Raw genomic sequence first — 115,343 nt, 5'->3', positions numbered from 1 at the left:
GAACAACAGTGCATGGATTTCTGGAACATGAACCGGGCAAGGCCACATCCAACTTTGATGTGGTGCACAGCGTGCCCCGGTTTGCGCGGGAAGACCCGTGCGAGGCATTCAAAGCCATGAAAAAATAGACCGGTTCAATAGGGAGACATGCGGGTGAGCAAGCTCAATCAATCTGTGTGCGCGCTGATGGTGTGCGCGGTTGCGTGGTGTCCATTATCTGCTCAAGCCAACGGGTTTGAGGATTTTGAAGATGCAGAATTGATCGACCAGATCGCCGGCAGCGTGGCACGAGGCTATGGTCGAATGCACGGCTACCAGGTGGAATTCAAGCTGATTGGTAAAGAAGTGGTCCACCAGTCGCCCTTGCTGGTGCAGTACAACGCGCCTTTGAAGCGATGTACCTTTTACATCAGCACCCAGGACCGAAATTGGCACAGTTTCGAACAGTACCTTCTGTTTTTTGAGGGTCTGCCCAAGCAGGTTGTGTATGAAGCGTTTTTCGCGCATGAATCGGGCCACTGCGTGCAAGTCAAGGAGCAAATAGATTTTGGGCCCAAGCAACGCCGCCACCGGGAAGAACTGTACGCCGATGTGTTTGCCCTTTCTCACGTACAGCGTTACTTTCCCAAGTACCGCAAGGCGTTTCAGGAAGGGCAACTGAAAATGCGGCGTGTGGCTTTGGGCGTGCAGCGTGACTATGATTTTTACAAAGAACTGGTCAAACTTCATTACAGTCCGAGCCTGCAAACGGCACTGGTGGTCAAAAATCCGCAGGACAGGGCCTTTTCGATTGCCAAAGCCGTTGATTTGCTTTGAAAAATCCAAGCGTGACTCGGAATGCCTGACCGTTTACACTAGTATTGTTGCTAGTGTATGCCGAGTTTTACAGCATGCATTTGAATTCGGGTTTTTCCAAAACAAAACAAACAACTAAAAAAACAATGCCATGAAATTTGAAAATCCTCTCGCCCTCGAGAATCAGCTTTGCTTTTCACTTTACGCCACGTCACTGGCCATTACCCAAGTGTACAAGCCCATGTTGGCCGCGCTGGGATTGACTTTCCCGCAATATCTGGTGATGTTGATCTTGTGGAAGGAAGACGGCGTCAGTCTGATCAGTATCGCCCGCCAACTGGGTCAGCAACCGGGTGCGCTCACTCCGGTCATCAAGCGAATGGCTGAGCAAGGTTTGCTGACACGCAACCGCAGCTCAGCTGATGAGCGCCAACTTCAAATCTACCTGACCGAAACTGGCAAGGCCATTCGGGAACAGGTTGTGCACGTTCAATCCTGTGTGTTTGAAAAGTGTGGCATGAGCCCTGAGGAACTTCTTCGTCTGAAAGGCGAGCTGGACGAACTTCGCGATCGTCTGCTGGAAGACACTCCTTGAGCTTAATCAGTTAGTGCGATAACATTTGCGGGTAGAACCCTTATTCGCAGTGGCAGTCCATCCAGATAGTTACTGCGATAATCAATGAAGCACTCAATTCAGGAGAACAATATGGACATCGTTTATTCCACCAAAGCCACATCAACAGGCGGTCGTGAAGGCGGATCCGCCACGGAAGACGGGCGTTTGAAAGTGCAACTCAGCACGCCGAAAGAACTCGGTGGAGCAGGCGGCGAGGGCACCAACCCCGAGCAACTGTTTGCCGCAGGTTATTCAGCCTGTTTTATCGGCGCTATCAAGTTTGTTGCCGGTCAAGACAAAATCAAGTTGCCTTCCGAGCCGGAAATCACTGCCACAGTGGGCATTGGTGGCAACCCCAAGGGTGTTGGCTTCGCCATCACCGTGGACATGTCCATCAAACTGGATGGCATGGACAAGGCAGAAGCCAATGCGCTGGTAGAAAAGGCCCACCAGGTTTGCCCTTACTCCAACGCAACCCGTAACAATGTCGATGTAAAGTTGACTGTGGTGTAAGTACCCACAGTGATCGGGCCGTCTGAAAGCGGTGGGCTTCCCGGCAAGCCTGCCGCTTTTTTTCTGGAACTGATGATGCACAACAAATATGCCAAACCTGCTTGTTTGAAAAATGCCAAAGGGCAGGTACGCCGTGTCGGGTTTGAACTTGAGTTTGCAGGGCTTGACCTGAAAACAGCAGCCACTGTGCTTGCGCAAGCGGTGCGGGGATCTGTCGAAGAGGACACGCAGGCCGAATGCAAGGTGAAACACCCGGACTGGGGCGATTTCAAGATTGAACTGGACTGGCAATTTGCCAAAACCCTGGCGCGTCGCCGACTTGAAGAAGAGCATGGTGCTGAAAGCGCCACTGAAGATGCCATCATCGGCCTGCTCACTGATGTGGCCCGTCAAATTGTGCCGCTTGAAGTGGTGTGTCCACCGGTGCCTGCGAATCAGCTTGCCACACTCGACCCCATGGTCAATGCCTTGCGCGATGCGGGTGCCCTGGGTACGTCCGATTCACTGATCTACGCATTTGGCCTTCACATCAACACTGAATTGCCAGATTTCGATTCCAAAACCCTGGTGCCTTACCTGAAGGCCTATTGTGTGGCCCAGAATTGGTTGGTCAAAGCCCACCGGGTAGATACATTGCGCCGCCTGACCCCTTACATTGATCCATACCCCAAGCGGTATATGCATACAGTGATGGGCTACACCCCCGACACCCCCGTGCAACAAATCATGGACGATTACCTGGCGCACAACCCCACCCGAAACCGGGGCCTTGACCTGTTGCCGCTGTTCAAGCACATGGACCCCGAGCGTGTGCTGGCTGCAGTTCGTGATGAACGCGTGAATGCGCGCCCCACCTTCCACTACCGCTTGCCCAACTGCGAAATTGAACAGCCAGACTGGGGGCTTGCCGAAAGCTGGAACATCTGGTGCGTGGTCGAGTACCTGGCGGCAGCCCCGGCTGTGCTTGAATCCATGTGCGCGCAATGGGCGAGCTATGAACAGAATCTGATCAATTTGCAGGAGGAACCTTGGCACACCGAACTGGCGCAAATTCACGCCGAATTGTTGTCGGTGTAACCGGCAACGCCAAGTGGTGGTCCCCCTCGTGGTTCTGTATTCGCCTGGCCGTGTGGCTGGCCGGTGGGCAGGCACGCCGCATCAGTGTCAAACACCTGTGGCCCATGGCACAAATTGACGCGTTGATTGTGAGCGGTGGCGATGACATTCACCCCTCGCTGTATGGCGAAGAAGAAGTGCCGAAAGCCCACTATGACCCTGCGCGCGATGCACTGGAGCAAGCCCACATAGCCTGGGCCTTGAAACACAACTTGCCCATGTTGGGTATTTGCAGGGGTACCCAGTTAATCAATGTCAGCCTGGGTGGCAGCTTGCACCAGGACATTCGCGCCCAGCGCAAGCTGACTTCCAACCGGGGCACTGTGCTGCCCCGAAAAATGGCTGCACTGCGTGCCAACAGCAGTTTGGCCTGTGTCTTGAAGGCCAGTCGACTGCGGATCAACAGCCTGCACCACCAGGCCGTGGATCAGTTGGGCACCGGTGTACGCATTGTGGCTCGTGACCTGGACGGGTTTGTGCAAGGCATCGAACCCGAGGAAGGTTCTCTCAAGTGGCTTGGTGTGCAGTGGCATCCGGAATATCTCTTGTATCGCCCGCAGCACCGACGCCTCTTCAAATGGCTTGTGCAACAATGCAGGCACCAATCCCCAACCGGATGATTCATGTCGTATACCCTGCTGTTCGCTTCTGCCTTTCTGGCAGCCACCATTTTGCCGCTCTACTCGGAAGTGGTGATGTTCGCCATGATCCGCGCTGGCGAGCCCGCCGGGCTTTTGCTGGCTGTGGCTGCAGTGGGCAATACCCTGGGCTCGGTTGTCAATTGGGTGCTTGGCCGCTACCTGCTGCATTTCCAGCATAAAAAATGGTTTTACTTCAAACCTGAACAAATTGAAAAAATGCAGGGCTGGTTTCAGCGCTACGGGGTGTGGAGCCTGCTGCTGGCCTGGATGCCGGTAATAGGAGATCCGCTTACCCTGGTGGCAGGTATCATGCGGGTTAATCTGTGGTTGTTTCTTCTGCTGGTGGGTATCGGCAAAACAATCCGTTATGTCATCGTGATTTATTTTTCTGAAATGTCGGTGGCCTGGTTTTAAATCTGCAAGGAATTGAGTGTCATGAATGCGAGCGATCTGCCCAACCTGGACCTGAACTGTTTCAAGCAACCTGACCGGGTTTTGCTGGGCGACACCTTGCCCCATGCACCCCGGATCCTGATTCTGTATGGCTCATTGCGGGCGCGTTCATTCAGCCGGTTGGCTGCCGAAGAAGCGGGCCGCCTGCTGACTTTCATGGGTGCCGAGGTGAAGTTTTTCAACCCGGAAGGTTTGCCCCTGGTGGATGAAGCCAACGAGCAACACCCCAAAGTGCTGGAACTGAGAGAACTGGCCGATTGGTCAGAAGGGCAGGTCTGGAGCTCACCTGAGCGGCACGGCGCCATGACTGGTGTCATGAAAACCCAGATCGACTGGCTGCCCTTGAGTGGCGGGGCCAAGCGGCCCACGCAAGGCAAAACACTGGCTGTGATGCAGGTGTGTGGAGGTTCGCAATCCTTCAACGTGGTGAACCAGTTGCGGGTGCTGGGCCGCTGGATGCGCATGATCACAATTCCCAATCAGTCATCCATTGCCAAAGCCTTCATGGAGTTTGATGACAACAACCGAATGAAGCCATCGGCGTATTACAACCGACTGGTGGATGTGATGGAGGAACTGATGCGCTTCACCTTCCTGACCCGAGGGCACGCACAGCACTTGGTGGACCGATATTCCGAACGGGTGGAGTCTGCCGAAGAATTGTCCAAACGCGTGAATCAACGCAGCATTTAACAGCCATGGATTGGTCCGCCTTTTTCCTGTCAATTCAACTGGCGCTTGGTACGCTTGCAGTGCTTTTGCCCTTGGGCCTGATCGTTGGCAGATGGTTGGCGCGTACGTCGTTCCGTGGGCGGGCCTGGCTGGAGGCCGTCATTCTCTTGCCGCTGGTGTTGCCCCCCACCGTCATGGGTTATTACCTGCTGGTGGCCTTGGGCGGAGGGTCACCGGTGGGGCAGTATTTGCAAAACACGTTTGGCGTGTCACTGACCTTCAATTTTGCAGGCCTGTTGCTGGCCTCGGTGCTGTTCAACGTGCCATTCATGTTTCAGCCCATACAGCGCGCTTTCGAATCCATTCCCCACAACCTGAATGAAGCCGCGCAGGTCAGTGGCTTGAGCACATGGGCAATTTTTCTGAAGGTGGAACTGCCCCTGGCCTGGCCCGGTATTCTGTCTGCAATGGTGCTGACTTTTGTGCACACCTTGGGCGAGTTTGGCGTGGTTTTGATGATCGGTGGCAGCATTCCCGGCGAAACCCGCACCCTGGCGATTTCAATTTACGACAGTGTTCAAAGTTTTGATTTGCAGGCGGCCAACACCATGTCGCTGGCCCTGTTGATTTTTTCACTGGTGGCGGTGGCTTTGTCGCTGCTTTTGTCCGGCAGAAATAACCGTGCTCGGCGATTCACATGGCGTTGATTTTCGAATTCGAACAACACAAGCCGATGGCCCTGCAAGGCAGGTTCGGTTGCGAAGCCGGGCAGTTGCTGGCCCTGGTGGGACCTTCCGGTGCAGGCAAGTCGTCCATCCTGCGGCTGTTGGCAGGTTTGATGAAACCTGCCTGGGGTCGAATTGAGGTGGGCGGGCAACTGTGGCTGGACACGGATCAGGGCATTTTTCAAACGCCGCAGCAACGGCGGGTGGGCCTTGTGTTTCAGAATTACGCCTTGATGCCGCACCTCAGTGCCGCAGCCAACGTGGCGCTGGCTTTGCAACATGTGCCCAAGGGGAGGCAACTTGCTGAAGCGGTACAGTGGCTGAAGCGCGTGCGACTGACCGCAGGCGAGGCCATGCGGCGGCCGGCTGAATTGTCGGGCGGGCAACAGCAGCGTGTTGCTTTGGCGCGTGCGTTGGCGCGTGAACCCCAGTTGTTGTTGCTCGATGAGCCTTTTTCAGCCATTGACCAGATGAACCGGGAAAGCCTGTATCGCCTGTTGGCGGAATTGCGCGCAGACCTGAATATTCCGATTGTGCTGGTGACCCATGACCTGAACGAAGCACGCATGCTGTGCGACAAACTTGTTGTGCTTGATCAAGGCTGCGTGTTGCAGGAAGGCCCTGCTTTTGAAGTGCACCGCAGGCCGCGCAATTCCCGTGTGGCCGACCTGGTGGGCATACAAAACCGGTTTCACGGGGTGTGGAAAGGCCCTTCAGGCACGGCAGGTTGCGGCGTGTTGCAATGGACCCGTTCGCTGGATGTACAGCATGCAAATTCAGGCAATAGCATGGCACTGCTGGTGAATGACAAAGGCAAAATTCCCGAAGATTACCCAGTCAACTGGGTGGTACATGCCGACGGCCTTGCCTTGAAGTCTGCTGATTATTCAGCGCCACGCCATGGTTTCATGGCGCTGCCTGTGACAGTGGAGAGTCATCGTGACCTCGGCGAGCTCAGCCTGATCGACCTGAGCATGACCATGCCTCCGTTTGAAATCCTGAAAATGGCAGTGTCTGGTCCGCAGCGCTTGGGCTTGAAGAAGGGTGAATCGTGCATGGTCGAAATGGATTTGGGCCTGATTCACATCATGCCCAAAAAACACTGATTCACCGTGTAATTGCCCTCGCGACTATCGCGCTTTCTGTGTCACGAATCAACAGTACAATGTAATTTAATTACTTCTGTTTTTGACTCGCTGACCACATGAATCTACTTGATCGAATCCGAATGGAACTGGCGCAGTTTTCTGGTGCAGAGCAGGCTGTTGCCCAACTGGTCCTGCAAGACCCCAGTGCCTTTCAAAAAATGCCGGTAACAGAACTGGCTGCGCGCGCAGGTGTCAGCAGCCCGTCTGTGGTTCGGTTTTGCAGAACTCTGGGCTACGAGGGTTTGAGCGATTTCAAGCTGAAACTGGCTGCCAGTTTGAGTGAGGGGGTACCGTTTGTACACCAGTCTGTTCACGCTGGCGACACCGGAGAGGTGTTGATTCAAAAGGTACTCGACAACGCCATTCACACCCTTCGAACCTTTCGCAACACGGCACCAGCCAAACCCATCGACAAAGCCGCACGGTTGATTTGCAACGCCATTGCGAAAAACGGACGCCTGATTTTTTATGGCGTCGGTAACTCTGGCTTTGTGGCGCAGGATGCAGAACACAAGTTTTTCCGCATGGGTTGTTCAGCGCACGCCTATTCGGATGGACATTTGCAGATCATGGCAGCGTCAATGATGGGTAAAGCCGATTGCCTGCTCATCATTTCCAACTCAGGTCGTAGCCAGGACTTGCTGGATGCCACCCGCATTGCGCGTGAAGCGGGTGCAGCCACCATTGCCATTACCGCATCGGGATCGCCACTGGCGGAACAGGTTCAGGTGCACATACCCGCTGACCACGGAGAGTTCTATGAACAGTACAGCCCCATGGTCTCGCGCCTTTTGCACTTGTGTATTGTGGATGTGCTGGCCACGCAGGTGGCTCTTGAACTGGGTGGTGCGGTGCAGAAAAAAATGGCGCGCTTGAAGAAGAACCTGATTGATACCCGTTACAGCAAGTAGTCTTGGTAGAAGCTGGTTTGATGTTTTTCAGCCCAGGTGTCTGGCATTCGCAAACGCCTCTGCATGGCCTTTGAATCGGGTTTCACAGGCGATGAGGCTCGCGTTTTCGAAACCAGGCTTGTTGGGTAGTTTGTCATCGGTTTGTGCTGAAGTGACCAGCAAGATATTGCCCTGTTCACCACCAAAGCAGGGCATGGTCGGTTTGGCCAGTGGCACCGAAATGCTCTCGATGAACTCGCCTCGCTCGGAGAACCTTTCAAGCCTGTAGCCTTCCAGAATAGCGACCCAGTAGCTTCCATCGTCCGCGAAGCAGGCACCATCTGGCCGCGCTGTGCCTTCGGTGTAATGCTTGATTGTGCGTGCGTTGCTCAGGTTGCCTGTGCTGCAATCGAAGTCGAATCGCCAAATGCATTTGTGCCGTGTGTCGCACAGGAATGCCGAGGTACCTTGGGGTGAAAAGGCCAGGCCATTGCCCACAATCAGGTCAGGAATCTTGAGTTGGGCAAGACCCGATTCAATGCAGTAGAGGGCCGCAGTGGCAGGGGTTCTTGCATCGACCAAGGTGGAAATCCATATTCTCCCGGCCGGGTCGGCGCGGCCATCGTTGAATCGGTGTTTTGTGGCATCAAAAGGACTGGACAGTTTGTGAGTAAACACGCCCTGCTCAAGCAACCATGCGCCTTGTCGACCCAATGCGATCAGCGTGTCGCGATTGGCCGTGGGCAATACACAGCCAATTTCATCGGGCATGTGCAACACTTGAAGGTTCTCAGATTTTGCCTTGAATGGGTCTGCCTGATTCAGCCTGTACAGCTTACGCTGGTTGATGTCCACCCAAATCCAGCCGCCATGGGCGTACCGTGGGCTTTCTCCCAATGAACAAGCTGGCAGGGCAAGCGCCTGCCATTTCATGTCAAATTGGTGGGTGGTCATCCTGGGCTCATTCGCGTGTACCTGCCTGATAGAGAAAATGCTCTATCAAATGGGCAGTCACCGGATTTTCCGCCGGGGCATGCCCTGGCGGTACACTTTGCTCCAGTTGCTCGGCAATACCCTTGCCCAGTTCCACACCCCATTGATCGAAGGGGTTGATGTTTTGCAAGGCGGCCAGTGCAGCTGTGCGATGTTCCCACATGCACAGCAGCGCGCCGAGTGAGTAGGGCGTGAGTGAGTCCAGAAAAACCATTTGCACAGGCCGTTTGCCGGGGCAAGACCTGAAGTTGATCTCAGGGTTGTTCAGTTCTGTTTCTGCGTTGAGCCGACCGACGGAGAAAGCCTCGGATTGCGCAAGTGCATGCGACAACAGCACCTGGTGAGACTGTACTTCGTCGTGATTCGGGTGCACCACGACAATCAGTTCCACCGAACTGGCAATCCGACTTTGATGCAGCATCTGGAAAAATGCATGTTGCCCGTTGGTGCCAACGTCGCCCCATAAAATAGGACAGGCCGGCTTGTTCAAAACCTTGCCATTTTTATCAACCCCTTTGCCCAGCGATTCCATCCAAAGTTGTTGCAGGTAAGGTGACAGCAGGGACAAACGGGAATCGTAGGGGCTTAGCATCAGCGATGCTACCCCGTGTTCCAGGTTGTAAAGGTCTGACATGGCCAGCAGGGTTGGTATGCATTGCGAGGCCTCGCTCTCACGTACATGCTGGTCTATCAGTGCGGCGCCTTTGAGCAGTTCATTGAATGCGGCATTGCCGTGCACCATGCGAATACCGATGGACACCGGGCCCCACAGTGAATATCGTCCTCCCACACTTTCACTGAATTCAAAAACCCGTTGCGGGTCTACGCCAAATTCGACAGCCTTGGATGGTTTGCAGGTGGCTGCCACCAGTGCCTTTGCCCTGTATTGCGGCCCGGCTGCATCCAGCCATTTGAAAATGTGTTGGGCGTTGTGCAGTGTTTCGCGTGTAGAAAACGATTTGCTGGCAATCACCACCAAGGTGGTTTTCGGGTTCAAGGCGGCCAGCGCCGCTTTCATTTCATGAAAGTCCACGTTGGCAGCGAACTGTATATTCAGCGCAGGCGCTTCAGCGAGTTCAAGCTTCGCAAATACATCGTTGAGAAGGCGCGGCCCGAGGTCGGAACCGCCAATACCCAGGTGAAGCAGGTTTTCGTAGGGCACACCATCGGGCGTTGTGTATCGCCCGGAGCGTACTTCCTCTACAAAGGCTTCCATGTGGTTCTGTACTTGCCTGACCAATACCAATTCGTCTCGCCCGTTGATCATCAACTGGGCGGATTGGCCGGTTTGTTCAGTGTGTGCAGTTGACCGCAAGGCCCAATGGCTTGCCGGGCGGTTTTCGGTCGGGTTGACCACACCACCTTCAAACAGCTTTTGATTGAAAGCCGACAAACTCTGGTTGGCTTCGCTAAGCTGAAAGCTTTGAACATGGCCTTCGCCGTAGAGCTGCCTGTCAAGGTTGATGTGCAGTGGCCCGACACTGCGTGACAAAAATCCGGGTTTCAAGGCTGTTTCATTCATGAATGGCCGTTAAAAATGAATAGATATTGAATTAAAAGGATATTGAATTAACAGAATTTATAGATTATTCAGGCGGCTTTTTTAATTCTCGCACACCAACACGACGATTTTTTTACCGTGCCACCAAGTTAATCGTCTCGCTTGCCATCACTTTGGCAGATTGAACCAGCAGACTGAACATCCACCGATTGAGTGTTTGACCAACAGCACGCTAGCACTGGTAAGAGAAAGTTAAAAAAAGGTGTCAGGTGGAGTCACTTAAAGTAGTGATACAAAGGGACAAGATAGTCGTCATTTGCAATCACCAGTGCTTTTTTGCACAACAGTTGATTTCCTCGGCCCCAACAAAAAAGCCACCACGTTTTCAACGGATGGCTTGTGTTACCTCAGCTTCTGATCATTTCAAGGCGCGTTGGCCGGTTCAGTCACAAAGCCCAGTTTTTCAACGCCAGCGCGTTGCGCAGCGGCCATCACCTGAACGACCTTTTCATATTCAACCGCTTTGTCGCCTTGAATGCGCAGTTCGGGTTGCTTGTCTTGCTGCGCAACAGTTTGCAGTCGCAGTTCAAGATTATCGAAACTCAATTCTTCCTCATTCCACATCAATGCACCATCGCGTTGCACAGTCAGTGTGACGACATCAGGCTTCACTTCGGTGGGCTGCTGACTGGCCTGTGGCAGGTCCACTTTCACAGAGTGTGTGATTACGGGCACAGTAATGATGAAGATGATCAGCAACACCAACATGACATCCACCAGCGGTGTCATGTTGATTTCGCTGATTTCCTGCTGGTCATCGTAAGAGTTGAACGACATGGCTTACGCCTCCCGTTTCAAGGACATGGTGCGCACAGCAGAATCCTTCTGCATCGGGGAGCCGGTCAGGAAATAGGCATGCAGTTGCCGTGCGAAGCGGTTCAATTTGCTCAACAAACCCTTGTTGGCGCGGGTCAGCGCGTTGTAGCCCAGCACCGCGGGAATGGCCACGGCCAAACCAAATGCGGTCATGATCAGCGCTTCACCCACGGGGCCCGCCACCTTGTCGATGCTGGCCTGGCCTGAAACCCCAATGCCGACCAGGGCGTGATAAATGCCCCACACTGTGCCGAAGAGGCCAACAAACGGCGCAGTGGAACCCACTGATGCCAGAATGGAGAGGCCTGATTGCAGTTTCTCTGCAGCCTCTTCCATCGCGCTGCGCAAGGCCTCGCTAAGCCAGTCGGCCAGGCTGATTTGCCCGTGCAGGTCATCTTTGTTGGTGCTGTGGTGGTTCACCGCCGCCTGGCCTTCAATGGCCATGTGGTGAAAGGGGTTGCCGGTGTCTTTGCCCAATACTTGCAGGCCTTCAGCAAAGCTGTGGGTGTGCCAGAACTGATCAACTGTGCTGACGTTTTTGCGCAGGCGGTACAGGCGGATGCTGCGGGTAATGATGACGTACCACGATGCGATCGACATGATCAAAAGCAGCAGCGCAACGCTTTTGATGACCCAGTCGCCTTGGGCCCACATGGCGGCCATGCCGTAAGGATTGTTTTCCATTTCTCAGTAAACCTCGCTCAAATCAATAATGGTCAGTTGTTCAGTACGAATGAAACCGGTTGGACATACCAGTACGGAATGGGTTTGTCGCCCCGCTTGGCAGGCACGTATTTCCAGCTTTTGACTGCCTGCAGGGCTGCGTTGTCCAGCCGTGGGAAGCCGCTGGTGCGGTTCAGCTTGATTTCGCCCACGCTGCCGTCGGGCAATATGTAGACATCCAGCATCACGCGCCCCTGTTCACCCAAACGGCGTGACAGCGGTGGGTATTGCGGTGCCGGGTTGTTCAGGTGGGCTGCATCGGTGCGCGGAGGGGTTACAGGCGCTGGCGCTTCCGGAGCGGTGGCAGCCGGTTGTACGGGTGCGGCGGAGGGTGTCTGTGGTGAAGGTGTGCTAGGTGCTGCTTGTTGCACAGGCTCGGCCACTGTTTCGCGCACCGTGTCAGGTTTTGCAATGGGCGTTGGTTTGGGCTTTGGCGTCGGCGCGGGGGGCTGCTTGCTCACCGGTTTTGGTTCAGGCTTTTGTGGCGGTGGCAAGGGTTTGGACACCACGGGCGCAGGCTCCGGTGCTACCAGGACCCCCACAACGCTGGGCGGCGTGACAACAGGTTCAGTCAGGCTGAGGTGTTGTGCAGCCCACACAAGCCCCAGCACGTGCAGCAACACCACGCCCGTAAAGGTGAGTGCATTGGCCAGTGCATTTGAGTGGTTGGGTGAGGACAGGGTATTCATTACATTAGTTGCTGTTTTGTTGCTTGCCGACATGTAGGCAGAGAAGCAAGTTTCGTGCGCCCTGCATTTTGTGAATGAGAATCGATATCAAAAAGAGTGTAGCAGAACTTTCTCGCTCAGGGGGGAGTTTGCACTTTCTCCGTGCTCTGTGGGTTGCGACAAAAGGTCGCACCCTGGTGCGGCATGCGTTGTACACTTTGCCATTGATATTACATTGCACATGAAGGAGATTTCAGGATGAAGGGTTCAGGCAAAGTGATTGCAGCGTTGAATGCGCAGTTGAAAAACGAGTTAACGGCCATTAATCAGTATTTTTTGCATTCCCGTATTTTTGGGAACTGGGGCCTCGAAGTACTCAAGAAAAAAGAGTACGAGGAATCCATTGGCGAGATGAAGCATGCCGACAAGTTGATCGAGCGTGTGTTGATGCTTGATGGTTTGCCCAATTTGCAGGATTTGGGAAAACTCATGATTGGCGAAAATACCCGCGAGATTCTCGAAAGTGACCTGAAAATGGAAAGTGCCGCCCAAGTGACGATCAAAGATGGTATCGCCGTGGCGGAGGCTGAACGTGACTATGTATCCCGCGATCTTCTCAAGGAAATTCTGGAAGACACCGAAGAACACATTGACTGGCTTGAAACCCAGATCAGTTTGATCGACCGGGTTGGTTTGCAGAATTTCGAGCAGTCCATGATGGGTGTAAGTAACTAAGGGCAACCAAAGGTAACTAAGCCAGGCGTTCTATAAACCACAAGTTTCAAGGTGCGTTGAAAAAGTTCTTGATTATAGTAATGCGAATCATTATTATTTATTCAAGTTCAACGCATTTTGAGATTTCGTCATGATCATCTGCATTTGTGCCAATGTCAGCGACCGCACCATTTCTGAAGCAGTACGCACCGGTTGCGCCTCTGTTGAAGACATCACCATGAAAACAGGTGCCTGTTCAGGTTGTGGCCAGTGTCGCATGCATTGTCAAAGTGAAATCGAAGCACACAACACGCTGCTTCAGGTCAGTGAGATGAGCCAACAAACTGCTTGAAGGGCAGAACGCAGACCCACCTTTGGCTGTTCTGCATTTGAATTCATTTAATTCTGTAGTCCCCGCAACTTGTCAACTTCCACCGAGGCCACACCACTGGCCTTGTTTCCCCAGCTTCTTCGAATGTAGGTGACCACTGCTGCTACATCGGTGTTGTTCAATTCTGCCCGGTAGGGTGGCATGCCGTGTGGATAAGGTGTTTGTTGGGTACTGGGCGAAAACCCGCCGTTAAGGACCATCCGTATGGCATTGGTCGGGTTGGGGGCCACTACATTGGAATTGCCCGCCAGCCTTGGAAATTGGCTGGCTTTGCCATCGCCCTGTTTGCCGTGGCATTCAGCGCAAGTGTTGACGTAAATCTGTTCTCCCCGAACCATCAAAGGTTGCAGGGTTCGTTCTCCGAGACCCGTGGATTCTTTTTCAGACGGGGCTTGGGCGGGCAGGCTTTTCAGGTACACCGCCATGGCCTGAGCATCCTTTGTGCTTGCAAACTGCAGGCTGTGCGCAATCACTTCACTCATTGGGCCATACGTGGCGCTGTGCCGGTTAACGCCGCTTTGCAGGTAATTTGCGATGTCTTCTTCCGTCCATTGTCCCAAGCCTTGCGTAGGGTGATTGTTCAGCGCAGGTGCAAACCAGTTCAAAACTGGAATGGTTGCGCCACTGAGATTCAACCCGTCTTTCAGGCCGCCCAAGCTGTTGCGCGGGGTGTGGCAGGCGGCGCAGTGGCCAGGCCCGTTGACCAGGTAAGCGCCCCGGTTCCATTGCGCACTTTGTTTTGAGTCGGCCTGGAATTCGCCCGCTGTAAAGTAGAGCGAGCGCCAAATGGCAAGCAATGGTCTTTGATTGAAGGGAAATTGCAAATCCGGTTTTGACGTGGCCTGATCAATGGCGGGCAGGCGTTTCAAATAGGCAAACAGGTCGTCGACTTCACCCCGGCTCATCTTCGTGTAGTCGGTGTAGGGAAATGCGGGGTACAGAAAATCCCCGTTTTTGGAAACGCCATGGTGCATGGCTTTGTAGAAATCATCTGCGGTCCATTGACCCAGGCCGGTTTTTTTATCCGGTGTCAGGTTGGTGCTGAATATTTTTCCGAAAGGGGTTTCAATCGCACGCCCACCGGCATAGGGTTTGTTGGGTGCAACCGTGTGGCAGCCCGCACAATTGCCAAGGCGTGCGAGGTAAGCACCGCGCTTTTCCTGGGCCGAAAGCAGGTTGAGTGCAATCGGTTCTGGCGACACGTTGCGGTTGCCGGGAATGGCAGTGGCTGTGTGCGTGCCGCATTCCATCGGGAAATTCATCTGACCTGCCGGCAATGCCTTGGGATTGGCGGGTACAGCTTGTGCCGCCAGCCAGGCTGTTGCCGTGTTCAATTCCTCCGGAGTCAAAGCCTTGACCAAAGCATGCATGCAATCGGGGTCGGCTGCTTTGCGCTGCCCGTTTCGCCATTTGCCAAGTTGGGCATTCAGGTAATCGCGTGGCAAGCCTAGCAGGCCGGGGGTGTAAGGCTCCACACCAGTCAATGCTTGTCCATGGCAGGCAGCACAAGCAGGAATCTTTTTGGCGGGCAGGCCCTGAAGCACCAGTTGCTTGCCTTGCTCCAATTCCTGCCGGGTGGCGGTACTTTTGGCCGGGGCCGGGTAGGGTGGATTCTGGGCCGAAAAGTAGCGGGCCATTTGCAAAAGGTAGTCATTGGACAAGAGCTGCACCATGCCATTCATGGCCGGGTGCTGGCGACCGCCGTCTCGAAATGCCACAAGCTGGTTGTACAGATAGCCTTCCGGTTTGCCCGCAATCCGCGGGTAGTAGCCTTCGCTACTGGCGCGTCCTTGTGCCCCATGACAGGCTACACAGGCTTGGACCTTGTCAGCCAGGTCAGGGGCGGGCATTGGGTTTTGAGCCAGGCTTGGGCTCGACAGGCAGGAAAGCAGCAGCAAGGTGGCTGTGGCAAGGCGGGTGATCATGGGTACAACCTGAAAAATCGGAGCTGCCCAAGTATACGCCAGTGCAAAGCCGCAGCTACGGCCTTTACTTGGTCAGAATCAGTTTCCCTTGCGCTGTAATTCGAAGCCGGTATTCCATGTTGTCATGAATGATGGTCCTTTCCTTGCTGCCCTTGGGGAACAACTGTTGCGTGTTCAAGGCCGCGGGTGCCTCGGGCTGCGTGCTGTAAGAAATCGGGCTGATCGGGACATTGGATAAAGGATTTTTCATGTGGGGCAAACGGGCTTGAATTCGGTGTTTGAGTGTTAAAAAGTGTAATGCCTATTTTTGATAATTGCAAATAATTCTCATTATGATTAACATGTCGGTGTTGTTGTTCGACTTACAGGCCTTGTTCCCATGACATGTTCAATATTCAAGTTCAGACCAGCGTTGTTTGCGGTAGGTTTGCTGGTGTCCATTTATGCAGGTAGTGCCTTGGCAGCAGCTTCAAGCGACGAGGTGGTGAAGGGATATGCCCAACTGGTACATGCCAATTACACCGACACCGTGAATGCGGCGAAAACCATGCAGGACTCGATCAATGCCTTTCTGAACACACCAACGGCAAGCCGCCTGGATACAGCCAAAAAAGCCTGGTTGAATGCGCGTGAGTTGTATGGGCAGACCGAGGCTTTCCGTTTTTATGGAGGGCCGATTGACGATGAAAATGGCCCGGAGGGGCAGATCAACGCCTGGCCGATGGACGAATCGTACGTGGACTATGTTGAGGGCAAAAGCAATGCGGGCTTTGTGAACAACCGCAAGTTCAAGATTACGCGTACCGCGCTTGTGGAACAGAACGAACGGGGTGGCGAAGAAAACATAGCAACGGGTTGGCATGCCATCGAGTTTTTGTTGTGGGGGCAGGATCTGAATGAGAATGGCCCCGGGCAACGACCGTACACCGATTATGTTCAAGGCAGGGGAAAGAATGCGGACCGCCGCGCGGCCTATTTGCGCGAAGTGACCAACTTGTTGGTGAACGACCTGGAAACAGTGCAAAAGGCTTGGATACCCGGGCAGCCCAACAATTTCCGCGCTGAATTCGAGCAAGGCGGAATGGAATCCATTCGCAAAATGCTGGTGGGCCTGGGTTCGCTGTCGCGAGGTGAGTTGGCTGGTGAACGCCTGGAAGTGGCCTTGTTCAGCCAAGACCAGGAAGACGAGCATTCCTGTTTTTCCGACAACACACACCGGGACGCTGTCACCAATGCACAAGGCATTTTGAATGTGTGGACCGGTACCTACCCGCAGGCCAATCGTGAAACACTGAAGGTACCTTCACTGGCTGAGTTTGTGGCAGCCAAGGCGCCTGAAGTGGCACAGCGCACCACCGCACAAATCCAGAATTCCGTGAAAGCAGCGACAGCCATTCAAGCCCCCTTTGATCGGGAAATCATTGGTGGCGCAGATGCGCCTGGCCCCAAGCGAATCAAGGCCACAGTGGCTAGCCTGATTGAACAAAGCACACTGTTGGTGGAGTCAGCCAACGCGATTGGCATCACCCAACTGACCTTGACTTTGCCCTAAATTTCTCTCGAGGTTGTTGATCTTGAAAACAAGCAATGCAGTGTGTGTAATGCTGGTGTTCACTGTACTGGCGGCGGGCTCCCTGGTCAGTGCAGCAAGCACTGAGGCAAATGCTGAAGTGGATTCAGTGGAAGGAATGACACCGCGCACGGCTGGTGACGCCACAGTGTTTGCGGACGGCCGGAATTCATTTTCCTTTCCCGCAGCGAATTTGCTCGATGAGGAACGAACCCGCTTTGCCATAGGGAACTCCTTTTTCAAGCGAAATTGGGTGCAGGCACCTTCGTCCACCACAGCGCGAGATGGCTTGGGGCCGCACTTCATTGCACGTTCCTGTGGGGGCTGCCACGTGCAGGACGGTCGGGGAAAACCGCCTGAAATCCTGAATCGCCTGAATACAGAGCAGCCTGTGGATTTGCTGTTTCGACTGTCCATTCCCGGCGTGGATTCAAAGCATGGCGTGGTTGCAGAGCCAACCTACGGTGATCAGTTGAACAATGCGGCAGTGGATGGTGTGAAGCCGGAAGGAAAGATCAGGATCGACATGACGCCTGTTCAAGGCCAATACCCGGACGGCACGCCGTACGTGCTTCAAAAGCCGGCATATTCATTCACCGACCTGGCCTATGGCCCAATGCACAAGAAAATCATGGTCAGCCCTCGCATTGCGCCGCAGGTAATCGGCCTGGGTTTGCTGGAAGCGATTGAAGAGAAAGAGGTGTTGTTTAACGCCGAACTGCAGGCCCAGCGGCCTGACGCAATCAAGGGCATGCCCAACCGGGTTTGGGATGCCTATGCCCAACGCGAAATGCTGGGGCGTTTTGGCTGGAAGGCCAACGTGGCCACGCTGGCGCATCAAACCGCTGGGGCCTTTCTGGGCGACATTGGCATTACCAGCAGCCTGTTTCCGCACGAGAACTGCACCAAGGCCCAGAAGGACTGTTTGCGCGCACCCAATGGTTCAGAACATGGTGAACCTGAACTAAGCGACAAACTGTTCAACGAGATCGTGTTTTACCAGGCCACCCTTGCACCACCGGCGCGGCGAAATGTGAATGATGAAGTCGTCCTGAAAGGCCAGAAGCTTTTTGATCAGGCGCAGTGTGCTGTGTGTCACCGGCCTGCTTACACCACGGGGAAAGTGCCATTTCCAGCGCTTAGCAGCAAGGCACTGGAAGGCCAGAAAATTTGGCCTTATACCGATCTGCTTTTGCATGACATGGGTGAGGACCTGGCTGACAACCGCCCTGATTTCAAGGCCAACGGGCGTCAGTGGAAAACACCACCGCTGTGGGGCATCGGTTTGATTCCAGACGTGAACAACCACAAGCGCTTGCTGCACGATGGGCGTGCCGAGGGCGTTGAGGAGGCCATACTTTGGCATGGTGGCGAAGCCGAGCAAAGCCGCAACAGCTTCATGAGTTATTCCGCGCAGGACCGCGCTGCGCTGATCCGTTTTGTGGAGTCTTTGTGATGCATTTTGAACGCCGACAAGAATTGCGCAAGGGACTGTTGCAAGGTCTGGCCTGGGCGTTGGTCGCTTGTGTTTTTCTTTTGCTGGCCAATGTGGCCAAGCCTGCTGAAGCTGCCGAACCCATTGATCGAAGTGGCTTGCTGTTTCCGTACTATGAAGCATCTGAGGTACTGAACAGTGCCAGCAAGTACCACCACAACCGGTTGGCTTCGAACTTGTTGACCCAGTTGCAACTGCTCGATCAATTGAGCACGCAATACTGCGCAGGTGCTGAAAAGCTTGCGGGGCTGAACGAACAGTTTTCTCTGACTTACTTGACCTGGCTTGAGTTGTCGGCCGTGGTGACAGGCCCCATGTTGACCAACAACACGGTTCGACAAATTGACTTTCGCCCGCTACGCGTGAATTTGCTGGAACGTGCCGTTCAAAAACAGCCCGTGGGCGCAGAGCAAATGGCCTTGGTGGGCAGCCCTGCCAAAGGCTTCCCGGCGTATGAATATTTGCTCACCCAGCCATCATTCAAGCCAGCCACAGCACAGTGTGCGTATGCCCGCGAAGTGGTTCAAGACTTGGCGCGCGTGGTGGGTGAATTGAAATGGATGCCGGTGGCACCCCCCGCTGGTGATGAGGATGAGCAGGCTAGTGCCTTGCGAGCGGACATGCAGTTGTACTTCAACCAATTGGTGGGAGCCGTGCACAACCTGGCTTGGGAGCGGATGGAAAAGTCGATGCTCAGGGCTCGCGACGAAGTGGCCGCAGGCAAGGAGGCGCTTAACACGGCTTCAGCAATGAATTTACCGCAGCGTGCATGGGCCGCTCAATGGCAGGGAATTGAACCTTTGTTGGTCTTGCGTAGCCCGCAGGTGCCTGATGGTGTGCAGCAGGTCATACCGCTGGAAGCGTATTTGCGAGGGCTTGGGCAAATCGGCTTGGCGGATAACTTGGTGAAACACAGTGCAGCAGTTGCTGTCGCCTTGCAGGCCAACAGCCTTGAGAAACCTGAGCCTATTGCGCAATCGATCCAGGCTTTGAAGGTGTTGAAAACCTTTCTGGAGCAGGATGTTGCCAAAGGTTTGAAAGTGTCCATTCAGTTTTCATCGTCTGATGGAGACTGAGGTGTTACGCGAATTTCCATTGCATGTGACGCACAGGTTGGCAGCTTGGTCATGACTGCAATCAATCGCCGCCGCTTTCTGTCTACTGCGCTGTCTGCCGCATTGTCCACAGGTTTGTTGATGGCCATGCCCCTGGCCCGCGCAGCGAAGGTCAACGAAAGCCCCGCAAATTTATTGGCCGCCTGGAAGCTGCCCAGTGGCAATTATCAGGCTGGTGTAATTCGACTGCAGCCCGGTGAAAACGACCGATTGGAAGTGATCATGGCGGTGGACTTGCCCACCCGGCCTCATGGACTGATGCAGCTTTCGGGCGATGACTACCTGATTGTCGCTCGCAGGCCCGGTGACTGGATCATGCGACTGAATATCCTGACTGGCCAAACTTCGAGACTGTGGCAGGAAGCAGACCGACACCTGAACGGACACAGTGCTGTGCACGGCAATTTGCTCTACACCACGGAAACTGACTTGTTGACCGGGCAGGGCGTATTGGGTGTTCGCGATGCAAGCACCTTTGAATTGCTCGAGGTGTGGCAAACCGGTGGGCATGATCCTCATGAAATGTTGGTGATGCCCCAAGGGTCTTTGGGTTTGGATCACCCATTTTTGTTGGTGGCCAATGGTGGAATTCGAACCCATGCCGACATGGGTCGAACCCCCATGCCCGGTAAAACCATGGATTCGTCCCTTGTGGCGTTGCACCCTGAAACCGGGGCCATGCTGAAGCAATGGACTCTGGATGATCCCCAACTGAGCTTGAGGCACCTGGCCTTGCACTCAAGCGGTGTGGTTGGCATTGCCCTGCAGGCGCAACACCCAACTGAAGCTGCACGCAATGCAGCACCTGTGCTGGCAATCTTGAGTACAGAAAAGGGTCTGAATGCTTTGCCCACATCCACTGAATTGGCTGGCTATGCAGGCGACATTGTTGCAAACAGGGTAGGTTTTGTGATCAGTTGCACCAAAGCTGATTCAGCGTTGCACTTTGATTTGCAAGGCAACAGAATTGGCTTGATCAAGGCCCAAGCAGCTTGCGCGTTGGCTGTGCAGGGCGAACAGGTTTTGCTTGGTCAACAGTCGGCCGAAGTGGCCAATTTACTTGAACTGGACAACCACTGGCTTGCCGTGCAGGGGTGAGCCGCCACGTGCCACTTCAGCCAGTTAATCCAGCCCAACCAACCAAGTAAAGTGAATCGATTCCTGAAATGCTTTATTCATTGGCTTTTCAATGCCCAGGCCTTGATGGTTTGCCCCTGCTTGAAGCCAAACAGTTTGTTGCCACCCACGGCCACTGCGAAGTATTGTTTGCCCTTGATTTCATAACTGATCGGTGGCGCGTTCACCCCTGCCGAATTGTCTTGTTGCCAAACCCGCTGACCAGTTTGCGCGTCCAACGCAAAAAATTCTCCACTGCCCTCGCCTGAGAGAACCAGGCCTGTTGCCGTGCTGAGTACACCGCCAATGAGCGGGGCATTCACCTTGTGTTGCCAGATCAGTTTGCCTGTGTCCAGGTGAATGGCAGACAGCAAGCCGTACTTCTCACCGTCTTCGATGGGGGACATGGACGAGTATTTCAAGGCAGGCTTGTTGCCCTTGGCCTTGAGTTCATGAAGTTGGTACTTCACGGGCCAGTGAATTCCGGCAATAAAAACCATTCGACGCTTTTCATCCACCGACACCGGTGACCAGTTTGATCCACCAATTACACCGGGGTAGATCACATTGCCCGCTTCAGTCGGCAAGGTGAACATGTTGTTTTGGGGAACAAAGGCTTCGCTCTTGAACAACAGTTCGCCCGTGATCCGGTTGTGTACATAAAACCAGCCTGTTTTCCCCGCCTGTCCTACTGCGGGCGTTTGTTGGCCCTTGTGGCGCGTGGTGAACAACACCGGCGGACTGGCCACGTCGTAGCCCCATTGGTCATGTGGAACCTGCTGGTAGTGCCACTTCAGCGCACCTGTGCGAACGTCCAAGGCCACCAGCGAGGCGGTATACAGGTTGTCCCCTGGCCGCGACGAGCCTTCCATCTGTGGCGACGGGTTACCCGTTCCAAAATACAGAATGCCATTTTCACGATCGATTGCGGGTGTGCTCCAGGCCGAGCCCCCACCGTATTGCCAGGCATCAGGGTATTTTGCTGCGGCTGCCTTTTCCTGTTCTATATTTCGGGGCAGTACCACGCCATCCTGGGTCACCTTGGTGAAGCTTCCTTCCCAGCCTTTTTCCGGAACGGTGTCAAATTTCCAGGCGAGGTTGCCAGTGTCGACATCAAAAGCCGCCATGAAGCCGCGACGTCCGTAGTTGCCGGCGATGCCGACCACAGCGCCAAGTGGCGCATCGGGATCTGGTGAATCGAGGTGAAGGCCATAACCTACCCCAGTGATGCCAACCATTACTTTGCCATCGAATACCATCGGGGCCATGTTGATGCCCGCACCCGACGCACCGGACACTTCAAGCTTGCCGCCCTGTTTGTCGGTTTGTCCTGACAACTGGCTACCCAGGCTGGCTGCGTCTTCCTGTATGCCTTGTTCGCCCAAGGTTACATCCACATCCCACAGCTTCTGGCCCGTTTTCGTATCAAGTGCCAGCAGCCGTGAATCAACGGTGCCCATGAACACCTTGCCGTCACTCACGGCCACACCGCGGTTGGCGGGGCCACAGCACATGGCACGGTTTTTAAGGCGCTCGTGGTTGTAACGCCAGATCAGTTTTCCAGTGTCGGCCTGCAAGGCCACCACATGATTGAAAGGCAGTGAAACATACATTACGCCATCGACAACAATTGGTGTTGCTTGAAAGCTTGATGAAACGCCGGTGTCAAATTCCCAGGAGGTGGTCAGTTGCTCGATATTGCCGCGCGTGATTTGTGTCGACTCAGTGTGCCGCTGGTGATCCCAGTTGCCACCAAAAACAGGCCAGTCAACAGCCATAGCCATTGAGCAAGTCAAGCTGAGTCCGATTGCGAGGGTCGATGGAATCAGATGGGATTTGAGGTGACGAAAGTTCATGAGCAACCTTGCTGGATGGGTTATTCAACTTACCAAGCAAGTATCAATCCAATTCAGTTGTTGCAAATTGACGCAATATTTCAGTCACAAAACTGTCATCCAACACTGAGCCGCTTGCGTGTATATTTCCGTGACTTGAATTCACCGTTGAAGCGCCATGAAACATCAAATCGATTTGCTCAAGGAAATAGAGCACAAGCTGGAAGACCTTTGCAAAGACAAGGAATTGAAAGACAAGCGTCCGCTGGAGGTCAAAGAGCTAAAGGGCCTTCGCCTCGTGGTCTCGTCGATCATTCGCAGAATGGCCAGCTAAGTTAGCTGGACTCTACTTGTACATTCGAATTTGCCGTGCGATCAGCAAGGCGACAATGTTGAAGACAATGGCAATGACACTGCACAGCCAGTAGTTTTCAATCAACCCTTCCGGAGTGCGGGTAATCAGATGCCCGCCGATCAAGGCGGCCAATCCCATTGCAGCAGACTGCATTGAAGAATTCAGGGTCATGAATGTGCCCCGGTTTTTAGGATTGCCCGCTGCGCTGACCATCGCCATGCCAGGGATCATTCTTCCGCTGACGAATACAAAGAAGCAGGTCGTGATGATCAATATGCTGACAATTCCCATGTTCTCCGTCAGGGTGATCAAAGCCATGGGCACCATCGCAATACCCGCGATGATCTGAAGCATTTTAAGTTTGCCCAACCTGTCGCTCAGCTTGCCTATGATTTGTGCACTGAGTAGCGTGGCTGTTCCACCCGCAAGGTAAATCAGCGGGATATCGGAAGGCCCCAGTACTGAATTGCTTTGCAGGTAGATCGTGATGTAGGGGATGATGGAAAACCCTGCGAAGATCAGGCAGAACGAGAAGCAAAAGGCCAGCAAGTGATTGGGATCACGCAGTACCTCCTGAATGCCTTGTAGCGGCCCTGTTTCACCGCGCGCGTGAAGATGGCCCTTCAGGCTGGGAATGACTTTCCATGCAGCGACAATCAGCAGGAAACTGATGGCAGCAATACCGAAAAACGGCATGTGCCAGTCGGACTTCGTGGCCACAAACAAGCCCAATGGAACACCCATGACCGTGGACACGGAAAACGAAGTCATGATGACGCCCATGGCTTTGCCACGCCGCTCGAAGGGAATGATGTCGGCGACGATGGTCTGGATCATGGCCGACAGAATGCCCCCGAACAGCCCGGCAGCGATTCGAGCCACCATCAGGCTTTCATAGGTGGGAGCAAGGCCGCACGCCAGCGTTGCAACTGCAAACAGAAAGTAGAGAACCAGCAGGAGGCGGCGCCGTTCAAATCGGTCAATGTACAGGGAAGCCAGCAGACCTGACGCGCCAGCCGCGAAGGTGTAGGCAGACACCAGCAGGCCAAACTTCGAATCAGGAATAGCGAAGGCCTGTGTAAGCTGAGGGCCCAGCGGCATCATGATCATGAAGTCGAGGATGTGGGTGAACTGGATACCGGCTAGAATCAGCAACAAGGCCCATTCGCGTCGGGGTGTCAGTGTTGGGTGGGGTGCTGCGTTTACTTGCATGGACTGGTGCCGGCTGGTTGAGGTGCCAGTGCAGTTTAACCCGGATGCGTGTAGCGCAGACCTCTGGGCCGGTGTTCGTTGCAGCTCATCTTGGCTTGGTCAAGGCTTTCGTTGCGCGGGCCTTTGGGTCGGTATTCGTTGCTGCTCATCTCGCCTCGTCTTGAGCAAGGTGATGCAGCAAGCGAACACCTCACAGGCCGCGAACTTGCGCCGGTGAGTCAGTTTGAATTCAAAAAGGAAATTACAGGCTTTCTGGCGGAAGGGGTTATGCACCTTTGCAAACGGGAAAGAGGCGCTCGCCTTTACAAACGAGAAAGGAACATGCGCATGAGCAAACGCGAGGCAAAGATCAGCGGTCTGAAAGCCCAGGCATCAAGCTGGTTTCGATCATTTTCTGCATGTCCCGAATCGGAATTTCCGGGTGTTGAATCCACCACCTGGCACCCGCTTCAACGGCTCCTACCATGATGTTGGCCAGGGCAACGGCTTGAATGCCGGCTTTTTCCTGGGTTCGCTCCTGATCGGCGGGCTGGTTCAATTCTTCAATGGTTTTGGCGGCTGCTTCAATAAAACTGGTACGAAAAAATGCCACTTTTTCCCCGACTGGACCCACGCTGGTCAAAGCTTCGTTGTACAGCACTGACCAGCCTTCGCGGTGTCGTTCCACGAATGTCAGGAAGCTGAGCATGATCAGCTTCAGACGGTCTTTCGGATTCGGGTTGGCCATCAATATGGAAAGGCCAGACATCAAGTGATTGCCGACTTGGGTAATAGTCGCTAGGTAGAGCGCGTCTTTAGAGCCAAAATAACGGTACAGCAGCGGTTTGGTAACCCCCGCGCCTTCAGCAATTTCTTCCATGCTGGTGGAGTGAAAACCTTGCCGGGAAAACACAGACCCAGCTACTTCAAGAATTTGGCCCATGCGTTGCTCTTTGGGGACCTTGCGGGTTCCCAAGCGTTTAACTTCGGCTTTGATCTCGGGTTTGAGTACAGCGTTTTTGTTGTTGTGATTCGCTTTTTTCACCAATTTACTTGCTGGTTACATTGATGATTTGGAGTGTATCAAGCTTCTTTTCTGTTTTGTGAATAAAAAAACCTCACAGGGTATGTGAGGTTCTTTTCTGCACTCAAAGTTGAACGAGTGGGCGACTTACTTGAAACCGACCCGGTCCATGATTTGCTGTGACAACGCCGTGTTGGCAGCCAGTGTTTTCGCTGGAGTCACGTCTTGTTTGAATGGGCCAAGTGCATCAAGTGCTGGGTTGTCAACTTTCACACCCGGTACGGTGGGCCATTCGTTGTTGCCATTGGCAAAATACTTTTGGGCGGAATCACTGGCGAGGTATTCTAGGAACTTGATCGCATTGTTCTTGTTGGGAGCAAATTTGGCCACTGCTGCGCCTGATACGTTCATGTGCGCACCGTAGTTGCTCTGGTTGGGCCAGATGAACCCAACCTTCGAAACCACTTCCTTGTCTTCTGGTTTGTCCGAGTTCACCACCCGCACCCAGTAGTAACTGTTGGTCAGTGCCACGCCACATTCGCCAGAGGCCACTGCGCGAATTTGATCCGTATCACCACCTTTGGGGCTGCGTGCCATGTTGTCGACCAAGCCTTTTGCCCAGTTTTCAGCACCTTTTTCGCCCAGGTGGCTGATCATGCTGCTCATCAAGGAAAGCATGTAGGGGTGTGAACCGCTGCGTGTGCAGACTTTGCCCTTCAGGGCGGGCTTGGCCAGGTCTTCATAGTTCTGGGCCTGTTTGGGATCAATGTTGTCCTTGTTGTAGACGATGACGCGACTGCGTGAGGAAAACGCGTACCAAAGACCGTTTTCTCCGGTGAACTGCGCGGGCACCTTGCTGGCCAGCACCTTGGATTTCACGGGCTGGAACAGGCCCTGCTGCTGTGCTGTGGCCAGGCGGGCTGCATCAACCAGCAAAACCACATCGGCCGGGCTGCGCGCGCCTTCGCTGCGCATGCGTTCAAGCAAGGCCTCGTCTTTCAGTTCCAGGCGCTTGATGGTGATGCCTGTCTGCTTGGTGAAGTCCTGGTACATCATTTCATCCGTTGCGTAGTGACGGGCGGAATAAACGTTGATGACCTTTTCTTCAGCCTGAGCCATCGCGCTGGCGCCTATCAAGCTGGCAAGGGAAACGGAAACGATTTTCTTGAAAGTGTTGTTCATGGTGATACTGACTTTCCTGAAGTGGATTGAATTCACCTTAGTTTAGCAAATAGTAATCATTTGTGTAACAAGAAGTGTTCTCGTTCAAGACTATTTTTTTGAATAGTCAGAGTGTCGTAAGCGCGACTTCCTACATTGGGGGCAATAAAGACGAGGAGACAGCAAGTGGTCAAGCCAGTGAATTACCAGTCCGACGGAACCTATCAAAATCTGTACGAGGAATCGATTCGAAACCCCAAGGGTTTTTGGGCGCGTCAGGCCAATCTGATTGATTGGCACAAGCCTTTTGACAAGGTGCTGGACGATAGCAAACCCCCATTCGCGGCGTGGTATGTGGGAGGAGAAACCAACCTGTGCCACAACGCGGTTGACCGGCACCTGGCAGAACAAGGTGACAAGCCTGCCCTGATTTTTGTGTCTACCGAGGTAGACCAGGAGCGGGTCTACACCTTCAAGCAATTGCACGAGGAAGTGCAGATTGCCGCTGCGATGTTGCAAAAAATGGGTGTGCAGAAGGGCGATCGGGTTTTGATTTACATGCCCATGATCCCGGAAGCTACCTTTGCCATGTTGGCTTGTGCGCGAATTGGCGCGATCCACTCGGTGGTGTTTGGTGGTTTTGCATCACACAGCTTGGCCTCTCGAATTGAGGATGCCCAGCCCAAGGTCATTGTGTCGGCTGATGCTGGTTCGCGCGGTGGAAAGGCCGTTCCTTACAAGCCATTGCTTGATGAAGCAATTGAACGTTCCAGTTACAAACCAGCCAGTGTATTGATGGTGAATCGGGGCCTGGTGCCGTTTGAAGCCGTGACCGGGCGCGATCAGGATTATGCAAAGCTGCATGCAGAATTGGCGAATGCCAAGGTACCAGTGACCTGGCTGAAGGCCACGGACAGCAGTTACATTTTGTACACCAGCGGTACGACTGGAAAGCCAAAGGGTGTACAGCGCGATGTGGGTGGTTATGCCGTTGCACTGGCTGCGTCCATGAAACATATTTTCATGGGCGAGAAGGGCAAGACATTTTTTGCCACCAGTGACATTGGCTGGGTGGTGGGCCACAGCTACATTGTGTACGGCCCATTGATTGCGGGCATGGCCACTGTAATGTACGAGGGCTTGCCCATTCGACCCGACGCCGGTATTTGGTGGAAGATCGTTCAGGATTACCAAGTGTCCGTGTTGTTCTCCGCACCCACGGCTGTTCGCGTGTTGAAAAAACAAGACCCTGCTTATTTGAGCAAGTACGATTTGAGTTCGCTCAAGGCCCTGTTTCTTGCAGGTGAACCCCTGGATGAAACCACGTCGGACTGGATTTCGGGCGCAATTGGCAAGCCAATCGTGGACAACTATTGGCAGACTGAAACAGGTTGGCCGATCCTGGCTGTTCAACGTGGCATCGAAGCCATGCCCGGCAAGCTGGGCAGCCCGGGTGTGCCGGTGTTTGGTTTCAACGTGAATGTTCTGGACGAAGACACTGCGCAGCCCTGCAAGCCGAATGAAAAGGGTGTGGTGGCCATTGAAGGCCCCTTGCCACCGGGTTGCATGCAAACCGTGTGGGGTGATGACGAACGTTTCGTGAAAACCTATTGGTCCAGCTTCAAAACACGCCAGGTCTATTCAACATTCGATTGGGGCATTCGCGATGAAGATGGTTATTTCTTTATTCTGGGCCGCACGGATGATGTGATCAACGTAGCCGGTCACCGATTGGGCACACGCGAAATTGAAGAAAGTATTTCTTCCCACCCAGCGGTGGCAGAGGTGGCAGTGGTCGGTGTTGCTGATTCCGTGAAAGGGCAAGTTGCTGTGGGGTTTGCAATTTTGAAATCTTCAAACGTACTGGATGCAGCGCAAGCCAAAACACTGGAAGCGGAAATCATGAAAGTGGTGGACGGCCAGTTGGGTGCAGTGGCGCGGCCAGCGCGGGTTTACTTCGTCAACGTGTTGCCGAAAACCCGTTCAGGCAAGTTGCTGCGCAGATCGATTCAGGCAGTGTGTGAGGGACGTGACCCGGGTGACATGACCACCATTGATGATCCGACGGCGCTGGATCAAATCAAGGGGGCAATGACGCCGGCTTGATCTGCGTTTTGCGCCTCGAAGCCTCTGCATGTCACTTTCGCTTGCGCATCGAAGCCTCGCCATGTCACTTGTCCCGACAGCCCCGCCCAACGTGCAAGTTGTGGCGGTGGCCGTTCTTCTCCCACCTTGCAATGGATACCGCAAACGCTAACGCGTCTTGCGGAGCCGCTTCGCGTCTAATCCATTGCGAGGTGGAGAACGGCGGGCGGGTCTTGAATGTCGGGACCAAGTGACATTGGCAAGGCTTCTCGCGCGAAGACAACAGTGACGTGCCGATGAGGGTGCTGTTGGCTGCCTACTGCTGCGAGCTGGCATGCTGAGCTGGCTTTGATCAAGCTGCTGCGGAATTGGCGGATTTGGAGTATCGCCAGCGGTTTTGGCTCACTGTGTGGTGTTGCGATCATTCTGCCGATTCAGGTGGGCTTCCCGCTTGATGCGCAGCGAGGGGCGATTCCGAAGGAAGCGATGCGAACATGCCTTTGGCATTTCGCATACCCCGAGCCAGCAATCAAGAAGGGATGAAAGCCCGCCAAGGCGGAATCACGCGACACGGGCAATGAGCATCAACAAGCTGTTGTGATGCGACACGCACAAGGAGCATTAACAAGCCGCTGTAATGCAACCCACGCAGCGTGCAACAAGCAGCCGCGCAGGTGTCCGCAAAGTCAGCCTACTTAAGCAACGTTGACCGGAATCTTCCCGATCTTCGCCTGCCATTCTTTCGGCCCGGTGTTGTGCACTGAAACACCCGTGCTGTCCACTGCAACCGTCACTGGCATGTCTTTGATCTCGAACTCATAAATCGCTTCCATGCCCAAGTCCTCAAACCCGACTACTGTGGCTTTGGTGATCGCCTTGGACACCAGGTAGGCCGCGCCACCCACAGCCATCAGGTAGGCTGATTTGTTGTCGCGAATGGCTTCAATGGCCACTGGGCCACGTTCGGCTTTACCAACCATGGCGATCAGGCCGGTTTTCTCCAGCATCATGCGGGTGAATTTGTCCATGCGTGTGCCCGTAGTGGGGCCTGCCGGGCCAACTGCTTCGTCACGCACAGGGTCAACTGGGCCCACGTAGTAAATTACGCGGTTTGTAAAGTCTACAGGCAGTTTTTCGCCCTTGGCCAGCATGTCGGCAATGCGCTTGTGGGCTGCGTCGCGGCCGGTCAGCATTTTGCCGTTCAGCAGCAGGGTTTGGCCTGGGGTCCAGCTGGCCACTTCTTCAGGGGTCAGTGTGTCCAGGTTCACGCGCTTGCTTTTCTCGGTGTCGGGTGTCCAGCTGACCTGTGGCCAGTCGGTCAGGTTGGGCACTGGCAGGTGCGCAGGGCCATCACCGTGCAGGTGGAAATGCACATGGCGTGTTGCCGCACAATTCGGGATCATGGCGATTGGCAGGGATGCTGCGTGCGTGGGGTAGTCCAGAATTTTCACATCCAGCACCGTGGTCAAACCACCCAGGCCCTGGGCGCCAATGCCGAGTGAATTCACTTTGTCGTAGAGTTCAAGACGCAGTTCTTCGATCCGGTTGCTTGGGCCACGCTCCAGCAGTTCATGAATATCGCAAGGGGCCATCAGGCTTTCCTTGGCCAGCAGCATGGCTTTTTCTGGTGTGCCGCCAATACCGATTCCCAGGATACCTGGGGGACACCAGCCGGCACCCATGGTGGGTACTGTTTTCAGAACCCAATCCACGATGGAATCGGAAGGGTTCAGCATGACCATCTTGGATTTGTTTTCCGAGCCGCCGCCTTTGGCAGCACAAATTACCTCGACATCGTCACCGGGTACGATTTCGTAATGAATCACGGCGGGGGTGTTGTCTTTGGTGTTTTTGCGGGCACCTGCCGGGTCGAGCAGCACAGACGCGCGTAGCTTGTTGTCCGGGTGCAGGTAAGCGCGACGCACGCCTTCGTTGACCATGTCGCTCACGCTCATGGTCGATTCCCAGCGCACATTCATGCCCACTTTCAGGAAAACCACGGAAATACCGGTGTCCTGACAAATTGGGCGCTTGCCTTCAGCGCACATGCGGCTGTTGGTCAGGATTTGCGCAATCGCATCTTTGGCCGCGGGGCTTTGCTCTCGCTCGTAAGCCTTGCCCAAAGCCTGAATATAATCAAGCGGGTGGTAGTAAGAAATGTATTGGAAGGCATCGGCGATTGAGCTGATGAAATCTTCTTGCTTGATGGTGCTCATGAACTGCTCCTGATCAGAATGGGTGCTTTCTCTGTATTTTAATGTGCTTTGCCATTGGCAGGTTGGGAGATGAGTCGGTCACACCACGCGATTGCCACGGCAGAAAACAGGAAAATGACGTGGATTGATGCCTGGGCGACAATGGTTTTCGTCTCGTATTGCTCAGCGTTGATGAAGGTTTTAAGCAGGTGAATGGAGGAAATGCCAATGATGGCCATAGCCAGTTTGACTTTCAGCACCGAGGCATTCACATGGTCCAGCCATTCAGGTTGATCGGGGTGGGTTTCAAGCCGCATGCGGCTGACAAAGGTTTCATAACCGCCCACCGTGACCATGATCAGCAGGTTGGAAATCATCACCACGTCGATCAGCGCCAGAACGATCAGCATGATGCCGGTTTCATCCAGCTGGTGACTGGCTGTGCCACCCACCAGGTGCCATAGTTCGATCAGAAAGTGATAGACGTAAACGATCTGGGCAACGATCAAACCCAGGTAAAGCGGAAGCTGTAGCCAACGACTTGAGAAGATGAGTCGGGCCAGCAGTGGGATCTGTTGTTTGTTGTGTTGTTCCATTTTGTGACAAGTGTGCGGTGCAGCAATGGTGGTTGGGAGCGTCTGACCAAACGACATGTTTGATCAAACATTGGCGGAAATCATAGCAGAAGCAGGTTACAACAAGTCCATTTCTGCGTGGCTGGAACGCGAATTGCTGTGGTGCGCCATGGTGTAAGGTGAGAGTAAGAGCTTTTGCCTATTGTTTACGCAAACCAAATTAATAGAAAACTAAGTAACCCTTGGAGGACAGGATGTCATCAATCGAATCAGTGTCACACGAAACGCGTGTGTTTGAGCCCAGTGCAGACTGGCAGCGCAGTGCCGCAATCGGCGGTATGGACGCCTACAACGCCTTGTGCAAGGAAGCTGAAACGGACTTCGAAGGCTTCTGGGCCCGACTGGCCAAAGAGAACCTGCAGTTTGCCAAGGACTATGACAAGGTACTCGACGAATCGAATCCCCCGTTTTACAAGTGGTTCACTGGCGGTGAGCTGAATGTGTCCGCAAATTGTCTGGACAAAAATATCGCTGCTGGACTGGGTGACAAGGTTGCACTGATTTTTGAAGCCGATGGTGGCGAAGTCACCAAGGTGACTTACAGCGAATTGTTGAGCAAGGTCAGCAAGATTGCCAATGGCTTGAAAGGCCTGGGCGTGAAGAAAGGCGACCGTGTGGTGATTTACATGCCCATGAGCGTGGAAGGTGTTGCAGCCATGCAAGCCTGCGCCCGAATTGGCGCAACTCACTCGGTGGTGTTTGGTGGATTCTCGGCCAAGGCCCTGCAAGACCGTATTCAGGACACTGGGGCTGTAGCTGTGTTCACCGCAGACCAGCAAGTGCGCGGTGGCAAGCAGTTGCCATTGAAGAGTATTGTTGACGAGGCCCTGAGCCTGGGTGGCTGTGAGGCCGTGAAGAATGTGATCGTGTACAAGCGCACCGGTGCAGACGTGGCCATGCAAGCTGGCCGTGATGTGTACATGCACGCACTGGCCGATAAGCAAAGCGATGTGTGCGCGCCTGAAATGGTGGATTCCGAGCACCCGCTGTTCATTCTTTACACATCGGGTTCAACCGGCAAACCCAAGGGCGTACAGCACAGTTCCGCAGGTTACTTGCTGTGGGCGATGTTGACCATGAAGTGGACATTCGACATCAAGCCCAATGATGTGTTCTGGTGTACGGCCGACATCGGCTGGATCACCGGCCACACTTACATTACCTATGGCCCATTGGCCGTGGGCGCGACACAAATCGTGTTTGAAGGCGTGCCCACCTACCCGAACGCAGGCCGTTTCTGGGAAATGATTCAGCGCCACAGCGCGACGATTTTCTACACCGCGCCGACTGCGATCCGTTCGCTGATCAAGGCTTGCGAGTCCGATCAAAAAGTACACCCCACCAGCTACGATCTTTCAAGCCTGCGCCTGATGGGTTCGGTTGGCGAGCCAATCAACCCGGAAGCCTGGATGTGGTATCACAAGAATGTGGGCGGCGAAAAGTGCCCGATTGTGGACACCTTCTGGCAAACCGAAACCGGTGGTCACATGATCACGCCGCTGCCCGGTGCAACACCGTTGGTGCCCGGTTCATGCACCTTGCCGCTGCCCGGCATCATGGCTGCGGTAGTCGACGAAGTGGGTGGCGATTTGCCCAATGGTCAAGGTGGCATTCTGGTGGTGAAGCGCCCATGGCCTTCGATGATTCGTACCATTTGGGGCGATGCCGACCGTTTCAAGAAAAGCTATTTCCCCGAAGAGTTGGGTGGCAATTTGTACCTGGCCGGCGATGGCGCAGTGCGCGACAAGGTCAGTGGCAACTTCACCATCATGGGCCGTATTGATGATGTGTTGAACGTGTCGGGTCACCGCATGGGCACCATGGAAATTGAAAGCTCGCTGGTGGCCAATGAACTGGTTGCAGAAGCGGCTGTTGTAGGTCGTCCAGACGACCTGACCGGTGAAGCCATTGTGGCCTTCGTGGTATTGAAAGGCGACCGCCCCACGGGTGAAGCCGGCCAGAAGCTGGCCATGGATCTGCGCAACTGGGTGGGCAAAGACATTGGTCCGATTGCCAAGCCGAAAGAAATCCGCTTTGGTGACAACCTGCCCAAAACACGTTCCGGCAAGATCATGCGCCGCCTGCTGCGCAGTCTGGCCAAGGGTGAAACCATTACGCAAGACACCTCCACCTTGGAGAACCCGGCGATTCTGGACCAGTTGGGTAAACCCATCTGAATGGCCTGACCTTCTCCGTGAAAGGGGATGTGCCCGGTTACTTGAAAACCAGTTCCACCTCGGTGGACTGGTTTTTTTCGTTTGAAGGATTCTGTATGTCCGGGGTTTGTCGATGAGTTTCACCACGACCTTGACACGGTTTTTTTCGGTACTGACCTTGGGTTTTCTGGTTTGCATCGGCGTGGCCGCTGCCATGGAAAGCTATGGCATTGGCAGACAGTGGATTGGCTACTTTTTCATATTCATTACTTTTGGTGCCTACGCGGTGATTGGCTTGCTCAGCCGCACGTCTGACATGTATGAATATTTCGTGGCTTCCCGCACTGTGCCTGCCGCCTACAATGGCATGGCAACTGCTGCGGATTGGATGAGTGCAGCGTCCTTTTTGGGTGTTGCCGGCACTCTGTTTTACAGTGGTTTCGAAGCCTTGGCCTTGCTTGTGGGATGGACAGGCGGATTTGTACTGATTGCGTTGTTAATTGCACCTTACCTGCGCAAATTTGCATTTTTCTCCGTGGGGGATTTTCTCGCGGCCCGCTACGCAGGGGACGACAAAGGCCGTGTTGTTCGGCTGATCTGCATTTTGGTGACTGTCAGTATTTCCTTTGTTTATGTGATTGCGCAAATTTACGCCGTCGGTTTGATTACATCCCGGTTTGCGGGCGTTGAGTTCGGGATTGGTGTGTTTTTTGGTTTGGCCGGTATTCTGGTATGTTCATTTTTGGGTGGCATGCGGGCCGTGACCTGGACTGCGGTGGCGCAGTACATTGTCATGATTCTGACCATGCTCATCACGGTGGTTGCATTGGTCGGTTTTACAGGCAAAGGCGCGAGTGAGCGTTACGCTGAAGCCGGACCTGTCAGTTTTCCGGAATACGTGCGCGCACAGGAACGCAAGTTTTTTGCTGACCCGGCGGAATCTGAAGTGCGCAGTTTGTACCTTCGCGAGGCGGATCGTTACCAGTTGTTGATTGATACCTTGCCGTCCTCCTGGGCGGAAGGGTACGAAGCACGTCGCAAGAATCTGGAACTGGCCCGTTACGATGGATCAACCTTTCAGGAAATCAAGGCAGCCGAGCGCGTGCTGACCAGTTTCCCTAAAGACTCGCAGGAAGCAAAAAAGCGCTGGAGCCAGGAAAAGCAGCGTTACCTGGACAAGGTCAAGGCCAGTGTGCCGCATTTTGGTTCTACGCGAGACGATTCGGGTTTATCGGATTGGGGTGAGTCCCTGAATTTTCTGGCGGTGGCTTTTACCCTGATGTGCGGTACGGTGGCCTTGCCACATTTGATTGTTCGTTTCTTCACGACGCCCAATGCCTCGCAAACACGGTGGTCAGTGGCTGTTGCACTAGCCTGTATTCTGGGAGTTTATCTTGCGTCGCCTTGGCTGAGTTTGATGGCCAAAGTGGTGGTGTATGAAAACCTCGTGGGCTTGAGTTACAGCGACGTGCCCAACTGGGTGGCGGCTTGGTCGCGGGTTATACCTGGTCTGGCAACTTTGCAGGATGTGAACCAGGATGGTGTGGTGCAGTTTGCAGAAATTGGTTTGAGCCCCGATATTTTGGTGCTGATTACCCCTGAAATTGCAGGCATGCCGTTTTTTCTGTCGGGTTTGATCGCGGCAGGCGGGCTGGCAGCCGCATTGTCCACTGCCGATGGCCTGTTGCTGGCCATTGCCAGCAGCCTGTCGCACGACTTGTATTACCGAATTCTCAACCCGGACGCCACGGCCCAGCGGCGAGTGACCATGTCGAAAATCGCGCTGCTAAGTGCCGCCTTGCTGGCAGCGTGGATCACGAGCCTTCAACCCGGCAATATCGTGGTGCTGGTGGGCTCTGCCTTTGCGCTGGCCGCTTCCAGTCTGTTTGTGCCTTTGGTGGCGGGCATCTTCTGGAGCGGGGCAACACGGCGGGGCGCTTTGTGGGCAATGGGCACAGGTTTTGTGAGTTCAAGTCTGTTTCTGGCATTGACCAATTCCTCGTTCATGGCCCTGTTTAACCTGGACGCTCTGCAGGCGGGCGCATTCAGCGGTGTTGCGTCGGGTATTCTGACTATTCCCTTGAGTGCGGTGGCCATGGTGATTGCCTCGCTGAAGGGTGGGCGCAAGGACGAAGCCCCGGCAGTGATGCGTGTGCTGCGTTTGCCTGAATGTGAATGAAAGTAGCCTCGTGCTGGATTAGCGGATGGTTCTTTGCTATACTCTCGCGCTTACCGCGGAGAGATGGATGAGTGGTTTAAGTCGCACGCCTGGAAAGCGTGTATAGGTTAATAGCCTATCGGGGGTTCGAATCCCCCTCTCTCCGCCACCAATTTGAGAAGCCCTGAACTTAGTTCAGGGCTTTTTTCATTTCAAGGCGGGGATATAAGCAAAGCCCCCTTATATGGCTCACCTTGCGCGACAGGGGCATTCATACACCCTTTCCAGAGATACCAAGCAAGACACTGCACGCCTTCCCTATGAAAACAAGTTCCCGTCAGAAACATCTGACCTTTCAAGTCAAAATAGTCCTACATCTTCTGATTTCCTTTCTCTGTAAATTGGCGTGACAACATTCGGTCTTTCTGTCTAAACGTCGGCTTGATCTTTGGGCCAAGCACGATGAACCACCCAACCAATTACGGATTCCAAAAGATGAAGAAAAAGTCGCTTAAACAAGCCTATTCAAGATGGGCAAAGTTTACGGCCGAAATTGCCGGTAATTCTTATGTATTCATGGGGGCTGTTTCAATCGTGGTGATCTGGGCTATTAGTGGTCCGTTTTTCGACTTCAGTGAAACCTGGCAACTGGTGATCAATACCAGCACCACCATCATCACTTTCCTGATGATTTTCCTGATTCAAAACACGCAGAATCGGGACACTGAAGCCATTCAGGTGAAGCTTGAAGAACTGATACGTGTATCGAGCAAGGCCCGAAACCAGCTGATTGACATGGAAGAGAAAGATGAAGAAGAAATCAGGAAAATTCGGGAAGACATCTGGATGAGCGCGAGAAAAGGGTGTGAGCCGGAAAAGCAGTCTTCAACCCAGTAATACACGCAGCCTAGGGATTATTCGGGTGTTGCAGATTTGGCCATGCAGGTTATTCTCTGCGACAACCTTTTCGACTCCACGGGCCCACCATGAACCTATTTTCAAAACTTCAGCAACGTGCTGCTGAAGGCAAGCCATTGCGCGTTGGCCTGATCGGTGCCGGCAAATTTGGTTCGATGTATCTTTCCCAGGTGCCACGCACGCCCGGCATTCACATGGTGGGCATTGCCGATTTGTCGCCCACCCGTGCCAAGGCGGCGTTGAGCAATGTGGGCTGGAAAGAAGACGCCTACAGTGCTGCGTCGCTGGAACAGGCAGCCCGACTTGGCAATACAGCTATCATCGAAGACGGCATGAAGCTGATCGAATCGCCGTTTGTGGACATCATCATCGATTCCACTGGCAACCCCGCAGTGGGCATTGCCCACGTGCTGGCCTGCTGCGAATTCAAGAAACACATTGTGATGGTGAACGTGGAAGCCGACGCACTGGCTGGCCCGCTGTTGAAACGCAAGGCCGATGAAGCGGGCATTGTGTATTCACTGGCCTATGGCGACCAACCAGCACTGATTTTTGAAATGGTGGATTGGGCGCGCGCCGCTGGCTTTTCCGTGGTGGCTGCAGGAAAGGGCACCAAGTACCTGCCCACCTATCATGAAAGCACACCTGACACGGTGTGGAACCACTATGGGCTGACAGCCGAAGACGCGGCCAAGGGCGGCATGAATGCACAAATGTTCAACAGTTTTCTGGACGGTACCAAAAGTGCGATTGAAATGGCGGCAGTGGCCAATGCAACTGGCCTGGCTGCACCCAGCGGTTTGAAGTTTCCGGCGGTGGGTGTTGATGACCTTGCGCGAATTCTGAAGCCCAAAGAACATGGTGGCATTCTGGATCAACGGGGGCAGGTGGAGGTGATTTCCAGTGTGGAACGTGACACCCGCCCGGTGTTTCGGGACTTGCGTTGGGGCGTGTACGTGACCTTCGCCGCAGACAGCGATTACGTGGCCCGTTGCTTCAAGGAATATGGATTGATTACTGACCCCAGCGGCCAGTATTCAAGCATGTACAAGCCCTTTCATTTGATTGGTCTGGAACTTGGAATTTCAGTGGCTTCGATTGGCCTGCGCCATGAAGCCACGGGTGCACCGATTTGTTGGCATGGTGACGTGGTGGCCACCGCGAAGCGTGATTTGCAGGCCGGTGAAATGCTGGACGGGGAAGGCGGCTACACTGTATACGGCAAGTTGATGCCTGCGCAGGAATCCATCGCGCTGGGTGGTTTGCCCTTGGGCTTGGCGCATGGTGTGAAGCTGCTAAAACCCGTGAAGGCAGGCCAGCCCGTTGGCTGGGCAGACGTGGCTTTTGACGCCACTTCCACGGCGGTGAAGTTCCGCCGCGAAATGGAGGGCACGTTCAATGTTTGAAATCAAACACTGAAAACTTACTTGGCAAAAATCTGATCCATGTTGGCAAATGCCTTGAATTCCAGGGCATTGCCGCAGGGGTCCATGAAAAACATGGTCGCCTGTTCGCCTACTTGGCCCTTGAACCGGATGTAAGGTTCAATCACGAATGTTGTGCCCGCCGCCTTCAGGCGGTCGGCCAATTCGTTCCACTGGTCCATGTTCAAAATCACACCAAAATGTTTGGCAGGCACGGCGTGGCCGTCCACGCTACTGTTGGCCTTGCAGCCCACTTCGTCCGGGGCCAGATGGGCCACAAGCTGATGGCCATAAAAGTTGAAGTCCACCCAGTGGGGCGCACTTCGGCCTTCTTCGCAACCAATGACCTCGCCATAGAATTTTCGCGCCACGGCAATGTCAGTGACAGGAAACGCCAGGTGAAAAGGTTGAAGTGTGGAATGCGTGGCTGCCATCAGAATGACCCATTGAAACGATTGATTATTCAACCACTATAAGGTTGTTCGGGTTTCCCAGCCAATCGTGGAAACCCGAATAATGCGGGTGGACATGCCAGCCCATCAAGGCGTCACAATGTTGAAGTTGCCTGTGGGCTTGTCCAGCATGCCGAAGAACTGTCCAAGTTTCAAAGTGCTTCCATCTATCTTTGTTTGGTCGGAAAACAGCAGTTCAGCCGCTCCCGCTTCGCCGGTCATCATGTTCAGGAAAAACGGTTTACTCAAGGTCAATGTGACAGCAGAGTTAGGGTCAGGCTTGCTGGCTTTGTGATGCAAAACGCTGTTGTGAATGTGAAGCACGTAACTTTCATTGGTGTCTGAAAACACCAGGTTGATTTGAATGTCGACGTTTTCAGCTTTTTCGCTGTTCAGTGCCGCCGCCATGCCTTCCAGAAAACGTGGGGTGGGCGTGTGTTTCAGCATGTCGAGAAACATGTTGCGCTTGAAGCCTTCGCTGTAACCACCTTCCCGCAATTCCAGTGCCCCCGTCAGGTAAAAGTTGCGCCATGGCGCTGATTCGGCCATGTAGCCCATCTGGTCGAAACTTTGTGCAAGAAGTGTTTTGGCTTTTGAGTTGTCGGGGTCTGCATACACGGCATGTTTCAGCAGTTCAGCTGCCCAACGGTACTCGCCTTTTTTCACGGCCACTTCCGCTTTGCTCAGCAGGGAATCCATGCCACCCGCCAGATCCACGTAGCGTTTGGCTGATTCAACAGGGGGCAGTGGATTCAGGTTGGCCGGGTTTGCATCGAACCAGCCCATGTAGAACTGGTACACCGCTTTAACATTGTGGGACAGCGTGCCGTAGTAACCACGCCCGCTCAGGAAACTGTGCAGGGAATGGGGCATCACCACCTTTTCAGCAATCTCTGCAGACGTCAAACCCGCATTCATGTGGCGCACGGTTTGGTCGTGAATGAAGCGGTAAGTGTCGCGCTGTTTTTCCATGAAATTGCGCACATTCTCGCTGCCCCACACCGGCCAGTTGTGCTGGTGAAACATCACCTCGGCATTGCCGGCGTAGGCAATCGCCTCGTCCATGTATGTCGCCCACTTCAATGCATCGCGTACTTTGGCACCACGCGGTGTGTAAATGTTGTGCAGCGTGTGGCCAAACAATTCAGCGCTGCCAAAAGCTTTCAGTTCAGGCACATAGAACACGAACTCGGAAGGTGCTTCACTACCGGGCACGTTGTGGAACATGAATTCCAGCCCGTCCAGGGTGTGGGTTTCCTTTGATTCCGTTACCACCACCGTGGGCGGTAAAATGCCCACCTTGCCATAGGCCACGGCTTTGCCCAAGCCATTGTCGACCAAGCCTTCAGGGCTGCGGGGCAGGCGTTTGCCATACATGTACACCGAGCGCCGGGCCATGGCCATGCCCACCAGCAGGTTCTCGCTGGTGGCCTCTTCCATGAAGCCCACCGGGGCCACCACCGGGATGTTCTGCGCTTGCACCTGCTCGGCACTGAGCACGCCCAATGCCCCACCAAAGTGGTCCACGTGGCTGTGGGTGAACACAATGGCTGTGACAGGTTTGTCGCCCAGGTGTTTGCGGGCAAAGGCCATGGCTGCACGCGCGGTTTCTTCGCTGGTCAATACATCCACCACGATCCAGCCGGTCTTGCCTTCAATCAGTGTCATGTTCGACAAGTCGAAACCACGTAACTGGTAAATTCGGTCGGCCACCTTGAATAGGCCGATCTGGTTGTTCAGGCTGGCTTGTCGCCACAAGCTGGGGTTGACTGTGCCAGGCGACTTGCCTTCAATGAAATTGAATTCGTCGTAGTCCCAAATGACTTCACCCGCGTCATTGGTGACTTTGCCTGTGGGTTTTGCGATCAAGCCTTTGCGGGCATCGGCGTTGTTGGCTGCATCCACCAGGTCGGTGTTCTGGGCAACCTCTGCGTGAAATGCCTGGGTGAATTCCGAGGCGGCGCTGTTTGTATCCAGGGCCGTAGGGGCTTTTGAACAGGCGGTACTGATCAGGCCAATCAGACCAATAAGGGCAAGCGATGCCCAGGCTCGTGGTGATTCCATGCTGTCTCCGAATTTGTTTTTTTGGCGAATGGCTTGGCATTCGCTTTGTCTTGTTTTGGGTATTACAGCACAAAAGTGACACGGTGCATGCCATCATGTGTTTTGCCTGAATTCAAACAAAACTACCTGCAGGGGACAAAAAATTGGGACTGTTTGCTGAACTGTATGATCGACATGTATTGCCGACTTTGCTCGACTTCGCCTGTGGCATGAAAGCCATTAACCGGCAACGCCAGAAGGTGGTGCCCAAGGCCACCGGCCAGGTGCTTGAAATTGGTATTGGTACCGGCTTGAACATGCGGCACTACAACGCCGACAAGGTTGAGAAAATCATCGGGCTGGACCCAGCCATGCAAATGCACCGGCTTGCTAAAAAGCGTATTCAATCCACTGGTCTGAGTGTTGAGTTGATGGGCTTGCCCGCGGAAAAAATTCCACTTGATGATGCCAGCATTGACACCATCGTGATGACCTACACCCTGTGCACCATCCCTGAACCTGTGCAGGCCTTGAAGGAAATGCGCCGCGTATTAAAGCCTGGTGGCAAGTTGCTGTTTTGTGAGCATGGCGTGGCACCTGATGAAGACGTGCGCAACACCCAGAACCGATTGCAACCCGTGTGGGGCAAATTGGCGGGGGGTTGCCATTTGAACCGCGATATTCCGGTCTTGCTGAAGGCAGGTGGTTTTCAGGTTAACGAGATCGAAACTATGTACGTGCCGGGCCCAAAGGCATTTACCTACAATTACTGGGGCGAGGCGTATTCAGAACATTGAATTTTTCAGGCAGCAATCAATGTTCAACATACCGCCCCATGTTTTGGTTTCACAAGCTTTCAAGTTTTCAAGCAATCACGTGCGCAGGAAAGCCTGCGTCGCTGATGGCCTTCACCATGCGCTCCGCTGGCACCTCGCTTTCAATGCGCACCCGTTTTTCCGCCAGGTCAACTTCCACCTGCGCGTAAGGGTCCTGAGCCTTCACCGCACGTTCAACATTGGCTGAACAACCACCGCATTTCATTTTTTCAACAGCCAGTTTCACAATCATGTTGTTCTCCAAAGGTTGATTGACGCCTGTAGTTTAAGGCTTCCAATCGTGGTAAGGTCAAGCCATTGACTTTGACATCATGGGAAGGTTCAAGCTGTGGTCATTGTTCAACGGAGAATGCCGTGTCCCAATACAACACCCTGAATTTGTCGGTGGGCTCTATGAGCTGCGCCTCGTGTTCATCTGCCGTTGAAAAGGCGTTGCTTAAAGTGCAAGGCGTTCAAAGCGCCACTGTGAATTTGGCCACTGAAAAGGCACAGGTGGAATTCAGCTCACCCGCCACGCCCCAAGCCATTGCCCAGGCTGTCATCAATGCTGGTTACGAGGCTGAAATTCTCAACCTGGCTGGTGACAAAACCGGTGAATACCCAGCGGCCACACACGCGCAACCGCAGGGCCTTGGCGAAGGCATCTCGGTTCTACTGGCCGCCCTGTTGACCTTACCCCTGGTGTTGCCCATGGTGGCCATGCCGTTTGACCAACATTGGATGTTGCCCGGCTGGCTGCAATTGCTGCTGGCCATTCCTGTTCAATTCTGTTTGGGGGGGCGCTTTTACCGTGCAGGTTTGAATGCAATCAGGAACCGAACAGGCAACATGGATTTGCTGGTGGCCATGGGCACATCCGCAGCGTTTGGCTTGTCGGTTTACCTGATTGGGCAGGGCAGCGAACACCTGTATTTTGAAGCGTCCAGCGCAGTGATTACCTTGGTGATGTTGGGCAAGTGGCTTGAGGCCCGCGCCAAGCGGCAAACCACGGCAGCCATCTCGGCCTTGCAAGCCTTGCGGCCCGACACTGCGCGTGTGCTGAGAAACGGAGTTGAATACACCTTGGCCATGGCCGACTTGCAATTGAATGATGAAGTGGTGGTGCGCCCCGGTGAACGAATTCCGGTGGATGGCCAGGTGAAGAAAGGCAGCAGCCATGTTGATGAAGCCTTGATCACCGGTGAAAGCGAACCGGTCATGAAATCGATGGGTGCGAAAGTGACGGGTGGTGCGGTGAACCTGGATGGTGTGCTGCACATTCAAACCACGGCGCTGGGTGCGGAAACCACCCTGGCCCGCATTATTCGCTTGGTGGAAGACGCGCAGGCTGCCAAGCCCGACATTCAAAAGCTGGTTGACAAGGTCAGTGCCGTTTTTGTGCCTGTTGTGCTGGTGGTGGCCTTGTGCACCTTGTTGGCCTGGGGCTTGCTGGGCGGTGGCGAAAACCCTTGGGAAGTCGCTATTCTGAACGCGGTTGCGGTGCTAGTGATTGCTTGCCCCTGTGCCTTGGGTTTGGCCACACCCACCGCGATCATGGCGGGCACTGGCGTGGCTGCGCGCCACGGCATCTTGATCAAAGACGCACAGGCGCTTGAACTGGCACACCGCATTCAAACCGTGGTGTTCGACAAAACCGGTACGTTGACAGTTGGCAAACCCACCCTGATTCAGTACGAGGCTGTGCATGGCGAACATGCCGAACTGTTGGCCAAGGCCGCAGCTGTGGAAGTAGGCAGCATGCACCCCTTGGCCAGTGCGGTAAAAACCCGAGCCGAGCAAGAGGGGGTAGCGGTGCTTGAAGCTTCCGATTTGCAAGACCTGCCGGGCAAAGGTTTGTCGGCGCAGGTCAATGCACTAGGTGGCCCGGTGCGCGTGTACGTGGGTACGCTGCGCTGGATGGACGAGCTGGGTGCCACAGGTGAGGATGGGGCCAGCCTGCAAAAGCGGACAGCCGCTTTGCAGCCCAGTGCATCCACTCGGTCCTGGGTGGCTGAGCAGGCTGAGGGCGGCGTTCGCTTGCTGGGCGTATTGGCTTTTGGGGATGAACTGAAAGCCAGTGCCCAAAGCGCAGTCAGTTCACTTCATGCTTTGAAGGTGCACACCGTGCTGTTGACCGGCGACACGCAAGCCAGCGCAGACCGTGTGGCGTCCAGCTTGGGTATTCAACACACCCTGGCGGAACAACTGCCTGGCGACAAATCCCAAGCTGTGGCGGCCTTGAAAAGTTCGGGCCAGGTGGTGGCCATGGTGGGCGACGGCATCAACGATGCACCCGCTTTGGCAGCGGCTGATGTCAGCTTTGCCATGTCCACTGGAACAGACGTGGCCATGCACACTGCGGACATCACGCTGATGCGTGCCGACCCCGGTTTGGTGGCCCACACCATCGACATTTCACGGCGCACCTACAACAAGATCAAACAGAATCTGTTTTGGGCTTTTGTGTACAACGCGGTTGGCATTCCGCTGGCGGCGTTGGGCTATTTGAACCCTGTGCTGGCTGGCACGGCCATGGCCTTGAGTTCAGTCAGCGTGGTCACCAATGCCTTGATGTTGCGCAACTGGAAACCCCAGTAAGGAGTGTGAAATGAGCATCAAAAGTACAATAGAAAAAAACAAGACCAACAACGACACACGTCATTTCACGATTGGCGAGGCCGCAAGCGAATCGGGTATTTCCGCAAAAATGATTCGCCACTACGAGCAGGTGGGTTTGCTCAATGAAGCAGCCCGTACCTTGGCGGGTTATCGCTTGTACACCCAGCGCGATGTGCATGTGCTGCGCTTTATCCGCCATTCACGTGATCTGGGTTTTTCAATCAAGCAGATTGAAGAACTGCTCGCGCTTTGGCAGGACAGGGAACGCCCAAGCCGTGAAGTCAAGAAGCTTGCTCAATCCCATTTGAGTGCATTGAATGACAAAATTCGCGAGTTGAATGCCATGAAAGCCGAGCTTGAGCGCTTGGTGGGCTGCTGCAAGGGCGATTCCCGCCCCGACTGCCCAATACTTGAGGGCCTTGCTTCTTGAGCTACAGGGCCCGAACTTCAGCCCCCGAATTACAGTCCCCGAACTACAACCCATGTGGTACCACAGCCAGGTGGCCTAACGCCGTGTTGCTGACTGTGATTGGCAGGCCGTAAAGCCGCGTCAAATGGTCGGAAGTCACAACCTGCCGTGCAGGCCCCAAGGCCAACACGGTGCGGTCTTTGAGCATGCACACTGTGGCATTGATGCCCAGGGCGTCTTGCGGGTTGTGCGTGCTGAGCACCACGCTTTTGCCCTTTGCGGCCAGTTGTGCCAGCGTGTGCATTACCTTCGCCGCATTGGCAAAGTCCAGGTTGGCGGTGGGTTCATCCAGCACCAGCGTTTGTGCGCCTTGGCACAGGGCCCGCGCAATCAACACCAGTTGTTGTTGCCCACCTGAAAGCAGGCTGAAATTGCGTGGTTTCAAACTGGCTATGCCCAGTTGTTCAAGCACTTCATCCACCGCTTGGTAGTCGACCTGGCTTGGCCCACCAAACAGCCCCCACTGGTGGGTGCGGCCCATCAGCACCGTGTCGCCCACGGTGAAACCCAGGCTGTTGGCATGGCTTTGCGGCACATAGGCCAAGTGGCGGGCCAGTTGATTTGCTTGCCACTGTTTGACATCCGTGTTGTTCACCAGCACGCGCCCTGCACAGGGTGCAAGCAGGTTCAGCAGGGTTTTGATCAGGGTACTTTTGCCACTGCCATTGGGCCCTAGCAAACAAAGTATTTCACCCGCGGCCAACTCAAAATCAATGTGCTCAACCACCGCACAGCCGCCATGGCCCACTGACAGGTTTTCAGCGCGAAGACTCATTGTGCGGCCCCCGCACGTTTCAGCAAAAGGCCCAGAAAAAACGGTGCGCCCACCAGCGCGGTGAGAATACCCAGTGGCACTTCAACATCGCCAAAACTGCGCGAAGCCGTGTCGACCAGCAACAGAAACAGGGCACCCAGCACAATGGACACGGGCAGCAGGCGAGCCAGGCTGGGGCCCACCATCAAACGTGCTGCATGGGGTATCAGCAGGCCTATCCAGCCAATCACCCCGGTGACCGACACCACTGCACTGGTCATCACTGTGGCCAGCGCAATCACGGCGATGCGAAGTGGCTTCACAGGCACACCCAGGGCCTGCGCTTCGGCTTCCGGCAGGCTGAGTACATTCATTCGCCAGCGCAGCAGGTACAGTGCGGCGCAAGCGAACACCACCACAGGGGCAATGGCCCAAACCTCGTCCATCTGCAGGCCACTCAAACTGCCCAGCAGCCAGAAAGTGATTGCGGGCAGTTGGTCGTAAGGGTCGGCCAGAATTTTCAACAGCGAGGTCAGTGCCCCGGCCAGTGCACCCAGCACCACGCCGGTCAGCACCAACACCAGTGTTTTATCGGTGTGCTGAAGGGCTTTGCCCAAGGCGATCACCAGCAGTACCGCAAGCACGCCACCCGCAAAGGCCAGGCCCTGCACGCCCAACATGGGCAAGCCCAGAAACAGGCCCAGTACCGCACCCAGGCCAGCACCGGATGACACCCCGAGAATGTCTGGCGACACCAGCGGGTTGCGAAACAGCATTTGATACGCGGTGCCCGCTGCAGCCAGCGCTGCACCACCCAAGATGGCGCCCAGTGTGCGGGGCAGGCGAATGTCCTGAATCACCTGAACTGACATGGAGTCGCCGTGGCCCAGCAAGGCACGCAGACTGTCGGCAAGATTGACCGGGTAGGCACCCAGGGTCAGAGACAAGGCGGCCAGGCCGACAAGAGCCAGCAGGCACATAGGAAACAAAGCAGGCAAAAGCGCATGCAAAAACCCTGGCAAGGGCGTTTGCCGATGTGGCTTTAATTCGGGAGGCAACGTGGAACGTGGCATGGGGCGCTTGTCGCAAAGCGGTGGGAACGAAGCCGAGTATACCGCACCCGACTCGCCTCGCGCTTTGCGGGCGCAATCAGCTTTGAAGCATCTGCTGAATGACGGTTTTCAAGACACGGCCCACGTCGTCGGCTTTCATGTTGGGGTCTCGAATGGCGCGGATTTGTAACCCGTCAAACAGTGCCATCAACAGGGTGGACTTGGCCGCCAGGCTGAGTTCACATGGCGGCGTTTTTTGATCGGGCTGAATGCCCCGGATCAGGTGGGTAACCTTGTCGCGGATCACCGCATCGGTACACTGCACAGTAGCTGCAATTTTCGGATTTCTGGCAGCTTCCGCCAGAATTTCCGTGTCCAATTCACTGCGGTCAATGCGGCGTTGTACCCCTTCATCCACGGTGCCCAGCATGGCTTTCAGGATATCTTTCTCACCCTGAATTTTCGCAATGCGTTCAAGCGAATGATCCATGTCGCGTTTGACCATGGCCTCAATGATGGCTTCCTTGCTGTCGAAGTAGTTGTAAATGTGCCCGGCGCTCATGCCGAACGACTTCGCAATCTCCGACATGCTGGCGCCATGAAAACCACTTTTTCGAAAGCATTCTGCCGCGGCATCCAGAATTTGCTGGCGCCGAAGCTCGGCTTTGTTCACCAGGTTTTTCGCCTCCTGGTTTTTAGTCTCCTGGTTCATCTCATTCCCCCACGGTGGCAGCTTTCTTTTCCGCCCGCTTTTTGCTGAACATCTGGGTCACCACCACGAAGAACAGGGGCACAAAGAAAATACCCAGAACTGTGGCAGAAATGGTGCCACCCAACACGCCGGTACCAATCGCGTTCTGGCTGCCTGAACCTGCGCCCGTTGAAATGGCCAAGGGCACTACACCCAAACCAAACGCCAGCGAAGTCATCAGGATCGGGCGCAAACGCATGCGCACAGCCACCAGTGTGGCGTCCAGCAAATCTAGGCCTTTCTCGTATTCTTCCTTGGCAAATTCCACAATCAGAATGGCGTTTTTCGCAGACAGACCGACGGTGGTCAGCAGTGCCACCTGGAAGTACACGTCGTTGGCCAAACCGCGGCTGCTGGCTGCCACCAGTGCACCCACCACACCCAGCGGCACAATCAGCATGACCGCAAACGGAATGGACCAGCTTTCATACAAGGCAGCCAGGCACAGGAACACAATCAACAGCGACAGCGCGTACAGCAAGGGGGCCTGCGAGCCGGATTGCCTTTCTTCATACGACAGGCCAGTCCATTCAATGCCCAAGCCTTCAGGCAAGTTGGCTGCAATGTCTTCCATCGCATTCATGGCGTCGCCCGAACTCATGCCTGGTGCGGCCTGTCCTTGAATTTCCACGGCAGGCAGACCGTTGTAGCGTTCCAGTCGGGGCGAGCCCATGGTCCATTGCGCCGATGCAAAGTTACCAAAGGGCACCATTTCACCCTGACCATTGCGCACATACCAGCGGTTCAGGTCTTCAGGCAGCATGCGGTAAGGCGCGTCGGCTTGCATGTAAACACGTTTCACACGGCCCCTGTCCAGGAAGTCATTGATGAAGCTGCCGCCCCAGGCTGATGTCAGGGTGTCGCTGATTTCAGCCACGGAAACACCCAGCGCACCGGCCTTGGCGTTGTCGATGTCCAGTTGGTATTGCGGTGTGTTTTCCTGTGCGTTGGGTCGAACGCCAGTGAGAACCGGGTTTTTCGCCGCTTCGGCAATCATGGTGTTTCTGGCTTGCAGCAAGGCGTCGCGACCCAGCCCGGTACGGTCCTGAATGAACAGGTTAAAGCCCAGCGCATTGCCCAGTTCCCGAATTGGGGGTGGAGCAAAGGCAAAGGCCTGCGCTTCTGGCCAGCTTGCAAACTCTTTTGATGCACGCTGAACAATACCAGCGGCCGAGTTTTCCTTGCCAGGCCGTTCGCCCCAGTCGCGCAAGCGAACAAAGCCAATGCCTGAATTCTGGCCAGTGCCCGAGAAGCTGAAACCGGCCACGGTGAACAGGGACTTCACGTTTGCACCTTCCTTGTTCAAGAAGTAGTCTTCCATCTTGGCGAGCACGGCCAGCGTTTGTTCCTGGGTTGCGCCAGCAGGCAGTTGAACCTGGGTGAAAAACACGCCTTGGTCTTCATCAGGCAAGAAGGACGTGGGCAGGCGTGTAAACATGAAGGCAGTCACCGCCAGCAAGCCACCATAGATGATCAGGTAGCGGCCTGACTTGTGCAGCATTTTGCCAACCACACCTTGATAACGCGCGCTGCTGGCATCGAACTTTCGGTTGAACCAGCCAAAGAATCCTTTCTTTTCGTGGCTGTGGCCTTTTTCAATGGGCTTCAACATGGTGGCACACAGGGCGGGCGTGAGCACCAAAGCCACAATCACCGACAGCGCCATGGCTGACACAATGGTGATGGAAAACTGCTTGTAAATGACACCAGCCGAGCCCGGGAAAAATGCCATGGGTACAAACACGGCAGAAAGTACCAATCCAATACCGATCAACGCGCCGGTGATCTGGTCCATGGATTTGCGGGTGGCTTCCAGTGGTGAGAGGCCTTCTTCTGCCATCACGCGTTCCACGTTTTCAACCACCACAATGGCGTCGTCCACCAGCAGGCCAATGGCCAGCACCATGGCAAACATGGTCAATGTGTTGATTGAAAATCCGAATGCGGACAGCACGGCAAAGGTACCCAGCAACACCACGGGTACCGCAATCGTTGGGATCAGCGTGGCGCGGAAATTCTGCAAGAACAGGTACATCACCAGGAACACCAGGATGATGGCCTCGATCAGCGTTTTCACGACGCCTTCAATTGAAATTTTTACAAACGGGGTGGTGTCGTAGGCGATGTCCCATTCCATGCCTTCCGGAATCAGCGGCGTGATGCGCTCCATTTCCTTGATCACCGATTCAGCCGTGTCCAGCGCATTGGCACCGGAAGCCAGGCGGATACCAATACCCGAGGCATTTCGGCCATTCCAGCGGGGCAGGGTGGTGTAGTTTTCACTGCCGTAGTCAATGCGGGCCACATCTTTCAGGCGCACGCTTGCCCCATCGGCGGTGGTTCTCAATACAATTTGTTGAAAATCTTCCGGGGTTTCCAGCAGACTTTGCGCGGTGATGGTGGCTGTCAGTGATTGCCCTTTCACGGCTGGTGCCGCACCCAGTTCACCGGCTGAAACCTGCGCATTCTGGGCTTGAACTGCACTGCGAATATCACCCGGGGTGATCTTGAACTGGCTCATTTTCTCCGGGTTCATCCAGATGCGCATGGCATACGGGCTACCGAACACCTGCACCTCGCCCACACCGTTGACACGGCTCATGGTGTCTTGAACATTGGAGGTAATGAAGTCGGCCAGTTCGGTGGATGTAAAGGCCCCATCCACTGCGGTAAATGCAATGACCAGCAGGTAACCCGCCGAACTTTTTGTCACCTGAATACCCTGGCGTTGCACGGCACTGGGCAACAGGGCGGTGGCCAGGCTCAGTTTGTTCTGAACCTGCACCTGTGCAATGTCGGGGTTGGTGCCGGGTTCAAACGTCAGTTCAAGGCGAAGCCTGCCCGTGGAGTCGCTGGTGGACTTCATGTAACGCAGGCCATCCAGGCCCGTCATGCGCTGTTCAATCACCTGAGTAACTGAGTCCTGAAGTGTTTCAGCAGACGCACCGGGGTAGGTGGCGGAAATGGTCACTGCCGGTGGAGCAATCGCGGGGTACTGTGCCACCGGCAAGCTGGTAATGGCCAGCACACCGGCCAGCATGATGACAATGGCGATGACCCAGGCAAAAATCGGGCGATCAATAAAAAATCGGGACATGGTACTACTCCTGCCAGGCGGTGATTATTTGGTGTCTGTGTCGGAAAGTATTTCCACTTGCTGTCCGGGGCGAATTTTCTGAATACCCTCGACAATCATCCGGTCCCCAGCTTGAAGACCCTCCGCGATCAGCCATTGGTCGCCCATGGCCCTGGCAGTTTTCACACTGCGTTTTTCAACCTTGTTCTCGGCGTTCAAAACGAACGCTGAAGGCTCACCGGTTGCGTCACGCACAATCCCTTTTTGGGGCACAAGGATGCCATTTTCCCGAATGCCTTCTTCAAGCGATGCACGCACATACATGCCAGGCAATAACTGCTGTTTGGGGTTGGGGAATACAGCGCGCAAGGTGACTGTGCCGGTGTTCTGGTCCACGGTGACATCGCTGAACTGCAGTTTGCCTTCCTGTGCATAGTCGGAGCCGTCTTCCAGTTTCAGCGTGATTTTTGCAGCATCCTTGCCAGCACTTTTCAGAACGCCACTTTCAAGGTCGCGTTTCAGTTGTAGCAACTCGGTGGTGGACTGTGTCAAGTCCACATAAATTGGGTCAAGTTGCTGAATGGTGGCCATGGCGCCGGGTTGCCCCTGTTGCACCAATGCACCTGCGGTGACGCTGGATCGCCCAATTTGCCCGCTAATGGGGGCAGTGACCTTGGTGTAGTTCAGGTTGATCTGCGCAGTTTGAACGGCAGCCTTGCCCGCAGCCACGTCTGCTTCTGCCTGCTTGAGTGCGGCAAAAGCATCGTCACGTTCCTGTTGGCTGACTGCATTCTGTTTGGCCAGTTCCTGAAAACGATCATTGCGAATCTGTGCGCTGGTCAGGTTGGCCTGTGCTTTTTCAAGCATGGCTTTTGCGCTGGCGAACTCGGCTTGATAGGTTGACGCATCAATCTGGTAAAGCGACATCCCCGCTTTGACATCGCTGCCTTCCTTGAACTGCCGGGCCTTCACAATACCGTTGACCTGCGGCCGCACTTCCGCGATCAGGTAAGGGCTGGTGCGCCCGGGCAGTTCGGTGTAAAGCGACACGGGTTTGGCGGCTACTTCCAGTACACGCACTTTGGGCAAGCTAGGTGTGGCTGCTGCATTTGCACCGCCTTCTTGACTGCCGCAGCCGGTCAGAACCAGCGTGCCAGCAGTCAGCAAGACGCCAATGCCGAATGTACTTTTTTTGTTGTAAATCATGGTACTACCCCAAATATTGAACGATGCAGACTTGCGCGGGTTTGGACTTTATCCACCCCGGAACAACACATAGACACGGATTCTGAATGAACGTTCATTTTTCATTGAAAAGCTTGGAGTGTCAAATCAGGTTAAACACCAAGTCAATGTCTTGGAGGAAGGACTTTGTGAAAACCGGCCCTCGGAATGAATATTGCACTATTTCACGTTTACCCTTAACAGGGTCATGCACTGTTTATTTCCGGGAGGAATGTTTTGGATCTTTCATCAATTTTGATCGTGGGTGGTGGTGCAGGTGGGCTGGAATTGGCCTGCAAGTTGGGCCGAAAGCTGGGCCCTGAACGCGTCACTTTGGTGGATTCGAAGATGTACCACATCTGGAAACCGTCCTTGCATGAAGTGGCTGCCGGCACGCTGGACATTCACCAGGAAGGATTGTCCTACCCCATGCTGGCGCACAACAGTGATTTCAATTTCGTACTGGGTGCCATGCAGGGTTTGGACTCCGCCAAAAAGGAAGTCACCATTTCAGCGGTGCTGGACGATGCAGGCGAAGAAGTATTGCCCAAGCGCGTGTTGCAGTTTGGAACGCTGGTGATCTCTGTGGGTAGCCAGTCGAATTACTTTGGCGTCAAGGGTGCACAAGATTTCACCATTTCGCTGGACGGTCCCCAGCAGGCCGAAGGCTTCCGCCTGAAGATGCTCAAGCAACTGGCAACACTGGACATGCGCAAGAAAGACAACCCTTCTGCAAGCCTGGACATTGTGATTATTGGTGCGGGTGCAACAGGTGTCGAACTGGCTGCCGAGTTGCGTGAGGCCAGCCATGTTCACAGCCGCTACGGTTTTAGCCGCATCAATGCCACGCGGGATGTCAACATCACGATTCTCGAAGGCGCACCCACCATTTTGCCCGTATTGCCCGATACCGTTTCTACCGCAGCATTGCGCCTTTTGGAGCAGCGGTTCATCAAGGTGGTGAACAACTGCAAGGTCGTGGAAATTACGGCGCGGCAGGTTGAAGACGCCAATGGCAACCTGTACAAGGCAGATTTGTGTGTCTGGGCCGCCGGTATCAAAGCACCGGCCTGGCTGGCTGAACTGGGCTTGCCGGTGAACCGGAACAACCAGCTGGAAGTGCAGGGCGACTTGCGGGTGAAAGGGCAAACCGCTATTTTTGCACTGGGCGATTGCGCAGCCTGCGAACAGCCGGATGGCAGGATGGTGCCCCCAAGGGCGCAGTCTGCGCACCAGCAGGCGGATTACATTTATGACGCGGTCATGCGGCAGGAGCAGGGCAAATCACCCCTTACCAAGCCTTATTTGTACAAAGACCACGGGTCTTTGGTTTCACTGGGCTCTCGAAGTTCGGTAGGCAGTTTGATGGGCGGGCTGTTCAAGGCCAGCAGCATGTTTGTGGATGGGTTTTTTGCGCGGGCCATGTATGCCAGCCTGCATTTGATGCACCACTACGCAGTGTTGGGCGGAATGAAAACCTTCCTGCTGGCCATGGCGCGTTTCTTGGTGAAGCGCGCCACCCCCCTGGTCAAGCTGCACTAACTTATTGAGCTAACTTAGTGCGAGCGCAGGTCGTCCACAGCCAGGCTGCCAAATTTCGGGCTCAGCAGGTAGTCGACCAAGCGTTCGCCAGTTTGCTTGGGGCTGCTCAGTTGCTGTGTGCTTTTCAATTCTTCAAAGCGCTTTTTGTTGGGGAACAGGGCTTCATCAGTGTCTCGTATCTGGGCCTGCATGTCGGTGTCGATCACACCCGGTGCCAGGCTGAAAATCCTGACCTGCTCCAGCTTGTCCAGTTGCGTGGCCTGCGCATGCATGTCCAGCGCAGCCTTGCTGGCGCAATACACGCTCCAGCCCGGGTAGGCACTGCGCCCGGCACCGCTTGAAACATGCAGAACCCGCAACTGTTGGTCTACTTTCAGAAGTTGTGTGATGTGCGCACTCAGCACCAAAGGCGTGGTCACATTCAATTGCATGCTGCGGGAAATGTCGCTGGCAGGCTGCACACTCAACGGCCCGATGGGCGACACCAGGCCCGCATTGTTGATCAATAGCAGCTGCGTTGCATTTGCCATGAATTCTGGCAGCGCTTCGCCAGCGAGTAATTCCTGCAAGGCCGCGTGTTCCGCCAAATCCACAGGCAGTTGCTGTAACAGCGTTGGAAATTGCTTTTGAAGTTCGGCATGGATTGACCGGGAAAGCCCGAGCACCGGGTAGCCCCTGGCCAACAGGCTTTGGGCAATGCCCAAACCCAAACCTTTGCTATGCCCGGTTAAAACAGCCTTGATCATGATTGATGCTTTGGGGGTTACTTATTGGGTTATTGATCGGGTTGTTTGATTTTCAAATAAAGGATGGAGGATGCCAGCACCAGGGTGATTGCATTGGCAAACACCACCGGCCATTGTTCAACCAACAGGCCGTAAATCAACCAAAGCAATACACCCAAAGAAAAGCACGCATACATGCCCAAGGAAATACTTTGGGTGTCGCGTGTTTTCCAGCAATAGATCACTTGGGGTACGAAAGACACGGTGGTCAATACCGCCGCCAGGAAGCCCAAGGCCTGTGCCCAATCAGCCTGCATTATTCCGCCGGGATCTTCTGGGCAGTTTCCTTGTATACGGCAACCCGGTTTCCACCCAGTGCAATGGCCTTGTTGATGGCCGCTCTTGCTTCACTTTTCTTGTCGAGCTTGATCAGGGCTTCAGCCAGGTTATTCCACGCATCGGCCATGTCGGGATAAACGCCCACGGCCTTGCGATAGTTTTGTTCGGCTTCAGCATAATTTTGGGCATTGAAGGCCAAGTTGCCCAACCCAAAATGAAACCATGGTTCCTGCGGCCAGGTTTTTGCACCCTGCTGATAGGCTTTACCAGCGTTTTCAGGGCTGGACCGCTCCAGCGCGACAGCAGAATTCAGATAATTCTGGGCGTTGACATACGCGGGCGGTGAATCGATCGGCTTGATGACTGTGAAACCCCAGTTCTCGGATCGTTCCCAAAGTTTCAGAAAAGTGGCCATGGGAATGAGGTCACGTTCTTTGGGGCCAGATCTCAAAATCAGGTTTTTGCTCTCAGGCTCATAGCCCACCACCACGGCGTAATGCCACATGGGTGCGATCTGCAGTGAGAGATTGAGCAACACCACAACCGGCGTGCCTGCATTCAGGGCATCAAACAGTGCTGGCAGTTTGGGGTCAATCTGATAGCTGAGGTAGCCCAGGCGACGGGGCGCCGCCAGCATTTCAAGCTGCAGCGTGCCTTGCCTGCCGGGCAGGTAAACCAGTTCGGCCAATTCGTCTGGCGATGTTTTTTCACCGGCATGGGTCAACACCATGGCCAATGTGGATGGTCCGCAATAGAACTCTTCCTGTGCATAAAAAGGCACGTCTTTGAGTTCAATGGGCGCTTGTGTCTGGACTGTGCTTTGCAATTCCTGCGGGACAGTTGGCAGCAGTGAACACCCTGACAAAGCCCCTGCAAGAATTGCTGAACCCGCCAGGCGGGTCCAGTTTTTACTGGAAAAACTCAATTTCATCGAACGGATCGGGTAAACGGAAACACCTTGGTCAAGCCAAGAATGTCGGTTACCAACAGAATAATGAAGACAGTAAATAGTACACCAACAATACCGGCACCTGCAGGTGCGTTCTCAATGTGTGCAGCCAGCTTCTGGGCTTCTTCTTCGGTCATGGCGTCGACACGGGCTTTGGCAGCTTCAGCGCTTACGCCGTGTGCTTGAAGGGCAGTGGCGATTTCTTCACGATCAAAAAACTGTTTGAGTTCAGAACGATCTTGCTGGTGCATTGCAACAGCCTGTTCTGTGCTCACAATGGCAGCATGAGCGGGGGCAACAATAAAGCTGCTTGAAAAGCTCAGCAAAACAGCCATTGAAGTGGCGCGCATGGTTTTGGTCATTTTATTCTCCATCATTCTTGTGTGTGGGAAAGGTCATCATAGGCCTAAACAAGCATTGGTGCTTGTTTGATGCGAGTCAACCAAACGAGGAACGCCGCGTTTTAGTTGACATCACACCAAGGAGGATTCGTGATGAGAAACGGATTGTTCAAGATTTTTTCAACCAGCTGCGCCTTGTTAATGGGCTTGGCCTTGGCACCAGGACAGGCCAATGCGGTAAATGTGTCCATCGGCGTGGGCGGTGAAGTGCTGCCCGGTGTCTATGGTTCAGTGAATATCGACAATGGCCGCTACCCGGCCCTTGTTTATGCTGAACCCTTGATCGTTTCCCGCCCATCCCGAATTCTTTCGCCCGTGTACCTGCATGTTCCACCCGGACACCTTCGGAAGTGGGGGCGCTATTGCGGAGAATATGGCGCTTGTTCAAGACCGGTCTATTTCGTGAAGTCGCGCGATTATTACGACTTCAGCCCGCGCTACATTGAGCAGCGTTATGTTTATCGTGATCGCATTACTTACGTGAACCGGGGTGGATACGATCGCCGGGACTACGATAGACGGGATTATGATCGTCGTGCTTATGAGCGTCGTGCTTATGAGCGTCGTGATTATGCTCGAAAAGACTATGAACGCCGCGATTATCGACGTGATGATCGTCGAGACAATAATCACCACTGGAAACACGGGGGTGACCATGATCATGGATATGGCAGACACGGCCGGGGTCGGGATGACTGATATTGGTTTTCTGGCGCGCTAACTTTCATTGAATGATGTCGGAAAGGTTGGGCAATTCGCTCGACCTTTCCTTTTTGCATTGCAATTCCACCAAGCTTTTATTCGCCCCTTGATTGTGAAAAAATAGTGGAAAAGGTTAGTCATTTGTAGGTAAAACACTGGCACAATCTAAGTTGGTCGCTAGCCAGGTCTTTCATGCAAGTTAAAGCCTTACTAAGGGTAAATCAGCTTGTATGTCATTGAAATAAAGATAAAAACGACATTTACCCAATTAGGGGGGTAAATCCTGTCGTGTTTTCAGTTTGAGTTGAATGGTTTTGCTGGCACAGTGAATTACTGTCTACAAAATTAACCCAAATTGATTAATCAAATGATCACCAACAATCCCGGCACCCCAAAAGACAAATCCAGATTTCGCCAAAAAGGCGCTTTGTTGGTGGAACTGGTGCTCACGCTACCCATACTGCTCGCAGTAGTATTTGCCATCGTGGAATACTCGGTGTTGTTGGGGGCCCTGTTGATTATGAACAACACCACCAGTGAAGCGGCCCGCCAGGTGACCGTGTTCCGAACCGGTTTTTCGCAGGCCGATTACGAGGAATTCGCCCGTGATTCCCTTGACAGCCTTTTGCCCCAATACGTTGGCAGTTTTCGGGAAAACATTGTTCAGTCCGTAAATACGACACCCTGTGGTGATTCTGTGTGCTTGCGCCTGAGCCTTGTGTATCCCAACTATCAAAACAACCCGCTGGTTGGAAACTCTTTTTTCATTCCCCTTCCTGCCAATTTGTCGGCCGAGTCCACCACCCGTGTGGAGCCGAACAATGACTAAGCCACGCAATATCGCACAGCAACAGGGGGCATATACGCTGCTGACCGTGTTCGTGCTGCTAATGAGTATTGGTGCCTTGGGGGTATTGGCGGTGGGGCACACTGCTTGGGAGAAGTCCCGCATTCAGGGTGTTGCTGATCTGGTTGCATTAACCGCCGCGCGGCAAATGGCGGATGGCCCTGCTTTTCCCGAGGCCTTGGCAATTGCACAGGAAAATGGAATTCAGGTTGAAGATGAATTGACGATTGTCTGTGTCATCAACGATGCGGTAAGCGCCGATTGCCCCAATGCAATTACGGCGCGAGTCACGATCAATCGCTCTTTGAACAGCCTGCTGGCCTTTTTGCCCAATCAGCAAATCAATGCAGTCGCTGAAGCAACTGTGACCCCAACTGTGGTGGGGACTGTGTCCTCGTCTCTCGCCACTGTTGACACCAACCAGTCGGCTTTGCTCAATGGATTGTTGACTGCCCTGGGTGGCGGTGCTGTCAACCTGACTGTGGCGCAATGGGGGGCTTTGCTCGGCAGCGACATTGCTGTGGATTTGCTGGCTTTGAGTACCGAGTTGGGTGTGGCCAGCCTGAACGAACTGTTGGCCTTGAATGTGTCAGCCCTGGGTTTATTGCAGGATGCGCTGCTGGTGGGTGATGCCGATCAGGCTGACAAAATGCAGATTCAGGGTTTGCTCAGTGCGCTCAGTGGTCCTTTAAACAGTGTGAACCTGACCGTCGGAGACTTGTTGGCTGCGGATTTGTCAGGTCGAACCGACACTCCTTTGAATGTCAATCTTGGTCAATTGGCGCAAGTCACGCTTTTGAACGCAGTGAAAGGCGTCGGTTATACATTGCCAGTCATGTCCGGTTTGCTGAGGCTGGACGTGGGCGTGAACATTCTTGAGGCTCCGCAGGTGTTTGTGGGTCGTAAAACACCCTACAAAGACCCCATCACCAGTGCTCGTACTGCGCAGGTTGCCTTGAATGTGCGCGTGCGCCAGCCCTTGAACATCAATATTGCGCTGGTCAGTCTGAGTGCACTAGATCTGGCCCTGCAGCTGCGTGTGGCTGGTGGGTTGGCTGAAGTCAATGACTTGACGTGTCGCTTTCCACGTGCCAACAACAACATGGAGATGACGGTGGTACCTGCAGTGGCCGAGGTGTGTATTTCACAGAGTGCTGGCAATCTGAATACCACAGTTGGCGGTTTGACCTGTGGTGCACCTGCCAGAATCCTGAATGTGACCTTGCTGGGTTTGGTCAATGCGGGTGTGACTTTGGGTGCGGGCGCCAGCTTGCGCTCAGACCCCGTACAACTAAGTTTTGATGGGGTTGCGCCCTTTCAGGAAAGTGTTGATTTGAACCTTGGTCAAACACTGGGCGGTTTGCTGTCCAACACCGACCTCGACTTGAACGTGGATTTGCCATTCGTAGGGCCTTTGATCCGAGCCACAGTCAATGGTTTGGTCAGTACCCTATTGGTTGTTCTGGAGCCAGTGCTGCGCCCAATTCTTGGCCTTGTGGGCAATATTCTGGATGGTTTGTTGCAAGTGTTGGGTGTGGACCTGAATACAGTGACCGTGGATGTGAATTCCATGGACTGTCAAAGTGTCGTGCTGACGCGTTAAGCTGCTTTTTCTGAAAGCCCGTACACCGCAGCCAGCCCGGTGCCTGCCAGCACCACCAGCCCGCCAACCAAGGTATGCCAACCCAATGTTTCATCCAGGAACAGGTGGCCCCAAAGCACGCCAAACACCGGTGTCAGAAAAGTCACTGTAAGGGCCGATGTGGGGCCGATGTCCATCACCAGTCTGAAATACAGCAGGTAAGCCACCCCGCTGCACAACACCCCCACACCCAAAATCGCCAGCCAGCTGCTGATTGCCGGCATTTGCTCGGGCAGGTTGAACGGCACAAACGGCATCAGGATGAACGAACCCATCAGCAGGCAGCCAAATGCATTGGTCAAGGGGTCAATGTCACTGCCCAGGTACTTGGCCATGTTGGTGGCCAGTCCGTAACAGGCCGCAGCGCCCAAGGCTGCAGCGATTCCCAAACCCGTGCCTTCGGTGTTCAAGGTGGCAGTGTCCAGACCCACAATAATACCCACACCCAGCAGACCCAACACCAAGCCCAGTAAAGCCATTGGCGAAGGCACAGCCCTGGTCCACAGCAATGCCACAATGGCTGCCCAAATTGGCGCGGTTGCATTGATGATCACCAATACTGATGCCGAAACGGTGAGCGAAGCATAGGCCACCAGCGTGAAGGGCAGGGCCGAGGCAAATACAGCGATGGCCGTGATCAGCTTCCAGCGTTTGGCCACCTGGGTTTGTTTGTTGGTGATTGCGAAAAGACCACCCAGGAAGAGTGCCCCGCAGGCCACGCGCAGAGCGGCCATGAAGGCAGGTGGCATGTCGGCCGCCGCAATTTTGTAGAACACAAAAGAAGAGCCCCAGATCATGGACAGCAGCAATAGGCGCAGTGCACTGGCTTGGCTCATGGTTTTCATCAGGTAGTGAGCGAATGCGCAAGTATGCTTAAATTGAAGTAACAAGAGGAAGCTTTATAGACGTTTTTTACAATTTTTGAACATTTTTGGGCAATGGCGCTCAAAGCAGGCTGATTCAGCAGGCAGTAGGCAAAGGATTAACAATGTGGTTGGTGAAGTACGCCTTGAGCAAGCCTTATTCAATGGGCGCTCTGGCCATTCTGGTGTTGATATTGGGTTTGTCTGCACTTCGGCAATTGCCTGTCGATATTCTCCCCGAAGTCAAAACGCCGGTCGTGAATGTGGTGTGGACCTACCAAGGTTTGAATGCCCGTGAAATGGCCAGCAAAATCACATCCTTTTCAGAGTTGGCTTTGTTGAACAACGTCGACAACGTGAAGGAAATCTCCTCCGAAACATTCAATGGCGTCGGGTTGGTTCGCGTGGTGTTCCAGAACAATGTGGAAATCGACGTGGCCTTGTCTCAGGTGGCGGCCATTTCACAGACAATTCTGCGGCGCATGCCGCCTGGTACCAGTCCGCCGATCGTGGTGCGCAATTCCCTGTCCAGTCGCCCGATTCTCAGCCTGGTGGTGTCTTCCGACACCCTGAGTCAAAGCCAGTTGGCTGATTACGCGCGCATTCAACTGCGCGGTCAGATTCAAAGCATTGGCGGTATGCGCCTGACACTGCCTTACGGTGGGGCCACGCGGCAAATCATGATTGATTTGAAACCTGATGCCCTGCCGGCTTTTGGTTTGTCCGCAGCCGATGTAGCCCGTGCGGTGAACCAGCAAAACCAGACGCTGCCTTCGGGCAATGTGCGGGAAGGTCTTCGCGACCTGCAAATATCTGTCGATGCCAGCCCAGAAAGTGCCGAGGTGTTTGCCAACCTGCCGATCAGTGCCAAAGATGGGCGAATCATCAAGCTGCGCGATGTGGCGGATGTGCGCGATGGCGGTGCAATCCAGACCAACTTGACCCGGGTGGATGGAAGCAGCGCGGTGCTGGTTTCCCTGATCAAGATAGGAGGGGCTTCCACCACCGACATCATTGAGAAGGTCAAAGCTCTGTTGCCCGACATTCAGGCCGCTGCACCGGAGGGCGCGAAGATCATTCCGATTTTTGACCAGTCTGTGTTTGTTCAGAGTGCAGTGGACATCATCACCAAGGAAATTCTGATTGTGGGCTTTTTGGTGGGCCTGGTGGTGTTTGTGTTTTTGGGTTCAATCAAGTCAAGCTTGATCGTGTTGGTGTCGATTCCACTTTCTCTGCTGGTGGCCGTGATGGCGGTGAAACTGACCGGGCACACCCTGAACCTGATGAGCCTGGCTGGTTTGGCGCTGGCGGTGGGTATTCTGGTCGACAACGCCATGGTTGAAATTGAAAACATCAACCGCAACATCGCCCTTGGCCTGAGTGCACCCCAGGCCGCACTGGCCGGTGCAAAACAGGTGGCCTTTCCCGAGTTTGTGTCCACCCTGTCCACCTGCATTGTATTCACCCCGATTTTTCTGCTGGACGGCATTGCAGGCTATGTGTTTGAACCGCTGGCCATCACCGTGATTGCTGCATTGGCTGCCTCGTATTTCTTTTCCCGAACCGTGGTGCCCACACTGGCTGCCTTGAAGCTTGACAAGAACGACCGCCACTACAAGGGCTTTGACAAGCTGGAAGCGGGCATTGACCGCTTGGGTAACGGCATTGCGAACCGCCTGCCCACCTTGCGTGCCAAATGGCCTGTGGTGGCCTTGTTGGTGGTGTTGATTGTGGGTACTGCAGCTGCCTTGTTGGTCATCAGCCCCCAGCAGTATTTTCCGCGCACCGACGCGGGCTTGTTGAAACTCTATGTTCGCGGGCCGGCGGGCACAAGGGTTGAAGAAACCGCCAACAATTTTGCGAAGGTGCAAACCACCATTCGCGAACTGATTCCCGCCGACGAGGTGAAGCAAATTGTGGAGTTGATTGGGCAACCAGACCCGGTGAACATGTCATGGGTGGACACCATGACCATTGGCGGGTTCGATGGTGAAATGCTGATTGAGCTGAACCCAAAGCAACAGGGTACTTTCGAGTATCAGACCCTGTTGCGCCGTGAACTGAGCGAGCGTTATCCCGACTTCAAGTTCCTGTTCCTACCGGCTGACATCACGAACCAGACCTTGTCGGGTTTGACCCCCACGTCCGCTGAAATCAGGGTGATCGGCCGCGATGTGCCGGGCAATCTGGGCATTGCGCAAGACCTGATCAAGAACTTGAAAGGTTCCGAGGAGATCAGCGACCTGATGCTGCGCCAGGTGGGCAATTTGCCGGAATTTGTGGTGTCGATTGACCGCGACCGGGCCTTGGCGCTGGGCATTACATCAGCTGACGCCTTGCAAACCCTGTTGGGTGTACTGGGTACGGGTGGTACCGTAGCGCCCAGTTATTGGTCTGACCCGCGTGCCGGCATTTCCTATGTGGTCCAGGTTCAGGCCCCCTTGCAAAGCCTGGGGTCTGTGGAAGACCTGCTGCGCTTGCCCATCACTACACCTTCCGGGCAAAACATTCAATTGGGCGCGATCGCCAGCATCACACCGCGCAACGTGCCAGCCACAGTGGTTCGTTCCACCTTCCAACCGGTGATCAGCGTGCTGGCCAACGCACCGGGCGCCAACCTGCGGGTGTTGTCTGAGCAAGCGCAGGCAGCAGTGGAGCAGGTCCAGGGGCGCTTGAAACCCGGCAACAAAATCGAGATCAACGGACAGGCCACCGCAATGACCGCGGCATTCAAGGAACTGGCACTCGGCTTGCTCAGCGCACTGGTGTTGATCGTGCTGGTGATGGTGTTCAACTTCCAATCGTGGACCTTGCCTTTTGTGGCCTTGAGCAGTTTGCCAGTGGCGTTGTCGGGCGCTGTGGCTGGGCTTTACATCACAAACACACCCATCAGCGTGCCAGCCCTGATGGGCTTGATCATGACCATGGGAATTACCACGGCCAACAGCGTGTTGCTGACTTCGTTTGCGAGGGATGCCTGGGCCCAGGGCATGGGAGCCTGGGATGCTGCCCTGCAGACGGTTCGCCAGCGAATTCGCCCCATTTTGATGACAGCACTGACCATGATCGTGGGTTTGATCCCGATGGCCACGGCACTGGGCCAAGGCGCTGAACAAAATGCGCCTTTGGCCCGTGCGGTGATTGGTGGCTTGATGACGGGTTCTGTCGCCACCCTTGTGCTGGTGCCCCTGATTTTTGCATTTGCGATGAAAAACGCAGTACCCGGCAAACCGCTGGTGGAGGAATAAACATGAATAAACCAACCGTGATCGGATTGGCTCTGAGTGTGTCGCTGGCCTTGGGAGCTGGTTTTGTTTACTGGGGGCAGGATGCCAAAGCCAATTTGAAACCGCAGTCTGAACAGGCCGGTGTACCCGTGGTGAATGTGGTGCAACCCAAATTGTCTGAATCAAGCAGCGACATTCAATTTGCTGCGCGGCTGGCCCCTTCCCAGGAAGCCAGTTTGTATGCCCGCAGTTCCGGGTTTGTGCAGGCCCGATTTGCAGACATTGGCAGCCGCGTGAAAGCAGGCCAGGTGCTGGCAACAATTTCTGCCCCCGAGCTGGAAGCCTCGCTGAATTCTGCACGCGCAGCCTTGACCCAGCGCGAGGCCGAGTTGCAACTGGCCACCCGCAACCGGGCACGTGTGGAGCCCTTAGGTGCTGGGGGCGCGGTGTCGGCCCAAGAGGTGGATACCTTGAGTGGTATTGAGGAAGTTGCCAAAGCGAATTTGACAGCCGCCCGTGCTGAAGTGTTGCGGCTACAAAGCGAAGTGGCTTACCTGACCTTGAAAGCCCCCTTCGATGGCGTGATCACTGAACGAAACATCGACCGCGGTGACCGCGTCAGCCCCAATGACACGCGCATGCTGTACCGAATCATCAACAGCGATGTTCTGCGCGTGCAGGTGGATGTGCCCCAGCCACAACTGTTTCGTGTCCAGGAGGCAGGCAAGGCGGTGCTTGAAGTTACCGAACGCCCTGGGCTTGGCATTCCTGTCGAGTTCAAGCGCTCCTCAAAGGAGTTGCGCGCTGACACGGGCACGGTGCGCATCGAATATGAATTCAACAATCGGGAATTGGCTTTGCCTGCGGGTTTGAATGCCTCGTTGAAAGTACCCACCACCGGCCAGGGCAACAGCGTGACAGTACCTGCCAACACCATTGTGTACCGCGATGGCGGCGCCAACGTGGTGGTGCTGAGTGCCGAGAACAAGGTGGCGTACCGGAAAGTGACCCTGGGTAAAAACTACCCTACCGCAGTGGAAGTGTTGCAGGGCGTCGGTAAAGACGACCGCGTGGTGGTGAATCCCAATGCCCTGTTGAAAGAGGGGCAGTTGGTGGACGTGGCGAAGTCTTGAAACACGTCCTTGGCGAGCGGGGCTAGTGCGCCTCGTCTTCCATGCGTTTTCGGAATTCGATGCTGTCACCATCGGCCAGCAATTGCTGGATTAAAACCGGTGCCCCTTGCGAATTCAGTGTCAGCAAGCCGACACCACTGCCGTTGACCAGGCGTTCACCACGGCTGCCATGGTCTGGCTTCCTGGGCACAATGCGCATTTTTCGTCGCTTTGTGAACCAGTTCAGTGGTGACCAGGGGGCGTACATCCAGCGGTTCAGGCGGTCCAGTGTGTCCAGCAGCTTGCGTGGAAATTCGTTTCTGAAACCACTGCTGGTGATTTGCCAGATATTCGGGCTGTTTTTTCGGCTGCGCAGTTCCACTTCATAGGCAAATGAGTAGTGCACATCGCCTGACAGAATTACGAAGTTTTTTGGGGTTTTGCCGTGCCTGAACAGGTTCAGCAGGGTGTTGGCTGCACCCCGGTGAGCCATCCAGTTTTCAGCATCGACCATCAAGGGTTTGCCAAACCAGGTGAATATTTTCTGGATGGTTTCAATCAGCTTTACCCCGAACACAGGCGCTGGCGACACAAGCAGTACCGATTCATGCCCCAGCAGGCGTTGCTGCAATTCTGAAAGCGATTCCCAATCCATCAGCCCCGATGGGTGGGCTGCATTGCGTTCCGAGCGCCAGCGGTTGGTGCGGGTATCAATCACCATCAGCACGGGTGTGGTGTTCCATTGGTATTGCCAGCCACGAAAGGCGATCAATTGCGAGATCAGCTCTTCATGCACCTGTTGGCCGGGGGTTTGAAGTGTGCTTTCGCAGCGCTGCATCATGGCGTTGCTGAAGTTTTCGGGGGCATTGCCCCAACCCTGACAAATCAGGTAGGCGACCAATGCATTGCCAATGATCCGGCGTGAGAAGGGTTCGCCATACGCGGTTTCCTCCCATTCCGCACTCAGATTCCAATCGTCGGTCACATCGTGATCGTCGAACATCATGGCCACTGGCAAGTGAGCCATCAGGCGGTGAACGCTGCCCAGCTCAGCCACAAATTCTTGAACGGCTTGCCTTTGCAATTCATAGCGCTCTACAAATTCCTCGGGGATACCGGCCGGTATGGCCATGTCCGTGTAGCGCCACGCAATGGGTGACCACACCAGCAGGTACATCGCCATGACTTCGGCCAGGCTGATGAGGTGGTTGCGCGCGCTGTCGGTGGTGAACACCGGTTTTTTCACCCCCGTGAACAGCACCGTACGCAGGTCTTTGTTGGCCTTGGTTTTGGGCAGCAATTCATGCCGGGTGTAGTAGTGGGGTTGCTGATGATGCAGCTCAGCGCTGTCTTCAAGCTGGGTGCAGCAAAGTGGTTCAGCGGGTGGGTTCAGTTGCTCAAGCAGGCGGTGTATGGCCACCAGCATGGGGCCTGCCACATCGTCGGTGTAAATCTGGTCGCCGCTCATGACCAGCATGCTGGGCCACTCGGTGGGGTTTCCTGCATGTTTTTCAAGATGCTGGTCTGCGCGTGCCAAACCGTCCCCAGCGGCTTTACCTTCTTTTCGAAGGTAATGCGGCTTGCGGCACGAGCCATGCAGCACGTGATTTACTTTTGGCTTGATCACAAAGCCAAGCGTGTTTTTGCCTGGGTAAAGCAGGTGTGGGGCTTCCTCGGTAATGTTAATCCAAGACCCATGATCGCCTTGCCTGTAACTTAAGGCATATCCAATCCAGCAGTTTTCCGGCAAGGCCTGTTGCAAGGGAAGGTCGATCAGGTAGATGTAATACCGTTCAGCCACTTTCAATTCGCGGCATTGCACTGCAAGGTCATGCGTTTGAGATTCGCCGTTTTCAGGGTGCAGTGTAAGTTGCCACTGAACAGGGGCAGATGTAGCCAGCCACAGGGTAATTCTGTCGGGCTGCATGCGACGCAGCACCGGCCCCGCCAACAGCTCACGACCCATTGCACATTTCCTGGGCTTTTGTCTTGTTACCCGCCTTTTGGACACAGGTCTTTAACTTGTCCACTTCGGGTAGGGTTTTGCAGTGGGGAAGCTGGGCAAACTCACCTTGCTTGTCAAAACCACAGGCAAAAAATGTGGTCATGTTGCTGACTGGCCGGGTGGTGAGCTTGTTGCAGGCAGGCTTGAGCGTGTTGTTCATCCAGTCTTGATAGTTTGTGGAGTCCACTTCGAATTTGCTGACTTCAGCATTCAACTGATCTGTTTGCTGATTGAATCCGTTGATGGATTCGTTGAATTGGGCAATGGCTTTTGTATCGGGCTTTGCTGCATCCAGCCTTTTTTTCTGGCTTTGCAACGCGACGCGTTTGTCGCTGAGTTGCTTTTCAGTGGCGCGCAGTGAATTGGCGCGTTGTTCAAGTGCGTTAAAGCGGCTCAAGCCCTGTTGTTCAAGTTCAAGGCAAGTGCGCAATTCTGCTTCCTGGACGGGCTCGGTTGAGGGGGCCTGTGCGTGTACAGTGCTGCAGAAGACTGCCGCAATAAAAGCGACTGAAAAAGTACTGGGGTAATGCATGTTGGGTGCTGACAAGAATCAATCAAGGATTGACTGTAGCAGATGAGCATGGCTAATCAAGCCCGGCACAGGCGATCAGGTGACCCTGACCCCTGCCAGGCCCGTATTGCGTGGTGAATAAAACCGGATTGTCTAAGCCCGCGTCGATAACAAATCGGCTTTGCGTGCTGCCATGCGATCTCCCAGTTCAACCAGATCCAGCGATGGTGCTTTTTTCGCCTTGGGGAACATGTCGCTTTGCTCTTCCTCGACATGGTGTTCCACGTATTCGGAGAGCACTTTCACTTTGGCATCGTAAACATCGCCGCCAGGCTCGATACCCTCTAGCTGGTCAATCAGGTTCTTGATGCCAAGGTGCTCCACGGCACCTTCAACGACGATGAAGTCGTCCTTCAATACCGCCTTGACGGCAGGATAGAAAATTTCTTCTTCAATCTGGGCATGCACGGTCAATTCCGTGCAAATTTCATCAACCAGTGATTTCTTTTTTGTCTTGGAGTCCGTTTTTTCGTACTCGGAAAACAGTTCACTGACCTTTTCATGATCGGCTTTCAGCAATGCAATTGCGTCCAGTTTGTTGTCGATATTGCTGTTTTTGGAAGTCATGGCAAATCCTTGTTGGTGGATGGTTGTGGCACGTGTGCAGTCACATGAACAGTGCGATCAGGATAATGATCGGGATGGGTATCCCCAGAAAAAACAAGATGATTGAACGCACAGGGTCCTCCTGATTGGTGTGGTTGAGTTGGATTAGGCTTGGGGTGATCAAGCGTCACGCTGACGCCCGCCCAGAGTTGCGGCAAGGCTGGCGACAAAAGCACCGATCAGCAGCGCAAGGAAAACCCACAGGGCACCGTAAGCAGAGGCTTCGCGGGCTTCATCGGCCGTGTCTTTGGCCGCTGTTTCAATTTCATTGAGCTTGGCCTGCGCACGCGCATACACCTCTGTGACCCGCTTTTCAGCCTCCTGTTGAGTCAAGCCTGTGCGTTGTGCAACCAGCTGACCAACATACTGAATGTCTTCTTGCGGAAGAGGTTCAGTGCGGCTCAGGTTCATGAATATCCGGGTAACTTCTTCAATGTCCCTGCTGGTAATGCGTTCTTCTTGAACCGCAGGCATGGACAGGTCTGTAGATGGCGTGGTCTCGGTGCGGTTGGCTTTGCGAAACAGCGAATCCACGAAGTAAGCCACTGCACTGTTTTCTGATTCCGCGAGCGGGTTGGAACTGCCCAAGGTGTTTGCGGCCATTGTGGCTGAGTTGGCCATGCCACCAGCAACCGAAGCACTGGCTTGTATCCCGCCGCCCACGATTGATCCGATCACCGAGGCCAGCAATGTTGCAGTGGCCAGTGAGGCGATTGCCCACGACAGGAATCCATGGGCTGTGTCCCGAAAATAGATTTCGTCGGTGTGTGTGTCCATCCATTTAGTTCGCAGTCGGCCAGCCAGGTAGCCACCCAAACCCGATGAAAGCAGTTGGGTCACTGTCAGCCAGATGATGGTTGAAATGCCAAAGCTGGCTGCGCTGATGCCTTCGTAGGCAAACGGGGATACCGAGGACAGGCCAAGGCCTACGCCCAGGATCAGCAGAATCAATGACAGTGCGGCAGCAGCAGCAGCGCCGGCAATGATGGCGCCCCAGGAAACAGCGCTGGCTGAAGGGCCTGTGGGGTCCAGTCGATAACCAGGGTCTCGAGGGGCGTTTGGCGTGGTGGTGGTGTTGATCATGTCGTTCCTTGTAATCAATCGCAGGTGAGTAAGTTCTGCCCAATAGTTTTGGCAGGATGAGGCACCGTAGCTTGATAGGGGGGCATGGTCTGTGCGGTAGCGCACATAAGGAAATTGCCTCTATTCAGCGAAATTCCCTCGAGAGGAAGTTGATTGTGTATTTATGTGAAATTTATTGTTAAGATGTGTTAATAGAAACCAGAATCATTCTCATTATAATTTATTTCATGTAGGGAGCATCATGAAGTACCCGAACCCAGTTTTCTTTCCTGTACAAAAAAGAACCCCATTGGCCACTGCATTAACGATGGCGTTCGTGGGTTTGTCACCTATTGCTGCACAGGCCCAGGAAAAACCACAAACCCTGCCCGAAGTTGATGTCATCGAGTTTCGTGGCGAGCAAATGGACAGCGTGAAGTACTCGCGCCCCTTGCAGGACATTCCGCGCATCATCACCGTGTTGCCCCAAGACCTGCTGGAAGAACAGAACGTCACGTCCTTGAAAGAAGCGCTGCGAAATATTCCTGGCATCAGCCTGCAAGCCGGCGAAGGCAACCCACCCGGTGGCGACCAGTTGAAAATTCGTGGCTTCAATGCGCGTGACGACATCAACGTCAACGGCATGCGCGACATCGGCAACTATTTCCGAGACCCTTTCTACATCGAACAACTGGAAGTGGTGAAAGGCCCCAACTCGGCATTTTCTGGCCGTGGTTCGGCCGGTGGCACCATCAACTTCGTGACCAAGAAGCCCCTGGGTGTGGACTTCAACCGCGCGGAAGTCAGCTTGGGCACCGACAGCTACCTGCGCACCACGCTCGACATGAACCGGGTACTGAGTGAAGACAGCGCCGTGCGCGTGAACCTGCTTCAGCACAGCGCTGACCTGCCTGGCCGCAACGTGGCTGAAGAAGAGCGCTTCGGTGTGTATGGTGCCTACACCTGGGGTTTGAACAAGCCCACCTCATTCACGGTGGATGTACTGCACATTCAGGCCAACGACATTCCTGATGGCGGCTTGCCGTTTGATCGTGCGTTTCGCGGCGGTGCAGGCACAGGGCAATTGGTCAATGGCGGCAGTTTTGACAACTTTTATGGCCACACCAACGATTACAAGGACGTAGACGTAACCCAGGTTGGCCTGGCGGTGCAACATGCGCTGGCCAATGGCAAGGTGATTCGCAATCAGACCCGTTACGCGATTGTGGGCAACGATTCGCTGACATCTTCTCCAAGATTTGTGGATGGTGGTACGGGTTTGGGCAACAACAACCCTGATTCGGGATTTGTGGTGGGCAACTTGAAGCCACGCGACCAGGTGGACACCAGTTTCAAAAACCAGACCGATTTGTTGTTCAGCCTGAACACGGGCCCCATTCAGCACGACTTGGTGGCAGGTTTTGATTTCGGTTTCTACGAATACGAAAACCGTCGTCGACTTGATACGAATGGCCCTGTCACCAGTTTGTTCAACCCCGCTGCACGGGAGTTCACTGGCAACCTGGCCTATGGCGGCATTCACCGCCTGGAAACCGAGGAAATGGGCCTGTACCTGCTCGACACCATGAAGCTCAACGAGAAATGGGAGCTGAATGCGGGTGTGCGTTATGACAAGGTCAAGGCTTTTGCAATCGAGGAAGACCGCCAGAATTCCAATGCTGTAGGTTTGACTCCGGTGCAGGCCGAGAACCGCAGCTTTGTTCGCGAAGACAGCGAATACAGTTACAGCCTGGGCCTGGTGCACAAGCTGACGCCTGCGCATTCGCTGTATGCATCGTATGGCAACGCGTTTTTGATTTCGGGAAACTTTGACCGCAATCAGATTCAATTGGCCGGTGGCAGCATGAACGACCGCGTGGCCAACGCTGCAACCTTTGATTCACCCACAGAAAAAGTGCAGGCTTTTGAATTGGGCAGCAAGATGACCATTGGTGCCGGGCTGGATATCAATGCAGCCGTATTCCGCACCGAAACTGACCGCGGGCGTTTGCCTGCCACATCTGCAGGTGGAGCAACCACGCCGAATGTGGAGTACCACATCAACGGTTTTGAAGTGCTGCTAGCCGGCAAGGTGACTGAAAAATGGCGCCTGTATTCCGGTTATACCTACCTGGAGTCGGAAGTGACACGTGCGCCCACTGCGCCTTTTGCCGAGGGGCAGGAATTGGGGGGCACGCCCAAAAACTCCTTCAATGTTTTTACGACCTATGACTTCACGCCGAAATTTGGTTTTGGGGGTGGAATTCAGTATGTTTCAAACCAGACCAGTGGTGTTCAGCCTTTCCGCAATGGCGATGCCGGGGCAGGTCTTCCTGGGGACCCAACCACCAGCACTCAAGCGGGAAACATCAAGGTCAGCATTCCCAGCTACACCGTGGTGGATCTGTATTCCACCTACAAATTCAGCAAGGACGTGCAGGTTCGTTTGAACTTGTACAACGTGTTTGATGAGCGCTATATTTCGCAACTTGCGGAAGGCGGTGGGCAGGGCATTCCGGGAGAAGGGCGCCAGTTGATTGCCACTTTGCGTTATGACTTTTAAACCTTGATGTGAACTAGAATCATGCTGGTTACGATAGAAAACGTTCTGAACGCCGACGAACTTGAGAACGTGCGAGCGCTGTTGGCCCGGGCCGATTGGGCTACCGGTCAAAGCGCCGGTTCCCAGGCTAGGCTGGCCAAAAACAACCTTCAGATTCCCGAAGGCAGTGACGTTCTTCGTGACCTGCGTGTGCTGGTGATGCGCGCACTGAACAAAAGCAGCCGATTGATTTCGGCTGCCTTGCCTTACAAAATTTTGCCGCCCAATTTCAATTGCTACATGGGCAGCACCAACAGCTATGGTTTGCACACCGACAGCACCTTGCGTTACCTGCCCGATGGCAGCGCATTGCGAACCGACATTTCTGCCACGCTTTTTTTGTCCAGCCCCGCCGATTATGACGGCGGTGAACTGGTGGTTGAAGACACCTACGGTGAACACCGGGTCAAGTTGAATGCAGGCAGTCTGGTGGTTTATCCATCAGGTTCCATGCATGCGGTGGCGCCCGTGACGCGCGGCGAGCGACTGGCCTGCTACATGTTCATGCAAAGCATGGTGAAAGACGCTGAATGCCGCAGGATGCTGTTCCAGATGGACGAGTCACTGATCAAGCTGCGGCAGGAATACGGTGAAACCAACCCGGAACTGATTCGACTCACAGGCCTGTACAACAACCTGTTGCGTCGCTGGACTGATTGTTAAAAACATAAATGACAACAAAAAGCCCCACCATTTTTAAATGGCAGGGCTTTTTTTAAATCGCAACTTCCAGTATTTGAAAGCAGGATTTATTGACCCGCTTACTGACGAATCAAGTGGTCAAATGCAGCCAATGACGCATTGGCACCTTCGCCCATCGCGATGATGATCTGCTTGTAAGGTGCGGTGGTACAGTCGCCTGCAGCAAACACGCCTTCCATGCTGGTGTGACCTTTGTGGTCCACCACGATTTCACCATGCTTGCTCAATTCGAGTGTGCCTTTCAGCCAGTCGGTGTTGGGCAGCAAACCGATCTGTACAAAAATGCCTTCCAGTTCAACCTGCTTCACTTCGTCTGTTGCGCGGTCTTTGTAGCTCAGGCCATAGACCTTGCTGCCGTCGCCATTCACTTCGGTGGTCAAGGCATTCATGATCACTTTCACGTTGGGCAGGCTGTACAGCTTTTTCTGCAACACGGCGTCGGCTTTCAACTTGGTGTCAAATTCAAACAAGGTGACTTCCTTCACAATGCCGGCCAGGTCAATGGCTGCTTCAACACCGCTGTTGCCGCCACCGATCACCGCTACGCGCTTGCCTTTGTACAAGGGGCCATCACAGTGTGGGCAATAGGCCACGCCTTTGTTGCGGTACTCGGTTTCACCGGGCACATTCATTTCGCGCCAGCGTGCGCCGGTGCTCAGAATCACTGTTTTGCTGACCAGCTTGGCGCCGTTTTCCAGCACCACTTCAACCTTGCCGTCGTCCAGTTTGTTCAGTGCCTTGGCGCGCTGCAGAGCCATGACGTCAATGTCATATTCCTTCACGTGCTGCTCAAGCGCGGCCACCAGTTTCGGGCCTTCGGTTTCTTTCACGGAAATGAAGTTTTCAATACCCAGTGTGTCGAGCACCTGGCCGCCGAATTTCTCGGTGACAATTCCTGTAGCAACACCTTTGCGGGCTGCATAGATTGCTGCTGAGGCACCGGCTGGGCCGCCACCTACAATCAGCACATCGAACTCGCCCTTGGCGTTCATCTTGGCGGCGTCTTTTTCGGCAGCGCCACTGTCCAGTTTGGCAACAATTTCTTCCAGCGTCATGCGGCCGGAACCAAAGGTTTCGGTGCTGTTTCCCTGGGTACCCTGAAACACTGTAGGCACCGCCATGACCTTGCGCTGCTCGACCAAAGGCTGGAACATGCCGCCATCAATCATCGTGTGGCTGAAGGCTGGGTTCAGCGCGGAAATGGTGTTGAACGCTTGAACTACGTCGGGGCAGTTGTGGCAGCTCAGCGAAATCACTGTTTCAAAATGCGCGCCGCCTGCAGGGGCCTGCAAGCCCTTGATCTGTTCAATGACATCGGCTTCCACTTTGGGTGGGTGACCACCCACGTGCAACAAGCCAAGCAGAAGGGATGTAAATTCGTGACCCATTGGCAAACCGGCAAAACGAACGCGGCCTTCTTCGCCTTGCTTGGCGATCGAGAAGGATGGGCGCAGGTCGTAGTTGCCGTCAAGGCGAACAGACACTTTGTCTGAACACTCGCCGATCTCTTGGACAAGCTGTTCCACATCGCGTGCTTTGTCGCTGTTGTCCAGCGAGGCCACCAGTTCAATCGGGTGGCGCAGCATCTGCAGATAGGTCTTCAGTTGTTGTTTGATGTTTGCGTCGAGCATGGGGTACTCCTGAGTTGTTCTTCTTTCGTGAAACCGCCCCTTTGTGGGGGGCGGCTTTTTACAACAAATTCAAAGGTGATTTGAATTTAGATCTTGCCAACCAGGTCCAGTGATGGAGTCAAGGCGGCTTCGCCTTCCTTCCACTTGGCTGGGCAGGCCTGGCCTGGGTTCTTGGCGATGTACTGTGCAGCCTGAATCTTGCGCTTCAGTTCAGATGCGTCACGGCCGATACCCAAGTCGTGCACTTCCATGACCTTGATCACGCCGTTGGGGTCCATTACGAATGTACCGCGCAGTGCCAGGCCTTCTTCTTCGATCATCACGCCAAAGTTGCGTGTGATTTGACCTGTGGGGTCACCAATCATTGGGTACTTGATCTTGCCGATTGTTTCGGTGGCGTCAGCCCATGCCTTGTGTACAAAGTGTGTGTCTGTGGACACGGAAAACACTTCCACGCCCATTGCTTTCAGTTCTTCGTACTGGTCAGCCAGGTCGCCCAATTCTGTGGGGCACACGAATGTGAAGTCGGCTGGGTAGAAGAAGAACACGGACCACTTGCCCAATACATCGGCTTCGGTCAGTGCGATTTCCTTGCCATTCCAATATGCAGTGGCTTTGAACGGCTTGATTGTTGTATTGATCAGAGACATTTGAAGTCCTCCAGAAAGTTAATGAACAGTTAGTAAGTTACACACCCCGGATTCTACCGAAAAAATTGTGCGATTGCAAAATTTAATCGATCTATCGAATCAATGCATTTTTACTATAATTATCGAGTCCACTTTAAAATTGCTTCTAAGTGCCTAATTGGCAATGGAAAAGGGTTTCAAGGGGACTTTTCCGAAGGGAAAGAATCAAAGTGTTTAGAGAATAAGCTCTAATTTCACGCTGATTTTCAGTGAAGTGTGAGCTTTTGAAGGGGGTTGTATTGCCTTGCAGCACGATCCCCCTTGCGGTGAACCAGGCTGCAGGGTGGTTGAATCAATCAGAATTTGGACTTGGCTTTGTCGAAAGCGTCCTTGATGCTGTCCCAGGCGCTGTTGGCCCCGTCTTTCAAGCTTTCGAAGGCTTCCGCGCCGGCATCTTTCAGCTCTTCAAGTTTTGAACGACCTTGCGCTAATTTTACTTCCAGCGCGTCAATGGAATCGTTCAGCTCTTTTTTGGCATCAGCCGATTTTCCATCCGCTTGGGCTTTCAGTTTGTCAAGGTCTGCCTTCCACTCATCGAGCTGGGCATTCAACTTGGCCTTGTAATGTTCGAGGTCTGCCATGGTGTGTACTCCTTCATTTAGTAAACCAGAGAAGTCAGGTTAGCAACACTTTGTGACATTCCTTGCCTGATTTCGGAGAGGGTCTACTCTAATGTGCGGCAACGGTCGCCTGAAAATGCTTATGATGTTGGCAAACAAGGCAGGCTTTGACGCCTTGTAATTTTCAGCGTAAACGCAATGTCTTTGTTCGAAACTACAGAAGTGTTGGTGTTCTTCAACGTGCTCTTGCAGCAGTTGGGTGCACCCGTGCCTGCGGTGCCCACCCTGATTCTGTCCGCCAGTTTGTCGGGTGAATGGACAGGCATTTTTCTTCTGGCCATCGTGGCCACCTCGGCTTCCCTTATTGCTGATTGGGCCTGGTACTTTGCAGGGCGGTTTTACGGGTACCGCGTATTGGCTGTGTTGTGCAAGTTGTCCATCAATCCTGAATCCTGTGTCAGCCAAACCGAATCGCGGTTTCGTGTCTGGGGCCCCTGGTCATTGGTGGTTGCCAAATTCATTCCGGGGTTTTCCACTGTGGCGCCGCCAATTGCCGGTGCTGTGAAAATGTCGCTTTTTGCATTCACGGTGGCATCTGCGGCAGGTGCTTTTCTGTGGGCCATGGCGGCTTTGATGGCGGGTTGGCTTTTCAAGAATGAGGTCAACGCAGTGTACGCGTTGTTGAAAGACAATCTGTTTGTGTTGGCGGTGGTAGCCGCATTGATCTGCAGCTTGTGGCTGATGTGGAAGTTGATGCAACGTGATGCTTTTCGGGCGAAGGCGAATGGCGCGAAAATTGAGGTTCACGACGTGTTTCAACGGGTACAGGCCGGAGATTCCAGCTTGCGTCTGATTGATCTTCGACCCGCTGTGGTGCAGCAGGCTGAACCCTTGGCAGGCTGGCTGCCAGCCAATGCGGACACCGCCCTTTCTGCAGCCCGAGCCTGGAACAAGAACGACCTGATTGTCACCATGTGTGCCTGCCCCAATGATGTCAGCGCCAGCCAGGTGGCTGACCTTTTGCGCAAGCAAGGCTACAGCAAAGCCAAAGCCATGCAGGGTGGTTATGACGCCTGGCTTGCCCGCAATGCGTCGAATTGAATGATTGGATTGTGAGCCGTGGTTTTTGCTGCCGAAATCCCGTTAATTTCATGTAACCTTTGACGCAACGTTAGCGAACTAAATATTAGTACCGACCTCTTATATCCAATTCATTCAAATTCACCACGGAACTTGACCATGCGACTGTCCACGAAAGCCTTCATTGGCGCTTTCAGCCTTGCACTTTTTGCTGCGCCTGCCGCAGCCACTGAAGTAATCCAGTTTGGCGTTGGCCTTTACCAGCCCGACAAAGACAAGAACGACGCCACCTACACCCCCTTGGCACAGTACCTGGAAAAGAAGCTAGGCAAGCCTGTGAAGTTGCGCACGGTCAGCAGTTGGGAGGGTTTGGCCAAATCACTGGCCAATGGCGAAACCGATGTGGCCTTGATGGGCCCCTGGGGCTATGTATTGGCCAACAACGAAGCGAAAGCGCAGGCAGTTGCCACGATTGAGTACGAAGGCAAGCCCGAGTATTACGGCATTATGGTGACCAACCCGAAAAGTGGCATCAAGAGCATGGCTGACCTGAAAGGCAAAACTTTCGCATTTGGCGACAAGGGTTCTACCTCGGGCTACCTGATTCCGTTCCATTATTTTCAGAAGCAGGGCATCAACCCCGACACTTATTTTTCCAAGGTGATCAACACCAGCCATCAGGCCATTCAAACCCAAGTGACCCAAGGTGCGATTGACGCCGGTGCAGACTACAACCGCAACCGCGATGCGATGATTGCGGACGGCCTGATCAAGGCGGAAGATTCAAAAATCATCTGGACTTCCGACCCCTTGCCCAATGACGCCTTCGCCGTGAGTGCCAAGCTGTTTGAAGACAAAGTCTTTGTGGCCAAACTGCAAGAGGCCTTGCTGGGCATTGGTGCCGAGCTGAAAAACCAGCCCAACCTGCTGCCCCCGCGCTACACTGGTTTTGCCAAAAAAGACAACAGCTACTACAAGCCAATTCGTGATGCAGGCCTGGCCACTGGCCGCCTGCAGCCCAAGTAAGGTGCCTGGAACGCCTTTATGAATTGGATGCAGTTCAAGGCCAGAATGAAAGGCCGGCTCGGATTTTTCGGGCTGGTTTTTTTGTATGCGCTGATCGTTTTCTCCTGTGTTTACAGCCTGGCCACCGCGGGTGATTTGTCCATGGGGCGCAACCCGGTGGCCAACTTCATCAAGACAGCCACCGAGTTTGCACGACCCAGTTTTCTGGATGTGTGGCTGGGTGACCCGGCTTACAAATACACCAGCGACGACGGCACCGTGTTGCGCGTGGAAGACCGACAGGCCGTTGAAAAGCAGTGGTTGATCCAGTTGGCTTTTGCCACCTGGACTACCTTCAAGATTGCCACGTTGGGATCGCTGTTGGGTGCAATCCTGGCCCTGCCTTTTGGTGTGCTGAGTGCAAAAAACATCAAGGCACCGCGCATTGTGACGGCCTTGTCGCGCCTGGTACTGGACACCTCCAGATCCATTCACACGCTGGTATTCGGCCTGGTGCTGGTGGGTATTGTCGGCCTTGGACCAACCGCCGGCATTCTGGCGATTGCCTTTCACAGCCTGGGCACTTACGGCAAGTTGTTTGCAGAATCCATTGAGACGTTGGACATGGCTTCCATTGAGGCGGTGAAAGGGGTGGGCGCAAGTCCGTCGCAAACATTCTTCTGGTCGGTGTGGCCCAGCGTGTTGCCCCAGTGGGTCAGTAGCCACTTGTACCTTTGGGAATACAACATTCGCGATTCAACCATACTCGGCATCATTGGTGCGGGTGGTTTGGGCTTGCTGATTTCGGAAGCGGTGTCCCTGTTTCAGTGGGGCCGTTTGTCCAGCATCCTGATCGTGGTGGTGTTGATGGTGACTGCGTTTGACGCAATCAGCCGACGCATACGGACGGCTTTGCTATGAGCAGCAACATCATTCAGATCGATGGCCTGGAAATGGTCATTGCAGGGCGTCGAATCCTGAAAGTGGATTCCCTTGCGGTGGGCCAGGGCGAGAAGGTGGCTATTTTGGGTCGCAACGGTGCGGGCAAGTCCACCTTGTTGCGCTGCCTCAACGGTTTTGTAAAGCCCACGGCGGGGCGTATTGTGGTGAACGAGCGGGTGGTGTTTCCCCTTCGCCGTGAACGCGATTTGCGCCCGGTGCGAGCTGAAGTGGGGCAGGTGTTGCAGGGCCTGCATCTCGTGGCCCGCTTGAGTGCCATGGAAAATGTATTGGTGGGTGGTTTGGCCAGCATGCCGCGCCTGCGCAGTTGGGCGCGAATTTTCACGAATGAGGAAACACAACGTGCACAGGCTGCCTTGAAAGCGGTGGGCATGGCGCATTTGGCTGACAAGCGGGCCGACAAACTGTCGGGCGGTGAACGCCAGAAAGTGGCCATTGCCCGCATGCTGATGCAGCAACCGAAACTGGTGCTGGCGGACGAGCCCACGGCTGCACTCGACCCCACGGCTGCAGATGAAGTGTGTGAATTGCTGGTCAAGGCCAGCGAGAATGCGACCCTCATCACCGTGGTTCACAATGTGAATTTGGTCCCCTTGCTCAGCCACCGCGTGATTGGATTGAAAGCGGGTGAAGTGGTGCTGGATTGCGCAAGCGACCAACTGACACCCGCGCAACTGAACAGCCTGTACGAGTAAGTCATGATTGAAAAAGCTGGCCGCAGTTGTCCCATTCGATATCAATATGGTGCCGCAAAAATTGCCAAGGCACCCGCTACACCTTGCGACGTCTTGTACGTGGTGGGTGGCTTGTATGGCAACCCGTATGCGCTGGATGCCATTGAAGCGCTGGCTGCACAGGAAACGGGTGTTGTGCGTATTTGCTTCAATGGTGACTTTAACTGGTTCAACAAATCGGCAGACGGTTTTCTGGCCATCAACCAACGCGTGCTGAAACACGACTGCATTCTTGGCAATGTCGAAGCCGAATTGGGCGAGGCGCTGGATGTGGCCGATTGCGGCTGCGCCTACCCCGAGGATGTGGATCAGGGTGTTGTGGACCGTTCCAATTTCATTCACACCGAATTGAAACGCACGGCGCAACAACAGCCTGAATTGCTCGCCCGACTGCTTGAAAAACCGTTTTTTGCACGTTACAGCGTGAGTGGTTTGAACGTGGCCGTGGTGCATGGCGATGGCGATTCACTGGCTGGCTGGCGGTTCGACCCGGTGCATTTGTCGCGCAGTGATGAAGCGCCTTGGCGCGTTTCCTTGTTCGACAAAGCGCAGGTCAATGTGTTTGCCAGCAGCCACACTTGTTCCGCAGCCTTTCACCCTGAACCTTTGCCGGGTGGGCGAACCGGCTTGATCAGCAACAATGGCGCAGCGGGCATGCCCAGCGCACCCGGCAGCCTGGATGGTTTGTTCACGCGAATTTCTGCGAGTGCACTCAGTGAACAAATACCTGAACAAGTGCGTGAACAAAGCAGAGTGCTTCAGGCCACGCAAATTGACGGACTGTGGATTGAGCAGGTGCGCGTGCAGTTCGATCAGGCCAAGTGGCAGCAGCACTTTCTCAGCGAATGGCCAGAAGGCAGTGCTGCACACACTTCTTATTTCAAGCGTATTAGCCAGGGTATTTGAAAAAGCGGCCTTCACACCATTGTGGGCGTAAGATAAGTACTCAATGAAGCACTCGATTTGTAACACCAGCTCAACCCGAAATGACTGTGCTGCCGCCCTTGAGACCTCGCATGCTCTTCAACTATTCCACACGCTTGACCGGCAAGTCGCGTTCAGATGAATCAAATCTTGCGCTGGGCGCATGGCTTGCGTTAGTGGCGGGTATGGTTAATTCTGGCGGCTATCTGGCCTTCAAGACCTACACGTCGCACATGACAGGACTTGTTTCGTCCATGGCCGACAACCTGGTGCTGGGCGAATTTAACCTTGTGTCGGGCGTTGCCATCGCGGTATTCAGTTTTCTGTTGGGGGCCATGAGCACAGCCATCCTGGTGTCGTTCGCGCGGCGCCGGGCACTCGAAAGTCTCTACGCATTTCCTCTGTTGCTGGAGGCAATGTTGCTTCTTGTCTTCGGTGCAATGTCATCCAGTGTTGCAGTGGGCTCCCCATTTTTCTGGGTGAGTGGGGTTGCCGTGCTGGCCTACATGATGGGTTTGCAGAATGCGGTCATCACCAAGGTTTCCGGGGCGGTGGTTCGCACCACCCATGTCACCGGCATGATCACCGACTTGGGCATTGAGTTGGGCAAGCTTGTTTATCGAAATGCCGGCGCACGTGAAGGTCAGTTGCCGGTTTTTGCTGATCGCCGAAAACTCATGGCCCTGACTCGCCTGATCGGCAGTTTTTTTGTAGGTGGTGTAGTGGGCGCAATCGGATTTCTCCAGTTGAGTGTGTGGTTCGTGTTGCCGATTTCGGCACTTCTGTTTCTGTTGGCAATTGGGCCGGTGTGCCGCGACATCAGCGCTTGGCATTCGCAAAAGTAAACCCGAGCCAATGCCCGTTGGCTTGACCCTGCAGCGGTGTTTTGGCAATCTTGAACAAATCAGTGAACCGTCTGAAAACAGGTAAAAAGCCAGTGAAAAGTGTGATCCGGAATGTGTGTGCAATGGGTCTGTGCGCTGTACTGTCAGTGATTGGCTCGATACCAGCACACGCGCAACAAGCCCACTCAACCTTGCCAACATTGGCTGCCGCCTCCGATTTGAAATTTGCCATTGAAGAAGTGGCTGCAAAGTTCGAGAAAGAAACCGGGCAGAAGATTCGACTCGTTTTTGGTTCTTCCGGCAATTTTTATTCGCAGATTGCTCAGGGTGCGCCTTTTCACCTGTTCATGTCGGCGGATGAAAACTTTGTGTTCAAACTGGCCGATGCGGGAAAGACCGAAGACAGGGGTCGGCTGTATGCCAAAGGCCGCATTGGCATCCTGGTGCCCAAGGGCTCCGCCTTGAAAGCCGATGGTGAGTTAAATGATTTGGCCGCTGCCCTGAAGGATGGGCGCTTGAAAAAATTTGCCATTGCTTCACCTGAGCATGCGCCCTATGGCATGCGTGCGATGGAAGCCCTTGAGCACGCGGGCTTGTGGCAAGCCATTGAACCCAGGCTGGTGATTGGTGAAAACATTTCGCAGGCCGCTCAGTTTGCAACATCGGGTTCAACACAGGGTGGGATCATTGCCTATTCGCTTGCACTGGCGCCGCAAATTGGCAGCAAGGGTGATTTCGCACTGATTCCCGAAACCTGGCACAAACCTTTGGCCCAACGCATGGTGCTGATGAAAAACGCACCTGAACCAGCGAAGGCTTTTTACCAGTATTTGGGTACACCGGGTGCGCTGGCCATCTTGCGCAAATACGGTTTTGAGGTGCCTGCCAGATAGAATTTTTTTCTTCTTGATTGATTTCCTGACCTGAGTCACTTGTTGTAAAACATGCCGAAAAAAGAAGGTCAAGCTCCTCATTTTTAATGATGTGTTCTAATGGGAACATTCATTTAATGAACTAATGGGGGTAAACCGGATGGCTTCAGAAACCGATTCACTCGAGCATGAAAAAGATCACGAACACACAGGGCACAAGCTGCTGTTGCGCAATTTGACTGTTTCAGACTATTCCGACATCAAGCGCATCATGGAACTGGTGTATCACAGCGCAGGCGGCGCACTGCCTGAGTCCAAATTCCGTTCAATCCTGAAAACATTTCCGGAAGGCCAGATTTGCATCGAAGACGACGGCAAAGTGATCGCTGCGGCTTTTGCCGTGGTGGTGGATTATGACAAGTTTGGCGACAAGCACACCTACATGGAAATCACCGGCAACATTTACGCTACCACCCACGATCCGAGGGGCGATGTGCTTTACGGCATTGATGTATTCGCAGATCCGGAATACCGAAGTATGCGCGTGGGTCGACGTCTTTACGAGGCCCGCAGGGAGCTTTGCAAAAGCCTGAATTTGCGCGCCATCATGGCGGGGGGCAGAATTCCCGGTTACAAGGCACACATGAACGAGATGTCGCCACAGCAATACATTGCTGCCGTGAAGCGCAAGGATCTGTACGACCCGATTTTGACATTTCAGTTGAGCAACGACTTTGAAGTGAAGCAAGTACTGAAAGGCTACCTGCCTGAAGACAAGGAATCGCAAGGCTATGCCACCTTGCTGGAGTGGTTCAACATTTACTACGAACCCGAGAAACCGATGTTGTTTGGCGCGCCCAAAACCACTGCGAGAATAGGTTGCGTGCAATGGCAAATGCGCGAGTTTCACAACGTGGACGATGTGGTGAAACAGGCCGAATACTTCATCAACGCCTTGTCAGATTACCGTTGCGACGTGGCCTTGTTTCCCGAGTTCTTCAACGCACCCTTGATGGGCCTGGCGGGCAATGGCAATTCGCTGGAAGCCATTCGCCACCTGGCCACCTACACGGATCAAATCCGCGATGAAATACGGCGAATGGCGGTGAGCTACAACATCAACGTGGTGGCAGGCTCCATGCCGGTGATGGAAAATGGCGCGCTGTACAATGTGGCCTACCTGTGCCGCCGCGATGGCACGGTGGAAGCCCAGTACAAAATTCACCCCACACCCCATGAGAAGCGTGAGTGGATGATGGAAGGCGGCAACAGGCTGAATGTGTTTGACACCGACTTCGGCAAAATCGGCATTCTGATTTGTTACGACTCCGAATTTCCGGAATTGTCTCGTTTGCTGGCCGACAAGGACATGCAGATTTTGCTCGTTCCTTTCTGGACCGACACCAAGAACGGCTACCTGCGTGTGCGCCGCTGTGCCCAGGCACGGGCCATCGAGAACGAATGTTATGTGGCCATTTCAGGCAGCTTTGGCAATTTGCCCAAAGTGGACAATGTGGACATTCAATACGGGCAAACCGCGGTGTTTTCTCCGTCTGACTTTGCCTTTCCGCACGACGCCATCATGGCTGAAACCACGCCCAACACCGAGATGACCCTGATTGTGGATGTGGATCTGGACAAACTTCAAAATCTGAAAAATGAAGGATCGGTTCGCAATTTTCTGGATCGTCGGCGTGATCTATACCAAGTGGTTTGGTTGGGTGAGGAATAATTGGCCCAGCTTCGCAATCGCCACTGCGGTGTCGTCTGTCACAGGGTGGCCGCAGTTCAGGCGAATACAGTTTTTGTACAAACCACTGGCGGAGAATACGCTGCCCGGCATGTAAGCCACCTTGCGCGCAATCGCCCTGTTGAACAGTGCGGCAGTGTCGATGTCGCCAGGCAGTTCAACCCACAACACGAACCCACCCTTGGGTTCTGAAATTCGGGTGCCGGGTGGAAAGTGTTTCAGCACCAGGCTGCTCATTGCGCGCACCTGGGTTTCAAATTGCTGGCGCAGGGTGCGCAAGTGCCGCTCGAACGAGCCTTTTTCCAGGTAATGCGCCACAGCCACCTGGGTAATCGGATTTGTTGAACCGCTTAAAATCCGTTTCTTCGACAACACCTGGGCCGCATATTTTCCACCCGCCACATAGCCAATTCGCAGTGCCGGGCTGAGCGATTTGGAAAATGAGCCGCACATCAACACCCGGTCGCCTTGTTTGCCCGCTTTCAACGGGCGAGGGCGGAAGCGTTCAAAGTACAGGTCGGCGTACACATTGTCTTCCACAATCGGGAAGTCGTATTTCTCGGCCAGGTCCAGCAGTTTTTTGCGGTGTGTGTCCGGCATCACCGAACCCATCGGGTTGCTGGCCGTTGGGCAAACAATGCAGGCTGCAATGCGGGTCTGCTTCACCGCAATTTCAAGTGCTTCCAGTGACATGCCATGTTCCGGGCTGCTGGGTATTTCCAGTGCGCGCAGGCCCAGCGATTCGATCATCTGCAAGAGCAGGTAATAGCCGGGCGATTCCACCGCAACCACATCATTGTGGCGTGCAACAGTTTGCAAGGCCAGGCCCAGTGCTTCGGTGCAGCCATCGGTGATCACCAGTTCATCCCGCTTCAATTTCATGCCCATGAGTTCAAAGCGTTGTTGCAGTTGTTGCACCAGTTCAGGCTGATTGGGCTCCACGTGGCTTCCCAACGTGAGTAGGTCCGGGCGCGTGCGGTTGACCGTGGCGTAACTGCGGCGCAGGGTGGCAATCGGCAACAACTCATGGGCGGGAAACGCCACACCCAGCGGTGCAACGCCTTCGCGTGTCGAGCTTTTCAGAAAGTTTGCGATCTGGTTGGCCACTTCCAGGTTGACAGGCGGTTCCAGCGCAATGGAATCTGGCGCTTGCGTGCAGGTGTTTGCAAGCGGGGTGCTGCGCGCTTGAACGTAATAACCGGATTTGGCCACCGGCTGAACATAGCCTCTGTCCTCCAGAAGATTCAATGCTTTCTGCACGGTGTCGATGGAGTAATGCCACTGCTCGGACAATTTCCGAATGGAAGGCAGTTTGTACCCGGCTGCAAAATGATTGTGCTCAATCAAGGCCTGAAGATTCAACGCCAGTGTTTCGTATTTGCGCGAGGTGGCATTCATTGGCTTACCCTGCGCTTTGCGACAGTGCAGCCTGGTCTGTCTGTTTTTTCAGGGCCCACACCATGAATACGCCAGCCACCATCAACAGGGCTGCAAGGTAAAGCGAACCGCGGTAGGTGCCTGTGCGTTCAGCGATCAATCCGGCCAATGCGGGTGCTGCAATTTGGGAGACGCCATAGCTCAGGGTCATTCGCGCCATGGCCTTGCTGGGGTTGGCCGGGAACTGTCGGCCCGCAATGCTGAGGGTCAGGTTCACAATGCCTGCAAAGGTGCCGCCGAACAACACGGCACTGACCATGTTGGCCCAGTATCCGTCCACAAAACCCGCCATCAGGATCGACAGAATTTGCAGGCCATAAGCCAGCACCAAGGCTTCGAACACGCCAGTTATTCTCGCCACCCGATCCCAGATGAAAGTGGACGGCATGGCCGCAAGCCCCACCACCACCCACACCCAAGGGCCTTTGCCTTGCAGTTCAGGCAGTGTTTCTGCAATGGCCACAATGAATGTGGCGCTGATCACATAACCAAAGCCGGCGCAGAAATAGGCACCCAGCATCAAGCGCATCCACTTTGCGGTTGGTGGCGGCACGTCAGCCACCTGTGCTTCGGCGCTGCCAGCCTTGGCGGGTTTGGGCATCCACTTCCAGGCCGGAATAAAAAACACAATGCCCACCACGCCAAGCACCCACCATTGCTGGTCCCAACTAAGGTGATCGACCATGGCCATGACAGCCAGGCCAGACATGACCAGCCCCAGGCCAGCCCCGGTGAAATGCAGGCCCAGTTCGGTTTTCAGGTTCTGGCGGGCAAGCCAGTTCATGATCAAGCCCGATGCGATCAACATGCCGGCGGTGCTGGACACGCCCGAGACAAAGCGCAGGAATACCCAAAGGTTCACATCGGTGGTCAGGCCCATGCCGATGGTGCTGAGCACGGCGACAACAAGGCCCAAACGGTACTGCAGGTACTTGTAATCCAGGTTGCTCAGCGTTGAAGCCAGCAACGCACCGGTGATGTAGCCCATGTAGTTCACCGTGGCCAGCCAGCCACCATCAAATGCGCTCAGGCTTGCCTGTTCACGCATGATGGGCAACAGGGGGGTATAGGAAAAACGGGCCAGGCCCACGGTCAGGATCAGGGAACAAATGCCTGCGGCAATGACTTGCCAACGTTCCAGCTTCATGGGAATACCCGCACAGAATTCGAAGTTTGAAAGCAGTACAGATTTTGATTGATTTAATCTGTACTGCACATTATTTCATTATCCTGAATCTGTGCTGAATTTGCAAAACTTCTTACAGTGGATGTTCGATTCGTTACACCATGAAAGGAGTTCACCATGCAGCATTTACAGGCCGTTGCCTTGTTTGCATTCCTGAGCATCATCACACCGGGGCCCAATAACTTGATGATCATGACTTCCGGCATGAATTTCGGTGTGCGAAAAAGTCTTCCCCATTTCTTTGGCATTGTGGTGGGATTTCCCTTGATGCTTCTGGCCATGGGCCTGGGGTTGAATGCGGTGTTTGACACCGTGCCCTGGTTTCAAACGGTGTTGCTGGTATTCAGTTTGTTGATGATGGTGGTCCTGGCCTGGCGCATTGCCAGTTTTTCACCTTCGGCAGATGCATTGAAGCCGGGGTCCAGGCCGCTGACCTTTCTGAATGCCGTGTTGTTTCAGTGGGTGAATCCCAAGGCCTGGTTCATGGCCACGGCTGCAGTGGCCTTGTTCCCGGCAAGTGCCAGCACACCGGTGCTGGACGTGCTGGCGGTGGCTGTGGTCATGGCGAGCGTGGGGGTGTTGTGTGTGGGCGTGTGGCTGGTGTTAGGGTCACGTTTGCGGGCATTCATCAACAGCCCGCTGCGCTTGAAGTGCTTCAATGCCGGCATGGCCGCCAGCCTGGTGCTGTTTTTTGCATACAGCACCGTGTCGGCCATGTAACAGGTAGTGCGCTCGATCAGGGCAGTGAAAGCCGCCAGATATTCCACGTGGTGGTGCCAAACTGGCGCGTGAAGCTGCCCTTGTTGTAGGGCAGGCCGTAGCGCGCTGCCATGGCTTGCACACGGGGCGACATTTCAGCATAGCGGTTGGCCGGAATATCGGGGAAGAGGTGATGCTCAATCTGGTGGCTCAGATTGCCCGACAAAATGTGGAACAGCTTGCCCCCCGTGATGTTGCAGCTGCCCAGCAACTGCCGCACATACCAGGCTGCGCGGGTTTCTCCTTCCACTTCTTCCTTGGTGAAATGGTGAACACCCGCCGGAAAGTGACCGCAGAAAATAATCACATTCGACCAGATGTTGCGAATGCCGTTGCCGATCAAGTTGGCGATGATTGTGAAGCCCATGGCAGCCAGTGCGATATTGATTACATCAAAACCGAAATACAGTGTAAACGGCAGGGTGACAGCCGCACCCAACAGGGGCCAGCACACATAGTCTTTCAGTAACTGGTGGCGTACCTTCCAGCCAATGCGTTTGAGCATCGGGATCACTTCTTTCCAGCTTTTCTGGCCAGCCAGCAATTTGTCTGCTTCCAGGTCGTGCAGGGCCACACCCCATTGGAACATCATCATCAGCACGAAGTTGATTACCGGGTTGAACAGGTACTTGGCATGCCAGCGCTGATCATCGGTAACACGCAGTACGCCGTAGCCAATGTCGGGGTCTTTGCCGTGCACATTGGTCCAGGTGTGGTGCACCACGTTGTGGCTGTGCTTCCATTGGTCGGAAGGGCACACATTGTCCCATTCCCAGGTGTTGGATTGAATGTTGGGGTCGCGCATCCAGTCGAACTGCGCATGCATGATGTTGTGGCCCAGCTCCATGTTCTCGATGCTTTTTGACACACCCAGCATGCCTGCACCCAACAACAGCACAACCCAGAATTGCGGCCAGCCGGTGAAGGTCCAGTCGCTCATGGGCAAGAGGAAAAAGCTCAGGAAAATGACAATCCGCCCGGCCAGCATCAGCGTGCGCTGCCACTTGATAACAGAAAGAATGTAAGCGCGGTCTTTGCTGCCCAGCGAGTCTGCAATTTCATTGCGTATTGCGTCCATTTCGCGACCGAATTCCTCGATGTCGCTGGCGCTCAAATGTGTTGGCATGCCCATGTGTGTCTCCTGCTTCTCTTGTTGCTTATGCTTCGATTTCTGCGTCGCCCACTGCGGCGCACACGCAAATCTGGATCACTTGCCCGGTTTCATTGATCAACGCGTTGGTGCGCAAGTCGCGCACGCAGCCACTGGCCAGTTTGACGTCGCAGCCATGGCAAATGCCCATCCTGCAACCATGTTCCGGGTTCAGGCCCGCGTCTTCAGCCAGGCGTAGCAGGTTGGTTTCACCGTCTGAATTGGCAGTGATGTTGCTTCTTGCAAATTTCACCACGCCGGTTTTCACTTCAGTGGGAACACCAGCCAGTTGGGCACGGAAGCGCTCGGTGTGCACCTGCCGGCTCAAGCCCTCGGCTTCATACAGTTGTTCGATGGCGTCCAGCATACTTTGCGGGCCACAGGCGTACACATCGCGCTTGCGCCAGTCGGGGCACAGTTGTTCCAGTTGCTCTTTGGAAAAGTGAGGGCGCTTGCCGCTGATTTCTTCCGGCTTCTGGCCGGGTTCACGGGTGTGCACCAGGTTCAGTGAATACAGTTTTTGTTTGGCTGCAATCTCTTTCAGTTCCCGCCCGAAAATCACATCGTAGGTGTGTGGGGCGTAGTGAATGTGTACGGTGTTGGGCATGCGCTCTTGCAGCACCAGGCTGCGCAGCATGCTCATGATGGGCGTAATGCCACTGCCTGCGGTAATGAACAGGGGCAGCACAGGCTGTGCATCAGGCAAATAAAAGTCGCCTTGCGGCACACCAATTGGCACATGGTCGCCCACCTTTAGTTTACGAACCAGGTGGTGCGACATGCGGCCGTTGTCGATGGCTTTCACCGTAATGGTGAAACAGCCGTCGTTGCGTTCGGGGGCAGAGCTGATGGAATACGTGCGCGTGAAGTGCTGGCCACCGATGGGTACGCCAATGCGCAGGTGCTGGCCGGGTCTGTGTGAACGCCAGTTCAGGCCGGGGCGAAAGGTGATGGTGCGTGAATCGGAGGTTTCGTCCCACACAGCTTCAACCCGGGCTTGCAGGGCATGTGTGCTCCACAGCGGGTTGACCAGTTCAATGTAGTGGGAGGTTCGAAGGGGGAATGCGAAGGCGTCGGATACTTTCGTGACCAAGCCTGTTACACGTTGAAACAATGAGCCGTTCGACTTCGGCGGTCCTACTTGAGCCTGCATTCTGTCTCCTCGTTTTTTATGTTGTAAAACGAGTGTGCTCCCAAATACAGGCCAAGTCATTCCGCAGTGCACCAGCGGTCAGTGTTCTTCCTACAACCCCGAGGGCAAGTCACTCACGGCATGGTTCAATCAGCGGTTTCTGCCGTATGCGTCGTGGGATGAAACCCACTCATCCGCCAGTATGGCCGACAACAGCGACAAGTCCCCGGCCAGCACGGTGGCCCCCACAATTTCAGCCAGCTTGCGGGCTTTGCCTGTGCCTTCGCAGCCCAGCATCTTGAGGCATTCTGCTTGTGTGGCCAGCCCGGTTCCACCACCCTTTGTGGCGCAAATCACGGATGGCAAGGTGACTGAAAAGTACAAATCCCCATCAGCGGTAATGTCCATGAACACCATGCCTGCATGGCTTTCAACCACGTTGGCTTCATCTTGCCCGGTTGCAATGAACAGGGCTGCAATGCCGTTGGCTGAATGGGGCCCACTGTAGGCACTGCCCGCCAGCTGGGCGCCAATGGCGCTTCGTTGGCGTTGCTTGAAAATTGTTTCTGGTGTGGTGCGCGCCAAGCGCTGAAGCACCTCACGCTTGATGGTCGCTTCTGCAATCACCCGCTTGCCCCGGCTGTGCAGCAGGTTCATGTGGGAATGCTTTTTGTCGGTTTCGATGGCACCACTGAGCGCAAAGTAGCTGATCGCTTCCGGGCTGTTTTTCAGAATCCACTGGCAGGCCGCGTGTGTTGCCTTGCCGCACATGTTCTGCCCGGCCGCGTCGCCCGTGGTGTAGTTGAACCGCGTGTACACCATGCGCGCCACTTGCCAGGTTTGGATGTGCACCAGTTTTCCAAAGCCCGTGGTTTTTTCCGCTTCAGCCTTGATGTTGCTCAGATTTTCTTCTGCCCATTTCAAAAACCGCAGGGCAGCGCGTGCATCGTCGAATTCAAACAGCGGGGCGCGCTGCATGAATTCTTCGGCAACTGTCACCTTCACCCCACCGGATTCGCTGACCATGCGCATGCCCCGGCTGTAACTGGCCACCAAGGTGCCTTCTGTCGTGGCCAGCGGCACATAAAACCAGCCCTGTGCGTGTTCGCCATGAATCAGCACCGGGCCCGCCACCCCCACCGGCATTTGCACCACACCAATGAAGTTCTCGGTGTTGCTTTTCAGGCTTTCCGGGGGCAGGGAATAGGTGCCTGTGTGCTCAAAACTGGCGCCTGTCTGCTCAGCCAAAAAATCACGGCGTGATTGAGCTGCCTGTTCGGTGTAGTTGTCTTCGAAGCGGGGAATGGGGGTGCGGGTCATGGTGCTTACTTCCGCTTTGACTTGCCAGGGCGCATTGCCGCAGCAATTGAATCTTCATAGCCACTGACCAATTTGCCGATGTTGTCCAGTTTGGCCTGGAGTACTTCAAGTTCCATCTGGGTTCGGTCCAGGGACATGGTCAGTTGCGCATTTTCTTTTTCAAGTGACACCAGGCTTTTTTGCAAACCCCGGTTCTCAAGTTCAAGCTCCTTGTTGGCCTGGTACATCTTCAAGAGATTGGCTTGCAGGCTTTTTACCTTGTCTTGCACGCCATCCACGGTGTGTCGAATGCCGTTTTCAAACTGGCTGACCTGTTCAACCACTGCATTGATCAAGTGACCAGCCGGCAGGTTCGCGGCCTGCTTTTGAGCCACTGATTTCAACTTGCGCAATGCGCTGCTTCCTTTTTCTGCCACACCCATGTCTGTCTCCTTGTTGTTGTATGTACATCGGATTATGCAGTGAAGCGGGTTCAATTGACAAAAAACGCTGGCAAAACGTCTTCTTCAACTGTTGGTTGTCAGTTTGCAACGTTTGTTGTGATTTTCATCACTTGAATCAATAAAAAAATCGAAGATGACATATCAGTTTATGTCGCTGAGCTGACACAGATAATATGATTTGTGAATTAGTATGGGTTGTCTTTTTTAACAATAAAACTTGTAAGAAAATGCGATGAGCTTAATTGTTAATATTAAAAAAGTTAATTATTTTGCAAATATTTATTTTGCATTTTTTATGTGACTGAAAGGTAACTTTTTCTTTACAATCCTGTCCCTATAAGGGTTAATGAGGGCATGCGCATGTATTGATTGTGAAAATTTCATGTTTGATTTCATTACATGTAGAGGATTTTCTCCAATCAAACGTGAGCCTTGTGTTTATTGCATCCATTATTACTGCGCTTGGGTATGAATATATTATTGAATTGAGTAGTGAATATGAATCAAGCATTGAACGTTCTGATAAATCAGCTGCACCCGAAGGGTTGGGTAACCCTGTTTTCGGGACTTGTTCAATCAGGTGTGGCATTGCACGGTGAGCAAGCAGCACAAAAGTGGTTGTTCAGTACTGGTGTTGCCCTCGGTGAAGGTCTGCCCTTGTCCGATGATTTGTCGCTAGAAGAATTGCAGCTTGAAATCAACAAAGTGCTGGATCGGATGCAGTGGGGTTACGCGGAACTGGTTCAGAAAGGCAATGAGGTCTATGTAAGGCACATGGGGTGCCCGTTTTTAACCTCGTCGCCTCCTGACCAGATTGAACTGGCGGGGTTGTTGTTGGGTGGTTTGTATTACCAGTGGTTTACCAGCCTGGGTATGGATCCATCGACTGAAGTCAGCGTAGTTGCGGAAGATGACACAGGCCTTTTGGCTGAGATCACCTTTATTTAGTATTGGCTTGTTACAGAGAGTTGTTATGAAAGATGTAGAGAACCTGTTTCAAAGGCTCGGAACCCGTTCTGATTACAAGGATTTCGGATCGAAGATGCTGGATGATGTACGAAGCAAATGGCCTTTGCTCAACGACGTGAGCGAGTCTGAAAAGCTGCGTCATCAGGCTTCCGGCGCGATGCTTGTACCTGTTGTGGCGCATCTGGCTGACGCACAGGTTTTGGATGCAAATACTTCAGGGCAATCTCCTCAAGCAGTGATTGCGAAAGTGGACTCCATGGAATTCAAGGCACAAGCCCCGGAGCAAAAGCTTCCTGTGCGCGCCTTTGTTTCCAGGAAGCCCCAGCCCGCCAGTTCAGTCAGGGATATTTTCAAGTCAATCGGAAAGTCCGGTCGGTTGAGTTCGCCAGAAACAGCCCAAGAGGTCAATCAGGCCGCAGTGTCCGCTACGGTACCGAAAGGTCGCTCACTGTTTGCCAGCAACAAGCCGAAAGACGGGAACAAGGTTTGAGAACATTTGTAGTTTCGTCCATCAAGGGTGGTGTCGGAAAGACAACCTTGACCGCAAACCTTGCCGCATCGTTTGCGGCACAAGGCATGCACGTGTTGGTGCTGGATCTTGATCCGCAAAACGCAACCCGTTTTCATTTGGGCCTTTCTGCCTCCGAGCGTGGCGGCCTGGCGTCCTATCTGACAGGACAAGAACTTTCTTTGCCCAAATACGACACGGCCTGTGGCGCTGTGCTTTGCCCTTATGGGGATGTGAACGAAGACGTGCGTTTGCAGTTCGAGGTGGCGCTTTCTGAAAATCCGCTTTTGCTTGAAAATTTCATTCAAAGGCTGGGTATGCCTCCTGAGACCATCGTGTTGATCGACACGCCGCCAGGTCCTTCACTTTACTTGCGTCAAGCCACTGTATTTGCTGACCGTGTTTTGGCTGTTGTGCAGGCAGATGCCGCATCGTTTGCAACATTCCCCCGAATGATCGGCCTGTTTAACCGATACGCGCAAAGTGCCAGATATTCACCCGATTTGCGATTGGTCGTAAATCAGACCAATCCTTTGAAAGAATTGTCCGAGGATGTGCTGTTGTTGCTCCGCTCCGACTACCCCCGGGAATTTTTTGCAGTCATACATCAAGACCAGTCAGTCAGCGAGGCCTTGGCTTTTCGCAAAACCGTGTTTGAATACGACCCCAAGTGCCAGGCCAGTGTGGATTTTCAGTCACTGACCCAGAAGTTGCTGGAGAAGTAGCATGAGCAATCTTGCCGGTCGACTGTTCGCCAGGTTTCAATCCAGGGCAACTACTCTGTTCGATGCCCTGATGGCCTCCAGTGATCGCTATCCCTGGGTTGCCGATCCGCGTTTTCGCCTGACTGCACTTTTGCTGGTGTCAGGCGTCTTCCTGTTTTACACCGGTTTGCGAATGGATTTGCAAAGCCAGATCATTTTTTCTCTGGTGGTCGTGACTTACGCCCTGGCTATTCGCAGGATCAATTCGCCTGTGACCCGGATGACTCTTGTTTTCCTGTCCATCGTATTGTCCTCACGTTACCTGTTTTGGCGTTTGACCGAGACTTTCGATGAAGGCAACTGGCTGGACTATTCCTTCGGCTTTGGCCTGCTGATCGCCGAGCTTTACGCCTTCATTGTGTTGATGCTCGGTTATGTTCAAACCATTTGGCCGCTGCACCGCCGCCCGGTGCCCTTGCCGGAAGACACGTCCAGCTGGCCTTCGGTTGATATTTTCATTCCGTCCTACAACGAGCCTTTGGATGTGGTCAAGCCGACGGTTCTGGCCGCAATGGCGATCGACTGGCCCGCTGACAAAATCAAGGTCTACGTGCTCGATGACGGGCGCCGTCAAGACTTCCGCGAGTTTTGCGAGTCGGTGGGTGTGACCCATGTGACCCGAACCAACAACTTTCACGCCAAAGCGGGCAACATCAACGCCGCGCTGCAAAATACCACTGGCGACTACGTTGCAATTTTCGATTGCGATCACATTCCCACCCGCAGTTTTTTGCAGGTGGTGATGGGCTGGTTCACCGGCTACCCGAAGCTGGCCATGATCCAGACGCCACACCATTTTTTCTCGCCAGATCCATTTGAGAAAAACCTGAAAACCTTCAAGAAAGTGCCCAACGAAGGCGAGCTGTTTTACGGTTTGCTTCAAGACGGGAACGACTTCTGGAATGCCACGTTTTTTTGCGGATCCTGCGCTGTCATTCGCCGTACCCAATTGCTCGAGGTGGGCGGCATTGCTGTTGAAACCGTTACCGAAGATGCGCACACCGCTTTGAAGTTGCATCGCAAGGGCTATGACACGGCTTACCTCGCAGTCGCCCAGGCTGCGGGTTTGGCCACAGAAAGTTTATCTGGGCACGTGGGGCAGCGAATTCGTTGGGCGCGTGGCATGGCGCAGATTTTCAGGATGGACAACCCGTTGATGGGCAAAGGTTTGTCTCTGGGGCAGCGTCTTTGTTATGCCAACGCGATGATGCATTTTTTCTATGGTTTGCCGCGCCTGATTTTTCTGACCGCACCAATCGCCTATCTTGTTTTTGGTGCAAACGTCATCCAGGCATCAGCGATTGAAATTGCGACCTTTGCAATCCCGTTTCTCATTCTGGCCAACACAGCCAACTCGCACATTCAGGGCAATTACCGACATTCCTTCTGGAACGAGGTGTATGAAACTGTGCTGGCCTGGTACATCTTGCGTCCCACCATGTACGCCTTGATCAATCCCAAGGCTGGCAAGTTCAACGTGACGGCCAAAGGCGGTTTGATCGAGAAATCCTATTTTGACATGAAGATTTCCGGCCCCTATATTGTGGTGCTGTTGCTAAACCTGCTGGCTTTGGCATTCGGTGTGTGGCGTTTGTTTACCGAAGTGGGTGACGAGTTTCAAACAACCATCATCAACATGGCTTGGACCGGGTACAACGTGCTGTTGTTGGGTGCAAGCGTGCTTGTCGCGCGGGAATCGATTCAAAGACGAGAACACCCGAGAGGACAGTTGAATATTGAGGTCAGTGTTCAAACACCCGATGAACGAATTTTCAGGGCCAAGGTACTGGATTTTTCCATGGGTGGTTTGGGTCTGGAAGTGGAACATCAAAACCGCCTGTACAAAGACCAGAAGTTGTTTGTAGTCATGCCGCTGAGTACCAGGAAATTTGTACTTCCCGTGCGGGTAGCCAGTGTCAATGGCAATCGTCTGGGCCTGCAGTTTGACCAGCTAACCCAGGCGCAGGAAAGGGATTTGGTCAATGCCACGTTTGCACGTGCCGACGTGTGGGTGGACTCTTGGGCAGTATCCAGCCGAAAGCTCTCGATGTCTTCGCTCTGGAGCATTGTTCGGATCGGTGCTTTCGGAAACATTTACCTGCTTCGCAAGTTGCCCGCCTGGGTGTGGCTTGGTTTGAAAAGCCGCCTGTCACTTTTATTTAAAGCCAAAGAAAAAAATGCTTAAACAACTACTGACAATTGTCCTGATCGGCTTGGCCAGTCTTCTGGGGACAACCTCCGCCAACGCTGCGGAATATGAAGCCACGTTTAAACAGTTGGGGTTTCAGGAACCGCTGAATATCCGTGGGATCAACGGACAAATTTCAGTACCCTTCAGCGTTCGTGCGGATGAAGTGGTGCTCAGTGCCAGCGTCAACCTGCTGTTCAACTACTCCCCGTCGATGCTGGATGACCTGTCACACTTCAATATCATTGTGAATGGCGAGGCCATCGAGTCAGTGCCCTTGAAAAAGGAAAACGCGGGAAAAATCAGCCAGCGTACAGTCAATATTCCAGTCCGTCTGCTTGCACAGTTCAACCGCCTGACCCTGGAATTGATCGGTCACTACACCTTGGGCTGTGAAGACCCGGTGCACAGCACCCTGTGGCTTAATGTCAGCAACTTCAGCAAGCTGACGATGACCACCGCGGCTTTGCCATTGGGCAATGACCTTGGTTTGTTGCCAGCGCCATTTTTTGATCCCCGCGACCGCTTGCCCATGGTCGCCCCCATTGCGTTTGCAGGCACACCCAACAACCCGACATTGGAAGCCGCTGGTGTTGTTGCATCCTGGTTGGGTGGGCTCGCCAGCTACCGTGGTTATTCTTTCCCGGTTTCAGTGGGCAGTTTGCCCGCAGATTCAAACGTGATTGTATTCCTGCTGCCAGGGCAGACCTTGCCCGGGTTGACGGTGCCTCAAAGCAACGGCCCACGATTGAGCATGGTTGTGCACCCGGGTAACGACACCAAAAAGGTACTGGTCATCTCCGGTCGGGATGAAAACGACTTGAAGACCGCGGTGAAAGCATTGGTGTTGGGTACACAATCAATGAACGGCAGCACTGTGATGGTCGATGGCGAAGTCGCAGCACCGCCTCGTGTGCCTTATGACGCGCCGCGCTGGATCAGCAGTAGCCGGAAAACCAGGTTGGGAGACCTGGTTGATCAAACTGCCTTGCAGGTTGCTGGCCAATACCCCGACCTGATCCGGGTGCCCATGACCATGCCGCCCGACCTGTTTTTCTGGCGGTCAGAAGGAATTCCCCTTGAGTTGAAACACCGATATACCTTGCGAACTGAAAACGACAAATCCACATTGAATGTCAGCTTCAGCGACAAGTTTATTCAGGCCATTCCGCTGCGTTCCGAACAAGACATGTGGCCCTTCGAAAAATGGATTCGAGGCGTGTTGAAGAAGCCTGCTTCAGTCAATGAGGAATCGGTTTCTATTCCGCGAGAGGCTTTTTCACCGAATGGCCAGTTGCAGCTCTATTTCCATTTTGATGTGATCAAGAGCGGCGAATGTAAGGATGCGCCCATCAACAACATCCAGGCTGCGGTTGACAAGGAATCCACCATTGATATTTCAGGTTTTCCGAAATTCATGCACATGCCGGATCTGTCAACGTTTGCCAACGCAGGCTTCCCATTTACCCGGATGGCTGATCTGTCAGAAACCGCGGTAGTGATCCCAGCCCAAGCGAGCACTGCGACTTTGTCCAATGTATTCACTTTGCTGGGCCGGGTTGGTGACTTGACCGGGCTTCCCGCCTATGGATTCACATTGATTCGTCCCAACGACCTTGCGGGTGTCGACGACAAGGATTTGCTGCTTGTCGGTAATTTCCAGGGCGATGAGCTTTTCAAGAAGTGGGCCGACTCAATGCCGCTGGAGCAGAACAACCAGTTGTGGCAACTGAAAACAGGTGGTGGATTTACCTCATTTGTTCAGCAGTGGGCGCCTTGGGTCGGGCAAAAGGCGCAGCTTCCAGTCACGTCACTTTCCCTGCAGGGTTTTGATCCGTCCGGTTTCATGGTCGGTTTTGAGTCTCCTGAGGACTCAGGTCGTTCGGTGGTGGCCATTGTCGGTTCAGAGACTGGCGTGTCCAAGGTACTCGAGGCGATTCTTTCCCCGGATGATGTTCAGTTGATTCGCGGCAGTGTGGTGTTTGTCAAGGGAAGCACTGTGGCTTCCGTGCTGGATGAGAAAACCTATTCGGTTGGTTCTTTGCCAATTTGGGTCTGGATCCAGTATTACCTCGCAGAATTGGTGTTGCTCAATGTCCTGTTCCTCTTGGGTGCAGCGCTTTTGTTTGCCTTTGTTCTGAACCGCATATTGAAAGACATGGCGAAAAAGCGACTGGAAAAGCGCGAATGAGAGAAAGCAGTATGACTGTGCGCGTGTTTTTGGGATTGTTTCTGGCTCTGGCGGCTTTGCCTGTGTTTGCGAAAGAGTGTCGCAAGCCCTGGCCTGAATTGCAGACCTTTGAATCACGGCATGTGCAGCCCGATGGGCGCGTGGTGGATTTTTCCACCCCTGAGCAAATCACGACCTCGGAGGGGCAGTCGTATGCCCTGTTTTTCGCGCTGGTGAACAACGACAAGGCCAGGTTCAAGCAGGTGCTGGACTGGACCGAGCGACACCTCGCAATGGGTGGGCTCGCCGTCAGCCTTCCCTCGTGGAAGTGGGGGCGGATCAATGGCAAACAGTTCGGCTTGCTGGACTCCAACTCGGCATCGGATTCAGACCTGTGGATCGCCTACAACCTGCTTGAGGCGGGGCGTTTGTGGAACATCAAGGAGTACGAAGACAAAGGCCGTGCCTTGATGAAGCTGATCCAGCAGCAGGAAGTAGCCTCATTGCCCGGATACGGGGACATGGTTTTACCAGGGCCTATGGGATTTAATCCTTCGCCCGATGTCTATCGAATGAATCCCAGTTATTTGCCCCTGTTTATGCTGCGCCGACTTGCAGCGGCGGACCCCAGCGACTTCTGGCAAAGGCAGCCCGAAGCTTCAGTCAGATTGATCGTGGATTCCTCCCCGAAGGGTTTTGTACCGGACTGGATTACTGTCACAAAGGCTGGTCTGATTCCTGACATCGAGAAGGGCAAAGTCGGCAGTTATGACGCCATTCGTGTGTATCTCTGGTACGCGATGACCTCGCCCCAGGATCCATTGCGCAACAGGATGAAGCAGGCGGTGTTTGGCTACATGCAATTGGCAGAGCGTTTGGGCGAACCACTGGAGCGCGTGGATGTACAAACCGGAATTTGGGAAGGGCATCCTGCTCCCGGATTTTTTTATGCCCTTGAGCCTCTCGCTGTCGAGCTTAAATCCAGCCAGTTGCTCAAGGCCTTGAAGGCACGTCAGGGTGTGTTGAAGCAAGAAAAGCTGGCCTCGCTCACTTATTATGACTGGGTACTTTATTTGTACGCAAAAGGCTGGATGGACAAACGTTACCGATTTGACAAGCAAGGCGCCTTGCAAGTTACCTGGACTAAACCATGTTGAGAACAACAAGAAAATTATTGTCTGCATTCGTGATTGCAGCGGTGGTTCCCGCTACCGCAGTGGCGCAGGACGCCGTGACCAAGGCCTTGACTGAGCAAGGCAAATTCTGGCAATCCCGAGGTGACTACGACAAGTCATCGGAAGCATGGGGCAAGTTGTTGCGACTTGAGTCCAAAAATCCGGACGCCCTTTTGGGCATGGGCCTGGCCGAACTGAGCAAAGGCCGAGTGGATGCGGCCCGTAGTTATCTCAGTCAACTCAAGGCCAATGGTGCACCGCGTGCCCAGATTGCTCAACTTGAACGTGCGCTTGACGCTGGAAAGCCGGAAGGTGGTACTTCACTGGAATCAGCGCGGGCACTTGCGCGCAGCAAGCAGTACGACGAAGCTGCAAAAATGTACAAAGAATATTTTGGTAACCAGCGCCCCACAGGGTTGCTGGCACTTGAATATTATCAAACGCTGGGTGCCACACGGAATGGATGGGATGAGGCCCGCCGAGAACTTGAGTCGCTGAGCAAAGCTTCCCCCAACGATGACCGTTATGCCCTGGCGTACGCCCAGCACCTGTCTTACCGAGAGGCCAGTCGACGGCAGTCAATCCAGATCCTGTCATCCATGTCAGGTTCGGGTGCGGTCGGCCAGCAAGCCCAACAGTCCTGGCGACAGGCGCTGCTGTGGCTGGAAAGCAGACCAAGTGACAACGCCCTGTTTCGCGCCTACCTTGAACGCAACCCAAATGACACAGCGATTCGTGAGCGACTGGAGGGCAATCAGCCCGCGGCAGCTCCGCCTGTAGTGAGGGAAGTACGAGATCCTGTTCTTGAGCGGGAAGCGATCGCAGGACGTTTGATCAGCAGTGGCTTTCAGGCACTCGAAGGCAACAACCTGGCAGGGGCTGAGCGAGACTTTCAACAGGTTCTTTCCCAGAATGCAAACAATCGGGATGCTTTGGGCGGACTTGGAATTGTCCGTTTGCGCCAGGAGCGGTTCAAGGATGCAGAGGGTTTGTTGGGTCGTGCCAGCAGGGGTGAGCGCGGTGAGCGCTGGAATGAAGCCCTGAATGCGGCGCGTATGGGCAATTTGACCGTACAGGCAACAACCCAGTTGAATCAGGGCAGAATGGCCGAGGCCAAGAAGACCTACACTGAATTGAGAAAAGTACCCGGCGGCGCGGAAAGGGCTGATGTGGGCCTGGCAAAACTGGCCTACGAAGAAAAAGACTTCCAGACTGCGGAAAGCCTTTACCGCGCCCAGCTAAAAAAGAACCCACAAAATGCTGACGCACGCGTTGGGCTGGTGCTGACTCTATCGGCCATGGGACGTGCCGCAGAGGCACAGAGCCTGATTGATGGCATGCCTGCATCGACCCTGGAAGGCGAGGGCGGTCTCGACACCCTTCGTGCTGCGATTGCCTATGAAAATGCCAAGCGAGAGTTGAAGCTGGGCAATGAAGCCGCAGCACGTCAATATTTTGAAGACACTGTCGCATTCAATCCGCGTTACCCGTGGGCGCGTGTTGAGTTGGCCCGGTTGTATGGAGCCCAGGGCCGCAAGGAAGAAGCCCGTGCCTTGATCGAACCCTTGACCGCCTCCAACGATGCGCCCGAGGAGTCGCTGTATGCAGCGGCTTTGTATTACTCGGAGATCGGAGACAATGCCACTGCATCGTCAATCCTGTCACGAATCTCCAAAGATGAATTGACTACAGAACAGAGGGCGCTTACACAGCGTACCGAGTTCATGGCCGTGCTTGATCAGGCCTCCACCCTGAACCGCTTGGGAAGAAAAGACGATGCACGCAGACTGCTGGGTTCTCTGGAGCGCGAGGCTGCTGAGCAACCTGACCTGCTGCTGTCGCTGGCTTCGGAGTATGCGGAAGCGGGAGACACTTCCAATTCCTTGCGTCTGACTCAAACCTATCGCAACAGTCGCAGTTTGAGTAACCAGACACCCGGCGAAAGCATTCAGTACGGCTATGTCCTGTTGAAGAATAACCAAACGGCTGAATTGCAGGCGATGATACGTCGCTTGCAGAACTCGCCACTCAGCGCGGATCAAACCAATTCCCTCGCGGAACTGACCCGTGCGATCGCACTGAGAGAATCGGATGCACTGAGAAACAATGGTGACCTTGCCGGGGCTTACGACGCCATCGCGCCTTCATTGGCGCAGACGCCCAATGATCCGCAACTGCTTTCTGCGCTGGCTCGCTTGTACACCTCGGACAACAAGCACGGTGAAGCCCTTCGCTTGTATCAGTCGGCCATGTCGGGAAGAACGCCGAGTCCTGAATTATTGAGCAGCGCACTGGGCGCTGCAGCCGCAGCCCAGGAATTCCGGACTGGCCGCGATCTCGCGAACTCTCTTGAGCGCGCCCGTCCCAAAGATCCTTTGGCGTTGGCCGAAATCGGACGTTTTTATCGCGCAGCCGGTGACACCAGCAAGGCACAGAGTTACTTTGAAGCAGCGTTGGCTGCCGAACTTCGTTTGACTGGGACCAGCAACGCGATCAATCCCGATCGAAGTCAGGTGGTTCCTGCATTGACTGGCGGAGGCTTCGCATCCGATCAAATCAGGCAGGGTCGAATTCCGAGTAATCCGTTCCGTTCAGTTGGCGAACCGTCGTCTGCTTCTTTTGCGCGTCCCGCAGCACCTGCGGCGCCCTCGATTCAAGCGCCTGCCCAATGGGCTCCTGCTCAACCGCCTGCTCAATGGGCTCCAGCTCAAGCACCCGCTCAATCACCTGTGCAGCCGCCGCGTGCCAGCCCGGTCAATGCTCCAAGACCGCCCTCAAGCAGCTATGTGCCACCCGCCTCCTATGTGCCCCCGGTTTCGTCCGGCCCACAAAGTGATCGTGTGTCGGTGCTGCAGGAAGAGTTGAAGTCTTTGGTGAGGCCACAGACCTCCTTGGGGACTGGTGGCATCTTCGTTCGTTCCCGCCAAGGTGAATCAGGCCTTAGCGAATTGACTGAGGTGGCAGTTCCCGTTGAATATCAACGCAGTATTTTTGGTGGAACCGGGAAAGTATCCGTGACACCGATTGTGCTTTCTGCAGGCGATGTGCCCAATGATTTTTCAGCCACCAGTCGTTTTGGTGCAGGGCCTGCCGCCAGCTTGAACAACCTGGGGCAGGGGCGAACGGGTATTGGCTCTCAGGAATTTGCGGGTGCTGTGTTGTCCGCAGGCTATGCCTCGGATGTACTGCGCTTCGATGTGGCCACACGGCCTACCAACATAGACAGGGCCGATGCTTCTGCGGGTTTGTCTTTTTCGGTGCCGCTCAGCCCCGAGTTTACCGCCACTTTTCAGGCCTCTCGTCGCCCTGTGACAGACAGTCTGTTGTCCTATGTCGGAGCGAAGGATGAACGTGCAGGTTTGTCGTGGGGGGCGGTCAGCGCCACGGGTGGACGCGTTGGTTTGACGCGTGAAGTGGATGGGTTTGGTTTGTACGGTTATCTCGGTTTGTATCAGTACGATGGCCAGAATGTTGCAGACAACGAGAAAACAGAATTCGGCTTTGGTGCTTACTACAAGGCAATCAACGAAGAGGATGAAAGGTTCACTGTCGGCCTGGGCCTTAACACCTTTGGCTTTTCAGAAAACCTGAGTTACTACACCTTTGGTCATGGTGGTTACTTCAGCCCGCAACGCTACGTCAGCATCACAGTGCCGATGGAGTACTGGGTCAAGAAGTCCAAACTGAGTTATGGCGCAAGCGGCTCCTTTGGCTTTCAGTCATTCAAGGAAGACGGCAATGTGTACTTCCCGACCAGCGCCCGTTTGCAGGGTGAAGCACAGCAGGCGTTCGATCAAATCGGCTTACTGGGCATTTCTGCGGGTGTTTTGGGCCCCAACTACGGCAGTCGATCATCCAACGGCTTCGCCTACAACCTGGCCGGCACGGTGGAGTATGCCTTGTCCCCCAGAGTTGTTTTGGGTGGCTTGATCGGACTCGACAATGCCTCTGATTTCCAGCAGTTCAAGGTGGGTATGTACCTGCGGGTTTACATGGATCAGGAAGATGCAGGCGTTGTAGCACCTCCACAAGTACCCAATCCATTCCAGTATTGATCGCGGTGTACCCCATGTTCGCGGTTGCCGTGTTGTCTGTGCTGATTGTGGGAATGGGCGCCTGGATTGTTTGGTTGATGACTGAAAAAGCAGCTTTGCTGAAGTTGTTGCATACAGACGAATTGACAGGTGTGAAGACCCGCAGAAGTTTCTTCGAGGCAGTGCGCAAGCGACACAATAAGAGTTCAAATGAAACAAAGAGGCGCCTGGTCTTTATCGACATGGACAGTTTGAAGATGTTGAATTCAGCGGGCGGGCATTACGCGGGTGACCAGGCTCTTCGAGAGATTGGCGCAGCCCTGAACAGCTTTTGTTTCAAAGGCGAGTACGTGGGGCGTTACGGTGGAGATGAGTTTCTTCTCATGCTGACGGATGATCCCTTGTCAGTAGAGCATCGCCTCACTGTCTTGAATCAAAGCCTCGAACCAAGCCATCGCTTTACATGGGCACATGCAAGTTTTCAACCTGATCAGGACATGGAAACCCAGGTCAATGCATTGTCACTTTCGGTGCTGACGCAGAAGAATGAGCAGACACGATTTTTTTCGGATTCGTTTTAATAGGGTATTACACGTTCATGAAATCCTTGCTGGCAAGCTTGTGCATTGTTTCAATCAGTCTGTTGGGTGTATCGGCCTGCGGTGGCGGTGGTGGATCGGGTGACGGAGTTTCAGATACCCCGGTCACGGTGAACAGTGTCACCGGATTCGTGGCCAAAGGCTCGCCCGTTCGCAATGCAACCATCCGAGCCACAAACGGTGCTGTCGAGACCACAACAACAAGCGACGCAAGTGGCCGATACACGCTGAACAATATCGCGCAGTTCAATTTTCCTTTGACGATTGTTGCGACCGATCCTGCACAGCCTGACCTGGAGCTGCAAACAATTGTATTGCAAGGCCAGCGCGTGGCAAACATCACACCCGCCACCACGGCCTTGTCCAAAGCCCTGGCACTTGGACAAACTACAGCGCCTGAAATTGTGCGCATTTCCCGCGTGCTGCAGAATGCGCTGGCCAATTATATTTTGGGCCCGGCGTCTGTGAACTTCTTTTCCGATGCAGGGTTTCGCCCCAACTCCACCGGCATTGATGAAATGTTTGACCTGGTCGACATTGATTTTGATGGCAATTCACTGGTGTTGACCAGCAAGCCCAACCCGGCCTTGCAGGTTATTGTTGACCCCGGGCAGACCAATGCGCCAGTGCTGGCAAGGCCCGCCGCCAATGCATTGGCAACACCCAGTGTGATTGCAACTTTGGTGAGCACTTTTGACAATGCCTTTCGCACGGGTAATTTGTCGGTGAATAACCTGCGCAATGTGTTGCATGACGATTTCCAGGACGATCTGGGTTTTCGAATCGACCACTTCGCACAGGTTTACAACAATCCCAGTCTTGTGAACGTGTCGGGCTTCGAAATTCTCCGTTGCTTCCCGGACACGTCCACCGTGTTTGACAGGTGCCAGATTCGACTCAGCTTTTCCAGGCCGCTTACCAGGTTCGCTGAAGACTTTGGAAACTCGAATTTCACGCAAGTGATTCGCCGCGAGTTTTATGATCTGGAGATTGAACGCCGGGGTGCACAAGTTAACCCTTTGAAATTTTCCGGTGGTTACCTGAATCCCTTTGCCGGCAAAGTGAAGCTGATTCAGCGCAATACCCAAACTGTAGGCGTCAATGGTTTTCCATTGCCCAACAGCGTGATTGAAAACGGTGTCTTCATTCAAGTGCCCGCCAGCCCACCCGGCCTGCCACCTGCAAGTTTTGGCGAATTGGCCAATTCAAACGTCAGGGCAGTGGATTTGGTTCGCAGCCCCCAGCCACTGGTGTCGAGTGTGTTGTTCAGTGTAAGTCGTGTTCAGGAAGGCCAATGTTCTGAAGGCACTTCCATTCTGGTTGTTCAGCCAGACCCACTTGGCGCAGGTGGGGAAGATTGCGGCAATGTCAGATTCGGTTCATTGTTCAATGGACTTGCCGCCAACTCCAAGGCGGGGGAAATTTTCATGGATGTGACCCAGGGGCTGGGACAAGCAAGTGTGGTCAACCGTTCCCGGCCCGTGAGAATTGATGCGCCGGTGGATGTGCCAGTTTCGGATTTTCCTGTGTTGCCTGCAGAGTCATTAGCCAATTTGAATACTTATGCGGCCACGCCCAATTTGCGCACGGTTGTAATTACCCTGGTCACTCCGCCTGGACGGCAATCGGCGTGTATTTCCTCCGGTCTGGAACCAGAACCCGTCTGTGTGTATGGTCAGCGTCGCCTTTCGCTTGCACCTGAGCAATTGGGGAAGGCCAATTCCTACCTGGTCAGTTCTGAAGACACATTCGGCAATGTGATTCAGCGGCGCTACACCTTTAGCAACCCCTGATTGAAAACAGGTTGAGAATAATTCAATCGTTTGATACATTTAAATCAATCGATTGAATTAATTTGGATTCCCCATGCTTCCAGACAAGCAACAGTCTGCCCGGCAAAAGCTGGTGCAGGCCGCCTTGGTAACCTTCGCCGAGAAGGGTTACGAAGGCGCATCAACACGCGAGATTGCCGAAAAGGCAGGCGCCAACATTTCCTCCATACGCTATTACTTTGGTGACAAGGCTGGCCTGTACCGTGCAGCCTATACCGAGCCCCTGTGCGGCACGCCCTTTGAGCAAGGCATACCGAACTTCAACTGCACGGATGTGGATACGGCATTGAAGCAACTGTTTCGGGATTTTCTGGAGCCGCTGAAGCACGGTGAAACATTTCGCCTGGTGATGAAATTGCACTTTCGCGAAATGATTGAGCCTACCGGCGCCTGGGAGCATGAAATTGATGCGGAGATCAAACCGCAACACATGGCACTGGTCAACATGCTGACCGCCTATTTCGGCCTGGCCAAACCAGACCTGGACATTCAGCGCCTGGCCTTCGCCATGATGGGCATGGCCGTGAATTTTTACGTGGCGCAGGATGTGGTGGAAGTGATCTGCCCCAAGCTGATGGGAAGTGCCAAAGCCATTGATACCTTGTCTGAACGGCTGGCCGGGTATGCCCGTGCCATGCTCGACAGTGAAAGCAAACGACGCAGTCAGGAAAACAAACAATGAAGTTCGAACCCCGTTCCGTGAAGTATTCCGCAGCCTTGGTAATGGCCGCGCTGTTTTTAAATGCCTGTTCCCCAAGCCCGGAGGAAGAAGCCACCAAGGCTACTGAGAGCACCACTGCAGCAGAGCCCGCAGCACCCGGCAAGGCCAGCCTGTCTGTTGAACTGGCCGTGGTTGAAGAAAAGGCAGTGCCCTTGCAAATGTCTGTGAATGGCAGCCTTGCCGCCTGGCAGGAAGCAGTGATTGGTTCGCAACTGAACGGTGTGCGGATTGATTCCCTGCGTGCAGAAGTAGGCGATGTGGTCAAGAAAGGTCAAACCCTGGCGCTGTTCGATCAGGAAACGGTGAAAGCAGACCTGGCACAGGCCCGTGCCGGTGTGGCCGAAGCGCAAGCCCTGTACGAGCAGGCCAAGTTGAACGCAGACATGATTCGCGGCATTACCGAACAAGGTGCGGTCAGTGCCCAGGAACGCAACCAGGTCATTGCAGCTGAAAAGTCTGCACAGGCCCGCCTGATGTCGGCCAAGGCCCTGCAAACCCAGCAGGAAATCCGCTTGCGTAACACCACCGTATCGGCACCTGACAACGGCGTGATCAGCGCACGCACTGCCACCTTGGGCGCTGTACCCAACCCAGGGCAGGAACTGTTCAGGCTGGTTCGCCAGCAGCGCCTGGAATGGCAGGCGGAGGTGACCGCAGCGGAAATGGCCCGAATTCGCGAGGGCATGACGGTCAACGTATTCAGTGACAGCGCAGCCTTGAAAGGCACCGTGCGCACCATCAGCCCGGTGATCAATGCGCAGTCCAGGGTAGGCATGGTGTACGTCGATGTGAAGGATGCCTACTCACAGGGCTTGAAGCCCGGCATGTACCTGCGTGGCGAGTTTGACCTGGGTGAGCAGTCCGCTGTTGTGATTCCCCAAACTTCCATTGTTGAGCGTGATGGATTTACCTACGCATTCACGCTGGATGAAAAAACCAGCCAGGTGCAGCGCATCAAGCTGAAGGTGAACAAAGCCCAGGGAGAGTTCATCGAGGTGCTGGATGGCTTGAAGCCAGGCCAGAAAGTGGTGAAAAGCGGTGTGGCGTTCTTGGCGCACGGTGACTTTGTGAAGGTGGTTCAGTGAACGTTTCAACCTGGTCCATTAAAAACCCGATACCGGCGGTCATGCTGTTTTTCCTGCTGACCGTGGCAGGGCTGTTCAGTTTTTCCAGCATGAAGATTCAGCAGTTTCCGGACATCGAGCTGCCCACTGTGCTGGTCACAGCAAGCTTGCCCGGGGCTTCGCCTTCGCAGCTGGAAAACGATGTGGCGCGCAAAATCGAAAACTCGCTGGCCACCTTGCAGCAGTTGAAACACATCTACACCAAGATTCAGGACGGTGTGGTCAGCATCACGGTTGAATTCAACCTGGAAAAAGACACGCAGGAAGCGGTGGACGATGTGCGTTCTGCCGTGTCCCGCGTGCGTGCCGATTTGCCCACCGATCTTCGCGACCCGGTCATCAACAAGCTGGAATTGAGTGGTGCGCCAGTGCTGGCTTATACCATTGCATCCACCGCTTTTGATGAAGAAGGGCTGTCCTGGTACGTGGATGACACCATCACCAAAACTCTGTTGAACGTCAAAGGTGTGGGCGCGGTTAGCCGTGTCGGTGGTGTAACCCGCCAAGTGGTGGTTGAACTGGATCCGTTGAAAATGCAGGCCTTGGGCGTCAGCGCGCTGGATGTGTCACGCCAGTTGCGCAACACTCAGCTGGAAGCCGCCGGCGGGCGGGCAGACCTGGGTTTGGGTGAGCAGCCTTTGCGCACAATTGCCACCGTAGAAAACGCCAGCCAGCTGAACGACATTTCCATCACCCTGAGCAATGGTCGAAGGGTACAACTGCCTGAAATCGCCACCATTTCCGACACGGTGGCAGATCGCCGATCGGCAGCGCTGTTGAATGGCCAAGAGGTTGTAGGGTTCGAGATCACCCGCAGCAAAGGCGCCAGTGAAGTGGATGTGGGCAAGGGCGTGGCCGAGGCATTGGCCAATCTGAAAACCCAGCGGCCTGACCTCACCATTGTTGAAGCCTTCAACTTCGTGGAGCCAGTCGAAGACGATTTCGACAGCTCCATGAAAATGCTCTATGAAGGCGCTTTTCTGGCGGTGGTGGTGGTGTGGTTCTTTCTTCGCGACTGGCGGGCCACATTTGTATCGGCCGTGGCCTTGCCCCTGTCGGTGATTCCCGCTTTTGCCGGCATGTATTTTTTGGGGTTCAGCCTGAACGTGGTGTCGCTGCTGGCCATGTCGCTGGTGGTGGGTATTCTGGTGGACGACGCCATTGTAGAAGTGGAAAATATTGTTCGCCACTTGCGCATGGGCAAAAGCCCCTTGGATGCTGCGCGTGAAGCAGCAGATGAAATTGGCCTGGCCGTGATCGCCACCACATTCACCCTGATCGCCGTGTTTTTGCCGACCGCATTCATGAGTGGAATTGCAGGTAAATTTTTCAAGCAGTTTGGCTGGACAGCGGCTTTGGCCGTGTTCGCATCACTGGTGGTTGCGCGTATGCTGACCCCGATGATGGCTGCGTACATGTTGAAATCTGCCGGCCATGAAAGCGAGAAAAACGAGCCTGGAAAAATGATGGCCCGTTATCTGAATTGGGTGCGCTGGGCACTGGCCCACAGGTTGATTACCTGCATTGCTGCCGGCGCGTTTTTCGTGGGGTCGGTGATGTTGATTCCCCTGTTGCCCACGGGTTTCATTCCTCCGGATGATTTGTCACAAACCCAGGTTTACATCGAATTGCAACCGGGTAGCACCTTTGAGCAAACCCGAAAAGCTGCCGAGCGCGCGCGTGAACTGATCAGTGAAGTGAAGTACGTGCGCAGCGTGTACACCACCATTGGCGGTGGCGCTGCGGGCACTGATCCATTCGTGATGAGTGGGCAGGGCGAGGTGCGCAAAGCCACCTTGACCGTGTTGCTGGACCCGCGTGGTGAACGGGCCGTGCGCAAGCAGGTCACGGAAACCGAAATGCGCGAGGCCCTGAGCAACCTGCCCGGTGTGCGTTACAAAGTGGGTCTGGGTGCATCAGGTGAAAAATATGTGCTGGTGCTGTCGGGTGAAGACGGGGAGGCCTTGTCCAAGGCGGCATCCGAGGTAGAGCGCGATTTGCGCACCATACCTGGCCTGGGTTCGATTGCATCCAGCGCAGCCCTGGTTCGGCCGGAAGTGTGGATCAAACCCGACTTCGCCAAAGCGGCGGACCTGGGCGTGAGCACCGCAGCCATGGGTGAAACACTGCGCGTGGCCACCGTGGGCGATTACGATGCAGCATTGCCCAAACTGAACCTGTCACAACGGCAAGTGCCCATCGTGGTTCGCCTTGAAGACGAGGCCCGCAAAGACCTGTCCATTCTTGAAAGACTTGCAGTTCCTTCCAGCAAGCCGGAAGTGCCCAGCGTGCCCTTGAATCAGGTGGCTACTTTGGGCATCAACGCAGGCCCATCTGTGATTGACCGCTACGACCGCGCCCGCAACGTCAACTTTGAAATTGAATTGCAGGGCCAGCCTTTGGGTGATGTGGCGGCAGCGGTTCAGCAATTGCCCAGCATCAGGAACCTGCCACCTGGAGTTGCCCAGCGCAACATCGGCGACGCCGAAGTGATGGGTGAACTGTTCGCCAGCTTTGGCCTGGCCATGCTCACCGGCGTGCTGTGCATTTTCGTGGTGCTGGTGTTGCTGTTCAAGGATTTTCTGCAACCTGTCACCATTCTTGCCGCATTGCCTTTGAGTCTGGGTGGTGCATTTGTGGGCCTGTTGATTGCCGGAAAAAGTTTTTCAATGCCCTCGCTGATCGGCCTGATCATGCTCATGGGCATTGCCACCAAAAACTCGATCTTGCTGGTTGAATATGCCATTGTGGCGCGCAATGAAAAAGGGATGAGCCGGCTGGATGCAGTCATTGATGCCTGCCACAAGCGGGCACAGCCCATCATCATGACCACCATTGCCATGGCGGCCGGCATGTTGCCAATTGCCATCGGCACGGGCGACGCCGACACCAGTTTCCGCAGCCCCATGGCGATTGCGGTAATCGGTGGCTTGATGACATCCACATTCCTGAGCCTGTTGGTGATCCCCGTGGTGTACACCCTGATGGATGACTTTGAACATGGCTTGAAACGTCTTTTCCTGAACATGAAGAAATTGGGAGTTCGCAAAGCATGAAATCAACAGAACAGAAATTCAAGACCATTGAAGTGGATGGCAAGCAGCGTTATTACGAACCTGCGCCAAAGGGCATCAGCGCAGCCAATTTCCGCAAAGTGGTGGAAAGCAGAAGGTCGGTGCGCAAGTTCACCGACAAACCCATTCCGAAGGAAGTACTGGACGATTGCCTGGACATGGCACTGTTGGCCCCTTGCTCATCTGGCTTGCAGCCCTGGGACTTTTACGTGGTGAAAACACCCGCCAAGAAAGCAAAACTGGTGACAGCCTGTTTGGGGCAACTGGCCGCAAAAACCGCGCAGGAATTGATTGTGTGCGTGGCGCGAGTTGACCGCGTCAGCGAGTTTTCAAAGAAAATGATCAAGGAATGGCCCATGCCGGAAGTGCCCACGCTGGTGCGCCGGTATTACCAGCTGATTCCCTACAACTACGCGCCCGGCCCATTGAACAGTTTTGCAATGATGAAAAAAGCCGCCTCGAATGTGGGTGGTTTGATTGCACCCTTGCCGCGTGGTCCCTACACCCGCAGCGAAGTGGAATTGTGGGCTGCGAAAAGTGCGGCACTGGCCTGTGAAAACCTGGTGCTGGCATTTCGTGCGCACGGCTTTGACACCTGCATGATGGAAGGCTATGACGAGGCGCGGGTGCGCAAATTATTGAAGCTGAGTGATGATGCCTTCCCGATCATGGTGATCGGGGCAGGCGAGCGTGCAGACGATGGTGTGTTCTGGCCTCAAATCCGGTTTGAACGTGAACTGTTTGTTCACGAGATTTAAAGCCAGAACCTTACATGCGGTGGAGATTATTCCACCAGGTATTGCACCTTGGTGACCACACGGATTTTTTTCATGACCGTGTTTTCACCGCCGTATTCACCCAGTGGTGCGGAAATTGAAAACAGCCCTTGAGTGGCTGTTTTCAGCGCACCCACGGTAACACCGGAATCGCTTGCAAAAGTTTGTGCTGCTTCCTTGGCATTGTCGGTGGCAGCCTTCAGCATGCGTGGCTTGATGCTGTTCAGGTCGGTGAAGTAAAACTGCACAAAGCTGGATTCAAGCACAATGTTTTCGTTCAGGAACACGTCGGTTTTCAGCGTGGCTTGTTCAACGGCATCCACCTTGGGTGTTTCCACCACGATACCCCCTTGGGCACGCCAGCGTTTCGCCGGTTCAACCTGACCACCATTCGGGTTGATGTTCTCGTAAATGTTCATCGGCTGACGGCGAATGTCGGCCGCTTCAAAACCCATGGCCAACACAGTGGTCTCCAGTTTTTCCTGTTGCTTCACCCAGGCCTGGCTTGCAGCCTGGGGCGTTTCGCCATAAGCAGAAAATGCAAGGTTCCAGCTGGCCTTGTCAGACTTCACCACTTCTTCGGCCAGGCCTCGTACTTCAATGAACTGATCGTACTTGCGAAAATCTTTCACTGCGGTGGCCAGCAAAAAGCCGGCCACAACGACACCTGCTGACAGTATCACTGCGCCCAACAGGCCTATGCCACTTTGTTGTCGGGGTGAATACAGTGCACTTCTTGACATGAGTTTCTCCTGAAAATTGTTCTTAGCGAGATGAACGTTTCACTTTAAACGCGGTTGTCCATTCGTTGAACAAATATTTGAGGAAAGATCCGATCAGGCTCATGGATGGCTTGGCCTCAAGACCATCCGCCAGGCGGAAAATCTGTTGGTAGTACCAGGCCTGTGCACCCAGGACATTGATCAGTTTCAGCGGCAGTATCGGGCTGACGGGTGAGAAAATTCCCTTGTCGGCCAGCTTCAGCGTGTGCTCAAAACTTGCTGCCTTGTCAATCTTTCCGTTCATCAGTTGCTTCGGGGTATCAGGGTGTGTACACAAAGGGCGACCCAAGCCAATCACGTCGCACACGCCTTCGTTCAAGGCTTCCTGCATGGCGTCCCTGCTGCGGAACCCGCCTGTGACCATCAAGGGCATGGTGGCCACCTCGCGTATGGCGCGGGCGTAATTCAGGAAATAGGCTTCGCGTTTTTTCGTGCTTTCGCGTTGCACGGGTTGTTCGTCTTTCACGGAATCGGCTGCACCGGTGTGGCCCAGCAGGCGGGGTTGCTCATAGGTGCCACCGGAAATTTCAAGCAGGTCAACCTGCTCATCATTCAGCCACTTCACCACTTGCAGGCAGTCCTCGTGGGAAAAGCCACCTTTGCGGAAATCGTCCGAATTCAGCTTCACCGCCACTGGGAAATTTGCCCCCACCGCTTTGCGCACAGCACGCACTGCTTCCAGCAGGAAACGCGCGCGGTTTTCCAGGCTGCCACCCCATTTGTCGGTTCGCTGATTGGTAATGGGCGACAGGAAAGACGACAGCAGGTAGCCGTGCGCACCGTGTACCTGTACGCCAGTAAAACCTGCTTCCTTGGCAATACGCGCGACGCGTGCGAAGCGTTGAATCAGGTCCAGAATTTCATTCTCGAGCAGTGCGCGTGGTGCGGCATAGTTACCCAGCAACTCCAGTTGTACGGCGGAAGGACCTACCGGCTTGCTGGTGACGTAGCGGGGCGATTGTCGCCCGGCATGGGAAATCTGCATCCACAATTGGTTGCCGTTGCTGGTACCCGCCTTGGCCCAGGCGCGCAAGGCGTCCATGCCTTCCGGTTCGCCGTGCTCAGGGGCGGGATCAATTGACACATTGCCGGGCCGTTCCAGGCAGTAGCGGTCAATCAGCACATTGCCGGTGATCAGAATACCTGCACCGCCTTCCGCCCAGCGTTTGTAAAGTGTGGCATGGCGCTCTGTGGCTTGCAGCTTGGGGTTGGCCACGCCTTCGGTCATTGCAGCCTTGCAAAGGCGGTTGGGAATGGTCACGCCGCAGGGCAGTGTGAAAGGCTGGTTCAATTCAATGGTGTTCATTGTTGTTTATCCGATCCAAAGCAGGGAAAGTGACAGTGCGCCCGCGTAAAATACGGCAATGGCGAGTGCGCCCAGCACTTGTTGAAAATAAGGTTTGTTGCCCAGTGTGTTCCACATCCACAGCGCAGCCAGTGCAAGCAGCATCTCAGGGATCAGTGGGTAAATTGCAAAGCCTTGTACCTGCAGTACATGCTGCGCATGCCACAAGTCCATGGGGCGCGCTGCCCATTCCCAAATCAGGAAACCGCTAAGTGACAGCGCAGCCACCACCGGGTAGGGCTTGCGCGTGGCCATGGCCAGCCAGCACACTTGCCACAGCAGCATGATCCACAGGCCCATGAAATACAGGGGCACTGCACCGCCCAGGCGGGCAATGCCGTGGTCCGGAAAGTGAAGCGTGCCCATGCGTTCAACCAGCATCCAGTCTGCGCAGGGCAGGGCGATTGACAAGGGCAGCAGGAATTTCCACAGCTTCACCCATTCAGTGTGGCCGCGCCAATGGCCCACCAGCGGCAAGGCCATGTTGTAAGCCAGTGCAAAAACCACCAGCGCAATGCCCAGTGTATTGCCTTGCACATTCAGCGCCACGGGAATGGCAATCGAAAAAAATACGGCGTGAAACAACAGGGCGTCGCGAACGCCAGCCATTGCGGTTCGTGTGTTCATTGCGCAGCCCCTCGTATCAAGGCGTTCAGAATGTGGATGATTTCTTCACTCAGGGTGGGAATGTCGGGCGGGTTTTCAAGCGTTAGCCATTCGGCCAGCAGTTCATTGATTCCACCCACCAGGGCCACACTGACCAGGTGGTAATTGCGTTTGGGCAAATCGCCTTGCGCCACCAGGCTGCCCAAATAGGCTTCTATCAAACCGGCCATGTCGTGCACGGCTTCACGGCGGCGTATTTCCATTTGTGGGCTCACGCCAACCACTTCCAGTACGCCCACGCGTGCAAGGCGGCTGTCGGCCAGGTAATGATTCACCATCGCGCTGACCCCCAAGGGGATTTGCTGCGACAGGCTCAGCTTGGGCGCTGACATGGCCTGCAGCACGCCGGCACGCAGGTCTGCAATGATGTTGTCGTACAGCGCCCGCAGAAGGGCTTCCCGGCTGTCGAACAGCTGATAGAAATGCCGCGCGGTCACTTTGGCTTCACCGCACAAGGCCTCGATGGTGGTGCGTGCATAGCCCTGGCGGGAAAACAGTTCCAGCGCCGCTTCCAGAAGCCGTGCTTTGCGTTCAGCGGCACGCTGGTCAGCAGTGACGCCGCCATAGGCTCTTGTAGGGGTTTTAATCATTCTGTGTTCACTTTTGACAAGATTTCTTGTCCAAATTATAGTGAGCTTGTTTCCGAAAGCGCAACCACAGTTTCAGGGCTTCCACCATGTTCACACCTATCAGCCATTTCGACGACACCCGCAATACCTTGCGACCCATGCAACGTGTGGACAATGTGCGCGAAGCGGCCCGTGATTTTCGGCGCGATATGTTGGCCAAACCCAAAGTGCTTTTTTATAAAACATTCGAGTTGGTGCGTGTGCCGTACCCCAGCAAGTTTGCCTACCTGAATGCCTTTGGTTTGCCCACGCCCTTTGTGCATTTGTGCAACCGCCTGTTCGTAATCCAGTTCAGCAGCAGCGAAGGGGTCAAAACTTTGCTGGTGAGTCCCTCTGATTGGGAACACCAGCGGGCCACACCTTTTTTCGCGGAACTGGATGCCAAGGCGGGCCCCATGATTGGTGTTCTGGAAGCCCTGGTATTGAAAAAAACATCCACAGTGTTGCAGTGCCTGACCAGCATCGGTTTGCGCCCGGAAGACATTGATTACATCACCTACGACCACTTGCACACGCAAAATGTCAGCCGCTGGTTGGGGGCAAACGGGCGGTCCGCCGTGTTTCCGAATGCGAAGCTCTTGGTGATGCGTGAAGAATGGGAAAGTGCCCAGTCCCTGATTCCCTGGCAGAACCAGTGGTACTGCCCGCAGGGCACTCAAGGTATTGCACCGGAAAAACTGGAGTTGCTGGACAACAGCGTGTGGCTGGGTGATGGTGCGGTGGCTTTGGTGCGAACCAAGGGCCACACCGAAGGCAACCATTCCATTGTGGCGCACACCGATTCAGGTTTGCAGGTGACCAGTGAAAACGGGGTCAGCCTGGATGCCTATGAACCGAAGCATTCAGCCATACGTGGGCTGGCGGATTTTGCAAAACGCACGGGGGCCGAAGTGATCATCAACGGCAACACGCAGGAATACGTGGTGGATCAATACATTTCCATGATTCAGGAAAAGTCCATTGCCGGGCCCAACCCTTTAGATGAACGTTTTCCGAACATGGTGCCCTCTTCCGAGGCTCAGCCTTACTGGCTGTTTCCCGGTACTGCCCCTACATTGCGTACGGGCAACCTGGAGTTCGGGCAGCTTTCACTGCCCGTTCACTGACTACTTAGTCAGGCAATGTAGCTGCAGCAGTAGTCCACTGGCGTTTTCACTTTCAACTGGAATTTGGCATTGGCTGGCACTTCAAATGCCTGACCACCCTTGATGGCTTTCCAGCTTTCGCCGGGCAAACACACATCCATTTCACCTGCCAGAATTTCCATGATTTCTTTTTCGGCGGTGCCGAACTCATAGTCGCCGGGCAGCATCACGCCCAGTGTTTTCTTGGTGCCGTCGGCAAACAACACTGTGCGGCTGGTGACCTTGCCGTCGAAGTAGATGTTGGCTGCTTTCACTACGGAAACATTGTCGAATTGAGTCATTTGAAATCCCCTTGGATGTAAAAAATCGAGATGCTGAATGATGCCTTAAATACAGCCTGAATTGCAGGCTGGCCTGCATGCGGGTGACAGTACACAGCACCGATATGACCCCCCCTAAAAGAGGTGTTTTTGCTGTTTTATTGCAATTGTTTGCAAAAGTCTCAAGAAAATGTAAGTAAAAGCCTTACATATTCGGTATATTCGCTACCAACAAATGATTAATCTTTTTAGGTTAACCCAAAGCATCGCCTCGACTTCAATCAAGGAATACCCATGTCGGTCGGATCAAATCCACAAGTTGCATTGAATACAGTGCCACCAGTCCAGATTCCAGAGGTGATGGACAGTCTTCCGGGCATGGCCAGCACAGACCTGACGCTGGCCGCCACCTTCATTCCCGCAGACCTGCTGCAAAGCATCGCGGAACTGATTACTCGCATTGATTTGTCTCTGTATGGCATGAATAGTCAGTTTGATCCAGACAGTGCCTCGATTTTCAGGTCTGATTTTGCCGATATTTTCCAGCCTTCCACACCCATTCACTCCACCGCAGCCGTTGCTGAATCCTTTGTGTTTTTCAACGCTGAATTTGCTTGATCAAGGAAATCCACCATGAACTATGACCGCCCGGTAGTTGCCACCACAGCCAGTATTGAAGGCGAAGTGTTTGTCAAACGAGATGGTGTTGAGTTGCCCCTGAAAGAAGACACGGTGTTGCAAGCAGGCGATGTCATTCGAACCACGGGCAATTCAATGGCCTTGGTCAGCATTCCCGGCACTCAAAAGCAAACGCCTGCTTTTCTGGAAATTTCAAATGGTGGGGTTGCCACACTTGAGTTCGATCCGGCAGCAGGTGTCGCCGGCCAGGTGAATGTTGCTTCCAACAATGGAGAAGGCGCAGGCCTGGTGGCATTGGTCACCGAAGAGGGCGGCGAGAACCCTGCAGCCACACTGGACGGTGAAGAGCCAGCCGGCGAAATGAGTGGCTTGGTGGGCGTCGGGTTTCTGGGCGCCGCGGGTGGTATCGGCGCAGCACCGCTTGCGGGTGCCGTGGGTGCGGCTGCCATATTTGGTGGTCTGTCAGATGATGATTCTGAAACGGGTACGCCTGGCACCGGGTCAGGCGGTATTCCAGCGCA

103 protein-coding genes and 1 tRNA gene (2 of these 104 only partly in view) are annotated in these 115,343 nt (G+C 54.3%); 60 read left to right on the top strand and 44 right to left on the bottom strand.

All coding sequences use genetic code 11. The features are described 5' to 3' along the window. The 11 genes from RGQ30_RS11750 to RGQ30_RS11700 all read left to right on the top strand — a co-directional run. Positions 1–128: the 3' end of a ChaN family lipoprotein gene (locus RGQ30_RS11750; protein ID WP_338284442.1), read on the top strand. 640 nt of this gene lie to the left of the window's left edge; 128 of the gene's 768 nt are visible here — the last part of the coding sequence; its start codon lies beyond the left edge, outside the window; the stop codon is at positions 126–128. A gap of 25 nt (positions 129–153) precedes the next feature. Then, positions 154–816, top strand: coding sequence for a hypothetical protein (locus tag RGQ30_RS11745; RefSeq protein ID WP_130555740.1), 663 nt, complete (start codon positions 154–156; stop codon positions 814–816). Between the two features lie 130 nt (positions 817–946). Beyond that, a complete protein-coding gene (locus RGQ30_RS11740; protein ID WP_130555741.1) occupies positions 947–1,390 on the top strand; it encodes a MarR family winged helix-turn-helix transcriptional regulator in 444 nt (147 codons plus the stop codon). 111 nt (positions 1,391–1,501) lie between these two features. Continuing rightward, positions 1,502–1,924 (top strand): organic hydroperoxide resistance protein, encoded by a 423-nt coding sequence (locus tag RGQ30_RS11735; RefSeq protein WP_130555742.1) that lies wholly within the window; start codon positions 1,502–1,504, stop codon positions 1,922–1,924. Positions 1,925–1,933: 9 nt separating this feature from the next. Next, positions 1,934–3,001, top strand: a complete 1,068-nt coding sequence (locus RGQ30_RS11730; RefSeq protein ID WP_130555743.1) for an amidoligase family protein — start codon at positions 1,934–1,936, stop codon at positions 2,999–3,001. Further along, complete coding sequence (locus RGQ30_RS11725; RefSeq protein ID WP_338284439.1) at positions 2,953–3,660, top strand: gamma-glutamyl-gamma-aminobutyrate hydrolase family protein; 708 nt, start codon at positions 2,953–2,955, stop codon at positions 3,658–3,660. Before RGQ30_RS11730 ends, RGQ30_RS11725 begins: the two co-directional genes overlap by 49 nt. Before the next feature lie 3 nt (positions 3,661–3,663). After that, on the top strand, positions 3,664–4,095 hold the full coding sequence (locus tag RGQ30_RS11720; protein ID WP_130555744.1) for a YqaA family protein: 432 nt from the start codon (positions 3,664–3,666) through the stop codon (positions 4,093–4,095). Positions 4,096–4,116: 21 nt separating this feature from the next. Further along, the gene (gene arsH / locus RGQ30_RS11715; RefSeq protein WP_130555745.1) at positions 4,117–4,827 is read left to right on the top strand and encodes an arsenical resistance protein ArsH; all 711 of its coding nucleotides are present in this window, start codon (positions 4,117–4,119) and stop codon (positions 4,825–4,827) included. Positions 4,828–4,832: 5 nt separating this feature from the next. Further along, the gene (modB, locus tag RGQ30_RS11710) at positions 4,833–5,513 is read left to right on the top strand and encodes a molybdate ABC transporter permease subunit (protein ID WP_130555746.1); all 681 of its coding nucleotides are present in this window, start codon (positions 4,833–4,835) and stop codon (positions 5,511–5,513) included. Further along, positions 5,504–6,637, top strand: coding sequence for an ABC transporter ATP-binding protein (locus RGQ30_RS11705; RefSeq protein WP_130555747.1), 1,134 nt, complete (start codon positions 5,504–5,506; stop codon positions 6,635–6,637). Before modB ends, RGQ30_RS11705 begins: the two co-directional genes overlap by 10 nt. Before the next feature lie 98 nt (positions 6,638–6,735). Further along, positions 6,736–7,590 (top strand): MurR/RpiR family transcriptional regulator, encoded by an 855-nt coding sequence (locus RGQ30_RS11700; RefSeq protein ID WP_130555748.1) that lies wholly within the window; start codon positions 6,736–6,738, stop codon positions 7,588–7,590. 27 nt (positions 7,591–7,617) lie between these two features. On the opposite strand, the gene RGQ30_RS11695 is transcribed toward RGQ30_RS11700, so the two are convergent. From RGQ30_RS11695 to RGQ30_RS11675, 5 genes are all read right to left on the bottom strand, one after another. Continuing rightward, positions 7,618–8,523, bottom strand: a complete 906-nt coding sequence (locus RGQ30_RS11695) for an SMP-30/gluconolactonase/LRE family protein (RefSeq protein ID WP_130555749.1) — start codon at positions 8,521–8,523, stop codon at positions 7,618–7,620. Between the two features lie 7 nt (positions 8,524–8,530). Beyond that, entirely contained in the window at positions 8,531–10,084 is a 1,554-nt protein-coding gene (locus RGQ30_RS11690; RefSeq protein ID WP_130555750.1) for a glucose-6-phosphate isomerase, read from the bottom strand. Positions 10,085–10,486: 402 nt separating this feature from the next. Further along, positions 10,487–10,900: an ExbD/TolR family protein gene (locus RGQ30_RS11685; RefSeq protein WP_130555751.1), complete on the bottom strand. Its 414-nt coding sequence runs from the start codon at positions 10,898–10,900 to the stop codon at positions 10,487–10,489. A 3-nt stretch (positions 10,901–10,903) separates the two neighbouring features. Continuing rightward, positions 10,904–11,623, bottom strand: a complete 720-nt coding sequence (locus RGQ30_RS11680) for a MotA/TolQ/ExbB proton channel family protein (protein WP_130555752.1) — start codon at positions 11,621–11,623, stop codon at positions 10,904–10,906. Between the two features lie 32 nt (positions 11,624–11,655). Then, on the bottom strand, positions 11,656–12,351 hold the full coding sequence (locus tag RGQ30_RS11675) for an energy transducer TonB (protein WP_130555753.1): 696 nt from the start codon (positions 12,349–12,351) through the stop codon (positions 11,656–11,658). A 237-nt stretch (positions 12,352–12,588) separates the two neighbouring features. On the opposite strand from RGQ30_RS11675, the gene bfr reads away from it, so the two are divergent. Both bfr and RGQ30_RS11665 read left to right on the top strand, forming a co-directional pair. After that, positions 12,589–13,065, top strand: coding sequence for a bacterioferritin (bfr, locus tag RGQ30_RS11670; protein ID WP_130555754.1), 477 nt, complete (start codon positions 12,589–12,591; stop codon positions 13,063–13,065). Between the two features lie 130 nt (positions 13,066–13,195). After that, complete coding sequence (locus tag RGQ30_RS11665) at positions 13,196–13,396, top strand: (2Fe-2S)-binding protein (protein WP_130555755.1); 201 nt, start codon at positions 13,196–13,198, stop codon at positions 13,394–13,396. A 47-nt stretch (positions 13,397–13,443) separates the two neighbouring features. Here the strand turns inward: RGQ30_RS11665 and RGQ30_RS11660 are convergent, their stop codons facing one another. Both RGQ30_RS11660 and hemP read right to left on the bottom strand, forming a co-directional pair. After that, a complete protein-coding gene (locus tag RGQ30_RS11660) occupies positions 13,444–15,360 on the bottom strand; it encodes a c-type cytochrome (protein ID WP_130555756.1) in 1,917 nt (638 codons plus the stop codon). Positions 15,361–15,424: 64 nt separating this feature from the next. Next, positions 15,425–15,610 (bottom strand): hemin uptake protein HemP, encoded by a 186-nt coding sequence (gene hemP / locus RGQ30_RS11655; RefSeq protein ID WP_130555757.1) that lies wholly within the window; start codon positions 15,608–15,610, stop codon positions 15,425–15,427. A gap of 129 nt (positions 15,611–15,739) precedes the next feature. Between hemP and RGQ30_RS11650 the strand changes: the two genes are divergently transcribed. From RGQ30_RS11650 to RGQ30_RS11635, 4 genes are read left to right on the top strand one after another with little or no spacing between them, the layout of a single operon-like run. Next, entirely contained in the window at positions 15,740–16,912 is a 1,173-nt protein-coding gene (locus tag RGQ30_RS11650; RefSeq protein ID WP_130555758.1) for an imelysin family protein, read from the top strand. 49 nt (positions 16,913–16,961) lie between these two features. Then, the gene (locus tag RGQ30_RS11645; RefSeq protein WP_130556930.1) at positions 16,962–18,386 is read left to right on the top strand and encodes a di-heme oxidoreductase family protein; all 1,425 of its coding nucleotides are present in this window, start codon (positions 16,962–16,964) and stop codon (positions 18,384–18,386) included. Beyond that, entirely contained in the window at positions 18,386–19,501 is a 1,116-nt protein-coding gene (locus RGQ30_RS11640) for an imelysin family protein (RefSeq protein ID WP_130555759.1), read from the top strand. The genes RGQ30_RS11645 and RGQ30_RS11640 overlap by 1 nt, the downstream gene beginning before the upstream one ends. Positions 19,502–19,552: 51 nt before the next feature. Further along, positions 19,553–20,638, top strand: a complete 1,086-nt coding sequence (locus RGQ30_RS11635) for a DUF1513 domain-containing protein (RefSeq protein WP_130555760.1) — start codon at positions 19,553–19,555, stop codon at positions 20,636–20,638. A gap of 77 nt (positions 20,639–20,715) precedes the next feature. On the opposite strand, the gene RGQ30_RS11630 is transcribed toward RGQ30_RS11635, so the two are convergent. Continuing rightward, positions 20,716–22,440: an outer membrane protein assembly factor BamB family protein gene (locus tag RGQ30_RS11630; RefSeq protein WP_130555761.1), complete on the bottom strand. Its 1,725-nt coding sequence runs from the start codon at positions 22,438–22,440 to the stop codon at positions 20,716–20,718. A gap of 229 nt (positions 22,441–22,669) precedes the next feature. Here RGQ30_RS11630 and RGQ30_RS11625 point away from each other — a divergent pair, with 229 nt between their 5' ends. Continuing rightward, positions 22,670–22,825, top strand: coding sequence for a hypothetical protein (locus RGQ30_RS11625; protein ID WP_298216356.1), 156 nt, complete (start codon positions 22,670–22,672; stop codon positions 22,823–22,825). Positions 22,826–22,837: 12 nt separating this feature from the next. Here the strand turns inward: RGQ30_RS11625 and RGQ30_RS11620 are convergent, their stop codons facing one another. From RGQ30_RS11620 to RGQ30_RS11610, 3 genes are all read right to left on the bottom strand, one after another. Beyond that, a complete protein-coding gene (locus RGQ30_RS11620; RefSeq protein WP_130555762.1) occupies positions 22,838–24,058 on the bottom strand; it encodes an MFS transporter in 1,221 nt (406 codons plus the stop codon). A 349-nt stretch (positions 24,059–24,407) separates the two neighbouring features. After that, on the bottom strand, positions 24,408–25,082 hold the full coding sequence (locus tag RGQ30_RS11615; protein ID WP_130555763.1) for a TetR/AcrR family transcriptional regulator: 675 nt from the start codon (positions 25,080–25,082) through the stop codon (positions 24,408–24,410). Positions 25,083–25,208: 126 nt separating this feature from the next. After that, a complete protein-coding gene (locus tag RGQ30_RS11610) occupies positions 25,209–26,243 on the bottom strand; it encodes an extracellular solute-binding protein (protein WP_130555764.1) in 1,035 nt (344 codons plus the stop codon). A 165-nt stretch (positions 26,244–26,408) separates the two neighbouring features. Here RGQ30_RS11610 and RGQ30_RS11605 point away from each other — a divergent pair, with 165 nt between their 5' ends. Then, on the top strand, positions 26,409–28,328 hold the full coding sequence (locus RGQ30_RS11605) for a propionate--CoA ligase (protein ID WP_130555765.1): 1,920 nt from the start codon (positions 26,409–26,411) through the stop codon (positions 28,326–28,328). A gap of 674 nt (positions 28,329–29,002) precedes the next feature. Here the strand turns inward: RGQ30_RS11605 and RGQ30_RS11600 are convergent. Both RGQ30_RS11600 and RGQ30_RS11595 read right to left on the bottom strand, forming a co-directional pair. Further along, complete coding sequence (locus tag RGQ30_RS11600) at positions 29,003–30,523, bottom strand: fumarate hydratase (RefSeq protein ID WP_130555766.1); 1,521 nt, start codon at positions 30,521–30,523, stop codon at positions 29,003–29,005. 38 nt (positions 30,524–30,561) lie between these two features. Beyond that, entirely contained in the window at positions 30,562–31,098 is a 537-nt protein-coding gene (locus RGQ30_RS11595) for a TIGR00645 family protein (RefSeq protein ID WP_130555767.1), read from the bottom strand. 233 nt (positions 31,099–31,331) lie between these two features. On the opposite strand from RGQ30_RS11595, the gene acs reads away from it, so the two are divergent. The 5 genes from acs to RGQ30_RS11570 all read left to right on the top strand — a co-directional run bounded on the left by acs (position 31,332) and on the right by RGQ30_RS11570 (position 37,775). After that, positions 31,332–33,314, top strand: a complete 1,983-nt coding sequence (acs, locus tag RGQ30_RS11590; RefSeq protein ID WP_130555768.1) for an acetate--CoA ligase — start codon at positions 31,332–31,334, stop codon at positions 33,312–33,314. Between the two features lie 112 nt (positions 33,315–33,426). Next, complete coding sequence (locus tag RGQ30_RS11585; RefSeq protein WP_130555769.1) at positions 33,427–35,472, top strand: VC_2705 family sodium/solute symporter; 2,046 nt, start codon at positions 33,427–33,429, stop codon at positions 35,470–35,472. A gap of 57 nt (positions 35,473–35,529) precedes the next feature. Beyond that, positions 35,530–35,620, top strand: a tRNA-Ser gene (locus tag RGQ30_RS11580). A 326-nt stretch (positions 35,621–35,946) separates the two neighbouring features. After that, a complete protein-coding gene (locus tag RGQ30_RS11575) occupies positions 35,947–36,348 on the top strand; it encodes a low affinity iron permease family protein (protein ID WP_130555770.1) in 402 nt (133 codons plus the stop codon). An 89-nt stretch (positions 36,349–36,437) separates the two neighbouring features. Further along, positions 36,438–37,775 carry an NAD(P)H-dependent oxidoreductase gene (locus RGQ30_RS11570; protein WP_130555771.1) on the top strand — a complete coding sequence of 446 codons (1,338 nt, stop codon included), beginning with the start codon at positions 36,438–36,440 and terminating at the stop codon, positions 37,773–37,775. Positions 37,776–37,792: 17 nt separating this feature from the next. Here the strand turns inward: RGQ30_RS11570 and RGQ30_RS11565 are convergent, their stop codons facing one another. Together RGQ30_RS11565 and RGQ30_RS11560 are read right to left on the bottom strand one after the other, a co-directional pair. Beyond that, entirely contained in the window at positions 37,793–38,227 is a 435-nt protein-coding gene (locus tag RGQ30_RS11565; RefSeq protein ID WP_130555772.1) for a VOC family protein, read from the bottom strand. A gap of 105 nt (positions 38,228–38,332) precedes the next feature. Next, entirely contained in the window at positions 38,333–40,309 is a 1,977-nt protein-coding gene (locus RGQ30_RS11560) for an alkyl/aryl-sulfatase (RefSeq protein ID WP_130555773.1), read from the bottom strand. 143 nt (positions 40,310–40,452) lie between these two features. Here RGQ30_RS11560 and RGQ30_RS11555 point away from each other — a divergent pair, with 143 nt between their 5' ends. Further along, entirely contained in the window at positions 40,453–41,085 is a 633-nt protein-coding gene (locus tag RGQ30_RS11555; RefSeq protein ID WP_338284435.1) for a class I SAM-dependent methyltransferase, read from the top strand. Between the two features lie 67 nt (positions 41,086–41,152). Here the strand turns inward: RGQ30_RS11555 and RGQ30_RS11550 are convergent, their stop codons facing one another. Beyond that, positions 41,153–41,356: a heavy-metal-associated domain-containing protein gene (locus RGQ30_RS11550; protein WP_298216332.1), complete on the bottom strand. Its 204-nt coding sequence runs from the start codon at positions 41,354–41,356 to the stop codon at positions 41,153–41,155. A 122-nt stretch (positions 41,357–41,478) separates the two neighbouring features. On the opposite strand from RGQ30_RS11550, the gene RGQ30_RS11545 reads away from it, so the two are divergent. Together RGQ30_RS11545 and cueR are read left to right on the top strand one after the other, a co-directional pair. After that, on the top strand, positions 41,479–43,701 hold the full coding sequence (locus tag RGQ30_RS11545) for a heavy metal translocating P-type ATPase (protein ID WP_338284433.1): 2,223 nt from the start codon (positions 41,479–41,481) through the stop codon (positions 43,699–43,701). Positions 43,702–43,711: 10 nt separating this feature from the next. Further along, complete coding sequence (gene cueR, locus RGQ30_RS11540; protein ID WP_130555775.1) at positions 43,712–44,152, top strand: Cu(I)-responsive transcriptional regulator; 441 nt, start codon at positions 43,712–43,714, stop codon at positions 44,150–44,152. A 43-nt stretch (positions 44,153–44,195) separates the two neighbouring features. Here cueR and RGQ30_RS11535 read toward each other — a convergent pair whose 3' ends face one another. From RGQ30_RS11535 to RGQ30_RS11515, 5 genes are all read right to left on the bottom strand, one after another. Further along, the gene (locus RGQ30_RS11535) at positions 44,196–44,966 is read right to left on the bottom strand and encodes an ABC transporter ATP-binding protein (RefSeq protein ID WP_130555776.1); all 771 of its coding nucleotides are present in this window, start codon (positions 44,964–44,966) and stop codon (positions 44,196–44,198) included. Further along, complete coding sequence (locus tag RGQ30_RS11530) at positions 44,963–45,925, bottom strand: FecCD family ABC transporter permease (protein WP_130556933.1); 963 nt, start codon at positions 45,923–45,925, stop codon at positions 44,963–44,965. The genes RGQ30_RS11535 and RGQ30_RS11530 overlap by 4 nt, the downstream gene beginning before the upstream one ends. A gap of 169 nt (positions 45,926–46,094) precedes the next feature. Next, positions 46,095–46,709 (bottom strand): TetR/AcrR family transcriptional regulator, encoded by a 615-nt coding sequence (locus RGQ30_RS11525; protein WP_130555777.1) that lies wholly within the window; start codon positions 46,707–46,709, stop codon positions 46,095–46,097. 1 nt (position 46,710) lies between these two features. Then, on the bottom strand, positions 46,711–49,845 hold the full coding sequence (locus RGQ30_RS11520) for an efflux RND transporter permease subunit (protein ID WP_130555778.1): 3,135 nt from the start codon (positions 49,843–49,845) through the stop codon (positions 46,711–46,713). 24 nt (positions 49,846–49,869) lie between these two features. Continuing rightward, a complete protein-coding gene (locus RGQ30_RS11515) occupies positions 49,870–51,030 on the bottom strand; it encodes an efflux RND transporter periplasmic adaptor subunit (RefSeq protein WP_130555779.1) in 1,161 nt (386 codons plus the stop codon). Between the two features lie 255 nt (positions 51,031–51,285). Between RGQ30_RS11515 and RGQ30_RS11510 the strand changes: the two genes are divergently transcribed. Further along, positions 51,286–52,590 (top strand): NAD(P)/FAD-dependent oxidoreductase, encoded by a 1,305-nt coding sequence (locus RGQ30_RS11510; protein WP_130555780.1) that lies wholly within the window; start codon positions 51,286–51,288, stop codon positions 52,588–52,590. Between the two features lie 14 nt (positions 52,591–52,604). Here RGQ30_RS11510 and RGQ30_RS11505 read toward each other — a convergent pair whose 3' ends face one another. The 4 genes from RGQ30_RS11505 to RGQ30_RS11490 are packed head-to-tail and all read right to left on the bottom strand — an operon-like array spanning position 52,605 to position 54,965. After that, positions 52,605–53,336 carry an SDR family oxidoreductase gene (locus tag RGQ30_RS11505; RefSeq protein ID WP_130555781.1) on the bottom strand — a complete coding sequence of 244 codons (732 nt, stop codon included), beginning with the start codon at positions 53,334–53,336 and terminating at the stop codon, positions 52,605–52,607. A 29-nt stretch (positions 53,337–53,365) separates the two neighbouring features. After that, on the bottom strand, positions 53,366–53,632 hold the full coding sequence (locus RGQ30_RS11500) for a SemiSWEET transporter (RefSeq protein WP_130555782.1): 267 nt from the start codon (positions 53,630–53,632) through the stop codon (positions 53,366–53,368). Then, positions 53,632–54,585, bottom strand: coding sequence for a PA2778 family cysteine peptidase (locus RGQ30_RS11495; protein WP_130555783.1), 954 nt, complete (start codon positions 54,583–54,585; stop codon positions 53,632–53,634). Before RGQ30_RS11495 ends, RGQ30_RS11500 begins: the two co-directional genes overlap by 1 nt. After that, positions 54,582–54,965 carry a PA2779 family protein gene (locus RGQ30_RS11490; RefSeq protein ID WP_338284431.1) on the bottom strand — a complete coding sequence of 128 codons (384 nt, stop codon included), beginning with the start codon at positions 54,963–54,965 and terminating at the stop codon, positions 54,582–54,584. The genes RGQ30_RS11495 and RGQ30_RS11490 overlap by 4 nt, the downstream gene beginning before the upstream one ends. A 132-nt stretch (positions 54,966–55,097) precedes the next feature. Between RGQ30_RS11490 and RGQ30_RS11485 the strand changes: the two genes are divergently transcribed. The 3 genes from RGQ30_RS11485 (at position 55,098) to RGQ30_RS11475 (ending at position 58,156) form a co-directional block, all read left to right on the top strand. Next, positions 55,098–55,703, top strand: a complete 606-nt coding sequence (locus tag RGQ30_RS11485) for a hypothetical protein (protein ID WP_130555784.1) — start codon at positions 55,098–55,100, stop codon at positions 55,701–55,703. A gap of 370 nt (positions 55,704–56,073) precedes the next feature. Then, a complete protein-coding gene (locus RGQ30_RS11480) occupies positions 56,074–56,535 on the top strand; it encodes a TadE/TadG family type IV pilus assembly protein (protein ID WP_130555785.1) in 462 nt (153 codons plus the stop codon). After that, the gene (locus tag RGQ30_RS11475; protein WP_130555786.1) at positions 56,528–58,156 is read left to right on the top strand and encodes a Tad domain-containing protein; all 1,629 of its coding nucleotides are present in this window, start codon (positions 56,528–56,530) and stop codon (positions 58,154–58,156) included. Before RGQ30_RS11480 ends, RGQ30_RS11475 begins: the two co-directional genes overlap by 8 nt. Here the strand turns inward: RGQ30_RS11475 and RGQ30_RS11470 are convergent. Continuing rightward, positions 58,153–59,031 (bottom strand): DMT family transporter, encoded by an 879-nt coding sequence (locus RGQ30_RS11470; protein ID WP_338284430.1) that lies wholly within the window; start codon positions 59,029–59,031, stop codon positions 58,153–58,155. The genes RGQ30_RS11475 and RGQ30_RS11470 overlap by 4 nt on opposite strands. Before the next feature lie 152 nt (positions 59,032–59,183). Here RGQ30_RS11470 and RGQ30_RS11465 point away from each other — a divergent pair, with 152 nt between their 5' ends. Both RGQ30_RS11465 and RGQ30_RS11460 read left to right on the top strand, forming a co-directional pair. Further along, the gene (locus RGQ30_RS11465; protein WP_130555788.1) at positions 59,184–62,306 is read left to right on the top strand and encodes an efflux RND transporter permease subunit; all 3,123 of its coding nucleotides are present in this window, start codon (positions 59,184–59,186) and stop codon (positions 62,304–62,306) included. 2 nt (positions 62,307–62,308) lie between these two features. Continuing rightward, positions 62,309–63,418 (top strand): efflux RND transporter periplasmic adaptor subunit, encoded by a 1,110-nt coding sequence (locus RGQ30_RS11460; protein WP_130555789.1) that lies wholly within the window; start codon positions 62,309–62,311, stop codon positions 63,416–63,418. Positions 63,419–63,440: 22 nt separating this feature from the next. Here the strand turns inward: RGQ30_RS11460 and RGQ30_RS11455 are convergent, their stop codons facing one another. The 4 genes from RGQ30_RS11455 to RGQ30_RS11440 form a co-directional block, all read right to left on the bottom strand. Continuing rightward, positions 63,441–65,363 (bottom strand): alkaline phosphatase D family protein, encoded by a 1,923-nt coding sequence (locus tag RGQ30_RS11455; RefSeq protein WP_130555790.1) that lies wholly within the window; start codon positions 65,361–65,363, stop codon positions 63,441–63,443. After that, complete coding sequence (locus tag RGQ30_RS11450) at positions 65,353–65,949, bottom strand: hypothetical protein (RefSeq protein ID WP_130555791.1); 597 nt, start codon at positions 65,947–65,949, stop codon at positions 65,353–65,355. Before RGQ30_RS11450 ends, RGQ30_RS11455 begins: the two co-directional genes overlap by 11 nt. Positions 65,950–66,066: 117 nt before the next feature. Continuing rightward, positions 66,067–66,540, bottom strand: coding sequence for a hemerythrin domain-containing protein (locus RGQ30_RS11445; RefSeq protein ID WP_130555792.1), 474 nt, complete (start codon positions 66,538–66,540; stop codon positions 66,067–66,069). A 159-nt stretch (positions 66,541–66,699) separates the two neighbouring features. After that, positions 66,700–67,662 carry a hypothetical protein gene (locus tag RGQ30_RS11440; protein ID WP_338284428.1) on the bottom strand — a complete coding sequence of 321 codons (963 nt, stop codon included), beginning with the start codon at positions 67,660–67,662 and terminating at the stop codon, positions 66,700–66,702. Positions 67,663–67,903: 241 nt separating this feature from the next. Between RGQ30_RS11440 and RGQ30_RS11435 the strand changes: the two genes are divergently transcribed. Then, positions 67,904–70,204, top strand: a complete 2,301-nt coding sequence (locus tag RGQ30_RS11435) for a TonB-dependent receptor (RefSeq protein ID WP_338284427.1) — start codon at positions 67,904–67,906, stop codon at positions 70,202–70,204. Positions 70,205–70,225: 21 nt separating this feature from the next. Then, positions 70,226–70,906 (top strand): Fe2+-dependent dioxygenase, encoded by a 681-nt coding sequence (locus RGQ30_RS11430; protein WP_130555793.1) that lies wholly within the window; start codon positions 70,226–70,228, stop codon positions 70,904–70,906. 98 nt (positions 70,907–71,004) lie between these two features. Here the strand turns inward: RGQ30_RS11430 and ahpF are convergent, their stop codons facing one another. The 3 genes from ahpF to RGQ30_RS11415 all read right to left on the bottom strand — a co-directional run bounded on the left by ahpF (position 71,005) and on the right by RGQ30_RS11415 (position 73,846). Beyond that, on the bottom strand, positions 71,005–72,576 hold the full coding sequence (ahpF, locus tag RGQ30_RS11425; protein WP_130555794.1) for an alkyl hydroperoxide reductase subunit F: 1,572 nt from the start codon (positions 72,574–72,576) through the stop codon (positions 71,005–71,007). Between the two features lie 86 nt (positions 72,577–72,662). Further along, positions 72,663–73,226 (bottom strand): alkyl hydroperoxide reductase subunit C, encoded by a 564-nt coding sequence (ahpC, locus tag RGQ30_RS11420; protein ID WP_130555795.1) that lies wholly within the window; start codon positions 73,224–73,226, stop codon positions 72,663–72,665. Between the two features lie 335 nt (positions 73,227–73,561). Beyond that, positions 73,562–73,846 carry a sll1863 family stress response protein gene (locus RGQ30_RS11415; RefSeq protein ID WP_130555796.1) on the bottom strand — a complete coding sequence of 95 codons (285 nt, stop codon included), beginning with the start codon at positions 73,844–73,846 and terminating at the stop codon, positions 73,562–73,564. A 177-nt stretch (positions 73,847–74,023) separates the two neighbouring features. On the opposite strand from RGQ30_RS11415, the gene RGQ30_RS11410 reads away from it, so the two are divergent. The 8 genes from RGQ30_RS11410 (at position 74,024) to RGQ30_RS11375 (ending at position 81,977) form a co-directional block, all read left to right on the top strand. Next, positions 74,024–74,926, top strand: a complete 903-nt coding sequence (locus RGQ30_RS11410; protein WP_130555797.1) for a VTT domain-containing protein — start codon at positions 74,024–74,026, stop codon at positions 74,924–74,926. Between the two features lie 138 nt (positions 74,927–75,064). Then, positions 75,065–75,931 carry a phosphate/phosphite/phosphonate ABC transporter substrate-binding protein gene (locus RGQ30_RS11405; protein ID WP_130555798.1) on the top strand — a complete coding sequence of 289 codons (867 nt, stop codon included), beginning with the start codon at positions 75,065–75,067 and terminating at the stop codon, positions 75,929–75,931. A gap of 18 nt (positions 75,932–75,949) precedes the next feature. Then, a complete protein-coding gene (gene phnE, locus RGQ30_RS11400; protein ID WP_130555799.1) occupies positions 75,950–76,831 on the top strand; it encodes a phosphonate ABC transporter, permease protein PhnE in 882 nt (293 codons plus the stop codon). Next, positions 76,828–77,565: a phosphonate ABC transporter ATP-binding protein gene (locus RGQ30_RS11395; protein ID WP_130555800.1), complete on the top strand. Its 738-nt coding sequence runs from the start codon at positions 76,828–76,830 to the stop codon at positions 77,563–77,565. Before phnE ends, RGQ30_RS11395 begins: the two co-directional genes overlap by 4 nt. Positions 77,566–77,568: 3 nt before the next feature. After that, complete coding sequence (locus tag RGQ30_RS11390; RefSeq protein WP_130555801.1) at positions 77,569–78,510, top strand: hypothetical protein; 942 nt, start codon at positions 77,569–77,571, stop codon at positions 78,508–78,510. A 110-nt stretch (positions 78,511–78,620) separates the two neighbouring features. Next, positions 78,621–79,373, top strand: coding sequence for a YoaK family protein (locus RGQ30_RS11385; RefSeq protein WP_130555802.1), 753 nt, complete (start codon positions 78,621–78,623; stop codon positions 79,371–79,373). 50 nt (positions 79,374–79,423) lie between these two features. Beyond that, a complete protein-coding gene (gene modA / locus RGQ30_RS11380; RefSeq protein ID WP_338284426.1) occupies positions 79,424–80,266 on the top strand; it encodes a molybdate ABC transporter substrate-binding protein in 843 nt (280 codons plus the stop codon). A 139-nt stretch (positions 80,267–80,405) separates the two neighbouring features. Then, on the top strand, positions 80,406–81,977 hold the full coding sequence (locus tag RGQ30_RS11375) for a bifunctional GNAT family N-acetyltransferase/carbon-nitrogen hydrolase family protein (protein WP_130555803.1): 1,572 nt from the start codon (positions 80,406–80,408) through the stop codon (positions 81,975–81,977). Here the strand turns inward: RGQ30_RS11375 and RGQ30_RS11370 are convergent. Continuing rightward, the gene (locus RGQ30_RS11370) at positions 81,945–83,393 is read right to left on the bottom strand and encodes an aminotransferase-like domain-containing protein (RefSeq protein WP_130555804.1); all 1,449 of its coding nucleotides are present in this window, start codon (positions 83,391–83,393) and stop codon (positions 81,945–81,947) included. The two genes, RGQ30_RS11375 and RGQ30_RS11370, sit on opposite strands and share 33 nt — an antisense overlap. Positions 83,394–83,397: 4 nt before the next feature. Further along, entirely contained in the window at positions 83,398–84,579 is a 1,182-nt protein-coding gene (locus RGQ30_RS11365) for a YbfB/YjiJ family MFS transporter (protein ID WP_130555805.1), read from the bottom strand. 156 nt (positions 84,580–84,735) lie between these two features. On the opposite strand from RGQ30_RS11365, the gene RGQ30_RS11360 reads away from it, so the two are divergent. Further along, on the top strand, positions 84,736–85,338 hold the full coding sequence (locus RGQ30_RS11360; protein ID WP_130555806.1) for a LysE family translocator: 603 nt from the start codon (positions 84,736–84,738) through the stop codon (positions 85,336–85,338). 16 nt (positions 85,339–85,354) lie between these two features. On the opposite strand, the gene RGQ30_RS11355 is transcribed toward RGQ30_RS11360, so the two are convergent. The 4 genes from RGQ30_RS11355 to RGQ30_RS11340 form a co-directional block, all read right to left on the bottom strand. Beyond that, positions 85,355–86,509, bottom strand: a complete 1,155-nt coding sequence (locus RGQ30_RS11355; RefSeq protein WP_130555807.1) for a fatty acid desaturase family protein — start codon at positions 86,507–86,509, stop codon at positions 85,355–85,357. Positions 86,510–86,534: 25 nt separating this feature from the next. Beyond that, positions 86,535–87,680: a ferredoxin reductase gene (locus tag RGQ30_RS11350; RefSeq protein WP_130555808.1), complete on the bottom strand. Its 1,146-nt coding sequence runs from the start codon at positions 87,678–87,680 to the stop codon at positions 86,535–86,537. 129 nt (positions 87,681–87,809) lie between these two features. Next, entirely contained in the window at positions 87,810–88,979 is a 1,170-nt protein-coding gene (locus tag RGQ30_RS11345) for a hydroxymethylglutaryl-CoA reductase (RefSeq protein ID WP_130555809.1), read from the bottom strand. A gap of 5 nt (positions 88,980–88,984) precedes the next feature. Next, positions 88,985–89,401: a hypothetical protein gene (locus tag RGQ30_RS11340; RefSeq protein WP_130555810.1), complete on the bottom strand. Its 417-nt coding sequence runs from the start codon at positions 89,399–89,401 to the stop codon at positions 88,985–88,987. A gap of 519 nt (positions 89,402–89,920) precedes the next feature. On the opposite strand from RGQ30_RS11340, the gene bcsD reads away from it, so the two are divergent. From bcsD to RGQ30_RS11275, 13 genes are all read left to right on the top strand, one after another. Beyond that, positions 89,921–90,370, top strand: coding sequence for a cellulose biosynthesis protein BcsD (bcsD, locus tag RGQ30_RS11335; RefSeq protein WP_130555811.1), 450 nt, complete (start codon positions 89,921–89,923; stop codon positions 90,368–90,370). Positions 90,371–90,395: 25 nt separating this feature from the next. Beyond that, entirely contained in the window at positions 90,396–90,881 is a 486-nt protein-coding gene (locus RGQ30_RS11330; protein WP_298216259.1) for a hypothetical protein, read from the top strand. Next, positions 90,878–91,624, top strand: coding sequence for a cellulose biosynthesis protein BcsQ (bcsQ, locus tag RGQ30_RS11325; RefSeq protein ID WP_338284422.1), 747 nt, complete (start codon positions 90,878–90,880; stop codon positions 91,622–91,624). The genes RGQ30_RS11330 and bcsQ overlap by 4 nt, the downstream gene beginning before the upstream one ends. Position 91,625: 1 nt before the next feature. Next, entirely contained in the window at positions 91,626–93,848 is a 2,223-nt protein-coding gene (gene bcsA / locus RGQ30_RS11320) for a UDP-forming cellulose synthase catalytic subunit (RefSeq protein WP_338284421.1), read from the top strand. Beyond that, the gene (gene bcsB, locus RGQ30_RS11315) at positions 93,841–96,042 is read left to right on the top strand and encodes a cellulose biosynthesis cyclic di-GMP-binding regulatory protein BcsB (protein WP_130555813.1); all 2,202 of its coding nucleotides are present in this window, start codon (positions 93,841–93,843) and stop codon (positions 96,040–96,042) included. The genes bcsA and bcsB overlap by 8 nt, the downstream gene beginning before the upstream one ends. Beyond that, the gene (bcsZ, locus tag RGQ30_RS11310) at positions 96,039–97,178 is read left to right on the top strand and encodes a cellulose synthase complex periplasmic endoglucanase BcsZ (RefSeq protein ID WP_130555814.1); all 1,140 of its coding nucleotides are present in this window, start codon (positions 96,039–96,041) and stop codon (positions 97,176–97,178) included. Before bcsB ends, bcsZ begins: the two co-directional genes overlap by 4 nt. Then, entirely contained in the window at positions 97,172–101,251 is a 4,080-nt protein-coding gene (locus tag RGQ30_RS11305; RefSeq protein ID WP_130555815.1) for a cellulose biosynthesis protein BcsC, read from the top strand. Before bcsZ ends, RGQ30_RS11305 begins: the two co-directional genes overlap by 7 nt. 14 nt (positions 101,252–101,265) lie before the next feature. Next, positions 101,266–101,811, top strand: a complete 546-nt coding sequence (locus RGQ30_RS11300) for a GGDEF domain-containing protein (protein ID WP_130555816.1) — start codon at positions 101,266–101,268, stop codon at positions 101,809–101,811. A gap of 17 nt (positions 101,812–101,828) precedes the next feature. After that, positions 101,829–103,622: a carboxypeptidase-like regulatory domain-containing protein gene (locus RGQ30_RS11295; RefSeq protein ID WP_130555817.1), complete on the top strand. Its 1,794-nt coding sequence runs from the start codon at positions 101,829–101,831 to the stop codon at positions 103,620–103,622. Positions 103,623–103,695: 73 nt separating this feature from the next. Beyond that, positions 103,696–104,343: a CerR family C-terminal domain-containing protein gene (locus RGQ30_RS11290; RefSeq protein ID WP_130555818.1), complete on the top strand. Its 648-nt coding sequence runs from the start codon at positions 103,696–103,698 to the stop codon at positions 104,341–104,343. After that, positions 104,340–105,467: an efflux RND transporter periplasmic adaptor subunit gene (locus tag RGQ30_RS11285; RefSeq protein ID WP_130555819.1), complete on the top strand. Its 1,128-nt coding sequence runs from the start codon at positions 104,340–104,342 to the stop codon at positions 105,465–105,467. The genes RGQ30_RS11290 and RGQ30_RS11285 overlap by 4 nt, the downstream gene beginning before the upstream one ends. Beyond that, a complete protein-coding gene (locus tag RGQ30_RS11280) occupies positions 105,464–108,562 on the top strand; it encodes an efflux RND transporter permease subunit (RefSeq protein ID WP_130555820.1) in 3,099 nt (1,032 codons plus the stop codon). The genes RGQ30_RS11285 and RGQ30_RS11280 overlap by 4 nt, the downstream gene beginning before the upstream one ends. Then, on the top strand, positions 108,559–109,338 hold the full coding sequence (locus tag RGQ30_RS11275) for a nitroreductase family protein (RefSeq protein WP_130555821.1): 780 nt from the start codon (positions 108,559–108,561) through the stop codon (positions 109,336–109,338). Before RGQ30_RS11280 ends, RGQ30_RS11275 begins: the two co-directional genes overlap by 4 nt. Before the next feature lie 26 nt (positions 109,339–109,364). Here RGQ30_RS11275 and RGQ30_RS11270 read toward each other — a convergent pair whose 3' ends face one another. Genes RGQ30_RS11270 through RGQ30_RS11255 form a run of 4 tightly spaced genes read right to left on the bottom strand, consistent with a single transcriptional unit; the run spans position 109,365 to position 112,739 of the window. Then, positions 109,365–110,099 carry an SIMPL domain-containing protein gene (locus tag RGQ30_RS11270; RefSeq protein WP_130555822.1) on the bottom strand — a complete coding sequence of 245 codons (735 nt, stop codon included), beginning with the start codon at positions 110,097–110,099 and terminating at the stop codon, positions 109,365–109,367. A gap of 22 nt (positions 110,100–110,121) precedes the next feature. Next, entirely contained in the window at positions 110,122–111,444 is a 1,323-nt protein-coding gene (locus RGQ30_RS11265; protein WP_130555823.1) for an NADH:flavin oxidoreductase/NADH oxidase family protein, read from the bottom strand. A gap of 6 nt (positions 111,445–111,450) precedes the next feature. Continuing rightward, complete coding sequence (locus RGQ30_RS11260) at positions 111,451–112,110, bottom strand: DUF6989 domain-containing protein (RefSeq protein ID WP_130555824.1); 660 nt, start codon at positions 112,108–112,110, stop codon at positions 111,451–111,453. After that, a complete protein-coding gene (locus RGQ30_RS11255) occupies positions 112,107–112,739 on the bottom strand; it encodes a TetR/AcrR family transcriptional regulator (protein ID WP_130555825.1) in 633 nt (210 codons plus the stop codon). The genes RGQ30_RS11260 and RGQ30_RS11255 overlap by 4 nt, the downstream gene beginning before the upstream one ends. 86 nt (positions 112,740–112,825) lie before the next feature. Here RGQ30_RS11255 and RGQ30_RS11250 point away from each other — a divergent pair, with 86 nt between their 5' ends. After that, positions 112,826–113,884, top strand: a complete 1,059-nt coding sequence (locus tag RGQ30_RS11250; RefSeq protein WP_130555826.1) for an MBL fold metallo-hydrolase — start codon at positions 112,826–112,828, stop codon at positions 113,882–113,884. 8 nt (positions 113,885–113,892) lie between these two features. Here the strand turns inward: RGQ30_RS11250 and ppnP are convergent, their stop codons facing one another. Continuing rightward, the gene (ppnP, locus tag RGQ30_RS11245; protein WP_130555827.1) at positions 113,893–114,204 is read right to left on the bottom strand and encodes a pyrimidine/purine nucleoside phosphorylase; all 312 of its coding nucleotides are present in this window, start codon (positions 114,202–114,204) and stop codon (positions 113,893–113,895) included. Positions 114,205–114,477: 273 nt separating this feature from the next. Between ppnP and RGQ30_RS11240 the strand changes: the two genes are divergently transcribed. Both RGQ30_RS11240 and RGQ30_RS11235 read left to right on the top strand, forming a co-directional pair. Beyond that, positions 114,478–114,801, top strand: a complete 324-nt coding sequence (locus RGQ30_RS11240) for a hypothetical protein (protein WP_130555828.1) — start codon at positions 114,478–114,480, stop codon at positions 114,799–114,801. 15 nt (positions 114,802–114,816) lie between these two features. Then, positions 114,817–115,343 carry the 5' portion of a hypothetical protein gene (locus RGQ30_RS11235; RefSeq protein ID WP_130555829.1) on the top strand. The gene runs 955 nt beyond the window's last position, so the window shows 527 of its 1,482 coding nt (coding positions 1–527); the start codon lies at positions 114,817–114,819; its stop codon lies beyond the right edge, outside the window.

The sequence above is a fragment of the Limnobacter thiooxidans genome, assembly GCF_036323495.1.
Classification (GTDB): Bacteria; Pseudomonadota; Gammaproteobacteria; order Burkholderiales; family Burkholderiaceae_B; genus Limnobacter; species Limnobacter thiooxidans.
Note: the sequence above shows the minus strand (reverse complement) of the source record. Positions and strands in the feature narration are given on the sequence as shown.

Coding starts and splice junctions, on each gene's coding strand:
- RGQ30_RS11480 (WP_130555785.1), top strand. CDS start 56,074: ATGATCACCAACAATCCCGGCACCCCAAAAGACAAATCCAGATTTCGC.
- arsH (WP_130555745.1), top strand. CDS start 4,117: ATGAATGCGAGCGATCTGCCCAACCTGGACCTGAACTGTTTCAAGCAA.
- ppnP (WP_130555827.1), bottom strand. CDS start 114,204: ATGACTCAATTCGACAATGTTTCCGTAGTGAAAGCAGCCAACATCTAC.
- RGQ30_RS11685 (WP_130555751.1), bottom strand. CDS start 10,900: ATGTCGTTCAACTCTTACGATGACCAGCAGGAAATCAGCGAAATCAAC.
- RGQ30_RS11250 (WP_130555826.1), top strand. CDS start 112,826: ATGTTCACACCTATCAGCCATTTCGACGACACCCGCAATACCTTGCGA.
- RGQ30_RS11240 (WP_130555828.1), top strand. CDS start 114,478: ATGTCGGTCGGATCAAATCCACAAGTTGCATTGAATACAGTGCCACCA.
- RGQ30_RS11275 (WP_130555821.1), top strand. CDS start 108,559: ATGAAATCAACAGAACAGAAATTCAAGACCATTGAAGTGGATGGCAAG.
- bcsZ (WP_130555814.1), top strand. CDS start 96,039: ATGAGAGAAAGCAGTATGACTGTGCGCGTGTTTTTGGGATTGTTTCTG.
- RGQ30_RS11720 (WP_130555744.1), top strand. CDS start 3,664: ATGTCGTATACCCTGCTGTTCGCTTCTGCCTTTCTGGCAGCCACCATT.
- RGQ30_RS11295 (WP_130555817.1), top strand. CDS start 101,829: ATGAAATCCTTGCTGGCAAGCTTGTGCATTGTTTCAATCAGTCTGTTG.
- RGQ30_RS11610 (WP_130555764.1), bottom strand. CDS start 26,243: ATGAACAACACTTTCAAGAAAATCGTTTCCGTTTCCCTTGCCAGCTTG.
- RGQ30_RS11440 (WP_338284428.1), bottom strand. CDS start 67,662: ATGATCAACACCACCACCACGCCAAACGCCCCTCGAGACCCTGGTTAT.
- RGQ30_RS11375 (WP_130555803.1), top strand. CDS start 80,406: ATGGCTTCAGAAACCGATTCACTCGAGCATGAAAAAGATCACGAACAC.
- RGQ30_RS11350 (WP_130555808.1), bottom strand. CDS start 87,680: ATGCAGGCTCAAGTAGGACCGCCGAAGTCGAACGGCTCATTGTTTCAA.
- RGQ30_RS11435 (WP_338284427.1), top strand. CDS start 67,904: ATGAAGTACCCGAACCCAGTTTTCTTTCCTGTACAAAAAAGAACCCCA.
- RGQ30_RS11535 (WP_130555776.1), bottom strand. CDS start 44,966: ATGAGTCTTCGCGCTGAAAACCTGTCAGTGGGCCATGGCGGCTGTGCG.
- RGQ30_RS11660 (WP_130555756.1), bottom strand. CDS start 15,360: ATGATCACCCGCCTTGCCACAGCCACCTTGCTGCTGCTTTCCTGCCTG.
- RGQ30_RS11455 (WP_130555790.1), bottom strand. CDS start 65,363: ATGGGTCGTGAGCTGTTGGCGGGGCCGGTGCTGCGTCGCATGCAGCCC.
- RGQ30_RS11360 (WP_130555806.1), top strand. CDS start 84,736: ATGCAGCATTTACAGGCCGTTGCCTTGTTTGCATTCCTGAGCATCATC.
- RGQ30_RS11560 (WP_130555773.1), bottom strand. CDS start 40,309: ATGGAATCACCACGAGCCTGGGCATCGCTTGCCCTTATTGGTCTGATT.
- RGQ30_RS11285 (WP_130555819.1), top strand. CDS start 104,340: ATGAAGTTCGAACCCCGTTCCGTGAAGTATTCCGCAGCCTTGGTAATG.
- RGQ30_RS11635 (WP_130555760.1), top strand. CDS start 19,553: ATGACTGCAATCAATCGCCGCCGCTTTCTGTCTACTGCGCTGTCTGCC.
- RGQ30_RS11735 (WP_130555742.1), top strand. CDS start 1,502: ATGGACATCGTTTATTCCACCAAAGCCACATCAACAGGCGGTCGTGAA.
- RGQ30_RS11465 (WP_130555788.1), top strand. CDS start 59,184: ATGTGGTTGGTGAAGTACGCCTTGAGCAAGCCTTATTCAATGGGCGCT.
- RGQ30_RS11520 (WP_130555778.1), bottom strand. CDS start 49,845: ATGTCCCGATTTTTTATTGATCGCCCGATTTTTGCCTGGGTCATCGCC.
- RGQ30_RS11445 (WP_130555792.1), bottom strand. CDS start 66,540: ATGACTTCCAAAAACAGCAATATCGACAACAAACTGGACGCAATTGCA.
- RGQ30_RS11570 (WP_130555771.1), top strand. CDS start 36,438: ATGAACCTATTTTCAAAACTTCAGCAACGTGCTGCTGAAGGCAAGCCA.
- cueR (WP_130555775.1), top strand. CDS start 43,712: ATGAGCATCAAAAGTACAATAGAAAAAAACAAGACCAACAACGACACA.
- RGQ30_RS11330 (WP_298216259.1), top strand. CDS start 90,396: ATGAAAGATGTAGAGAACCTGTTTCAAAGGCTCGGAACCCGTTCTGAT.
- RGQ30_RS11370 (WP_130555804.1), bottom strand. CDS start 83,393: ATGAATGCCACCTCGCGCAAATACGAAACACTGGCGTTGAATCTTCAG.
- RGQ30_RS11470 (WP_338284430.1), bottom strand. CDS start 59,031: ATGAGCCAAGCCAGTGCACTGCGCCTATTGCTGCTGTCCATGATCTGG.
- bcsB (WP_130555813.1), top strand. CDS start 93,841: ATGCTTAAACAACTACTGACAATTGTCCTGATCGGCTTGGCCAGTCTT.
- RGQ30_RS11625 (WP_298216356.1), top strand. CDS start 22,670: ATGAAACATCAAATCGATTTGCTCAAGGAAATAGAGCACAAGCTGGAA.
- RGQ30_RS11705 (WP_130555747.1), top strand. CDS start 5,504: ATGGCGTTGATTTTCGAATTCGAACAACACAAGCCGATGGCCCTGCAA.
- RGQ30_RS11630 (WP_130555761.1), bottom strand. CDS start 22,440: ATGGCTATGGCTGTTGACTGGCCTGTTTTTGGTGGCAACTGGGATCAC.
- RGQ30_RS11345 (WP_130555809.1), bottom strand. CDS start 88,979: ATGACCCGCACCCCCATTCCCCGCTTCGAAGACAACTACACCGAACAG.
- RGQ30_RS11265 (WP_130555823.1), bottom strand. CDS start 111,444: ATGAACACCATTGAATTGAACCAGCCTTTCACACTGCCCTGCGGCGTG.
- ahpF (WP_130555794.1), bottom strand. CDS start 72,576: ATGCTCGACGCAAACATCAAACAACAACTGAAGACCTATCTGCAGATG.
- RGQ30_RS11550 (WP_298216332.1), bottom strand. CDS start 41,356: ATGATTGTGAAACTGGCTGTTGAAAAAATGAAATGCGGTGGTTGTTCA.
- RGQ30_RS11690 (WP_130555750.1), bottom strand. CDS start 10,084: ATGAATGAAACAGCCTTGAAACCCGGATTTTTGTCACGCAGTGTCGGG.
- ahpC (WP_130555795.1), bottom strand. CDS start 73,226: ATGTCTCTGATCAATACAACAATCAAGCCGTTCAAAGCCACTGCATAT.
- RGQ30_RS11495 (WP_130555783.1), bottom strand. CDS start 54,585: ATGAAATTGAGTTTTTCCAGTAAAAACTGGACCCGCCTGGCGGGTTCA.
- RGQ30_RS11575 (WP_130555770.1), top strand. CDS start 35,947: ATGAAGAAAAAGTCGCTTAAACAAGCCTATTCAAGATGGGCAAAGTTT.
- RGQ30_RS11505 (WP_130555781.1), bottom strand. CDS start 53,336: ATGATCAAGGCTGTTTTAACCGGGCATAGCAAAGGTTTGGGTTTGGGC.
- RGQ30_RS11680 (WP_130555752.1), bottom strand. CDS start 11,623: ATGGAAAACAATCCTTACGGCATGGCCGCCATGTGGGCCCAAGGCGAC.
- RGQ30_RS11340 (WP_130555810.1), bottom strand. CDS start 89,401: ATGGGTGTGGCAGAAAAAGGAAGCAGCGCATTGCGCAAGTTGAAATCA.
- RGQ30_RS11645 (WP_130556930.1), top strand. CDS start 16,962: ATGCTGGTGTTCACTGTACTGGCGGCGGGCTCCCTGGTCAGTGCAGCA.
- RGQ30_RS11405 (WP_130555798.1), top strand. CDS start 75,065: ATGCGACTGTCCACGAAAGCCTTCATTGGCGCTTTCAGCCTTGCACTT.
- RGQ30_RS11390 (WP_130555801.1), top strand. CDS start 77,569: ATGATTGAAAAAGCTGGCCGCAGTTGTCCCATTCGATATCAATATGGT.
- bcsA (WP_338284421.1), top strand. CDS start 91,626: ATGAGCAATCTTGCCGGTCGACTGTTCGCCAGGTTTCAATCCAGGGCA.
- RGQ30_RS11385 (WP_130555802.1), top strand. CDS start 78,621: ATGCTCTTCAACTATTCCACACGCTTGACCGGCAAGTCGCGTTCAGAT.
- RGQ30_RS11665 (WP_130555755.1), top strand. CDS start 13,196: ATGATCATCTGCATTTGTGCCAATGTCAGCGACCGCACCATTTCTGAA.
- RGQ30_RS11620 (WP_130555762.1), bottom strand. CDS start 24,058: ATGCAAGTAAACGCAGCACCCCACCCAACACTGACACCCCGACGCGAA.
- RGQ30_RS11430 (WP_130555793.1), top strand. CDS start 70,226: ATGCTGGTTACGATAGAAAACGTTCTGAACGCCGACGAACTTGAGAAC.
- RGQ30_RS11515 (WP_130555779.1), bottom strand. CDS start 51,030: ATGATTTACAACAAAAAAAGTACATTCGGCATTGGCGTCTTGCTGACT.
- RGQ30_RS11600 (WP_130555766.1), bottom strand. CDS start 30,523: ATGAGCACCATCAAGCAAGAAGATTTCATCAGCTCAATCGCCGATGCC.
- RGQ30_RS11300 (WP_130555816.1), top strand. CDS start 101,266: ATGTTCGCGGTTGCCGTGTTGTCTGTGCTGATTGTGGGAATGGGCGCC.
- RGQ30_RS11565 (WP_130555772.1), bottom strand. CDS start 38,227: ATGGCAGCCACGCATTCCACACTTCAACCTTTTCACCTGGCGTTTCCT.
- RGQ30_RS11410 (WP_130555797.1), top strand. CDS start 74,024: ATGTCTTTGTTCGAAACTACAGAAGTGTTGGTGTTCTTCAACGTGCTC.
- RGQ30_RS11640 (WP_130555759.1), top strand. CDS start 18,386: ATGCATTTTGAACGCCGACAAGAATTGCGCAAGGGACTGTTGCAAGGT.
- RGQ30_RS11650 (WP_130555758.1), top strand. CDS start 15,740: ATGACATGTTCAATATTCAAGTTCAGACCAGCGTTGTTTGCGGTAGGT.
- RGQ30_RS11270 (WP_130555822.1), bottom strand. CDS start 110,099: ATGTCAAGAAGTGCACTGTATTCACCCCGACAACAAAGTGGCATAGGC.
- RGQ30_RS11500 (WP_130555782.1), bottom strand. CDS start 53,632: ATGCAGGCTGATTGGGCACAGGCCTTGGGCTTCCTGGCGGCGGTATTG.
- RGQ30_RS11740 (WP_130555741.1), top strand. CDS start 947: ATGAAATTTGAAAATCCTCTCGCCCTCGAGAATCAGCTTTGCTTTTCA.
- RGQ30_RS11700 (WP_130555748.1), top strand. CDS start 6,736: ATGAATCTACTTGATCGAATCCGAATGGAACTGGCGCAGTTTTCTGGT.
- RGQ30_RS11675 (WP_130555753.1), bottom strand. CDS start 12,351: ATGAATACCCTGTCCTCACCCAACCACTCAAATGCACTGGCCAATGCA.
- acs (WP_130555768.1), top strand. CDS start 31,332: ATGTCATCAATCGAATCAGTGTCACACGAAACGCGTGTGTTTGAGCCC.
- RGQ30_RS11530 (WP_130556933.1), bottom strand. CDS start 45,925: ATGTGCCTGCTGGCTCTTGTCGGCCTGGCCGCCTTGTCTCTGACCCTG.
- phnE (WP_130555799.1), top strand. CDS start 75,950: ATGAATTGGATGCAGTTCAAGGCCAGAATGAAAGGCCGGCTCGGATTT.
- RGQ30_RS11695 (WP_130555749.1), bottom strand. CDS start 8,523: ATGACCACCCACCAATTTGACATGAAATGGCAGGCGCTTGCCCTGCCA.
- RGQ30_RS11290 (WP_130555818.1), top strand. CDS start 103,696: ATGCTTCCAGACAAGCAACAGTCTGCCCGGCAAAAGCTGGTGCAGGCC.
- RGQ30_RS11415 (WP_130555796.1), bottom strand. CDS start 73,846: ATGGCAGACCTCGAACATTACAAGGCCAAGTTGAATGCCCAGCTCGAT.
- RGQ30_RS11255 (WP_130555825.1), bottom strand. CDS start 112,739: ATGATTAAAACCCCTACAAGAGCCTATGGCGGCGTCACTGCTGACCAG.
- RGQ30_RS11460 (WP_130555789.1), top strand. CDS start 62,309: ATGAATAAACCAACCGTGATCGGATTGGCTCTGAGTGTGTCGCTGGCC.
- hemP (WP_130555757.1), bottom strand. CDS start 15,610: ATGAAAAATCCTTTATCCAATGTCCCGATCAGCCCGATTTCTTACAGC.
- bfr (WP_130555754.1), top strand. CDS start 12,589: ATGAAGGGTTCAGGCAAAGTGATTGCAGCGTTGAATGCGCAGTTGAAA.
- RGQ30_RS11365 (WP_130555805.1), bottom strand. CDS start 84,579: ATGAAGCTGGAACGTTGGCAAGTCATTGCCGCAGGCATTTGTTCCCTG.
- RGQ30_RS11475 (WP_130555786.1), top strand. CDS start 56,528: ATGACTAAGCCACGCAATATCGCACAGCAACAGGGGGCATATACGCTG.
- modB (WP_130555746.1), top strand. CDS start 4,833: ATGGATTGGTCCGCCTTTTTCCTGTCAATTCAACTGGCGCTTGGTACG.
- RGQ30_RS11395 (WP_130555800.1), top strand. CDS start 76,828: ATGAGCAGCAACATCATTCAGATCGATGGCCTGGAAATGGTCATTGCA.
- RGQ30_RS11485 (WP_130555784.1), top strand. CDS start 55,098: ATGAGAAACGGATTGTTCAAGATTTTTTCAACCAGCTGCGCCTTGTTA.
- RGQ30_RS11595 (WP_130555767.1), bottom strand. CDS start 31,098: ATGGAACAACACAACAAACAACAGATCCCACTGCTGGCCCGACTCATC.
- bcsD (WP_130555811.1), top strand. CDS start 89,921: ATGAATCAAGCATTGAACGTTCTGATAAATCAGCTGCACCCGAAGGGT.
- RGQ30_RS11260 (WP_130555824.1), bottom strand. CDS start 112,110: ATGAACACACGAACCGCAATGGCTGGCGTTCGCGACGCCCTGTTGTTT.
- RGQ30_RS11305 (WP_130555815.1), top strand. CDS start 97,172: ATGTTGAGAACAACAAGAAAATTATTGTCTGCATTCGTGATTGCAGCG.
- RGQ30_RS11585 (WP_130555769.1), top strand. CDS start 33,427: ATGAGTTTCACCACGACCTTGACACGGTTTTTTTCGGTACTGACCTTG.
- RGQ30_RS11355 (WP_130555807.1), bottom strand. CDS start 86,509: ATGGGCATGCCAACACATTTGAGCGCCAGCGACATCGAGGAATTCGGT.
- RGQ30_RS11525 (WP_130555777.1), bottom strand. CDS start 46,709: ATGAACCAGGAGACTAAAAACCAGGAGGCGAAAAACCTGGTGAACAAA.
- RGQ30_RS11490 (WP_338284431.1), bottom strand. CDS start 54,965: ATGACCAAAACCATGCGCGCCACTTCAATGGCTGTTTTGCTGAGCTTT.